Genomic DNA, 115,343 nt, shown 5'->3' on the forward strand with positions numbered 1-115,343 from the left:
GATATTGCAAATGCACATAAATACGCCATCGAGAATTTTTCTACTGAATTACTAACCGTAATGGATAGTTTGGAGGCTGCATTGGCAGTTGAAAATGCCAGTGTAGAGAGTTTTAAGAATGGAGTTGAGTTGACCCAGAAGCAGTTGATGAGTGTGTTTGATAAATTCAACATAAAGGTGATTGATCCAGCCGGAGAGAAATTTGATCCTCATCAGCATCAGGCAATGTGTATAGTCGAATCGGAGTTGACTCCCAATACGATTGTTCAGGTCATGCAGAAAGGCTATAAGCTGCATGAACGCATTATTCGTCCTGCACTTGTGTCGGTTTCGAAAGCTCAAGGTTCTTGAATTTTTATCAAGTATCTCCATTTCAAAACTAATAGATAAACAGAATAATCTCTTAAAAGGATCTAAATATGGCAAAAATTATCGGTATCGATTTAGGTACTACCAACTCCTGTGTTGCTGTGATGGAGAATGGCAAGCCAAAAGTTATTGAGAACTCGGAGGGCACACGGACAACGCCTTCTATCGTTGCTTACACTGAAGATAATGAAGTGCTTGTGGGTGCTTCAGCCAAACGTCAGGCGATTACCAATCCCAAAAATACTTTGTTTGCTGTGAAACGGCTTATTGGGCGTCGTTTTGATGAAGAAATGGTTCAACGGGATATCAAGATGGTGCCGTATAGCATTGTCAAAGCGGATAACAATGATGCATGGGTGGAAGTGCGTGGTAAGAAAATTGCACCTCCCGAGGTATCTGCGCAAGTGCTAATGAAAATGAAAAAAACCGCCGAGGATTATCTGGGTGAGGCGGTGACCGAAGCGGTGATCACAGTGCCCGCTTATTTTAATGATTCGCAACGTCAAGCCACAAAAGACGCGGGGAGAATTGCCGGCTTGGAGGTGAAGAGAATTATTAATGAGCCAACTGCTGCTGCGTTGGCATTCGGGTTGGATAAGAAAGAAGGCGACCGGAAGATTGCAGTGTACGACTTAGGCGGGGGTACTTTTGATATTTCTATCATTGAGATTGCTGAAGTCGAGGGCGAGCATCAGTTTGAAGTGTTGGCAACCAATGGTGATACATTTCTTGGGGGCGAAGATTTTGATTCACGTGTGATTGAATACCTGGTGGATGAGTTCAAGAAAGAAAGTGGTATTGATTTGAAAAAAGATATGCTGGCATTGCAACGTTTAAAAGATGCCGCAGAAAAAACCAAAATCGAATTGTCATCCAGTCAGCAAACTGAAGTCAATTTGCCTTACATCACTGCGGATGCATCCGGACCGAAACATCTGGCTGTCAAGATAACGCGTGCCAAGCTGGAAAGTCTGGTGGAAGACTTGATAGAGCGCACTGTCGGGCCTTGCCGCACGGCAATTAAAGACGCCGGCCTGACTGCTTCGGATATTGATGATGTGATTTTGGTCGGTGGGCAGACTCGCATGCCGAAAGTTCAAGATAAAGTTAAGGAGATATTCGGTAAAGAACCACGTAAGGATGTAAATCCTGATGAAGCAGTAGCTGTTGGTGCGGCTATTCAAGGTGGAGTGTTGAAAGGCGACGTGAAGGATGTGCTGTTGCTCGATGTGACGCCTTTGTCGCTGGGTATCGAAACGCTGGGTGGTGTAATGACCAAGCTGATTCAGAAAAACACTACGATTCCAACCAAAGCGCAACAGGTATTCTCTACTGCGGAAGACAATCAAACCGCGGTAACGATTCATGTGCTACAGGGTGAGCGTGAGATGGCTTCCGGCAATAAAAGCCTGGGGCAATTTAATTTGAGTGATATTCCACCTTCACCACGGGGTATGCCGCAGATCGAAGTGACGTTTGACATTGATGCTAATGGTATTTTACATGTATCGGCTAAAGATAAGGCAACCGGTAAAGAGAATAAAATCAAGATTCAGGCTAGCTCAGGTTTGTCGGATGATGAGATTGAACGGATGGTGAAAGATGCGGAGGCGCACGCTGAAGAAGATCACAAAGCTTTAGAGTTGATTTCAAGCCGTAATCAGTGTGATGCGATGATCCACTCCGTTAAGAAATCCTTGAAGGAACATGGTGACCAGTTAAGTAGTGAGGAGAAAGCTAAAATTGAGGCTGCATTGAAAGATGCTGAAGATGTGCTCAAAGCTGATAATAAAGACGAGATTGATGCAAAAACGCAGGCTTTGACCGAGGCGGCGCATAAGTTGGCTGAGAAGATGTATCAACAAAAAGAGTCGCAGGAACCGCAAGCGCAATCTGGATCCGACTCGACGTCTGGCCACAGTGAGAAACCAGTCGAAGGCGAAGTGGTTGATGCAGAATTTGAGGAAGTGAAGAACAAAAAATAGTTTTCTTCGAAGCATAAGGAGCGCAGAAGCGCATGAAGAGGATATTGAATCTCTTCTGCGCATTCTGCGCTTTAATATTTGATGCGGGATAAGAAACATCGTATAAACCTAAACTCCATAAATTAATCACGGTAGCGGAAAATCAATATGAGTAAGCGCGATTACTATCATGTTCTCGGTGTCAGTCGTGAGGCTGACGAGAATACAATAAAGAAAGCTTATCGTAAGCTGGCAATGAAATACCATCCAGATCGGAATGCTGGCGATGTTAAGTCGGAAGAGATGTTTAAAGAAGCTAAAGAAGCTTATGAAGTATTGACTGATTCTAATAAACGCGCAGCTTATGATCAATTCGGCCATGCGGGCGTCGATGCAAATGCAGCAGGTGGAGGTGGTGCGCAAGGTTTCAGTGATGCATTCAGCGATATTTTCGGGGATATTTTTGGTGGCCGTAGCTCTCGATCAAATATGCATCGTGGCTCCGATTTGCGCTATAACCTGGAGATCACTCTGGAGCAAGCTGCTCATGGAACCGAAACAAAAATTCGTATCCCTACCATGGAAAATTGTGAGACTTGTCATGGCAGCGGCTCCAAGCCGGGTAGTTCGCCCAAAACTTGTCCTACTTGTAACGGCCATGGACAGGTAAGAATGCAACAGGGTTTCTTCTCGATTCAACAAACTTGCCCCAAATGCCATGGAAGTGGGAAGGTAATAGTGAATCCTTGCACATCGTGCCATGGAAATGGACGCATAAAACAACAGAAAACACTCAATGTAAAAATTCCGGAAGGTGTTGACGATGGTGATCGCATTCGCATTTCTGGAGAGGGTGAGGTTGGCATTAACGGTGGTCCGCCGGGTGATCTCTATGTCGTGGTTCATTTGTCGGCGCATTCGGTTTTCCGGCGTGATGGCGATAATCTGCATTGTGAAATTCCTATTAGTTTTACCGTAGCTGCACTGGGAGGAGAAATAGAAGTGCCTACACTTGATGGGCACGCCAAGATTAAGGTGCCAGAAGAAACTCAAACGGGTAAGATTTTTCGTTTGCGTGGTAAAGGGATTAAAGGAGTGCGTAGTCATGATAAAGGTGATTTACTTTGTCATGTCGTTGTGGAAACCCCGGTTAAGTTGACCGCACGGCAAAAAGAATTGTTGGAAGAATTGGAGTCTATCAGTCTCAAAGACGGTCCTCGTCACAGTCCTCGCGCTAAATCATGGATGGATAAAGCGCGAGAATTTTTCTCTGAATAGGACGGAGCTATCTAGTTATTAAGGTGCTGCGGCAGGTATTTGGCTAAACTGATCATAGCGTCGTAATAGTTGCAGATGATTTTGTATGAATTGTTATGTAGATTAGAATCAACCTAGAACTCTTCACTGGATTTTTGTTACCTGTAAACGGGATTCCTTGCGGGGTATTCGGAGAAGTCAAATTTTTCCCGATGTCCGTATGAATCAGCGTAATAGCGATATTGCGTCTTTTCTGGGATTGATTGGATAATCGACGGGAATAATTGTGCCCTGATTATGATGTGTTGTTTTGCCACTTATCCTGCGTTTTCCTTTTACTGACCTATTTAGGATTTTCGGATAGTTGCATCGGTAACCAGTTCCGCGTTGACCAACGCATTGTAGATACGATTCATTGATCCCGTTTATTAAACAATATCAGTTATTGGTGGTGCAGTAGTTCTACAATCTTTTTCCTCTGAATTCACCTCAAATATTTAAAATCTGTAAAGCAATTTGTGGGTAAATTTCCGCTAATAAATTCATATTTCTTCCAAATAAAGTGACATCAGCCAAATTAATGGAAAAGGATATGCTTATTTTGTCGATAGTCAGATAACTTATGAATCTGTAAGCATGAAGATTTATATGGCGTTTATGTGATTCTTTAACGCTTATTGTTATTTTGTTTTATAGATTATCCACCGCCAGAATTAATTTTCGAATACTAGAGGGTCTTGTATTACAGTAAAAGGAGATACTGCTACCATATCATGATAACCCATTTTTAATTTAATCTCTGCGGGTTTAATTCCCCGCCCCCTTGGGGCGAAAGCTGGTTGAAAACCAGCAGATTGTAGAGCGCAGTTAATACCCCGCTGCTTGCGGCGGGGTGCTTTATTTGACATGATTTAATGAGATAAATATTAAAAATATCCGATTAGGATCTATCTACAAAATTGTGCATTAAAGTAAATGAATAGTGCGATTGCAGATATAAATAAATTTGAAGAATACGTGTGTAAGATTAAATATCCTGGTGTTTGTTTTGGGTGTTGGCTGGCTACAGCATCAACCGGCATTGCTGGAAATAGAATGGATTGGGCTGTTGTTGTCAGTCGCAGTTACAGCTGGAATATTGGGTTTTTCTCAATTAGCAAATCATCTTGTAATAAGCAGAATCTTGTTGGGTATTTTCTTTCTTATATTTGGATTTTGCTGGGCGGCAATTTTAGCGCATTGGCGTTTGGACGATTCCCTACCTCATGTCTGGGAGCGTAAGGCTATCCAAATAGTTGGTGTGATAGCCACTGTACCGCAAAAAAGTGATAGAAGAGTGCGTTTTCAGTTTGATGTTGAGCATGTGAATACTGAGGGTGCGATTGTGCCCAAGCGGATTGCATTATCTTGGTATAAAGTGCGACAATCGGGAGCTACTCAAGTAGTATTGCCTGTAGTCAGGGTAGGTGAACGTTGGCGGTTGACGGTGCATTTGAAACGACCGCATGGCAATCAGAATCCGCATGGTTCCGATTTTGAAAGATGGGCGTTGGAACGTAATATCCGGGCCATTGGATATGTTCGTGTATCATCGGATAATCAACGTCTGCACCCTATGGTGCAACATCCTGCATATTGGATAGCGCATATTCGTGAGGGGATTCAACATCGTTTTGCTGCGAGCCTAGCCAATCAAGCTTATGTGGGAATATTGCAGACATTGGCAACGGGTGATCAGAATGCAATTCCTCGTGATCAATGGCGAGTATTTACACGTACTGGAACCAATCACCTGATGGCGATTTCCGGTTTGCATATCACGATGATTTCTAGTTTGGCATTCGTAGTAGTATATTGGTTATGGCGTTGGAATACTTATCTCACATTACGTCTGCCGGCGCGGCGTATTGCTGCGATGGCTGGATTGATTGTAGCCTTAGGCTATGCTGTACTTTCTGGTTTTGCAATTCCGGCGCAGCGGGCATTTTATATGCTGGTGGTAGTGGCGATTGTGTTATGGATAGGACGTCAGACAAGTGTAACCACGGTGTTGGCATGGGCGCTTTTTGGGGTGATATTGTTAGATCCTTGGGCAATTTTAGCTCCTGGATTCTGGTTATCCTTTGGTGCAATTGCCGTCATAATGCTATTAACTGCCGGTCGGATCGGAAAAATACATTGGCTTAGTAGTTGGTTGCGGATTCAATGGGCTATTACGTTGGGCTTAATTCCTTTATTGTTGGCATTATTTCAGCAGGTATCCTTAATATCACCGGTCGCTAATGCAATTGCCATTCCTCTGATAAGCCTTATAGTGGTTCCGTTAACATTGTTAGCTACCATACCTGTATTCGATTTTATGTTACCGTTCATCCATGACGTATTAAGCGTCATTATGGTAATTCTGCAGTCATTGAGCAATTTATCGCATACGGTGTGGCAGCAGCATTCTCCACCAATGTGGGCAATAAGTGTAGCGGTTATAGGGGTTGTGTGGATGTTGTTGCCGGGAAGCCTAGGAGTAGGGTTTTTTTCTGGTTTTCCCGCGCGTTGGTTGGGTGTAATTGCAGTATTACCTGTGTTTCTGGTTAAACCGCCTCAACCAAAAACCGGGGAACTGTGGCTGACTGTGCTTGATGTGGGTCAAGGACTTGCGGTTGTGGCTCGTACCGAGCATCATGCATTACTATTTGATACGGGCCCTGAGTTCGGTGAGATCGACAGTGGTAATCGTATTATCGTGCCTTTTTTACGCGGAGAAGGAATTGTAAAGCTTGATGGCATGATCGTATCGCATGCAGATTCGGATCATAGTGGTGGTGCACGATCAGTATTAAATGAGATCCCGGTTAGGCAGCTGTGGTCATCGCTGGACGATAAGCATCCCATAACGCAGATGGTAATCTCAAAGAATCAGTGCCATAAGGGACAATTCTGGCAATGGGACGATGTGCATTTTGAATTGCTACATCCCTTGAAGCAAGATTACTTGAATTCAAAACGTAGTACTACAAATGCAAAAAGTTGTGTATTAAAGATCACATCAGCTCATGGCAGCGTATTATTACCGGCTGATATTGAGAGGAGAGATGAGCAGGCATTGCTAGCTCGAGACGGCGACAAGCTGCGTGCGACAGTATTGATTGCGCCGCATCATGGCAGCCACACTTCATCAACCGATACTTTTGTGCAGAAAGTAAGCCCTTCTTTGACAATTTTTCCAGTTGGCTATCTCAATCGCTATAATCATCCGCGCGAAATTGTAACTTCACGTTATCATAATTCAGGTAGTCAGTTGATGCGTAGCGACAAAGATGGTGCTATCTTAATTAAGTTTGAAAATAATGATTGGGTGGTTAACAGTTGGAGAAAACTAAATCAGCGCTATTGGCACAATAACTCTGAATTGAATTAAAATGCAATGATGAGTTCGAAGCATTGCTATTTTATCTCGAGGTAATTTAATCAAGATGAATGGGTATTAATGGAGTTTATTGGCGTAAAACTTCCAGTTGCTAGAGGTAACTCGATGGTGCTAAAAATCACAGTAAATGTAGTTCCTGCACTTGGCTCACTGACAACCTTTATTCTCAGTTGATTATTTTCTGCCGCGATCTTGACGATGGACAAACCAATGCCGCTCGTTGCTTTGTTATGGAGTGCTGCTCTAGGAGAATAAAAATATTCGTTAAAAATGTTGGGCAAATCTTTATCTTCGATACCAATGCCATGGTCAGTGATGGTAATGCAAGCATGCAAATTATTTCGATCGACTCGAGATGAAATTTCAACGCTAGTATTTTCATGCGAATAGGTAATCGCGTTAGTAATAATATTTTCTATAAGTATTTCTAATTGATCAGGAATTACTTTGCAAATAAAATTTTCAATGGATAAATTGAGCGTGACATTTTTAGAACTGGCAACCGGGGTTAATTTCTCGATACATTTTTGCAGGGTAGATTGAATTTCAATAGGTTCGAAAACTGCAGTGTCAAGGCAAGTGTCTTTCAATCGCTCCAATCTGAGAAGATCAAGTATTAGGCTGGACATATTTTTTGCCCGAAGATCCATTTGCTCTAATGCCGTACTTACCTCAGGTGTTGTTTCGCCCAAATAACCTTCTTTGATTAAATTTATTTTGCTGCGTATAGCATCGAGCGGGGATTTAAGTTGATGCGTGATCAATAATGCATATTGGTCTTTTTCTACTTGCGCCTGGTTGATTTGTCGGTATGCGTCAACAAGGTGGCGTTCATGAGCGCGAACAATTAGAGAAAGCCTTGAAACTACATACCATACAACAAGAAAAAGAATGTCAAGGAAAAACATCCATGTCAAAGCGCCATCTTTGCGTGCACTTTCAGACAAGAATTGACTGTTTATTAATGCCGAGAGTGGTGCTTGGGTGATTAGAAAGTTATCAATAATGATTACGATCGAGTCCATGAAGCAGACCAATATGGTTACATATAAGCTTTCACGGGTAGAAAAAAAGATGCAGGCAAGAGCAATATGCAGTACGTAGAAAAAAGAAACGGGGGTGGAGGTACTGCCAATATAATGCACGACGACTGACAAGCAGATCAGGTCAACAATGATCTGAATCCATAGATTAATCGAAGGCGAGTTATATTTGCTTGATTTGCAATGATCTAATGCGAAGATGTAAGCAATATTGGCTACAATCAGTATGATAATGATAGCTATTGGCCATTTTTGCTGCTCACTAATGCCTAATTGTGCCAGAGTATTCGATGCCGATAGCATCAGGATTTCGAAAAAAACCAGGGCAGCAATCAATATCCAGCGGAAGGTTATGAACCAGCGGATATTACTAATCAAAACATCGTCACTAAGCTTTAGTTTATCTCCCTTTATTTCAAGTAGTACGTTTTGGCTATTGGGTTTGTTCCAAGAGAATTCAGTGCTTGCCATACGAGTGTATATTGCAAAAATTATGCAGCTTCTCCCGTTTTCTTCAAGCGCTCATTAATCGTTGCCATGAGACTGACTGGCTCAACCGGTTTTTCCATGATGCAAACCCACTCATGCGAGCCATCTTCAAAATATGGCCGAATCATGTCACCTAGAGACGTCAGAAAAATAGTTTGAATTTGCGGAAATTGCTTGTGGATTTTTGCATAAGTGATCAAACCAGCATCCATGGATTCAACCATGACATCCAAGATGGCCAAATCCGGTCTTTTAGTTTCATCTTGTAGTGAATCGATAAATTCCTGCATTGATAAATAACTATCAACTTCATATCCATTTTTAAATAGTATTCGTTGAATTGATTCGCGGATATCCGAATCATCATCAACGTGAGCAATTCTGAGTGCCATAATAATTAATTCTCCTTGCTTATATTCTCTTGTAAAAACTGCAGCTTAGAAGCAGTTAAAATAAACCGTTCAATTATTGAGGTTATTGTTTAATAGATCATATCGTAGCATATGTGAATAATGTGTGAAATGTGAATATCGGTCATATATTGGAAAAATATAATCTTTGGGAGAAATAAATCTACGGAAGAGATGAGTAAATTTTCTTGAGCTGAGCAATTCCAGTAATTTGATCTGAAGAAATTTCTGGGAATATTCTATGCTTAAGAAATATGAGTATAAATTACATTTATTTAAGTTTTAGGTCTGTGAATATCAAACAATGAACAACCCCGCCGCAAGCGGCGGGGTATCAGAAGAGAGCGAGTTGTCTGTCTTCGTATAACTGCTGATAGACATCTCCGTGCTTTTTAACGTAATCTCTTATTGTGTCCTCATCGCCATGACGGCCAACTGTACTGACGAAATAACCATCAGTCCAGAATTCCCCGCCCCACAACTGTTTCTTCACATGAGGACATAAGCGAAATACCTCCCGCGCCGTGATACTCTTGATCAGTGTCACCAGTTTTGTGACACTGTATGCGGGAACCGACTGCACCAGAAAATGCACATGATCCTTATCTGTACCAATCTCCATGAATTTCAACTGGTAACGCCGTTCGAGATCTAAACAGACATCCCGCAACACCCCGTCCACAGCTTCATCAAATACGGCGCGGCGATATTTCGCCCCAAGGGGCGGGGAATAAATCCCGGAGAGATTTAATATCTGACAGATGTGATTCCTTCCTTTGAGAGCGGGATCATTCATTGCCGGTAACCGTGTTATGGTATTTACAATCTAGAACGCAATGTGTTGAGTCTTAATGAATGGTCGGTTCGACTTCTCGAAAAATTGCATCAATAGCCAGTGCATCTAAGCGATATTTACGATTACAGATATCGTCGCTAACAATGACTTCGCCAAATTCTTTCAGAATTGAATTAACTTCTTTGCGCCCAAGTGATCGAAGCATGGAATAAATCTTAGCAGGATCTTCCTGGCAACCGTATTGAACGGATTGAGCATCGAAAATGCGAATGGTTTCTTCATAAAATAAACGTGTCAAGATTTCTTCTGCAGTTAGATCGAATAAATTATGATCCTGGATTGTGGCCGCTAGAGCCTCGGTACGAACCCAGCCATCGGGATCCTGTAAGTCGGCATTTGGCAGTTTTTGTAGCAATAAACCAAAAATGGCATTGTGAGTTGTAACCAGAAATAAACGCGATGGCAGTTGATCGGATTGCCTGAAGTAATGTTCAAAAATTTCAGCAATTGTTTTGCCATCAAGCGGTACGATGCTTTGATATGATTCTCGCATTGATGGCATATCGAGTGTAAGGACTAAGTGGCCATACCCAAGTAAATCGGGAACTGATTGCACTTCGATGCTTTGTTCGCATTTCGCCATGCCACGGAGATGCAGGCTATCAGTACAATCCATTACCAGCATGGAGATAGGGCCGTTACCTGTTAGTTGTATGATCAAGCGCCCGGTTTGTTTGAGGTTCTCGCCCAGCAGCAAGGTAACTGCGCTCATTTCACCCAGCAATTGTGTGACAGACTGAGGATAGTTGCGCCCGGATACCATTTCCTGCCAGACAGAATCGAGATGTACGACAGCGCCGCGTATATCCAAATTTTCCAGTAGGAAACGTTGTACATAATTGCTCATTATAACCCTCTGATTGTGATAATTGGTTGATATTACGAGCGAGTATTGTGCAATGTCATCCAGGTTTAATCGAATGCAATAGCGCTAGCACCAAATTGTGATTGCTCCGAATAAATAGTAGATGGATTTGATGAGATCAATCACTTCACTAAATCACTCTGTAATATCGTATTGTAAAAATGCCGGATCGAAATTTGATATTTCTTTGCGACTCTTTCAATCTGGGTTGTCAGTCATTCAATTGATGTTGCATGAAATAAGGCTGCATAAGAGAAGTTTTATTTCAAATTGCGATGGTAGATCATCGTTAATGATAATAGAGAAATGGAGAGAAATTCAAATTATTTCTTTTGTAATTCGATAACTGTTAAGGAAACGCTGAACAACTAGCGGTTCCCAGATTTTTCAGTACTGCTGCCCGTCTTTTTCAACAGGAATGCTCGTCAATTCATTTTTCAGTGGTATTTTGTCGTCAAATTCCCCTTGTTTCTGCTCATTGCCCGCCGTTTCTTGTAACTGTGTAGTCAAGATCTGTGAAGCTCGATTGGCGTGACATGGTGTAATATTATTACCATGATTCACATGACCAGTGGAAGACTAACTTGAATATTGTTTAAGAATTTAAATTTGTAAGTTTATGACTGAAATAGGATCTCAATCGAAATGGATTAAATTGACCTGCTTATATGAAATTTCTCGTGATATGTTAGCAATTCATTGTGTTGACGAATTGTGTCAGAAATTGATAAAGCATATAAAATCGATATGGCATGTATCAGATCAAGTTTTTCCTTTTATCGACATTGATGACAAAAGCTATACGGAAGGTAGAATTCCACAAGGGTTAGAGCATAGGTTTTCTATTTCGATAATCACGAATGGCAAAATTCGAGGACAGATAGGAGTCCACTGTATGGATCAATCCATTATATCTTTGATGGAAAATGAGGATCCAATTTTTCTACCGAACATAGCAGTTGATCTTGGTTCATGGTTGGAACGGAATCAGCAATTGGATAAAAAAGTACTTCTGGATGCAGCTAGAGTGATTGAAAGAGTATTTGATAGGCATGTGATCATAGCAATTACGGATAATTTGGGAATAATAAATTATGTCAATGAAAGATTTTGTACTGTCTCAAAATATTCATTCGAAGAATTAATCGGTCAAGATCATCGAATTATTAATTCTGGTCATCACTCCAAAGAGTTTTTCTTTAGCTTATGGAGCACAATTACGAAAGGCGAAACATGGAAAGGAGAAATTAAGAATCGCGCTAAGGATGGAACTTATTATTGGGTTGCTACAACAATTGTGCCTTTTCTTGATGATGTTGGATTGCCGTATCAATATGCTTCAATATTGAATGAAGTAACCGAATATAAGCAACTGGAACAAAAAATGGAGAAACAAGTTATAGAATTGGCGCGATCAAACGATGAGTTGGAACAATTCGCATATGTTGTTACTCATGATCTGCAAGAGCCACTTAGGGCTATTAATAGCTTTGTTCAATTGCTCAAAAAATACTGCTACACACAATTGGATCAGCGTGCGAATAATTTGATTTCGCATGCAGTTGCCGGTACTGAGCGTATGCAGCAGCTTATCGACGATTTGTTGACCTATGCTCAGGCGAATGCAAGTCAAGACTTCATAGAAATAGATTGTGAACAATTGTTAAATAATGTGGAAGCGGATTTATTTATTACCATCAGCGAATGTAGTGCAATCATTACGCATGATCATCTTCCCGTTGTTAAAGGAATTCATTTCCAGTTTATTCAGCTGTTTACCAATCTAATCAATAATGCGCTTAAATTTCAAAGGGCTCAACCACCCCAAATACATATTGGAGTGGAAGAAAAGCAAGATGAATGGATTTTTTTGATATCGGATAATGGAATCGGTATCGAGAAACAATACCTAAAGCGGATTTTTCGAGTATTTCAGCGGTTGCATAGTCGCAATGACTATGCAGGTACTGGGATTGGTTTGGCAATATGTAAAAAAGTGGTAGAACATCATGGGGGAAAGATATGGGCTAGTTCAGAACTCAATGTAGGTTCATCGTTTTATTTCACCATACCTAAAATAGAATAAATGCAATGCGCCATAAAAATAGTATTGAATCCAATACCATTCTGATGATTGACGACAATCCTACTGATGTTTTGTTGATTAAAGAAGCTTTTGCTTTATGTGGTGAAAATTGTGAGGTGTATGTAGCAGAAGATGGTGTGTATGCATTAGAGTTTTTAAAACAGCAAGGGCAATATAGTCATGTTCCTCGCCCAAATATTATTTTGCTGGATTTGAATATGCCGAGAAAAAGCGGATTAGAAGTACTAAAAGAACTCAAAGATGATCTTGATTTGAGAAGCATACCTGTCATCATTTATACTTCCTCTACAACTAAAGAGGATGTCAGATCCGCATACCGGAGTTATGCGAATGGTTATATCAAAAAATCAGCTGATTTTGATGGTTGTATAAAAATAGCCAAAACGATCCAATATTATTGGTTTTTTACCTCAATACTCAATGAGCCTTAATGTGCAATGATCATACCTAAGATTCATATCTTACTAATTGAAGATAATGAAACTGATGCAATACTGGTAGAGAGTGATTTGCAACAAGCAATGGGTGATCAGATAGCGGTGACTCATGTAGAGCGATTAAGTTCTGCGATAGAGTTAATTCACAAAAAATCTTTTGATCTGATTTTGTCAGATCTGACTTTGCCCGATAGCGACGGGATTACAACGATAAAGCAATTGAGGGAACATGCGATAAGCACACCCATTGCTGTCTTATCTTTTAGGGATGATGAAAAGCTTGCGATCAAAGCAATAAAAGCCGGTGCCCAAGACTATCTCGTGAAGGGCAGTCTTACTGAAGGTGTGCTTGCACGAGTGATTCGCTATTCAATTGAGAGACAGCGTATCGAGGAAAGTAACAGGAAGGCGCAGAAAAGATTTCAAACCATTTTTGAGAAAGCCCCTTTGGGCATTGCATTGGTTAATTTGCATACCGGAAGATACTATGATGTGAATCCAAAGTATGCATCTATTGTAGGTAGGCATATGGATGAGCTTATCAATATCAGTCATGCGGATATTATTCATCCAGATGATTTGCAGTCTTATCATGATGATATTGAAAGCTTCTTAAATAGCGGGCTGGTTGATTGCAAAATAGAAAAAAGAATTCTGCATCAGGATATTTCAGTTATCTGGATTAAAATTTCTATTGTGCCGTTTGAGGCAATTGCGAGTAATGAAATATGTTATTTATGTATGATCGAAGACATTACTGAACGTAAACAGATGATTGAGAATTTACATCAATTGGCTGCGCATTTACAAGACATACGAGAAGAAGAAAGAACCAGGATTGGTCGTGAAATACATGATGTTCTCGGGGGGACTTTAACTGTTCTAAAGATGGATCTAGATTGGCTTTCAAAAAAAATAACCGCGGAGCCAATGCACGAACGAATCAAATTATTATATCAATTAACGGGTGAAGCTATAGAAACCGCACGTCGAGTTTCAGTAAATTTACGTCCCAATGTACTGGATAACTTAGGGCTATTGGGTGCAATTGAGTGGCTCGTGCGTGAATTGGAGCAGCGAACAAAAATTGATTGCATATTGGAATCAACAATATCGAATTTATCTTGTCATAACAAAAGTTACGAAACAGCTATTTTTAGAATTATTCAGGAAGTATTTATCAACATTACCCGGCACTCGAATGCAACCAAAGTTGATGTAGAGCTTGTTGAGGACGAAGATAATATTATTATTACGATTAAGGATAATGGTGTTGGCATTACAAAATTGCAAATACTAAATCCTCAATCATTTGGAATTATCAGCATGTATGAAAGAACGCAACAATTTGGCGGTGAGTTTGAAATATCGGGTATAGCGTCACAAGGTAGTGTCGCAATACTTAGAATACCACTCGCTTTAGTAACATGTGTTGAGGAATCAATCAATGGTTAAGGTGCTGATTGCAGATGATCACGCATTATTTCGTGATGGGCTTAAACGGATTTTCAGTGAAACGGATGATATTAAAGTTGTTGCAGAAGCGATTAATGGCAAAGATACTATAAAAAAGGCGAAGGAATACAATTGGGACATTGCTCTATTGGATATTAACCTTCCTGATATGAATGGATTGGAGGTTTTAAAACGAATTTCATCTGCAAATTTACCTTCATATGTATTGGTTCTTAGCATGTATCCCGAGGAAGAATATGCGATCTGAGCGATTCGTTCAGGAGCATCGGGATATATGACAAAAGATAGTCCGACCGATCAACTTATTAATGTAGTTCGTCGTCTTGCTAATGGTGGTAAATATGTTAATCCAGAGCTGGCAGAAAAACTTTTGTTTACTCCGCTCATAAATTCAGAGAAATTGATACATACCACATTCTCAGACCGGGAATTTCATGTTTTTAAACTTATCGTCTCTGGAGAATCTTTAACCTCTATAGCCAATAAACTGTCTCTCAGTGTCAAAACCGTTAGTACTTATCGTTCACGTCTTCTGGAAAAGATGCGTATGAAAAATAATGCACAACTGGTTCGATACGCAATTCAGCACAGGCTAATTGAGTAGGAAATAGTATTATATATATGTATTTAATCTCTTTCGGACTGATTTCCTGCTCCTTTCGATGTAGCGGAAGTGTTTCTTGCTTAATATATTAGATTGTTTTCGAGAATGTGATTTGCTCAGGATCAGTTTTGTATTTTGCAATCATGATGACTATCATATTGAGACCTTTACAAAAATACGCGATTTTTTATTTTGATGAAATTCTGGGTTTATCTTTATATGGCAGTGTGATTTTTAGCCATTTTTCTACAAATGAGCAGGGAATAATCACTCTAAACCGGGCATTCCCGATCAAGAAGACGCAATATCCCAATCCCTATGTTTGCGTGATTAATCGGCGATCGGCGAAGTGTTTGGGTAATCCCCCCATTATTAACCGAAGTTAAAAGTAGAGGTTAATGCGCTAACTGAGCGAGCTTTTGTTTTGGTGTTATTCCTCCAATGGCCGTATTAGGCTGTTCATGATTATAGGTCCACAACCATTTTGTTGCATAGTCCTGAACTTCGGCGATTGACTCAAAGCAGTGCTGGCTTAACCAGTCATAACGTACGGTTCTGTTGTAACGTTCAATGTAGGCGTTTTGCTGAGGTTTGCCGGGCTGTATGAATTCCAGTTGTATGCCGTTCTTTGCCGCCCAGGCAGAGAGTAAGCCGCTGATGTACTCAGGGCCGTTGTCACAGCGAATCCGCTTTGGCTTGCCGCGCCATTCGATCAGGCGATCCAGCGTGCGTATGACGCGCCCTGCAGGTAAGGAGAAATCCACCTCTATTCCCAATCCTTCACGATTGCAGTCGTCCAGTATATTGAGTAACCGAAAGCTGCGGCCATCTTCCAATTGGTCATACATGAAATCCATTGACCAGGTTTCATTGATGGTTAACGGTACCGCCAGCACTTCCGGCTTGTCACGTTTGAGCCGCTTTCTCGGCTTGATCCGCATGTTCAGTTCCAACTCCCGGTAAATACGATAAACACGCTTGTGGTTCCAGAAAAAACCTTTTACATTGTGTAAGTACAGAAAGCATAAACCAAACCCCCAGTTTCGCTGATTGTGCGTCAACCGCAGCAGCCAATCGGCAATGATACGGTTATCAGCATTGAGCCTGGCTTGATAACGGTAACATGTTTCGCTGATATCATAGATCTCACACGCCAGGCGGATACTGATCCTTTTTTGCTTAACAACCTGTTTAGCCATGTCGCGCCGCTGCCAGGGCGCTACCACTTTTTTTCGAGGGCTTCCTTACGTAGCTCGGATTTTAACCGTTCCTCAGCATACATCTTTTTCAACCAGCGATTCTCTTCTTCAAGTTCCTTGAGTCGGGCTATCATTGATGCATCCATACCGCCGTATTTGCTGCGCCATTTGTAAAATGTCGCATTACTCATACCGTGTTCACGGCACAATTCAGGCACCGGCACTCCTCCCTCGGCCTGTTTGAGTATCGCCATGATCTGGCTGTCACTGAATTTCGATTTCTTCATTGCAGAATCTCCTGTCTATATAAATTACAAGAAAATTCTACTTCTGACTCCTGTTATTTTCTGGGGAGATTACCTTTGGGCAGCCTTTTCAAGTTATACGCCATCGCCAGGAGCAGATGCCAGGCATGCGCTTTGGCCAGACCACGGTAACGCAGGATTTTGGCATTGAACCAGCTTGCCTGGCTGCCGAAGGTGCGCTCTACCCCATACCGCGCTTTCGCGATCAGGTGATTGCGCCATAACTGCCGGCGCGTCAACGGGTTGTGCTTCGCGGCTTTATCCTGAATGCCGTTTTTAATGCCGCGTGATTTCAGCGCAACGCGATGTTTCTGGCTGCTATACGCCCTGTCGGCGTGAACACGGACTCCCGGCTGGATATTGGCTTTGTCGAGCAAATCCAGCAGTGGCTTGCTATCATGGCAATTGGCCACGGTAGTTTCAACCACCAGCACCAAACCATTGTCATCGACTACCGTAGCTGGGTCGCTTCAACGACTTGCACGCTGTCCGGGCATCCGCTTCATCATCCCGTTCTTCCCGATCACTCACCACTTCATAAGCAGGCCTGGCTTTAAGTTTACGCGGACTCTGCGTAATGCTCGCATCAATATGATTGCCTTTCATGACCATAATGTCGTACATTTGTATTTGCTCATTTATCCGTGTTAACAATCCATCCCAAGCGCCCGCTCCCGTCAGCCGGGTTCGAAAGCGCGACAGCACGGAATGATCCGGCACATCGTCTTCCAGTGACAGTCCCAGAAAGCGCATCACGTGCAGATTCGAGTTCGCCATGTCTTCCACCGACTCATCGCTTAAACCGCCGTTCCAGATTCCTACCAGCAGCATCTTGAACAGCAGCAAACCCGGATACGCCGGACGGCCCGCTGCATCCAATACCGGTGCGTAATGGACTGTGATCGCTTTCTCTATCGAATTCCAGTCTATCAATTGATCAATCTGCTTCAGGAAATTCCCTTTCCGCGTGCGGCGGGTTACATCATATTCCGAAAAACTCATGACCATCGCTTCAATTCATTGTTTCAAAATATAAATTATATCATCCGATCCATTGCTCCAGGATTGTAACCGCGCAAAGGTCTCATATTAAAGCATTTGTTTCTATATGGGGAAAGACTGATAGTTGCACCGATACACACATTAAAGGATAATTACGATTTTTTGGTTTCCCTTGGGAGCTGAATAATTTAAGGATATTAGTAATGAAAGCAGAGATTCATCCAGATTATCATGAAATAACTGTAACTTGCAGTTGTGGTAATGTTTTTAACACGCGCTCGACTATGAATAAACCTTTAGCTATTGAAGTATGTTCACTTTGTCATCCATTTTATACGGGTAAACAAAAAATTGTTGATACTGCTGGTAGAGTTGAGAAATTTCGCCAAAAATACAATAAATAGTGATCTAAATAACTGTTGATACTTAACGTTAATAAGCCAGTATCTTCAGCTATATTGGCTGAAGATACTAAACGCTTGGTTTCGGTATATATTTTCATCAATAATGAACGGCGAGCCAGATAGTTTCGTTTTCTGGATTTGTCCATGAGACCCTGTGCTTTTTATGGGCGGGGATATTGATAAAATCTCCTTCTTTAAGTTGCACAGAAGTTTGATCCTCAAAAGTAATTATGGCTTCTCCTTTGAGAACTATCACCCATTCATTCTTTTTCTGATCACACCAAGACGATGATTGTTGACCTTTTGAAATAATTCTTTCAATTATTATCGTATCATCGTTGATTAAAGGCTCAAAAATTTCACACTTCAAATTTTTAGGAATTTTTGAGAAAATATTTTGTGATTTCATTCTCGTTTGATCAATAAAACAAGGTGGTTCAAAAAATTGTAATGGCTCGTAGTGCAGTAACCTCACAGTAATAGGTGCTTAAATTGCGAGCCGATCTAAACATTCTCTAGTATTTGTTTTATTTGAATCTCTGCGGGTTTAATTCCCCGCCCCCTTGGGGCGAAAGCTGGTTGAAAACCAGCAGATTGTAGAGCGCAGTTAATACCCCGCTGCTTGCGGCGGGGTGCTTTATTCTAAGTATTAGAAAAAATATTGCTCGTGTTTTCTTTAGCTGGTAATCCCCCCATTATTAACCGAAGTTAAAAGTAGAGGTTAATGCGCTAACTGAGCGAGCTTTTGTTTTGGTGTTATTCCTCCAATGGCCGTATTAGGCTGTTCATGATTATAGGTCCACAACCATTTTGTTGCATAGTCCTGAACTTCGGCGATTGACTCAAAGCAGTGCTGGCTTAACCAGTCATAACGTACGGTTCTGTTGTAACGTTCAATGTAGGCGTTTTGCTGAGGTTTGCCGGGCTGTATGAATTCCAGTTGTATGCCGTTCTTTGCCGCCCAGGCAGAGAGTAAGCCGCTGATGTACTCAGGGCCGTTGTCACAGCGAATCCGCTTTGGCTTGCCGCGCCATTCGATCAGGCGATCCAGCGTGCGTATGACGCGCCCTGCAGGTAAGGAGAAATCCACCTCTATTCCCAATCCTTCACGATTGCAGTCGTCCAGTATATTGAGTAACCGAAAGCTGCGGCCATCTTCCAGTTGGTCATACATGAAATCCATTGACCAGGTTTCATTGATGGTTAACGGTACCGCCAGCACTTCCGGCTTGTCACGTTTGAGCCGCTTTCTCGGCTTGATCCGCATGTTCAGTTCCAACTCCCGGTAAATACGATAAACACGCTTGTGGTTCCAGAAAAAACCTTTTACATTGCGTAAGTACAGAAAGCATAAACCAAACCCCCAGTTTCGCTGATTGTGCGTCAACCGCAGCAGCCAATCGGCAATGATACGGTTATCAGCATTGAGCCTGGCTTGATAACGGTAACATGTTTCGCTGATATCATAGATCTCACACGCCAGGCGGATACTGATCCTTTTTTGCTTAACAACCTGTTTAGCCATGTCGCGCCGCTGCCAGGGCGCTACCACTTTTTTTCGAGGGCTTCCTTACGTAGCTCGGATTTTAACCGTTCCTCAGCATACATCTTTTTCAACCAGCGATTCTCTTCTTCAAGTTCCTTGAGTCGGGCTATCATTGATGCATCCATACCGCCGTATTTGCTGCGCCATTTGTAAAATGTCGCATTACTCATACCGTGTTCACGGCACAATTCAGGCACCGGCACTCCTCCCTCGGCCTGTTTGAGTATCGCCATGATCTGGCTGTCACTGAATTTCGATTTCTTCATTGCAGAATCTCCTGTCTATATAAATTACAAGAAAATTCTACTTCTGACTCCTGTTATTTTCTGGGGGGATTACCAGTTCATCTGCTTATCTGTCACATATTCTAAATATAAAGAACAAAATAAGGTGTAATAGTTAGATTGTTTATTAATTTAACATTTCTTAAGAGTATCAGAATAGAGGTATGTACTAACTCATAATGAAATTTGATGTAAGATGCTGTTAGTTAGTTGAGATTAATCTTTGTATTCAAATTTACCTTTCTTGATGTGAAGGATTAAAAGATAAGAAGTACAAATTAATATCGTGTATGTACTTAAGAGGAGATGATTATTTAAATTTTTTCTTTAAGTTTATTAATATGTATATGATTTATAATAAATATTTGTATTTTTGGTAAGGTCGCGACTTGAATGTTAAAGTTTTAAATTGAATTGTCGTAGCTAGGCTTAGCTTGAAATAGTTTTTGATCTTTCTAATATTATAGTTAATTGTTTTAACTTCAATTTAATTTAATCTTGTTACGGTATAGCTTGTATTATTTAGGGATATATATAGAGAGCAGTTTGATTGAAATTGTCATCATAATGAAGAGGAAAGCACTATGGTATTAGCACACATAAGAATGATTTCGATAATAGGACTAGTGTTTATTACCGTTCTCACTCTTACTGCTTGCGATAAAGAATCTAACACAAAAAAATCTGGGCAATCAATAGTAAGTGTTAATGGTTCTGAGATTACTATGCTTCAACTTAACGATGAAATAAGGCGGAGTAATATCCGGGCTGATCAATATGAGAGTGCGCGCGAACAATTATTGGAATCGCTCATTGCTCGTCAATTGATAGTTGACGAAGCTATAAGGAATAAGCTTGATCGTACACCTGAAGTGATGCAGGCACGGGAGCGTGCGAATGCCCAAGTGATTGCACAAGCATATTTACAGGGAATTATCAGTAAGATCGCAAAACCATCTAAAGCTGAGATTGAAGATTATTTCCAGAAAAATCCAGAGTTGTTTGCACAGCGCAAGCAATTTGATTTGACTACCGTACGAATTGCAACTAGTGATGTCAGTGAGGAGTTAAAGAGAGTAATAGATGCAGCAAAATCTATCGAAGAGGTTGTAACTTGGCTTGATAAAAATAAAATCCAATATTTTCGTACCCTGGCAACCCGAAGTAGTGCTGATCTACCGTTACAATTAGTTTTAATGTTGCGTGAAAAAAGTAAAGACACTATTTATATCATCAATGAGCAAGAAAAAAGTATCTTGATTTCAGTTAATGCAATTAAAGATAATTCAGTTTCAGAGACTGCTGCGGCACCACAAATTGAAAGATTTTTGATCAATCAAAAATATAAAGAAGCAACAGATGCTGAAATTACACGTTTACGTACTTCAGCAAAAATTGAATATCTAAATGCGAAAACACCAGAACCCACTAATATAGAGAAATCGGAGAATCAGTCATTAAAAATTTTTCCAGAAACTTTGGGTAATATTGACAATCCATCTGGAACAATTTCTGAAGGAGTAATTGAGCGGGGTATTTCAGGGCTAAAATAAACATTTAGCTGTTGGATATAGGACAAATTAAGGATAAGTACATGGAAAATATTATGAAGAAAGGGTGGCTATTGATTGTGTTTATGGTACTACTCTGGATAACTGGCATCGCTACTGCAGCTAATGGAGAAAAAAAAGAAAGCGTATTGGGACCCGGAGATACATTAAAAATATTTGTATTTGGTCAGCCAGATATGACTACTGAAGTGAAAGTAAGTGAGGCTGGAAATATAACTTTTCCTCTATTAGGTGAAATATTTGTTGATGGACTAACACCTTCTGAAACTGAAAGAAAAATAGTTAAGCTGCTTGAGAGTAAAGATATTTTACGTAAGCCACAAGTAAACATCATTACTGCTTCGTTACAAAGTCAAATGGTATCTGTACTTGGCTATGTGCGTAACCAAGGGCGATATCCAATTGAGGGTAAACGCAGGTTGACCGAAATTCTGGCTATGGCAGGAGGGATTATTCCTGATGGGGCAGAACAGATTACTTTAATTCGTTCGAATGGTAGTAAATATGTTAAAGATGTAATCGATGTTTTGGAGATGATTCGGTCTGGCGATTTAAATCGTGATTTGAACATACGAAGTGATGATCTTGTCTATGTTGAAAGAGCCCCTCGTTTTTATATTTATGGTGAAGTACAACGTGCTGGAGTATACAAGCTTGAGCGTAATATGACAGTTATGCAAGCGTTGTCTGTGGGGGGTGGATTAACTCAACGAGGAACTGAACGTGGTTTGCGGATTCAGCGTCGCGGGGTAGGGGGGAATCTGCAAATTCTAACTGTTAAATCGAGCGATTTGGTAGAGCCTGACGATGTAATTTATATAAAAGAAAGTCTGTTTTGATATTTGCTTCAGGATTTTTCGATTTGTGCTGTGAAGTACACAGTGTAAGTTTAATCTCTGCGGGTTTAATTCCCCGCCCCCTTGGGGCGAAAGCTGGTTGAAAACCAGCAGATTGTAGAGCGCAGTTAATACCCCGCTGCTTGCGGCGGGGTGCTTTATTGAGGTTAGAAATAGGATTGTACGCATGGATTTTTCTCGATTTTTTCTTATTATTTTAGCCCGCCGTACACTGATACTCTTAACACTTGTTGTGACAATGTCAACCACTTTATTGGTTAGCTTGTTAATGTCAAAGAGCTATAAGTCAACAGCGGTGATGGTACTTACCCATAAGGGGGCGGATCCTGTAACGGGATTGATAATGTCACCACAGCAAATTACAGGTTACATGGCGACACAATTAGACATTATTAAAAGCTCAAGAACTGCATTGATGGTAGTTGATCAACTACGACTTGATCAGAATGAAGCTGTTGTGAGTCAACACAAACAAAGCAATTCTTCGTTGGGAATGCGCGAATGGTTGGCTGCTTTGCTCCTTAAGAATCTGGAAATTGAGACATCACGTGATAGTAGTGTGATTCGTATAAGTTTTAAAGGTACTGATCCTGCCTTTACTTCTGTTATTGCTAATGCTTTTGCAAATGCATATCAAGAAATTAGCATACGCCTTACAGTTGAGCCTTCACAAAAGGCAGCAACTTATTTTACTGATCAGCTTAATGTATTACGTGATAGATTGGAGATTGCACAAAAAAAACTAACTCAATATCAACACTCACATGGAATTATTGATGCAGATTTTCGGCTTGATGTTGAAACAAAACGATTGAATGATCTGGCTAGTCAATTGGTGGCGGCACAAGCAGATCTGATTGGTGCAGAATCAAAACAAGAAGACGGTAATCGGAGTGGCGAGGCACATAGTGTTGCTAGAAATGCGGTAATTAACAATCTTAAAATCAATTTGTCGCAAGCTGAATCAAGGTTCTCTGATATTGCTCAAAAACTAGGTAAAAATCATCCTAGCTATATAGGAGCAAAAGCAGAAGTTGACAAACTTAGATCTGAGCTAAGTAGGCACATAAGCTTTACTGATAGAAGCGCAATCCATCAGGAAGCTGAGATTCGTAAGGCTCTTGAAGAGCAGAAAACAAAAGTGCTGACATTAAACCGTTCAAGAGATGAACTTCAAATTCTTGAAAGAGAAGTGGATGGTGCGCAGCAGGCGTATAACAGTGCGATGCAACGTTTAAATCAAACTAATCTTGAAGGACAATCCAATTTATCGAGTGTTTCTATACTTGACACAGCAAAAACTCCAGATAAGCCAGATAGTCCTAAAATATTACTCAATTTGACTTTATCAGCATTTTTGGGAACTTTACTGGGAGTAGGGGCAGGATTGCTTGCAGAAATGATTGATCGACGAGTTCGCTCGGCAGAAGATCTAGTCGAAGTTCTCCATGCTCCTGTATTGGGTATTATAAAGCGCGGCATTCCGAAAGAAAGACGCTTACAATTAGAATTGCCTCGTTTGCTACGATGAATGATTCAGAAAGCTTTAAAGGAAACAAGATGAGCATTCCAGATTCTTTAGAAACAAAGAAGCTGAACGATTCCAGTTTTATTACTACAAATGCAACTTCTGTACGTAAGTTTAGCATTGGGCACATTTTGCTAGATATGGGGAAAATTACGCCTGTTGAAGCTGAGCGTGTATTACGCTTGCAGAAAGAAAGCGGCTTACGCTTTGGTGATGCAGCCATAAAGTTAGGTTTAATAACCGAGGCGGATATCCAGTTAGTATTAGCACAACAATTTGATTATCCCTATTTGTTACCTGGACAAGGGAGTCACCCGCCGGAGTTAGTGGTTGCATATCAGCCGTTTGGTGCTCAAGTTGAAGTTTTTCGTGCAGTGAGAAGTCAATTAATGTTACGTTGGTTCACTTTTGAACGTAAAGCGCTAGCGATAATTAGTTGTAACCCGAACGAAGGGGCGAGTCTTTTTGCCGCAAATCTTGCGGTGGTATTTTCTCAGCTTGGTGAGCGGACATTATTAATTGATGCTAATTTACGTTGTCCGCAACAGCATGAGATTTTTAATCTGAAAAATAAGCAAGGTTTGTCTGATATACTCGTTGCTCGTGCTAATGTTTCAGAGGTTATTGCTAAAATAGATTCATTTGTTGATCTTTCGGTGTTGCCTGCAGGCACGCTACCACCAAATCCTTTGGAGCTTCTTAATCGTTCGTCATTCGACGAAATGAACAATCAACTTGCGAGTCAATACGATGTTATTCTCTATGATACTTTAGCATTTTCTAACGGAGTTGATGCACTTGCTATTGCCGCTCGTACAGATGGCGCACTAATAGTTGCACACAAGAACAATACTCGCTTGACTGATATCAACGCTATGAGTGAACAACTCAAATACAGTGGCACTGAGGTTGTAGGTTCAGTACTAATTGATTTTTAGTAGATAATTTATTTATCCATGCCTGTATATCAATTTAAAAGCCTCAAATCGGAGATTCTAGACTGGTGGCCTATCATTCTAGGAGGATTGGCTTTATATATTCCCACTTTTTATAGTCTGATGAATGGGATATGGACAAATGAGGAACAAGCTCATGGACCGATTATTTTGATACTTTCATTGTGGCTTATACTTCGAAAGTGGAAAACAATGATGAAAAAGAGTGATGGTCAATCAGCCTCAGCTTTCGGATGGATAATTCTTCTGGTCGCTCTTATTTTTTACATCGTTGGCGGCTCTCAACAGATATTAATACTAGAGATTGGTTCTTTTATTCTAATTTTAGCAGCAATCCTGCTTATTAAGCTGGGTTATGTTGCACTCAAAATCATGTGGTTTCCGTTATTTTTTTTATTATTTATGATTCCGTTGCCCGGTGCAATAGTTAGTTTCTTTACTATGCCAATGAAGATGGCTGTTTCGTATGTGGCAGAGAATATTTTGTTCTGGGCAAATTATCCCATCGCGAGAAATGGTGTAGTTTTGCAAATTGGACAGTATCAACTTCTTGTGGCTGATGCTTGTGCGGGACTACAAACATTGCTAACTTTGGAAGCATTAGGCTTATTTTATTTGAATCTAGTGCATCATACTTCGGTTTTTCGGAATGTAGCACTGGCTATTCTTATCATACCCATTTCTTTTACAGCTAATGTTATTCGCGTTATTGTTCTTACTTTAATTACTTATCATTATGGTGACGCGGCAGGACAAGGCTTTCTTCATGGATTTGCTGGTATGGTCTTATTTATTAGTGCATTAATATTGATTCTTGGGGTAGATGGATTGTTGCAGTATTTTTCGCGAACACAGCATGTCAACGTGATTTCACCAGTAAGAAATATTTAGTTCTAATATTGTCTTATTTTTTTGTACCTATGAATCAATTTCAGCTTAATTTGCCTTAAGCTGCAAGCTCAACAGGATAAGAGAGTAAGTGAGAAAAGTAAGGAACTGAATGTGTTGGAGTAGCAAAAGCATTACGGAACGGAGAAGATCAGTGTCCAAGCATTATTTCAGCAATCTGGATAAGAGGATTTCTCTGCCTGAGCTGTGGGCATGATCATGGTTATGCCATAACAGCCTGTTACATTCGGGAATGGAGTTGTTGCCATAAGCAAACGTCGCTGACTGCAGAAACATTGTTTCATTCGACCAATCTATCGTTGGTTAAGTGGTTTTGGGTAATTTATCTGTTAGCTTCAGATAAAGGCGGTATTTCTGCGTTATGTTTATTAAAGTAGTTTAATGTATCGTGGATTACGGTCAGTCGGATGTTGCGCAAAATTTGAATCGTCATGGAATGCCAGGATAGCATCTCTCAGTTAGAAGAATTGACTGAAATTGACGATGCACTGATAGGAGGGCGACAGACTGGGGAAAATGTGCTGGGTTTATTGTCATTTAGTAATTTTCAGGCCTTAACTAGGAAACGGTATCGCAATTTGTAAAACGACATCTCTCGCCTGATCAACGAGTGCTTAGTGATGCATTGCACTCACTGGCTGAGATCGGAAGAACTCAGGATATGATGCTGAGTGACGCTATCCCATAAAGCTGGAGAATGGTTACGCTGGGTACATACTGCGATTGGTAATCTTAAGCACTGTTGCTTGGAAACACCATGGGGGTATCGTAAAAATACTTACAAGAAGTATCTGAATGAATTTTGTTATCGTTTTGACAGAAGAGCATGAGAAGCCGAATTACTCTCTAGACTCCTCAATGCATGTTTGACACATACTCATGCCAAACTGAGAATGGTATAGAGCATACTGTTTTGTAGTCTTTATGGAATTTAAGACGCTAATAAGTAAGGAGAATATTAATGCATAAATCTCTGGTAGTTAACATATTAATTGGAGTATTGATGATCTCGTCTGGTGCTTTGACAATGGCTTTAACTCCTACCCAGAAGATTGCTGATCAGCAGGAAAAAATTAATCTCGAAATGATGATTCCTGACAGATTTGGAGATTGGAAAATCGATAGAACAATTGTTCCACTCCAGGTAGATGCCGAAACTCAGGCTAAACTTGACAAAATCTATAACCAAACATTAGCTAGAACTTATGTTAATTCTCAAGGTGAACGGATTATGCTTTCAGTGGCTTATGGAGGGGATCAGAGTGATAGTTTGTCGATACATAAACCCGAAGTATGCTACTACGCTCAGGGTTTCGAGATAAAAAATATTTTTCCTGGGGAACTACTCACTCAATATGGAAAATTACCAATTAAGCGTTTGCTGGCCACTAAAGGTAATCGAAATGAGCCTATTACATATTGGGTTACAGTTGGTAATAGAGCTGTTCTACCCGGGTTTGATCAAAAGCTGCAGCAATTACGTTACGGTTTGACAGGGAGTATTCCAGACGGTATTTTGGTGAGAATTTCTTCTATAGATAATAATAATGACGTGGCTTATCAGCTTCAAGCTATTTTTATTCAAGATTTATTGTTAGCTGTTAATGTTAATCAGAGAGTAAGATTAATAGGTACTTTCCAGACATAATGGCAATTTGTCAATGATGTGTGGGTACTCTAGAAACATACTAAAGTCAAGCAGGTCCGATTCTATAAATTCGTGTTCATTATTGGGGAATATAAGTGCAGAATATAAGAGTTTTTTTGCACAACAGGCTTGACAACAATGTGCGATTTCTTAATTGAAGCAAATAAGACTAAAGCAGTGTGCTTGCGAAACTGGCCAAGCCCTCATGTATATAACACTAATTAGGTGAGATCAGGCAGAGCTTTTTATTATGAAAGCAGAAATATCATCATCCAGATTGTTTAATAATCTAGACTCTAAGACATTAATTTTTACCTTGCTGGTATTTAGCGTACTGGTTTTATCAATTCTTAGTGGCATACTTGCCGCATCTGGTAACATAATTTTTCTGGTTCCTTTGCTGGTTTTGTATGGCGTTTTTTTTATTCTTGCTGCACCAGTTGCTTGGACGGTCTGGATATTATTTTGGGGAGCATTTCTGATTACCGGACCCAGTGCTTATTTTATCCGTTTTTCACAGCTTCAGTGGTTTACGGTATTGGTGAGTGCAGCACTATTGTTGCCTTTATTGCTTCATTTGTTACGTGCTAAAACGGGTATAAAGTCAGTTTCATTCTCTGGTGATCTTATGGGTCCCATTGTCTTGGTTTTGCTGGTATTTTTTTCTACTGCCATTGACCAACCTCATTTTTCTGAATTTATAAATGCATCACGGTATTATCTTCTAATGTGGCCATTAATGCTGGTTATTATGTTTGGCTTAATAACCGATAAAATGATAATGCAACTATGGAAAGCGCTTATGATTGTAGCAGTTTTACAATTCCCGATGGCGATTTATCAATATTTTTTTGTAGTTCCAAGTAGTACGCGAACGTCCCGATGGGATGCTGTAATAGGCACATTTCATGGGGTTATAGAAGGTGGGGGAGATAGTGCCGCAATGGCTATTATGTTGTTGATTGCAATGTTAACTGCAATTGCATTGTGGCGCGAAGGAAAACTTAATGGTTTAAGAATGGCTTTAGTTGTATTGTTTGGGCTTTTTACACTAGGCTTAGCAGAAGTTAAAGCAGCAGTTATGTTGCTGCCGATTGTTATAGGCTTGTATTATCGTAGAGAACTATTGAAACGGCCTGTAGAGTCAATTATCGTCATAATAGGAGCTGTTTTATTAGTCGGAGTTTTATTTACATTTTATGAGAAACTGCACTATGGAGATGTCTCTACTCATACCTTCAAGCAGAATCAGGTTACTTCAACGTATGATCGAGTGATGCGAGCAATAGATCCTGAGGCTCAGACATATGATGGTCGTGAATTGGGTCGTGTAAATCTTTTACTAAGTTGGTGGAATATTAATATCGGTAGTGGTGATCTACAACACAGTTTATTCGGTTATGGTATGGGTGCAACTTATGAAAGCAGAATCGGGGTAGGCGAGTTAGTGGATCGTTTTCCATATAAGATAAATACATCTTCATCGCTTATATTATTATGGGAGATAGGTATTTTGGGACATTTGGTTTTTCTCTTTATATTATTATTAGGAGCAAAAGCTTCGGAACGCGCTGCTGATAATGATGTTATTCCAGAAATTCATCGTATTTTTCTAAGGATAGGCACAGTAGGACTGTTATTGTTGGTTTTAACGATGCCTTACAAGAATTTTCATTTGTATTCCAACCCGATCCAGTTTCTTATGATGTTGATGTTAGGTCAGGCTGCTTATTGGTCAAGATTCTTAAGTAAGTAAGTAATTCGTTGAATTATATGAGAAGTTTAAAAATATTCGATGGGAAATGCAATTGCCTGATTCTTTCAGCTTAATCTTAAATTACAAGAAGGGTTTTAAATATTGAAAGAACACTCGATAAGAGTGTGGGTGTTCATTAAGTTATGTTTAAAAATAAAATATATTTTTATAATAATTTTTAAGGAAATTTTGATGCAAGGATGGCTCAAAGAGGCTTACGAAAAAATTATTCCTTTCGGGGTACGCCAAGATATTAAAGGATATACTCGGCGAAGACAATACAAAACACTAAGATTGCAGGTCAGTAGCGATGGTTATTCCCTAAAACCTTACGATGACTTGCATTGTATTTTTATACACATCCCTAAGACTGCCGGGATATCAGTTTGCCAAGCGCTCTTCGGTTGTTTAGGTGGAGGACATCTCACAGCACGAACTTATCAAGTGATATTTGGGGTTGAGTGTTATAAAAAATATTTTAAGTTTGCTTTTGTACGTAACCCTTGGGATCGATTAGTATCTGCGTATGTTTTTTTAAAGAAAGGAGGCTTAACTGAACAGGATAAAGCATGGGCGCATGGATATCTGGATAAATTTGATAGTTTCCAGGATTTTATTATCCATGGATTAACATCTTCTGACATTTACCGCATTTTACATTTTATTCCACAGTGGGAATATGTGGTCGATAAGAACGGCAAGGTCGATGTAGATTTTATTGGTAGGTTCGAAACCTTGGAGAGCGATTTTGAGATATTAGGTGACAGATTGGGAATATCGACTAATTTATTAAAAATTAATCACACTCAGAAAGGGGATTATCGTAGCTATTACAATGATGCTAGTGCTGAGGTGGTGGCTAAATTGTACTCACGCGATATTGAGTTGTTTGGTTATTCATTTGACCATTAATTAACATGTAGATATCGTATATTTTCTAGAATAATTAAATATGAAAATCAATTTTATAGGTGTTGGTGCACAGAAATGCGCATCAACATGGGTCCATCGTGTTCTATCAGATCACCCGGAAGTAGCGATATATCAAGGCAAGGAAAGTGATTTTTTTTCAACTTATTACGGTCGTGGTTATCAGTGGTATGAGAAACAAGTAGGAGATACGAGTACAGTAAGTGTCAAAGGAGAAATTTCACCTTCGTATTTTGCTGATAGCGATACACCTAGTCGCGTTTTTCTATACAATTCGGCAATGCGGATCGTGCTATTGCTGCGAGATCCTATCGAACGTGCCTACTCGAATCATTTGCACGTAGTTAGGCAAGGTTATCTTACAGGTCAAAAATTAAGTTTTGAAGATGGATTAGCCAATAATCCAATGTATATAGAACAGTCACGCTACGCCCGGCACCTCGCTCGCTGGTTTGAAGTTTTTCCAAAAAATCAAGTGCTAGCAATTTTTCAAGAAGATATTCGCGATAACCCTCAGATGCAAGCACGTAATTTATACCGTTTCTTAGGAATTAATGAGAATCATCAATCTTGGTTTTTAGAAAAAAGAGTGAATGAAAGCGTGGTTGTTAAAAATGCAAAATTAGATTTATTTCTCAAGCGGTTGGGTAAGATTGGTCGATATGCAGGTGGAAAAAGAATCGTCGAGGCGGTTAAGAATAATGATTTAATCCGAAATTTACGTCAGAATCATAATCAAATCCAATTACGTGAAGTTATTCCGCCGATGCGTGAAGATACACGAAAGCATTTGCAAGATGTATTAGCCGATGATATGAACGAATTGTTGTGTCAACTTAACTTAGAGAAGTTACCTTGGGAGAGTTGGTTGGCGCTGCAAAACAAATCGAGTATGAATCAATTACAATGACTTGAATGAAAGTTTTGTTTAACTGATAAGCGGCTTCTTTTTATGTTAAAAGTAATTTGCTAAGTTCAATAGAATTCAGTTAAATTAAATCTTGCTATGGTCGTGATACTGGATGAAGTCGTTTAAGAAGTGTGTAATTATAACTTGTGGCATATATTTTCTTATAAGATGTTACCGATTTTCCAGAGTAGAGCATAGCATGGCTATCAGTTTATTTTGTGTAGCTCTCGATTCGAGCGCTACCAAGATAAAACTATATATAACACTTTAAATTACCTATGAACGTCACGAGTGCCATAATCAAATTAATTGAATTTAATCTCCCAAGCTCGATTAAACAAAAGCAGCATTCTGTTTGGATTGTATTGTTTTTTACTATAAATATTTTCTTGTTTAGTCACGATCTGATGGCTAATCCAGTAAAATGGCATCCAGGACATTACTGTACGATTTTAGGTCTTGGCAAAAATGACCCTAAATATATGGCACAAGTATATAAGGAGCTTAACGCAACACCAGCATTGCGGGGTATCCAAATTCGTTATTTTTGGGCAGAATTAGAAACAACAAAAGGAGTGTATGACTTTACATCAATTGATCAAAGGCTTGCTGATCTTGCAGCAATAGGAAAGCGACTTGTCATTCAAGTACAAACAAAATCATTTGTTCCAACAGGAGAACTTGTACCAGATTACTTAAAAGCAAGTGAATACGATGGTGGTGCATTTGCTTATAGAAGTTACGGCAGCATGGCGCCAAGAGGATATAACCTTGCTCTGTGGAATTCACAAGTACATGATCGTTTAGTAGAGCTATTTAGGGTAATGGGAGAGCGTTACAACTCTCATCCATATTTTGAGGGTATCGGTATGATAGAAACTGCGTATGGAGAACCGATTGTTTCTCAGCCTGCTCATCAGATGTCCAAGTTTTATGATAATTTACTTAGCGTTCATCAGAAAATGCGGTCATATTTTCCAAACACAATGACGATCCAGGAGGTGAATTATCCGCACTCAATTTTGAAGTCATTCGTGGGAAAACTAAAAGAAATGGGAACAGCATTAAGTGGTCCGGATGTTTTTAAAGATGAACCAGGATTGAATCGCAATATGCGGAATGCACCAAGAGGTATATATCATTTTTATCCAGAACTTTCAGGAATTATACCTTTGGCTCCTCAAGTGATGCATAAAAATTATATGAATACTCGAAATGATGGTGCCGGTAATGTACCAACTATTTCAGAGATTTTTGCTTTTGCACGAGATAATCTGAAATCCAATTATATTTTCTGGACGCGTAATCCGAAATATTATTCCAAAGTACTTGAGCTACTAAATGAACCTGATATAGTGAAAGACCCTTTTGGTGGCTTGAGCTCGGTTTGCCCTAAGGCCTATACTTCTTGTGTTGATTAAAAATAGAAAAGTTTTTTGCTTTAGTCGAATGCCAATTCAAAGAAATTTGTTGATATAAATTATTAACTAACTACATGAGAGCTACTAATGTTACCTGACTTCGTAGTAATTGGCGCATTTAAAGCGGGATCGACTTCGTTGCATCATTATTTTAGCCAGCATCCTAGTGTTTTTATGACCAAAGTAAAAGAGCCGAATTTCTTTGCTTTTGATTCAAAAAATAAAGTACATGCTGAAATGAATCGTCAGCAGTTTATGGTAACCAGTCTTTCCGAATATGAATCGCTATTTGATGCTGCTAGGGTTGATCAAATTAAGGGAGAAGTTTCCCCTTATTATTTATATAGCTCTGTTGCTTTGCAGAAAATGAAAGAAATAGTGCCGACGATTAAAATGATTGCATGTTTACGGAATCCGGTGGGAAGAGCTTATTCGCATTATCTAATGCGACTTCGCTCAGGGAAGGAAACAAAATCACCCGAGGAAGCGTTTTCTGAAGACGCTTTTTGGGTTAGAGCTAGCTTGTATGCCAATGCAATACAAAGTTATCAGCAAGTTTTTGATAACAAACAACTTAAATTTGTATTGTTTGATGATCTTATCAATGATCCACAAACACTGATGTCCGAACTATTTAGCTTTATAGGTGCCGATTCAAATTTTCAGGTGAATACTGATTATAGATTCAACCCCGGCGGTACCCCCAAGTTGCCATGGTTACATCATGGGTTGAGTGCATTGAAGCGTATACCTGGGTTACGTCAATATACCCCACCTTTTATCAGAAACCGTCTTGCGCGAATTAGAGATAAGAATCTTGCGCCTGCAAAAGTATTATCAATGGATGTGCAGCAACAATGGCTGAAATTTTATCGGGATGATATTTCACGTGTACAAGATATTTTGCATCTTGATCTATCAGACTGGTTAAAAGTTAAAAAGCCCAAAAATCAAGCAATATAGCTGTTTGACGACAAAGGATGTAATAGATATTCCATATTTCCCTGAAGGGTTTTCTGTGCCTGTATATAGATTAATAGTGATTCTCTTAAATTGAGCCAAGGAATCGCTGAACAAATCCAGAAGTTTGGGATAATCGTGTTTTCTGATAATTTTTTAATACACCATGTCATGCCAATCTTCGCATCTATTGTCTGCAGAATGGGTTCCATCTGCCTGACCGGCAGATGGAAGATGCCTTGTACAAGATCGATAGCTCACAGCGCTTTGCGGGATTCAGCGGAGTTACCGATGCTCTGCCGGACGAGACCACGATACTGAATTTCCCGCATCTTTTGGAGGGGCACCTATTGACGGTGGTATTGGTATTGTTTGAGGCGATCAAGGCTCAGAGACCGTTGGTTTCCAAAGGTACCATAGTGGACGCCACACTCATTCATACTCCAAGTTCGACCAAGAAACGGGAACGGGCGCGTGATCCTGAAATGCATCAGACGAAGAAGGGGAAGCACGGGCACTTTGGCATGAAAGTGCATGCTGGGGCAGACGTGGATTCCAGAGCGGCGCATACGGTTGAAATTGCCGCTGCCAATGAAGCCGATATCAACATCCTGTCCAAGCAGCTGTGGGTGGAAGACGAGGTTACTTTTGGCGATACGGGCTACACCAGTGATGAATACAAACGCGGGGCACGACAGTTTGGATTCACCCGGACCCGCACCGCGGACAGATGAAGAATGCTGTCCAGGTGAATATACTGTTTGGCCAACCTGCAGGCGACTGCTGACCAGTTGAGGAATAAGGCCGCTCAAAATACCCCGGCGGCAGACGATGAGCGGAAACGGGGGAAATTCGGCGGCAAATTGCCGCTGAAGAATAAAGTGCCGCGGTAATCCCCCCAGAAAATAACAGGAGTCAGAAGTAGAATTTTCTTGTAATTTATATAGACAGGAGATTCTGCAATGAAGAAATCGAAATTCAGTGACAGCCAGATCATGGCGATACTCAAACAGGCCGAGGGAGGAGTGCCGGTGCCTGAATTGTGCCGTGAACACGGTATGAGTAATGCGACATTTTACAAATGGCGCAGCAAATACGGCGGTATGGATGCATCAATGATAGCCCGACTCAAGGAACTTGAAGAAGAGAATCGCTGGTTGAAAAAGATGTATGCTGAGGAACGGTTAAAATCCGAGCTACGTAAGGAAGCCCTCGAAAAAAAGTGGTAGCGCCCTGGCAGCGGCGCGACATGGCTAAACAGGTTGTTAAGCAAAAAAGGATCAGTATCCGCCTGGCGTGTGAGATCTATGATATCAGCGAAACATGTTACCGTTATCAAGCCAGGCTCAATGCTGATAACCGTATCATTGCCGATTGGCTGCTGCGGTTGACGCACAATCAGCGAAACTGGGGGTTTGGTTTATGCTTTCTGTACTTACGCAATGTAAAAGGTTTTTTCTGGAACCACAAGCGTGTTTATCGTATTTACCGGGAGTTGGAACTGAACATGCGGATCAAGCCGAGAAAGCGGCTCAAACGTGACAAGCCGGAAGTGCTGGCGGTACCGTTAACCATCAATGAAACCTGGTCAATGGATTTCATGTATGACCAATTGGAAGATGGCCGCAGCTTTCGGTTACTCAATATACTGGACGACTGCAATCGTGAAGGATTGGGAATAGAGGTGGATTTCTCCTTACCTGCAGGGCGCGTCATACGCACGCTGGATCGCCTGATCGAATGGCGCGGCAAGCCAAAGCGGATTCGCTGTGACAACGGCCCTGAGTACATCAGCGGCTTACTCTCTGCCTGGGCGGCAAAGAACGGCATACAGCTGGAATTCATACAGCCCGGCAAACCTCAGCAAAACGCCTACATTGAACGTTACAACAGAACCGTACGTTATGACTGGTTAAGCCAGCACTGCTTTGAGTCAATCGCCGAAGTTCAGGACTATGCAACAAAATGGTTGTGGACCTATAATCATGAACAGCCTAATACGGCCATTGGAGGAATAACACCAAAACAAAAGCTCGCTCAGTTAGCGCATTAACCTCTACTTTTAACTTCGGTTAATAATGGGGGGATTACCCCGCGAATCCGTGTTCAAAAAACTGGTAGTAGTACCGAAAAATCTGGAAACCGCTAATTGCTCAGCGGCTCTCTAGGAAACTGATTTACTATTAAAAATAGTGTAGCTTGACCGCATGTGTAAAATTAAATCGAAGTAAATTAACAAATACCTAACTTTTTTACCTCAAACTTTCATTTAGAAAAATAATAAATCAGGGTAATATAATGGCCTGAGGTTAATATATTAATTATTTGATATAATTGATAATTCTATGTTGTTAGAATTGTGAATATTAACTCATCGAAGATGTGGAGTTTGGTTGGATTGCAAATTGTGCGATCAAGATACGGATTAATAGTGAAATTATTGTAACCCTCTGCTTACAAAATAGAAATTAAAAATAGAGAACTGAAAGTAAGTATGCTGAATTCTTGTAATCTGTTAATCGATAAAATGCTATGAAAATGCTTTATATCGTAGAGGATCGTTTTCCACCATTCCGTGCAGATGTTGTGGAGTTGTTTGCAAAACAGATGCCGGATCGAGGCCATCAGATTGATTGGTTAATGCAAAGGGGGCCAGATGCGCTCAATTTGCTATCGCCTACAGATTGGTTGGGGAATGTTGTGTATCTCACTCCACGGAGCAAGTGGCAGGGATTATTTGGCCGGATACTGAACAACTTGCTAGGCATGCGAGGGGATTTAATGATTTTGTTTCTTGCTTTTAAGAACCGCTATGACGTAATTCAAGTACGCGATAAGTTTTTTGCTAGCTTAATCGCTTGGTTGGCAGCCCGTTTGACCGGTGCTCGCTTTACTTACTGGATGTCTTATCCGTTTGCCGAGTCTAAACTGTACCAAGCCCATAATAAGCTTGTGCCGCATCACCGACTTGTTTGGCTAAAAGGGCAGCTTATTCGAAATTTGCTTTATAAGATAATTTTGCCATCAGCAGATCATATTTTTGTGCAAAGCGATCGAATGAAAGAAGATGTTGCTCAAGAGGGTATTTCTCCCGACAAGATGACCGCTGTGCCAATGGGTATTCGTGCTGATCAGGTAGGTAAAGCTGAAGATGCCAAAGCTCTAAACATACATGCACCTCTTTTACTACATCTCGGGATCATTATGCAATTGCGTCAATCAGAGATGCTAGTACGTGTACTTCAGCAAGTGCGGTTGCGTTATCCTGACGCGCGTTTGCTATATGTGGGCGATGGCCAACTGCCAAGCGATCGTCAAGCAGTAGAGGAGGAAGCATCTCGACTGGAGCTATCGAAGGCCGTAACAGTAACAGGTTTCATGCCTATGGAAACTGCCTGGGAGCTGGTCGAACAAGCAGATATTTGCTTTTCGCCTTTCTATCCTGTTCCGGTGTTACTTTCCACTTCACCCACGAAACTCGTCGAATATATGGCTATGGCTAAATGCATAGTTGCTAATGAACATCCTGAACAATGTCAAGTAATGGAATCGAGTGGAATTGGACGTTGTGTACCATGGGGTGAACAATCCTTTGTTGATGAGGTTTGCAAGTTGTTGGATGATCCTGAACGTGCGCGAATGCTGGCATCGAGAGGACCAGACTGGGTACGAAAGTACCGTACTTATGATGTTATTGCCGACCGAGTAGAGTCACAATACAAAAAAATACTTGGATTGACAAAATGAACAGCTCCGGTCTTTATTTCGGTAACCGTTTTCGCCAAGCGATAGTGCATTATTTATTGGGGCGGACTGCACAAGCAATTTCTTCTTTTATTTTTATAATCTGGCTGGTTCGCTTATTATCCCCGGTGGATTATGGTGCTTACATGGTTTTGTGGGGCATGGTGGAAATGATGGCGCCATTGAGTTCCTTAGGTATGCTCGAGGCGGTGCGGCGTTTTCTACCCGAATTAGCATTGCGAGGAGCACCCAGCGCTCTTGCATGGTTTGTGCGCTGGATGACTCTAATTCGTTTTGCCATCATGATAATTTGGACAGCACTAATATCTGCTTTTTGGCTGGATATTTCTGCATGGCTGGGTTTCAGTGCTCCGCAGCAAGACGCTACGTTAGTAGCAGTTGGATTGATTATTACCGTCATTGGTTTTCGGTATGCATCAGAAATGTTGGAATCCCTTTTAGAGCAAAGATGGGCGCAGTTGATTCATTCATTAATGTCAATTGGACGTTTGGCTGGGGTTGCAATATTAGTATTAATTGAGAGTTTGTCGATCGAACAATTACTGTGGATGGATTTAATTGTTTCATTAGTCTGTTTAATATGGGCCGAATTTCTCTTAATGCGAAAATTACGCAGCATACAAAGTACGGGGGATTTTCATGTAAGTGCATATGAAATATTTAATTTTGCATGGCACATGGCAGGTGTGAATCTTCTTCGGGCCGTTGCTAACCCTGGTGCGCTGCGTATGCTGGTGGCCAGAACCTTAGGGCTTGAGACTGCGGGAATGTTTGCTTTTTTGCAGCAATTATTGTTAATTGCTGGACGCTACCTTCCGGCAAAGTTGTTGGCGAATATTATTCGGCCTATGCTGATATCTCGCTATGTAGCGGGAGAGGTTGATGCGGTTAAAGAGGGAATGGCTTTGTTGTGGAAGAGTAATTTTTTAATAATTGCTATTTGTATGGCAGCATTGAGTGTTGCAGGCAATGAATTAATTTCTTTGGCAAGTAGTGGGCGTTTCGTCGATGCTGGCACGGTTATGGTAATTATGCTGCTTGGCTTGGGTGCAACAAGTCAAGGCCAGTTAGTTGTTATGATTATGCAGATTTTTCCGTATACACGCCAATTAAGGTACCTCAGCATATTATCGGCAATAACACCGATAGCGGTAATAGTTGGCTCAAACTGGGGATTGATGGGCGTAGTATGTGGAATCGTGCTAGGTGCATGGTTAATGAATAGTTTGACTTTGCTTTGGTTGAATTATCAGGCTGGTCGTATCCAATTAGATTGGTTGGGAACTATACGTGGCCTTAGCATTGCTATATTTCTGGCGGCTATCGGCTGGGCAATTGAAGACAAATTAGGAGTATGGTGGACGCTGACATTTGTTTTAGTAGCTTACGTACCTGGCTTAATGCTGGCGAAGCCATTAAACCAATCAGATATGGCGCTACTTAACCGAGGATTGCGTCACCGTGCCCGGATATTTCTGCATTTTACTTCGAAAAGTTTATAACAATTAATTGGTATCATTATTTATGTTCGCATCATGGCAGGTCAATTGAGCGATTTGTATGAGCCATAAAGGCACTTTTGATTCTTTTTCCTAATCTTCCTAAATCTTGTATCGGATATGTCTAAAAACCACGAAAATATAAAGATCATGCATGTTATCAACGGAGAATTTTTCTCTGGTGCTGAGCGAGTGCAGGATGTATTGGCAGTACGACTACCGGATTATGGTTATGAGATAGGTTTTTGTTGCATAAAGCCCGGAAAATTTTCTGCTTGCCGGAATTCTACTGTACCGATCTTTGAGACATTTATGAAATCTAAATTTGATCTGGCGCCGGCTTTGGAGATTGCAAGAATTGTAAAGCAAAATAACTACTCCTTGTTGCATGCACATACTCCTCGCGCGGTATTAGTGGGACGCATAGCGGCGTGGTTATCCGGCGTACCATTAGTGCATCATGTACATAGCCCGACGATACGAGATACAGAAAGCGTGTGGCGTAATCGAATGAATTCACTTATAGAGCGATTAAGTTTAGTGGGCGTAGCGCAATTAATTCCAGTATCGAGAAGTCTGGAGTTTTATTTGAAGAAGCAAGGCTGGTCAGAGAAACGAATTACAATGGTTGCCAATGGAGTAGTCACGCCGGCCACACTGCCAGTAAGAGATGCGCCTGGGCCAGAGTGGGTGATTGGGAGTGTGGCATTGTTTCGGCCGCGTAAAGGTACGGAAATTTTGATACAGGCATTGGCAAATCTACGTCAGGCGGGCCGTTCGGTAAGATTGCGTGCAGTAGGCCCATTTGAGACTATGGAATATGAGAAAACGATTAAAGAGATGGCGGATAGACTCGGGGTAGGGAACATGATCGACTGGATTGGATTCGCTCAAGATGTCAATGCCGAATTCACTCAAATGGATATTCTTGTTTTGCCGAGTCTCTTTGGAGAAGGTATGCCGATGGTAATTCTAGAAGCAATGGCAACAGGAGTTCCGGTAGTAGCATCTGATGTAGAAGGTATTCCTGAGGTATTAGAGCATGGTAAAACCGGGTTGATAGTGCCAGCTGGTGATGTAAAGAAACTGGCTGCTGCCATAGCTGATTTAATCGATAATAAATATGACTGGCGTGCCATGCGAGAAGCTGCTTACCAATTGCAAGTAGCAAGCTTTTCTGATTACAGTATGGCCAAAGGTGTGGCACGTGTTTATGATGCGATTCTGAATTCTATGCATCGTTAGAATATCAGCTACTAAAGACTCAACCAATCATTAGGAATGAAACAGAGCATGCATCAAATTCCCTTATTCGGCCTGAAAATAGAAGATACGACGTTAACTGATGCCAGCGCAAATATTGTCAATGATGCTAAATCAGGGGTGCAGCGTAAAATATATTTCGTCAATGCACATTGCATAAATGTTGCTGCGGTAAATATTGATTACCTTTCAGTATTACAAGATAAAGCAATGCTATTTGCCGATGGCAGTGGTATGCGCTTAGCTGCGGGATTAGCTGGTTTTTCTCTAAAAGATAATGTCAATGGTACCGATTTATTTCCGCTGATCTGTCATGATGCCGCTGTAGCTGGTGTCAAATTAGCTTTATTGGGTGCTCGTCCAGGAATTGCAGAACGCTGTGCTGAAAATATGAAAATTCAATTTCCTGAGTTAGATATCGCATGGGTTCATGATGGCTACTTTAAGCGGGATACTGAAGAAGATATTATCGCTGCTATTAATCGTAGCGGAGCGGAAATCCTGTTTGTAGCGATGGGGGTTCCCATGCAGGAACTATGGATCGCGCGTCATGTAAATAAACTTCGTGCGCCTGTTTTGCTGGGTGTGGGCGCCTTATTTGATTTTTATTCAGGGGTTATGCCACGAGCGCCCCATTGGATGCGTCGCTTTGGTTTGGAATGGTTATTTCGGTATGGGATGGAGCCAAAACGAATGTTTGTGCGATATATCATAGGTAATCCCGTATTTATTATTCGAATGCTATGGCGGCGTTTAAAAGGTCAGAAGAATCTACAAGAAGCGGCCTTGCTTGATGGTGTGAAGTAAAAGCGAAAAAATTCGCCCTGACTCAGAATATACTTGAAAAATAATGTTGATTTTAAATTTATGAAAGAAATATCTGGTGTGAATCTGGCTAACTTCATTATCGCGGGTACGGAGAAAGCCGGCACAACCTCGATATTTACGTATCTAAGTACCCATCCGTCGGTTTGTGGCTCATCTGTTAAAGAAACGGATTTTTTTCGTAATTCATTTACTGGTAATCGCGAGAAAGATATTGTTAATTACTCAAATTATTTTGTGCGCTGTTCTCCTGAGATCCGGATTGTTATGGAAGCCTCACCGGGATATCTGGGTAGTGGTGCAGAAGTGGCAGCTCGCATTCATACATTGGTGCCGAGAACCAAACTACTGTTCATATTAAGAAATCCCATCGACCGAATATACTCTTCATTTAATTTTCATGTTGGAAAGCTGAATCTGGCGTCTGATTTAAGCTTTGAGAAATATATTGATAAGTGTATTGCGTATGATTCTGGTCAAAGAACGCCAGCAGAACTGGGTATTAAAGAATGGTACTTAAAGATTATCAGTTTTGGTCGGTATGCTGACTATTTGAAATACTATTATCAATTATTTCCAGAAAATCAAATAAAGATTATGTTTTTTGAGAATATGAGTCAGGATATTGACGGATTCATGTACGAGCTGTGTCAGTTTTTAGAAATTTCTCCAGACTATTTCAATGAATATGATTTTAGAAGAATTAATGTTACCTACGAAAGCAAGTTGAAATGGTTGCATAAAATCGCGGTCTACTTTAACGCCAAGTCCGAACGGTTTCTACGGCAACGACCCGAATTGAAGCAATTAATGGTGAAATTATACAAGAAAATTAATCAAGCAAGAGAAGGGTATGATGAAATTCCCGATGAAAGCCGTGATCGTTTAAAACAATATTATTTACCCAGCATTGTGGCACTGCAAACGTTTACTGGAACAAAAAATATACCCTGGAATATTTAACCCCCTGCCTAAACAAACCAGTGCAAATGAAACTACCGACTGGCTTGTTTGTTTTTTCTAGCTTGCAATCAATGTTGATTCGATTTCCGCAAAACTTCTGGCTACATTGTTCTGTGGAATAATTGTACCGAGTTGTTTTTCAATCTGAGTCCAAGAAAAAATGCCGCATATTCTGGGCACACCGATGGTTAGATCGTCGATTACAAGCGCATGCAAGCGACCACTCTCGCGCAAACTTGTGACGATATTGCCTACTCTGGCGTGCATCACTTCCTCCAATGGAATGGCTTCCAGCATATTTAATGGTGTCATCATGTCCTTTACCAGGATTTCGCTGTGTTTTATACCTCTTTCTTGGATAAAACGCATAGGCTTCTCACCCAGAATATCGGTCGCAGTGATAATCCCTGCTAAAGAATTGTCATCATTCATAACTAGCAATGTGCGCACACCGCGCTGCATCATATATGTATTGGCTATTTCCATTGTAATGTCAGGTGATATGACGGCTGCTTGCACTGTACGCAAATCGGTCATTACTTCGGAAGCTGGGGAATCATACGTTACTGGATTGGGTAATAGAGGGTTGGAGATGTGTACCGTGCCTGTCAGATACTGCACAGCGAGAGACTTATATTCTTTAATCATTTCGTGCACTCCTCAATCTTGGGTTGAAGGGAATCACCTGATTTCAAGATAGATCATCAATCTTGAGTATGCACTTTACGCTCAAAATAATTTTCAATCAATAGTGCTGATTTGATCAAGGGAAATATCTATTTCCGGTGATAAACCCATCGTATCAATCTATCCATGATGGCATGGGATTGTTCGGCTTGATCATGATTAATAAAAAAAACAATGATAACGCGCCGTCCCATCCCGTCAATCAAATAACCTGCCAATGCGCGCACGTTATTCAGTGCCCCGGTTTTCATATGTGCCAATCCCTTCGCCGGAGTATCCGCGAAACGATTTTTCAGCGTTCCATCCACTGCGGCAATCGGCAATGATGCAATGAACTCCGGCATCACCGGACTATTGAAAGCAGCAAGTAGTAATTTTCCCATATGCCTGGCACTAATTCGTTCTTTGCGCGATAATCCAGAGCCATTCTCAATTACTAATTCTGTAAAGTTCATTTGCTTGCTGGCTAACCATCGTCTGATAGCTGCATTCGATTTAGCCAAAGTAGCTGGTGAGTTATCAATTGAAGAATTTCCAGTCCCCAATGCAAGATACAATTGACGTGCTGCTATATTATTGCTGAATTTATTAATACCGCGGACAATTTCCGCCAACGGTGGTGATTGATGAATTTTGAGCGGGGGCAAGTATTGGGGGGCTTGTCCTAAGATGGTATGACCATTAAAGATGCCGCCTTGCTGGATCCACAATTGCCTGAACAAATCATCGGTATATCTCGCGCTGTCTTGCAGACTCAGCATATACGATTGCTTTCCGCAATGCTGGGAAAAGCGGCCATTCAGAATAACTGTAAAGTTATTCTTACTTTCTTTATCCGCAATTGCTTCAATTGTGAGGGAATTCTGCCATGCAACGCATTTGTCTTGTGTAAGTTTTAGATTATTTTTTATGCGTAAGGATTCTGGAACTGGGTCAATCACGACACGCACAGAATTTTTCTCAGGTTGTGGAAATAAATGGAACGTAGATGCACGATAATTGATTAACAATGCTTCTGGAGGCACGTTATAGGTACGATAGGGTTGTTCGTCAAACTTACCGGGATTTTCACGAGAAATCTCATAATGTGAATGATCCAAAATAAGATTGCCTTTAATTTCACGCAATCCAGTGAGGCGCAGACGATGGACCAACAGCCAGAAATTCTCAAGATCCAGCTTGGGGTCACCATAGCCTTTGATAACTAGATCTCCATATAAAACATCATCAGTAATTTTTCCATTGGCATAAAGAATGGTCTGCCAAGTATACGCGGGGCCCAATAATTCCAGCCCGGCATATGTGGTCAGTAATTTCATCACTGAAGCCGGATTCATGCTGGAGTCGGCGTTGATCGTAAGCACTGGCTGGCTTGAGCCAATTTCATGTACATATACGCCAATTGCCGTTTCTGGAATGGCAAGCTGATGGAGCTTTTGTTTAACTACGAAGGGTAATTCATTAGCGAATAGTGGAGTTGCTAATGCAGTCAGTTCGATCAGAAAGCCAAGACATAAACAAACCCGGGTCATTTTAATGGCAGAGGTTCGGAATAGTTACTGTTTATCTTTGCATAGGGAAAATCCGTCATCCCATCCCATTCGATATTGCTCATCCTTGTCATAGCGATTCAGATCTTTAAAGGCCCAACTTGTTCTTTTGACGGTTTCACAACCATCGATATAACCTTGCTGAGTACTTACCGGATAACCGGTCAAGTTGTATTTGGGTTTTACACTCTCGGGTAGAGGACCTGCCGGTCTCTCGGGTTTTCTGGCAGGAAGCGGTTGCTTGGTGGAGATTCCACTACAGGCAGAAACAATGAGCATGGTCAGAATAATAAAGAATAATAAATAATAACGCATAGTAGGTACCTTCAATAATTACCCCGAAAAAACCGACTACAAAACCGATTTTAATAACTTACCCATCTCAGCCGGATTGCGCGTGATTCTGATGCCACACGATTCCATCACTTCAAGTTTTTCTTGAGCTGTTCCTTTACCTCCGGAAATAATAGCACCAGCGTGTCCCATGCGCTTTCCGGGTGGTGCTGTCACACCAGCAATAAATCCGACCACGGGTTTACGCATATGATCTTTTACCCAGCGCGCGCAATCCTCTTCATCCGTACCGCCGATCTCGCCGACCATCAGCACGGCATCGGTTTCGTCATCTTCATTGAACAACTGTATTACATCCAAGTGTTTTAAGCCATTTACCGGATCACCACCAATACCGATACATGTGGACTGTCCCAAGCCCACCTCCATGAGTTGCGCCACTGCTTCATACGTCAATGTGCCCGAGCGCGAAACGACCCCAATCCGGCCTTTTTTATGAATATAACCCGGCATAATTCCGATTTTGATCTCATCCGGCGTAATAATTCCTGGACAATTTGGACCAATCAATCGAGTTTTCTTGCCTTGCATTTTATAGCGGGTACGGATCATATCGCGTACCGGAATACCTTCAGTGATGCAGATCACCAAATCCAGTTCGGCCTCAACAGCTTCGTCGATTGCTGCAGCGGCAAAAGGAGGGGGGACATAAATTACCGAAACATTGGCACCGGTTTGTTGTTGGGCTTCTTTGACCGATGCATAAACTGGGATGCCTTCGACATTCTCACCGGGCTTGCGCGGGTTCACGCCCGCAACAAAGCACGCGTTGCCGTTCGCGTAGTCGCGGCACATACGCGTATGAAACTGACCGGTTTTTCCGGTAATGCCTTGCGTTATCACACGACTGTTGCGGTTGATCAAGATAGACATGGCAAGCGCTCCTTATATTACTGGCTTTAAAATTAACATGCTGGCTTATCCGGCTGCGCTAACCGCTTTTTGCGCCGCATCAGCCATATTATCCGCAGAAATGATCTTTAACCCGGAATCTGCCAGAATTTTCTTTCCGAGATTGACATTGGTACCTTCCAGCCGCACCACCAATGGCACCGTAAGCTGAACATCGCGAGCAGCTGCTACAACACCTTGTGCAATGACATCACATTTCATTATGCCGCCGAAGATATTAACCAGGATTCCTTGCAGTTTCGGGTTGCGAAGCATTAATTTAAATGCTTCCGTGACTTTCTCTGTTGTCGCTCCACCTCCAACATCGAGAAAGTTAGCAGGATTACCGCCGTAAAGTTTGATGATATCCATCGTTGCCATTGCTAGGCCTGCGCCATTTACCAGACAGCCTATATTTCCGTCCAGAGGAATATATGACAATTCATGTTTTGATGCTTCGATCTCGATGGGATCTTCCTCATCCAAATCACGTAACGCGACGATTTCGGGATGGCGAAACAATGCATTATCATCAAAATTCATTTTGGCGTCGAGTGCCATCACCCGATGTCCTGCAGTCAATACCAATGGATTGATTTCCAGTAATGATGCATCGGTTTCATCAAATGCTTGATATAAGCCTTGCAGCAAGGTGACAGCATCTGACAGGCTATGTTTGGGGATGCCAATTTTTTGTGCGACTTCTTCAGCCTGTTGTTGGCCTAAGCCCGTGATGGGATCAATAAGCACTTTATGAATTTTTTCGGGCGTTTCAGCTGCGACTTTCTCAATTTCCATGCCACCTTCCGAACTGGCCATCAAACATACGCGTTGATGACCGCGGTCTACCACCATGCCTATATAGAATTCTTTTTCTATTTGTACGCCTTGCTCGATAAAAAGTCTATGGACTATCTGTCCTTCCGGGCCGGTCTGATGAGTTATCAAGCGCATGTTCAAAATTTCGCCAGCATATTGTCGTACTTCTTCCAATGACTTAGCCACTTTTACTCCACCGCCTTTACCACGTCCGCCAGCATAAATCTGAGCTTTCACTGCCCACACTTCGCCCCCTAGTTGCTGCGCAGCTTGCACTGCTTCGTTAACACTAAAGCAGGCAATACCTCTTGGCGTGGTTACATTATATTTGCGTAAAATTTCTTTAGCTTGGTACTCATGGATCTTCATCGGGATGTCCTTATCAGAATGATTTAGAATATCAAGATTCGAAGTATAACTTAATCCGGAATAGTGAATTATCCTAGTAGAAAAACTAATTATTTATTCAGTATCTATTCAGACTCTCACCCTTAATATATCAATAACTGTGAAATCAATGGACGGGGGTTATATGAAAAAATTTAAAAGGACATGTATGGCGATTGCGCTATGCAGCATCTTTTCATTCAATCCCGCAGGCGCCGAAGACGGCGGAGGCTCTGACGGGGGAGGGTTTGATGGCGGTGGATTTGATGGTGGTGGTTATGACGGGGGCGGATTTGACGGCGGCTATGATGGAGGGGGTTTTGATGGCGGCTACTACGAGGGAGGGGGTTATGACGGAGGTGGTTACGACAGCTACGATAGTGGTGGTTATGACAATAATTATGATGACGGAGGGTTTGATTCTGGGGGTTATTATGACCAGAATAGCGGGTTCGAAGAGGGTTATGGCCAGGGTGATTTTGGAGAAGGCGATGCATTTTATCCGGATAATGCCTCAGATCAACAGGAAAGCATCGATTTTGCCGATGATATAAACTCAGAGAGTAATTTTGATCAAACAGGCGAATTTAATCAACCGGATGATTTTGGAGTTAATAATGACTCTGATTCAAATGTCGGCACCACACAAAGTAAAGAAATTTCACCTGACTCCTTCCAAGAGAATCTGGCAGCGCCTGCTAATGAATCGAGTGAAACCGGAACATCTGTTCAAAACGACGGTGTTACTCCCACCGATTCAGCTGTTCAGAACGTAAATAGTGAAATTAATCCTGAGGCTAAACAAGTTTCAACAGGTCAGGAAGATTTAGCCACACCAGGTACTTCATCCAATGGAGCAAATTCATCGGTTCAAGACAGTGTTTCACCAAATACTGAGGCTCAAGATAATCAAATCACTGAAAATAATGATTCAACCGGAACAGATCAGTCGACTCAAACCGATGGAACCAATCAAGATGGATCCGATACTCAAAACGTGAATGTTCAAAACAATGTGCAGACGGATCAAAATAATGCAAACAATGATAATTCTGCTCACCACCATGACCATCATCATGGACATCACCATCATCTGGATGGATTTGGTTTGGGATTTGGCCTGGGGCTGGGACTGGGCTGGGGATTTGGCCCAAGTTGGGGTTGGGGGTGGGGACCTGGCTGGGGTTGGGGGCCTGGTTGGGGATTTGGTTATGCTGGTTTTGCACCTTTTAATAGCTTTGGTTTTTACAGCAATTGGAGAGGCGGTGGTTTCTATAATAACTATGCGTTCGGGCCATATCGGCGATTTGAAAGCTATTATCCATTAGGAGGTTATCCTGTAGGCGTTGTTACCGCACCTATAATGCAAAGGCCAACGTATATTCAACAAAATCCTGCAACTCGGCCAGCTGCTGTGCAAAGAAATAATTATTGGTATTATTGTCGTAATCCGGAGGGATATTATCCGTATGTCAAGCAATGCTCTGGAGAGTGGATAAAAGTACCTCCTCAACCATCATCCTGAAAATAAATATGAAATTGAATGAAATCATGCTATTGGAGAAAGCTAATTGAATCAATTGTTCTAACAATGAAAACCATAGATGAAGATGGGCCATGAGAGAGAATTGCTCGATGGTAAATATGGCGGTAGAAGATTTAACTTGGGCCTTAACCAGAAGTTTAAATTAATGCTGGGGTTAAAAGAATAAAGACGAGATAACGATATGAATGAAGAACAAAAAGACGCAGGAGTTACAACGGATGAATCACATAGTATACGATTACGGGCTGTTATAAGCTGGATTGTCGTAATTATCCTGATTTGCTTTGGAGCATTCATGCTGTATAAATTGACCAATTTTCATAATACGCCAGGTGACTATTGGAAAATCATGGTTAAAGAGCAGTTCCCGGTTTTAGTTGGGCTGCCTATGGCCGGTCTCGGATCACTTTTCGTTACTCTTATTTTGCGCATATCCACGGGGCCCATAGAATTCGAAATCGGTGGGCTTAAATTCAAGGGTGGCGCCGCTCCCATTGTATTTTGGATTATTTGTTTTATGGTCATTGTTTTGTCCATTAATTTGCTTTGGCAAAATTAATTGGTTTCAGAAGATTGACGCAGCTAAAGAGGAAGATGATAAGCTTTATAGGCAGTGATCTACGATGGATGATTAAACTGTGCTAATGAATTTAGTTAACTATATCTCGAAAGTGGCTTGCGCTGATCTGCATTTATTCATGAGGCACTCCATTTCAATCTTCAAGAATTGACGTATCAATTAATTAAGCGGGAAAACTTATGACCATTCCTTATATGTACAAAACATCCATACCTATTTTCAAACAGCTATTAAACAGTTTGAATGCTATTCTCACCAAAGCTGAAACTTACGCAACCGAGAAAAAGTTTGAACCGGTAGTGTTACTGAATGCTCGGCTATATCCCGATATGTTTTCCTTGCTGCGTCAGGTGCAAGTTGCTACCGACTTTGCCAAGAGCGTATCAGCGCGGCTGGCAGGGGTTGAAGTACCGGTATATGAAGATAACGAACAGACTTTTTCTGATTTACAGGCTCGAATTAATAAGACTCTGACGTTTATTGAAAGTCTTGTGCCTACTCAGTTTGAAGGCAGTGAAACGCGTGAAATCGTACTGCGCCCGGGCACACCAAAAGAGAAAAAACTATCCGGACACAACTACTTAAATAATTATGGTTTGCCGCAATTTTTCTTCCATGTGACTACCGCCTATGCGATTTTGCGACACAATGGCCTGGCAGTGGGGAAAGGTGATTTTATGGGTAATTTTTAGCTGTTGCTGTAATGAATTGTCTTTATCGATCAATAAAATGCCAATAATTTCTTGATGAAAACCATCACCGCGGAACATGCTGCAGAATTGATTCTGGCGCTTCTCAGAGCACATTCATGGCTTAATACGCTTGGAGTCATGACGAAAGATGATTTCCATGCGAAAGATGAAGCTATTTTGTTTTTGCAGCAAATGGCAATTCATGGTGCAAGCAACTTTGGTTCTACCAGTCAACTCACAGCGGATAATCAGCGGATTTTTATTGGACTTAATAAGCAAACTGATGCTTCCTGAGCATCCTCTAAATCGGAAGAGCTGGCAAGTTGATGACTCAAAGCTGATTCTTGAACAGGCATTGCAGGTTATTGCAGCGGAAATCGTCGGAGACAATTCTCGCTCACAAAGCGTGCACTAATACTCTCTAGCTTGTAAGTCTTCATGATGCGTGATTTATAAATCTACAGTTACACCCAATAATCTGCCGACTGTTGCAGTCAGGCCCATTGCTAGGATCCCCCAGAATGTAACTCTGATCGCACCGACAGACATTGCTGCACCGCCTGCGCGTGCGGCAAGACTGCCCAAGATTGCTAGAAATGCAAGTGATGATACTGCGACGATGGGTATGAGTTGAGTTCCTGGCATACTCCATGCCACTAATAACGGTAAGGCAGCACCCAGAGTGAATGCGCCCGCCGAGAACAGTGCAGCTTGAATGGGGCGAGCCCTAGTATTTTCTGCTAAGCCTAATTCATCTCTTGCATGTGCACCTAATGCATCATGTGCCATTAGCTGCTTTGCTACTTGTAAGGCTAGAGCTGATTCCAATCCTCTTTTTTCATAAATATTGGCCAGTTCATTCAATTCAAATTCAAAGTCATTTTTTAAGGAATCCTTTTCAAGCTCGAGATCCGCTTGTTCTGTATCTGATTGAGAACTGACCGATACGTATTCACCGGCAGCCATGGACATGGCGCCTGCAACCAAGCCGGCAACACCAGCAATAAGAATATCAGTATGCATTGCCTGAGCCGATGCTACACCGATAATCAGGCTTGCTGTTGAAACGATGCCGTCATTGGCGCCGAGAACAGCGGCACGTAACCATCCCGTGCGATGTGATCGATGTTTCTTATAGCGGCTCATATATTCCCCGAGGTGTTTTTTTAGGTGCTTTTGAACAAACTGTTTTAATTTTTATTGTGAATTTCCCAGGTTATTCAGTTTTTATTTATCTTTATTGGTATAAATTAGTATCGATAGGAATAGACTTGTATCAACTAATTGTATCGAAAAGCTTGTTTAAGGGTATATTGAATTTGTGCAATGAAAACTCGACTCCAATTGCGAGAATGCGTAACAATCATGACTAAATTATTGAAGTATTTCAGTATCAATGTAATGTTTTTATTACTTATGTTGATTTTTGCCCCGAAATGGATTGCTGCCGGGCCGCTACTGCATACCACGGAAGGTTACGCCTCCGGTCAATTAAGTAGAATAAGCCGTGATAATAATGTAACCAGAGCCTATGTTGGGGAAATTTCACTTGGGCATGAAAGTATGACTTTTATCAGTGTTGGAAATCAACCTCCTAATCTGGTTTCCAATCCCTGGCAGTTTTGTTTTGAAAAGGATCGATACGAGGAGCTTGAGAATCTCATCGGCAATGACGTTGTGCTGGAATTTAAAACACCTAAAAATAATTCACTGTTATCTTGCGCATCTGTAAACGAGTTAGTGGAAGTTTATCCGGTTATTCAGAATCAACCGCTGGAACAAAAGCATTTTGTTGGTAACATTTATACTATGGACCGGGAGATTTCCCACGGTGTTGAGTTCGGAAGAATAACAAATTTGATTAAAAACAAGGGTACCAATAGAAGTTACTTCATGACGATACAAGTAGGTACTGGCGGGAGTAAATTTCGTCATTTCGTCATAGATGATCATGATTTATATGATTTCGCAATTACCGCTTTAAAGAATGCTGTCATTGTTAAAGTGCACTATAGCGATCGGCTTGCTTTTTTCACTAATTTTTATGGATTTGGATCCAGATCGGTTGTTTCAGAAATTGAGGCTGTTGATTAGATTTCAAATAATAAAGTAATTTTAAGATCGTGCGCTTGGAGTGGATAATTCTTAACATGCTCTGAATATTAAGATAATTGCGGATTCCATCTGTTGGTAAAGTAAACTGGATCAATTTGGATGCTATTTTAGATATAACAAAAATAAGGGTGTCGTTGGCGATTTTATCAAATGCGACACATTTCTCGGCAAGATTTCAGGTAAGCACACAACCCTTTGTTCTTTATCAAAAGATATATCTGAATTGTTACAAGCATAACCGCATGGATGGTATTTGCAACCAAGCATGATTAAGGTCTCGGCTCTCAAATGTAGTGATTTTGTCTTTTAATAACAACGATTACTTTATACTTTTATTTATTGAATTTGTAATCTTGTATATGATGATGAGAAAGTTTGGAGCTAATTTAATTTAGTAATTGATTTTTATATGTTAGATTTGAAGTTTAAATTTTCTTGCTTAAGGTAAATTAAGTAAATGGGGGCGTGAATCTAGGTGACTTTGTTTTGACAATAACAGACACGATTGGGAAATTCGATCCGCAGTAATTGATAGCTGAAATTTCATATCATTAGGTAGAGAAAACTATGAACACAACAGAACACAGAGAATTCCGGGAAAGAATGCGCTTGTTATTAGCATTATTTGCACACGAGCTTCCGGATAGAATGGATGAAATTGAAGTCCTCTGGGATAAATTACAAATCGAATGGGATATCAAAGTGCTTCAAGAGCTGCATCGTTCTGTGCATAATTTAGTCAGCAATGGCAAAACTTTTGGCTATCCCGAGTTGAGTATAGAAGCGAGGGCATTGGAGCAAGTTCTCAAGAGCTTGATGCAGAAAGATATACCAGCCGATGCTTTGCAAGCCTCACGAATTTTGCAGCAGATTCTTGAATTGAAAAAAATTGCGACTGAAAAAGAATCCATATTAACCATCGAAGTTATTTCAAAGGTTGCGGATGAACATGTGCTTGTTCCGGAAATTCCTGCATCTAATCTGATTTTTGTGGTGGAAGATGATGTCGAGGCAGCGCAAGAACTTGCTTTGCAGTTACGTTATTATGGTTATGAAGTAGAAGTTTATAATCATCTCGATAAGTTCCGTGCCGCTGTTGAACAAAGCCCTCATGCGATTATCCTGATGGATATTGAGTTTCCCGAGAATGAAATGGGCGGGATTCAAATCATGGAGCAAATTCAGAAAGGGCGCACTCAACCCGTTCGAGTGATATTTATTTCAGCTCATGATGATATGGCGTACCGGCTAGGCGCAGTACGCGCCGGCAGTGTCGCATATTTCACAAAACCCATTAACTCCAATGAATTAATTGATCAACTGGATTTGATCACCGCATCGCAAATTCAGGAACCGTTTCGCGTATTAATTGTGGATGATAGCCCAACGCTGCTTGCTTACCATGCGGCTATATTGGAGCAAGCTGAAATGCATGTAAAAACGGTATCCGAGCCAATGCAGTTATTGGAAAAGCTGAATGATTTTAATCCAGATATTATTTTGATGGATTTGTATATGCCAGGATGCAATGGGTTGGAATTGGCAAGAATTATCCGGCAGATCGATGGTTTTCTGAGCACGCCTATCGTCTATCTTTCTTCTGAGAACGATTTCAATACGCAACCGGAAGCTATGAGTTTAAGTGGGGATGACTTTTTGGTTAAGCCCATCGATCCTGCCTATTTAATTTCAGCCGTAACAACTCGCGTAACTCGATCGCGGTTTTTAAGGTCTCTAATGATCCATGACGGATTGACCGGCTTATTGAACCATACCGCTATTAAGGAAGAATTGGCACGTGAAGTAATACGTTCCAGTCGACTGAAAACTTCATTATCGTTTGCGATGGTGGATATTGATTTCTTTAAGAAAATCAATGACACTTATGGCCATGCAGCGGGAGATCGGGTAATCAAAAGCTTGGCGCGATTGTTGAAGCAACGCTTGCGAGAAACGGATATTGTCGGGCGTTACGGCGGCGAAGAGTTTGCAATTATTATGAATGATACTGATGCAACTTCGGCGGCAAAAGTGATTGACGAGATACGGAATGTTTTTTCACGGCTATTGCATTTAAGTCATGATGAAGAATTTTCGGTAAATTTTAGTTGCGGGATAGCGGATCTTGCGCATTTTCCCGACGCTGCAAGCTTGAGCGAAGCAGCCGATGCTGCGCTTTATCAAGCAAAACAAAGAGGGCGGAACAAAGTCATTGTCAATAAAAATGATTAAAATGTGTATTGGTGCTAAGTCTAATTTTGCATGAGCTCCTGAAGTCAAAGGTCATCGCTGCGTGTGCGTAGGTGACGAGGAGGGTGAACATCTGCATCAACGGCGAAGTGAGTTTTGCTGAAAGCAGCGCGTAATTGTGGATTGGGATCAATGGTTCTAAGCGCCTCGATTATGGCTACACGTGGTGCTAAACCAGCGAAATTGGCCACCTGGATCGCCAAACCGGGACGCGCATTGAGTTCGATAATCATGGGGCCTTGATCCCTGTCCAATACCAGATCAGCACCCAAATATCCCAAGCCGGTCATTTCATAACAAGCAGCGGCAAGCTGCAATAGTTTATCCCAATGAGGAACAGTTAATTCTGAAAATGTCTTGCGGGTATCGGGGTGATACGAAATGGTATCACCATATTGCACGGCATGCAGCGCTTTGCCTGAACCTATATCGATCCCGACACCCACGGCACCCTGATGCAAATTGGCTTTGCCATCCGAGACATGTGTTGTCAGCCGTAGCATTGCCATGATGGGGTAACCCCGAAATACAATAATACGAATATCCGGAATACCCTCGTAACTATAGTCGGAGAAAACCGGATCCAACTGTATCAATGATTCAATCATGACGGTATCGGGCTTGCCACCCAGGCTATGTAAGCCGCTCAGAATATTTGATACATGTCTTTCAATATCCACTAACTGAATCGAATCACCACTGGGTTTAAAATAGAGATTATGATCGTGTTCGGTAATGACCAAAATACCTTTGCCGCCACTTCCTTTAACGGGTTTTATAACAAACTGATCATGTGGGCGTAGTAATTCTTTCAGTAGTTTGACATCATGCTGATATTGAACGGTACCGAGTAGTTTTGGCACTGTAATGCCGGATTTTTGCGCTAACAGCTTGGTCTTAAGCTTATCGTCAACGAGTGGATATAAATGGCGGGGATTATAGCGGGAGATCAAACCGAAGTTTCTTTGATTCATCCCGATAATGCCCAAGCTTCTGAGTTTTCTAGCGCTTGCCAGAAACATTGCGTCTTTCCAATGAATGAAAACGATACAATTCGGATAAACGATAACCGGTATATTGTCCCAGAACCAGGATGAGAGCCAAATTAACCAGCATCAATTCGGGAAAGTTAAAAGACAGATATTCAACGGTCCGGTTGGTCATAAATAAATAGGCAATCACCGCTGTCAACAAGCTTCCGCTTCCCTGGATAAATACTTCCCGGGGACCATCTTCCTCCCATAACACCGACATACGTTCAATGGTCCATGACAAAATGATCATCGGGAAGAAAGTGACTGTCATAGCCTGATCAAGTCCGAGTTTGTTGCTGATAATGCTGATACTGGCGATGATTGCGATCACTACAATGATTACAGCTGAAATGCGCGCAACAAACAGAAGATTTAGGCGCGATAAATAAGATCTTATCAGTAATCCAATTCCAACAACTGTCAGAAAAATGATGATTCCAGTCAGCAAGGTTGTCTGTATCAATGCTAATGCGATCAGGATGGGCATAAAGGTGCCGGAAGTTCTTATACCTATCAGTAAGCGCATGATAACGACGATTAAAGCGCCAATGGGTAATAATAAAATCATTTTGAACGCATTTTGCTGTTCAATGGGCAGACTGTAGATGGAGAAATCCACCAAGCCGGCTTGCTTGTTCATGCCGTCCCTAACCACCAGATTGCGGGTTGAGTGAACATTCTTAATAATTGCGAAAGATATTTGTGAATTCTTGCCACCCACTACATCAAGCAAAGATTGATCACCACGTTGCCAGATCAGAAAATTTTCCGGCTTTCCATGAACTCCGGAATTCTGATTAAATAAGAGCCATTGCCCCCCAATATAAACTTCCACAAAGTTGATCAGCGATTGCCTGCGTCGGCCATCTTCCAGATATAACCCTCGAACGATGCGTGCGCTGATACCTTCCATTGCCAAGAGATTGATAATCAAATGCGTCTTATAGTCTTCAGTGGATTTCTCATTTAATAGCAGGCTTTGATTCTGGCTGGGCGTTTTGGAGTTTAATGTAGTAATCAATTCACGAGTGAAAATTTCAGTATTGGCAGATTTGCCATGCACTTGTTCCAACAGGGTGATTGCCGCTGTTTTGATCACTTCATCAAATTCAGGTTTTTCAGGTTCTAGTGGAAGATCGTCTGTTATTTGGGCAGCTACAATTTGCTCGGTTTCATACAGGCTGAGTCGGTAATAAGCTGTTTGCGCGCCGTTTGCGGTTCTTTTGCTCCATTCGGCACGGCGTCCAGTAGGTGAAATGACTTCACTAAAACCGTAATCAGGGGAAGCGAAATCTTCTTTCATAAAAACAATATCCGGGGTCTGCGGAGGCAATGCAAAAGATACAACCACAGGGTCGCCTCGCGCGACAAAATTTATCCGGGCTTCAATAGTCCAGACTGATTTCTTGTCATCCGGTAACAAGGGAAATCCTAAAGCAAAGTGTTTGTATAAAATCAGACCAATTCCAAATCCCATGATCAGGATAACCAGAATATAGAGTCTTAGTCTTGCATGCATTATTTGATCTCGCTCGCTGTATCCGAATTTTCTATTTTGGGAGTCGCAACGTTTTTCTTGCTGACATCGACGATAGCCAGATCCTGCAGTAAATTGCGCCCGATCAGTACTTGATGTTTGAAGCGGCTACGATCTTCCAGCGTGAAATTGATCTGCTCATCGATATCGGCAAGCATTACACGAATTCTGACCACCGGACGGCGATGGGACTCCCTACCACCGCGCCCTTTAATACGTACGTACCGCCGTAGCCGCCGGGTCAGTTCCAGTTTATCTCCAGTTAATGGATGAATTAAACTGAATTTAACAAAAGGTTTCCCATCTCTTTCAAACTCGATAATATCAAGCGCGTTCAACGATGAAGTTTGGGCGCCGGTGTCGATTCTCGCACTAAATTCCATACCGGGGGGATCAAGAAAAGCATTCTCTATACCGCCCAATAATGTTTTAGTTTTAGTCTCGACGATCTCCGGTGGCTCTTTTACGGGTGCTACATCAAGGTTTGAATCGCAAGCACACGTTTTTTCCGTTGAGTTCTTCATTGTATCGGGAAGATCTTTGGAATCATTTTTTTCTAACAATTTTTTTTGTTCGGTCATCTCGGCAAACAGAGTAACTAGCTCTGATTCTCTAGCACTAATCATAGCTTCACGTTCTGTCAGCTGATTCTCACGTGTGTTGCAGGCTAATAAAACGAATACTGCAAGCATTAACAGTAAATAACGACAACAAGTTTTTGCGTAAGACCGATGAGCAATTCTCATAACTTTCTTATTCTTAATTATTCATTTATAGCTTTGCACTATCAAATAGTGTCAGGGATTGCTTAACTGAATGGATAGTGTTTGATTTTTATAAGTACAAGCGTATCGATGGATTTCCAGACAATGTGATGTGACGGTGAATTGATAAGTACCTGGGGGTTCGTTTTTAGTATTAAATTTGAATTTAAAATGACCTTTATGATTGCTGGGATAGGATTGATCCACTACTGGCGACCCATCAGAACGGATCAATTTAAAATTAAGTAAGACATCGGGCGCAGGCTGTGCATTGTATTCTACCCATCCGTGTAGAGCCACGGGGTTGCCAACAGTATAGTGGGTTTTAGGGTCGATCAAGATAGGTTTTGAAATATGCGTCGCAAACGAATTTTTTGTACCGCTGCATATAATAAGCAGGGTGATAAATGAAAGGAGATAATTTTTTTTAGCGGTCATTATAGAAATTAAAATAGTGATGAAGAATGCCCTGTTGACAAAATAACCCGTTGGTTTATTGATAGAGTCATTTCTTAGGTACAAAAAGATCAGTGATGGTTCCTTCTGCCATTTCAGCAGCAAATAAAACTGTTTCTGAGAGCGTGGGATGCGGGTGGATTGTCAAACTGATATCTTGCATGTCAGCACTCATTTCCAATGCCAGTACGGTTTCAGCAATCAGCTCACCGGCATTGATGCCTGTAATGCCGGCGCCGAGGATGCGGCGTGTATTTTTATCCAAGAGCAATTGTGTCAATCCTTCTTCACGTGCCGTCGAGATTGCTCTGCCACTTGCGGCCCAAGGGAAACTGGTTTTCTCGTAATCAATGCCCAGTTGAATGGCTTCCTTCTCGGTCAGCCCCATCCACGCAATCTCAGGATCAGTATACGCCACTGAAGGAATGGTGCGAGCATCAAAGATAGCCTTATCTCCAGCAATTATCTCGGCTGCCAGTTTGCCTTCATAGGTCGCTTTATGAGCTAGCATCGGTTCACTGGCAATATCCCCGATTGCCAGGATATGCGGAAGATTGGTGCGCATGTGTTGATCCACGGTAATGAAACCGCGTGCATTGATTTTGATGCCAATTTTCTCAGCATCGATCTCCCGCCCGTTGGGGCGGCGTCCGACCGCCATTAGAATGCGATCATAAGTTTGAGGTTCCGGAGCATGCTTACCCTCAAAAGTTACAGTCAATCCGGTTCCCCCGGTTTCAATCCGGGTCACTTTGGTTTCAAGGTAAATCGCTTCGTAGCGTTTCTTGATGCGGCGGTACAATGGCTTCACCAGATCGGTATCAGCGCCAGGAATCAATTGATTCATCCATTCCACTACACTGATTCTGCTTCCCAACGCGTCATAGACTGTCGCCATTTCCAGGCCGATAATGCCGCCACCGATAATCAGCATGCGTTGAGGTATATCGCTCAGTTGAAGAGCATCGGTGGAATCCATCAGACGTGGGTCATCATAAGGAAAACCGGGAATACGGGTCACGCTGGAACCTGCCGCAATAATGCAGTTGTCAAATGATACCGTTTTTACACCTTCACTGGTTTCAACTTGTATTAGATGCGGTGTGGCAAATTTTCCGATGCCGTGAATGATTGTCACCTTGCGTTGCTTAGCCAGTGCTTTCAGGCCTTTGGTCAGCTTGTTAATCACCGACTCCTTCCAGGTACGCAGCTTGTTAATATCGACTTGAGGCTTACCAAATACGATCCCCTGTGCTTGCGCTTCTTCCGCTTCAGTAATGATTTTAGCGGTATGTAGCAGAGCTTTGGATGGAATACAGCCAACATTTAAACATACCCCGCCGAGGGTGGTATGACGTTCGATCAAAACCACTTTTTTTCCTAAATCAGCGGCACGGAAAGCGGCTGTATACCCTCCAGGACCAGCACCAAGCACCACTACTTCAGCGTGGATATCGCTTGGTGATCTGGATTGGGTTGATGATGTTGCAGAAGCCGGGGTCGTAATCGGCATTTCCCGGTTGATTCCGGTTTCTTTTTTTTGATTCTCTGCGTCTTCGGATTGCTCGGTTGCCGTCAAGGTGAGGATAACTGAACCTTCGGATACTTTGTCGCCAACTTGGACTTTGATTTCCTTAATCACCCCGGCGTGGGGTGAAGGTACTTCCATTGAAGCCTTATCCGTTTCCAGCGTAATGAGAGAAGTCTCCTTCTCAACGGATGCACCAGGTGCAACGAGCACTTCAATAACCGGAACATCCTTAAAGTCACCGATATCAGGAATTTTTATTTCAACAATTCGCGTCATAACAACCTTTTATTGATGAATTTACTGCCTTATCTGGCCGTCACCCAACACTATAAATTTCTGACAGGTCAATCCTTCCAGGCCGACCGGGCCGCGTGCATGAATTTTGTCGGTGGAAATGCCAATCTCCGCACCCAGGCCGTATTCAAATCCGTCCGCGAAACGCGGGGTAGTGTTGACCATCACCGAGCTGGAATCGACTTCACGCAGAAAGCGGCGTGCCCGCGTATAGTTTTCGGTAACAATCGCATCGGTATGCTGCGAGCCATACTGTGTAATGTGATCAATCGCTTGATCCAATCCCGCCACAATGCGTATGCTCAGTATCGGTGCCAGATATTCCTCATACCAATCCTGCTCAGTCGCTGTTTTCATTTGTGGAATAATGTCGCATGCTGTTTCATCGCCGCGTAGTTCAACACCTTTATCGATATAAATTTTGGTCAGCACGGGCAATATTCTCGGTGCAATCTCTGCGTGGATCAGTAGCGTTTCCATCGTGTTGCAAGTGCCGTAACGTTGGGTTTTTGCGTTATCCGCTATGCGCACCGCTTTGTCAAAGTCCGCTTCATCGTCTATATACACGTGACAAACACCATCCAGATGTTTAATCACCGGGACGCGCGCTTCTTTTGTAATGCGTTCGATCAGGCCTTTGCCGCCACGAGGCACAATCACATCAACAAAATTTTCCATGGTGATCAGTTCGCCAACAACTGCGCGATCGATGGTTTCAATCACTTGTACTGCTGTTTCCGGCAATCCGGCAAGGCGCAATCCTTCTTTTACACACGCAGCAATTGCCTGATTACTATTAATGGCTTCCGAGCCGCCACGCAGAATTGCCGCATTACCCGCTTTTAAGCACAAGCCTGCAGCGTCAGCCGTCACGTTCGGGCGTGCTTCATAAATAATGCCGATTACTCCCAGAGGCACGCGCATTTTCCCCACCTGAATACCCGATGGACGGTAATTCAATCCACTGATCTCTCCTACCGGATCAGCCAACGCAGCTATCTGCATTAAACCCTCCGCCATTGTGGCCACGCCCTTGGCCGACAAAGCCAGGCGGTCGATCATTGAGGCTTCAAGGCCTTTCGCGCGCGCATTTTCCAGATCTTTGGCATTGGCCGTTAATAGTAATGATTCATCACGTCGGAGGGCATTGGCCATGGCGATTAATGCTTGATTTTTAGTTGCAGTATCGGCCTTCGCAATCAAGCGAGAAGCTGTTCGTGCCTCATGGCCGATGAAATACATATAACTTTTGATGTCTGTGGTGTCCATGGATTAAATTTTAATCAAAATATGAATCTGCAAATAACTTGAAATTATAGTACAAGATAAGGCTTCTATTATAAGCCGCCACAGATGTAATCGGTTGCAAAACTATTTATTATTCAATCCTCACAGGCAAAATGTACGAGAAATGGCTTCGATTAGTTGCTTTTTTTGTTAATTTATTTTTTAACATCGTAGCGTAGTCTGAGAGCTGGACAAAACAACTCATATGTCGCCTGGTACAGTGGATAGAGGTATTTATGGAAAAAAGTGCAATATTAGGTGTATTGGCAGCCGAAGTAGAACAAGGGCGATTGATTTTTCCGACATCTGCTACGGCGGCGATCAAGGTCAAGGAAAAATTGGAAGATCCCGATTGTAGTATGGATTCTATGGCACGATTGATCCAAGCTGAGCCGCTGCTATCGACAAAAGTGGTTGCAATAGCCAATTCCCCTGTATTTAATCGCTCAGGCAGGAAAATTACCGACGTACGCTCAGCAGTTACATTAATCGGTATGCGAACGGTGCGAAATTTGGCAACAGCTGTGGTGGTACAGCAGCTGGTAGGGCCGCTGGCTAAAAGCGAGCAGGTTGCCCAGCTGTGGAAACATTCCGCTTATGTGGCTGCTCTGGCCCAAGTTATCGCACGCCGAATCACCCAGCAAGATCCTGAAACAGCCCTGTTCGCCGGAATGATTCATGAAATTAGCTGGTTTTACCTATTGGCTCGGGAGAAGTATTATCCAGGATTAATTGATGAAAGCATGGCGAGTTCATGGAGCAATGACGAAGAATTGGAGGACGATGGTGAACTCAATTGTGAAATTATCATCGGTACTGCCGTCTTAAAAGCACTTTCAGTTCCGGATCTGGTATTGGAAAATATTATTTATCTATGGCAAGGGTACTTAACATTTCCACCCAGCTCGCTCGGCGATACACTGTTAATTGCCAATCAACTGGCTCCGGTCAAATCTCCTTTTACTTTGCCCTCTGATCAGAGATATAGCGATGTCCCCGTTAACATTAATTTGTTGATCGATGATACAACACTGGGCGAAATATTAAAGGATTCGGAAGATGAAGTGCGATTATTGACGGAGGCTTTATGTGCATGATCTGGTCCCGATGAATATAAAATCTATTGCTTAAACTGCTTTGATCAGGGATGCTCAGGAAATTATCATCACGCATGAAGAATGGATGTCTTCGTATCAATTGATACGGATGAAATCTGATAACGTACGGTGATTGCAGCAGCTATTGCCAATATCGGTACCTCTAGGTCGATCAGAATAAATAAAATCTACGGTTAATTTCCACTGGCGACGATTGGTCATTTGCCACCTCATTAAAACAACGGAACATCCTGACCATCAATAGTAATCTTTACTATTACGGTATAACCTGCCATCAAAATATACTCTATACAAAGTGAAGGTTGTCGAACAGTGGATTTCGTATTCAAAAAGATTATCCGCTGTTTTTAGATATCAACCATCAGTTAGGAAGGAATTGTATATCTTACTGATTACATTTATATAGTCTTGTGGGAGCGGTACGAATGTACTATGCGGGGTTGTGCAGGCATAGTAAGAAATGAGTAGGAATTTCCTATAGATACAATCAAATAATGAACCTAGAATGCCACCTGTATTGAATTAAAACCTAAGTAAGTCCAAGGCGGTTGGTTTTTTAATATTTTTCTTTATTTACTCTATCGGAGATTCAAATGAGAAACAGTTTTAGACTGAAATTATTAACAGCTGCAATTCTGATGGTCAGTGGTGTTACTCACGCAGCGCCGACTGTTATGGGCAATTGGGGTGTTCACGATGATCCTGTCGAGCATGCGAGTGTATTGCTAGGAGCTGGTGCCGGATCGTTTGATCATGTGTTTACATTTAACTTAGCTAATTGGAATGGCCTAGTGTCTATCGCGGTTACCAATGATTTCGGAAAATTTAATGTTAATGGCTCCTCTTTGCAGTTATGGAAAGAAACCAGTGTTGATGGCGACTACACTAATGACATCTCTTTAGGTTCATTTGCATTTGATTCTTCATCGGTGGGAATGGATTTTGGCAATCTGGGACCCGGTAATTATTATTATGAAATTACAGGTACTGTACTGGGCCTAAAGGGAGGGTCTTACACAGTGGATTCTTACATCTCTCCAGTTCCGGAACCGGAAACCTATGCAATGTTATTGGTTGGGTTAGGGATGATTGGTTTTTCTATGCGTCGCCGACCAATTTAGAACAGATAATAATAATAAAATTCTGAGTAGTGATCTTAAGCCACAGGGGAGATTCTTCTGTGGTTTTTTATTGATTTGGAGAGTAATAAAGCAACATTGGTCTCATGCGATCAGCTGATATCAATGCAATTGCCAAAGCACTAGAACATAATCGTGGAGGCGCTCGTAATAGGTAGCAAACTCTTGTTGACTTCGCCCTCATTTATGAAGTGGAGTTTTTCTTTTTATGAATGAAGCTACTGCATAGAATGCAAGCCGATCATATTGCCTTCAGTGTCACGAAGCAGAGCAATAAAGCCGTATTGTCCAATGGACATCTTTTCGCGTACAAGGTACCCATCCATAGCGGTTGCGCGATTGGCTTCAACAGCACAATCCGTGCATGTAAAATAGACGAGCACGCCGTTACCCCCTCCCGGGCCATTTTCCATTTTGACCAACGCTCCGGATGCGCCTGCCTGGTCACTTTTCATTGGAAAACTCCATAACTCAATTTCCATTTCTGCAGGAGCGTTTAAACGTTCCAGCTTTATTTGGAATACTGATTCATAAAAATATCTGGCCCGATCCATATCCTGCACATAAATTTCAAACCAGCCAACAGGATTATTCATCTTCATTTCTCCTCAAGTAAATTAAAGCTCCGGCGTTTAACCCATTTTACAACCATACCATCAGACCCATTTCCAAAGGATGGGAGAGTAATGAATGATAAGGATAAATACGGATGAAATATTCCTGCTTGCCGCATAATTCCGGAATCAGTTTAAGTTCGAACGAATGCTCGTGCGAATCCTGAGTGCCGGTGAATTCAAATTTGAAGTGCTTGAAATTACATAGCTTGGTGGTTTTAAACTGTCGGCATATCAACAGCTCAATGACGACGTCTTCCGGGGATAGGCCGTTCAGATTTGCGGCCACCTTGAAATCCAATGCTTCATTAAAATGAATTCGTTCACAGGGCGTGTCCAATCGGCGTAATGTAACCCCTTGCCATGCATGCTTTATTTTTGTTTTCCATGCGGCTACATCCTTTGCCGCGGCAAAGTCGTTCGCTGCATATAACATACCTTTCCTACTGGCAGAGCGATAGAATTTTGTCACATATTCATCGACCATGCGGGTGGCATTGTAACGCGGTAGTAGGGATATCATTGAATGCTTGGCCATTTTTACCCAATTGGGCGAATAGCCAAGTTTGCCATAATCGTAATACAATGGAATGACCTGATCCTGCAAAATTTCATACAGTGCACGGCCTTCTTCTTGATCGCGCAACGTTCCTTCCATATCCTCCGGACCGGGTTTGATCGCCCAGCCATTTTTACCGTCGTAGCCTTCTCCCCACCAGCCATCCAGTACGCTTAGATTGATTGCGCCATTGATACCGGCTTTCATGCCAGAAGTGCCACTTGCTTCCAGAGGGTAGATCGGATTATTAAGCCAGACATCGACGCCTGCAACTAAGCGTCGGGCAAGCCGTAAATCATACCCTTCGATTAATAAAAGTCGCCCTTCAAATTCAGGAAGGCTTGCAATTTGACTGATGCGCCGGATCAAATCCTGTCCTGGAACATCAGCAGGATGGGCTTTTCCGGCAAAAAGAAGCAATACGGGGCGGTCCTGATCGAAAATGATATTTCGTAACCAATCGAGATTATCAAATAACAATGCAGCGCGTTTATAAGTAGCGAAACGACGTGCGAAGCCCAATGTAAGAATGTTCGGATTGATGGGATCAACAAATTTTAGCAGCCGGTCGAGATGTGCTTCAGAGCCGCGGTTCCTGCTATTCTGTTCACTGATGCGAGAACGAATGCCATAAAACATTTGTGATTTTAATGATTGCCGTACACTCCAGAACAAATGATCCGGTATCGCATCAATGCTTGACCAATAATCGATATCGCACATTTTGTTACGCCATTCATGACCCAAGTATCGATCAAACAAATCGGACCATTCCTGCGCCAGGAAAGTGGGAACATGAACGCCATTGGTGATATAGGAGATCGGGTTTTCTTCCGGTTCGATTTGTGGCCATAAACCCCGGCAAATATTCGCGGAAACATTGCCGTGTATTTTGCTGACACCATTATGGGTACGTGAGCCATGGATTGCCAGCGCGGTCATGTTAAAATCTGGGCTCCCTGGCGCATGTCCGAGTGCCAAGAATTCTTCGCGTGTAATATTCAGGTTACGATAAAAGCTGTCAAAATAGGTTTGCATGAGATTCGTATCGAAATGATCATGTCCTGCAGGAACTGCAGTATGTGTTGTGAAAACCGTATTGACCGCTACACTTTCCAAGGCACTTGCAAAATTGAGTCCTTGCTGTACTAAAGCGTGAATGCGCTCCAGAATCATAAAGGCAGCGTGACCTTCATTGATATGCCATATGGTGGGCTTAATGCCGAGGGCCTGCAAGGCCCGTACTCCGCCCATACCCAGAATAATTTCTTGTTCTATGCGCATGACTTTGTCGCCGCCATAGAGGTTGTGGGTGATGTAACGGTCTTGTGGAGAATTTTCCAGTAAATCGGCATCCAGCAAAAACAATGTGACATGGCCGATTTTTGCCTGCCATACTTTTATAGTGATATCACGCTGCGGGAGGGGAACTATAATTTGCAAACTTGAGCCATCCTCGCGTAGCACCGGCGTAACAGGCAAATCATCAAAGTCCGAAATGGTATAAGCAACTTGTTGATTACCTAGGCTATCGATGGTTTGAGAAAAATATCCCTGGCGATAAAGTAAACCAATTGCCACAAAGGGAAGGTGCAAATCACTGGCCGCCTTACAATGGTCACCTGCCAGGATGCCCAGACCGCCTGAATAAATGGGCAAGCTTTCGTGAAAGCCAAATTCAAAACAGAAATAGGCGATCTGATCTTGTGCATTCAGCTCTTCGTTAATCGGGACGGCAGAAGCGTCGTGGTAGGAATCGTATGTGGATAGGATGCTGTTATAAGTGGCAAGAAAAACACGATCTTTCGTGGCTTTTATCAGTACCGATTCATCCACGCGTTTTAAAAATGCTTTGGGATTATGCCCGACCGCTTCCCATAAATGGGGGTCAAGGCGGGAAAACATGGCGCGTGTAGCACGATCCCAGCTGTACCAAAGATTGTTGGCCAATTCCTCCAATCGTTTAAGACGATTCGGTATTTTAGGATTGACGGTAATAGTGAAAGCGGTACGCGTAAACATTCGTATTCTCCTTAATAAGAATTATCTTGGTATTGATTCGAAGAGTAAGGTAATCAGGATTAAACCTGAAATAGTCAAATTTTCAACTTTGACTATTAAGTAAATGATGTGCCTCCTGTTTTGCACCGAGCAAGCTGACTTCAGGATTAGTAATTATATACACAGGGAATTCGCGCATTAATTCAGAAAATCTTCCTTTGGCATGGAACGCCCGCATAAAGCCGCCAAGCTTTAGAATATTGAGAATCCTGGGCGCGATGCCGCCAGCAATATATACGCCGCCTCGCGTGAGTCCTGTCAAAGCCAGATTGCCCGCATAGGCGCCATAGATATCGGCAAATATATTGATGGATTTTATCGCGATTGGATGTTGGTGGGTAAGTGCAAGTGTCGTAATTGTGGCGCCGCTATCCTCTTCCAGGTGGATAGGTGCAAGGTTTGAGGCTGTTGTAGAGTTCATTTGCAGGAATTTGAAAATATTGGTTAATCCGGATCCTGAAAGCAATCGCTCTACGGACACATGGCCGAATTTGTTGTGGAGTGTTTCCAGTAACTGAATTTGTAGCGTGCTGGTTGGAGCAAAATCCATATGACCCGCCTCGGTAGGCACTGCAAAATAACGGTCTTCAAACCAAGTGAGCCAGGCGACACCCATGCCGGTACCTGCACCGAGTACCACGCGCATTGAGTGTGTCAGCGATTTTCCAGCCTGCAGTATTGCCACATCGTCAGGCGACAAGCTTTCAATACCTAAAGCAGCTGCTTCAAAATCGTTAATCAGTTTGACAGCAGGAATTGAAAATTCGGTAGAGAGGGTGCTACTGTTGATTTGCCAAGGTAAGTTGGTTAGTTTTGCCTGTTGCGTAACAACGGGGCCTGCGACCGCAAAGCATGCCGCAAGGGGGCGATCGGTACCTCGGGTTCGGTTCAGAAAATCTTGGAAAATTTCGGAGAAAGTTGCAAAATTGTGATTGTCATAACGGTGTGTGAATAATGCTCGCACCTTACCATTACTTATTTCTGCTGATTGCAGAATGGTTTTGGTGCCGCCGATATCTCCACAGACGAATTGCTTATTCAAGTGTTGTTTATTTGGAAATTAATCAGAAATATTATTGTGAGACTGATAAACGACTTTAACAAAACCAACGAGCAGTATACCTTGAACGGGTAGTATACATTGATCTACATGTTTTCATTGCCTCTCGCGTTAATTGACATACAATGGGCTATTCAATGATTAATTCTGGTATTGCATAATTCAAAATGACTGAACCGTTGATTATTGCCAAAATCGGCAGTGCCGAGTTAGAACTTTTGCCTGAAATGTCCACTCGGCACGGTTGTATCACGGGTGCGACGGGGACGGGCAAGACGGTGACCTTGCAGAAACTGGCAGAAAGTTTTTCGGGTATCGGTGTGCCGGTATTTATGGCCGATGTCAAAGGCGATTTAACAGGCATTAGCAAACCCGGTTCGCTGACAGATAAAATAAAAAACCGTCTGAGTATGATGCAGATGCATATTCCTGAATGGAAAGGGTTTCCAGTTACCTTGTGGGATGTGTTACAAGAAAACGGGCATCCGCTGCGTGCAACCATTTCCGACATGGGGCCGTTGTTGCTGGCTCGTCTGCTGAATCTCAATGAAACACAGGAAGGTGTGATAACGCTGGTTTTCAAGGTGGCGGATGATTATGGATTATTACTGCTCGATCTCAAAGACTTGCGGGCATTGCTGCAATTTGTCGGTGATAATGCTGATAGATTTAAAACTCAATATGGCAGCGTTTCCTCGGCATCGATTGGTGCCATCCAGCGTGGTTTGTTACAGATAGAAGAACAAGGCGGGGACCAATTTTTCGGTGAACCCATGTTGAATATTGAGGATTTGCTGCAAACTATCGATGGCAAAGGTGTCATTAATATTCTGGCTGCTGATAAGCTATTAAACTTCCCGCGATTGTATAGTACCTTTTTGCTATGGATGCTATCCGAGTTATACGAGAATTTGCCGGAAATCGGGGATCGTGATAAACCTAAACTGGTATTCTTTTTCGATGAAGCGCATTTGCTGTTTAGCACAGCATCCCCTGCCTTGCTGGAAAAAATCGAACAGGTTGTCAGGTTGATACGTTCCAAAGGTGTCGGGGTTTACTTTGTAACGCAAAATCCATTTGATATTCCGCAGAAGGTATTAGCCCAGTTGGGTAACCGGATTCAGCATGCGTTACGCGCATTTACGCCGCGTGATCAAAAAGCTGTGAATTCTGTTGCTGAAACTATGCGCCCCAATCCGGAGCTGAATATCAAGCAGGCTATCATTGAGCTTTCCGTGGGTGAAGCACTGATTTCTTTTCTTGAGCGCGACGGCTCTCCAGGTATTACCGAACGTGCGTATATCCTTCCTCCGGTTAGCCAGATTGGGCCTATTACACTCGAAGAGCGGCAGCAGTTGCTGCAATCTTCTATTGTAACGGGTGTGTATGAGCAGGAAATTGACCGTGAGAGTGCCTTTGAATTATTACAGGCGCGGACGGGTAAAAACATGTTGGCTAGTGCTTCGCAGGCTCCTGACGATGAGAGCCTGAAGAAACCTTCGGAAGAAGGGATTCTGAAAGATCTAGGTGATTTATTCTCAAAACCTTCGGGAAGACGAGGGGGGCAGCGCGAGGGGGTTATTGATGCGATGGCAAAAAGCGCAGCGCGTTCGATAGGATCGTCAATTGCTCGTGAAATTACTCGTGGTCTGCTCGGATCGTTATTGGGTAGGCGGCGTTAGCAGGCCAGCACTTAAAAACATACCGGATTATTACGCGCCATCTCCATCGGATTGTTCAACTTCTTGCAATTTTGATTAAATCAATATCTGCAACGTACATATCATTCTTTGCCGGATTCAAATCCAAAGACCGCATACATGCAGGCTCACCTTACCCATTGATTCAACTGATTCATTGCTGAATCGGCGCTATCGGAAGGTTCTCTGATTGTGCCTATTCATCCATAAAATTTACTCAGCATTGTGTAAACCGAACCATTGGGTTGGCGTTAATGGGCATGGTTTTGCTTAATTTAAATTTCTTGTTGCATCGATTGATTAAATTTCCAGAGTCTCTATAAAACAAACCGGCCATGCAAAAACTCAATATCGCTTATACCTGCAATATCCGCCATCCAGGCATGGAAGATGAGCGCTACGGTGAATTTGAAAGCCCGGCAACCATTGCAGCAGTAGCAACAGCGCTTGAGCGTGTGGGTGCGGATGTTGAAGTGATTGATGTGGGCAAGGATATTTACCATCAGCTCGAAAAGCGCAGGCACCAAATCGATCTGGTATTCAATAACGCAGAGGGCCTGGAGGAGAAAGAGTTGCGCGAAGCCATTGTTCCCTTCTTTTGTGAGCATTTGGGCATTCCGTATACCGGCAGCAGCCCCAAGACTTTTATCAACAAAATGGATAAGGCAACGGCAAAAAGAATTGTTGCCTATGAAGGAGTGCCAACAGCGAAATTTCAACTCATGGTGCCGGGCGATCAACTCAAGAATCTGGCTTTTCCCTTAATGGTTAAACCCTACAGCGAGGGAACCAGTATCGGTATCAGCCAGAAAAGCAAAGTGCATGATGAAGCAGAGCTTAATGCCGCCATTGCAGCGGTTTATTCTCAGTGTGAGCAAGCTGCGTTGGTGGAAGAATTTCTGCCTGGAACCGAATACACGATCGGTTTGATTGGAAATTATGTATTACCGATACTGGAAATTAATTTTGCCCATATTCCCGGGCATCCCCAGCTGCGCGATCCGCATGTAAAAAGTATTGAAAATCCATATATTTCTCATATGGCGTGGACAGATCAAGCCAGAAATTTTGCCAAGATGGCGATAGCGGCGCATGAAGCGCTTGAGGCACGTGATTATAATCGCATGGATTTTCGCGTGCGTGAGGGCCAGTTGTACTTCCTGGAGGCTAATGTCATACCCGGCATCCATCCAACAGACGCGGATCTCACTAACATGTGCCGGCACGTTGGCATCGTGCACCAGGATATGGTCGCACTTATCGTCGATAAAGCGGTGAAGCGGCTGGCATTGCGCTATCCCGAAAGATTCCATGACAAAACCCAATGGCTCGAGGACATCGCGGATTCAACTATTAACAAGGTGGCGAAAGCTGGTTTTCTTACTCATCAAGGGCGGATGTATACCCTGCTCGGAAAATAACTCATCTATAAATGAAATCATGATTGTTCCCATTTCTAAAGACCTGTTTCCTGATCTTGTGAAAATTGCATTGCAAGATTTCAGCTCCTTATATCAAACCGAAGTTCATGCCGAGCTGGAAGACATTGTGCATGGCCGCTGTTTCGGACTGTGTGCCGTGAATGACGGTCGCCCGATTGGGTATGTGATCGCAAAAAGAACAGTTGATACCTATCATTTGCTGACGATCGCAGTGGATGAGAACCATCGGGGCAAAGGCTATGGTTCGCGCTTACTGGATGGCATTTTTGCCGAAGTCGCGCAGCAAGGGGGAAGAATACTCAATGTCATTACCGATGCCGATGCCAGCGAAAGCCTGCGTTTTTATCTTAAAAACGGATTTTTCCTCACCGGCATCGTGCAGGATGAATTTATCTCAGGTGTGGCTCAAGTGCATCTAACCCGAAGGATGGGATCCAGTCTGAAACAAATCAATTTTACAACCGCTTAACGTTGAAAAGGACAAAGCAATGAGGATTATGGCAACAAAAATGGATGGTTGTGGCAACTCATTTCTGTTGGTTGATGAGATGAAGAACCCTGTACCCGGATTCGATCGCGCTCGGATCTCCCATGCCTTGGCAACACAACATGATACCGATGGGATTCTTTATGTGGATCAACAGCAGGGAATGCCCACGATGAAAATTTTTGATCGCGATGGCACCGAAGAAACCATGTGCGGCAACGGGCTGCGTTGTGCAACGCGTTATTTCCGCGATACTTATGTGCGCAGTAATGTATTCAACATCATTACCGGTGATGGTCTGAAGGAAGTGTTCGTCGATAACGACTGCGTGGAGGTCAATTTGGGCGCCGCACGGGATTACCGGCAAATCGATCAGAATTGCCATTATGTGTATACCGGCGTGCCGCATGTCGTGGTCATCGGTTCCGAGATCAGCTTGGAAGCCGCAAGAGCGCAGGGGCAATCGTTGCGCAACGATAAATCACTGTGCGAGTTGGTCGGCCACCCGGAAGGTGTAAATGTCAATTTCATTTGGCGCACTACGGATAGCATTACTCTGCGTACCTTTGAGGTTGGCGTGGAGGATGTTACGCAAAGCTGCGGAACCGGCAGTGCGGCAAGTGCGTATGTTGCCGCTAAGGTGTTTGGAATCGATTTGCCCATTCTGACGCATTCTCTGGGTGGTAGCCTAAGCATCAGAAACGATGGTGGGGGGTTGTCGATCAGCGGTCCGACGCGCTATCAAGGAAAAGTGATCGGGTTTGCCCACGCAAACTTTGCCAGATCCGTCGAACCGGTCGATTTCTGGCAGCGCAATTATGCCTGGCAGGGGATGTAGATCGTTTGCTCATCCTTTTGGAGTTGAAAGATCGGTACGGTTTTTATTATTGCGGCATTGTTAAAGCCGGAAAGTTTTTTCATAAGGCAGGAATATGGAATTCTCATTCGTTACTTTCTTTCTCATCATGGCTGCAATGGCCGTGGCGGATGTTTGCTGGACGCTGTATTTTATCGATGTGGATGAAAGAAGGGCCCATGCTGCCGCGTTCTGGTCGGCGATGATCATTCTGGTTACCGCATTCACCGTCACCAATTATGTCGAGAACAAGATTTATATCGCAGCCGCTTTCCTCGGGGCGTATTTGGGCACCTATGGCACGATTGAATGGAAGAAAAAAATGGAAGCGAAATCAAAGCCAAAAATGATCGATTGAGTTTTTTTGCAACACTTGCTCCGCACCAGCTGCGGTATTACATGCCATTTCATCCCTTGATTGACGAGTTTTAATCGCGCCTAATCATTGTTGAAAATTCCTGGAGTTTGCCCTACGGGATGCCGCAAACGCTGCCCTGAATTCTTTTCTTTCTCCTCCCAGTTAGTGTACGCTGCTGTTTTTTTAAACATATAAGCAGGCTTTTGGGTTGTCATGATTACCGGTGCCATCAAAAATCAAGTCGATCAAATCTGGAACACGTTCTGGTCGGGCGGCGTATCCAATCCTTTGTCGGTGATCGAGCAAATTACCTATCTGTTATTTGCCAAGCGTCTGGATGAATTGCATGCCGCCAAGGAAAAGCAGGCCAGCCTTCTCGGCGAGCCGATACACAACCCCATTTTTGAACCGCAGCAAACCGATCTGCGCTGGTCGTACTTCAAGGATTTCGACCCCGAGCGCAAATTCGCCGTGTTCAAAGATCAAGTGTTTCCGTTCATCAAATCGCTCAATGGCCGCGCCGGGAGTGCGTACACACGTTTCATGAAGGATGCAGTGTTCATCATCCCGACACCCGCGCTACTGGATAAAGTCACCAACATGCTCGACGCCATCCCGATGCACGACCGCGATACCAAGGGCGATCTGTACGAATACATGTTGTCCAAGATCGCCACCGCCGGGCAGAATGGCCAGTTCCGCACGCCGCGGCATATCATCAAACTGATGGTCGAACTCACCGCGCCCACGCCGAAGGACATCATCGGCGATCCGGCGTGCGGCACTTGCGGTTATCTGGTTGCAGCAGCGGAATATCTGGAGCAGCACCACAAAACCATGCTGCTGGATGAAACACTGAAGAAACATTTCCATCACCATATGTTCCACGGCGCCGATTTCGATTCATCGATGTTGCGCATCGGCGCGATGAATATGACGCTGCACGGCATCGACAATCCGTCGATCGACAACCGCGACAGTCTCAGCGAAGACCACGCGCTGCATCGCAACGCCTATACGATAATCCTCGCCAATCCGCCATTCAAAGGTTCGCTCGATTTCGACGGCACCGCCAAGGATCTGCTGCAAGTGTGCAAAACCAAAAAGACCGAACTGCTGTTCATCAGTTTGTTCCTGAAACAGCTTAAGCCTGGCGGGCGCTGCGCCTGCATCGTGCCGGACGGCGTGCTGTTCGGCTCCAGCAACGCGCACCAGCAACTGCGCCGGACACTAGTGGAAGAACACAAACTCAACGCCGTTATCTCCATGCCCTCCGGCGTATTCAAACCCTATGCAGGCGTGTCGACTGCGATCCTGATTTTTACACGCACCGACTCCGGCGGCACCGATAAGGTTTTCTTTTACGATATGCAGGCCGATGGGTTCAGCCTGGACGATAAGCGTGAACCGCTATTGACGCCGGAACAACAAGAACTCATCCGTCATTCCCGCGCAGGCGGGAATCCAGCACTTCATGCCCGAAACAACATCCCGGACATTATCGCCGGATACGGACAATGGCAAGCGACCCGGCAGGGTTTTGCGGATAAAAAGCAACAAGCCTTTGTGGTGGATAAAGCCGACATCGCCGCCAACAAATACGACCTGTCGATCAACCGTTACCGGGAAATTGAATACCAGCAAATCGAATATGAATCGCCGCAGGTCATTTTGGACAAGCTGGAAGCGTTAGAAGCGGAGATTTTGGAGGATTTGAAAGCGTTGAGGAGGATGTTGTGATTTCTCAGACCCCTTTGGTTAAAGTTTGCGAAATCATTATGGGGCAGGCTCCCGTAGGTAGTTCATACAATGAAAGTGGCGAAGGTTATGCTTTGATTGCTGGAGCTGGCGATTTTGGCGAATATTTCCCAGAACCAAAGAAACATACAGTTAAGCCAATTCGTGTATCTAAACTTAATGATCTTATCTTGTGTATTCGTGCAACTATTGGTGATTTAAATTGGAGTGATAAAGAATATTGCCTTGGAAGAGGTGTTGCTGGATTACGGCCTGATCCTGAAAAGCTAGATAAGAGCTATCTTTGGCACTTTATTCAGTCTAATAAAGAGCAACTTGAATCAAAGGGAACGGGATCAACATTTAAACAAATTAGCCGGACTCATATTGAAGAATGGGAAATTCCAGTTCTGCCATTGGAGGAACAAAAGCGCATCGTAGCAATACTGGACAAGGCCGATGCCATACGCCGCAAACGCCAGCAAGCCATCGCCCTCACCGACCAATTCCTCCGCTCCATTTTTTTGGAGCTATTTGGTGATCCGGTGACGAATCCTAAGGGATGGGGTTTGGTAAATTTTGGTTCGGTTGGTCAACTTGATAGAGGTAAATCAAAGCATAGACCAAGAAATGATCCAGTCTTATTGGACGGAGATCATCCACTCATACAAACTGGTGATGTCGCAAATTCTGGCGGATATATTACAGAATATAAATCAACTTATTCTGATGTTGGATTGAGACAAAGTAAGAAATGGCCTGCCGGTACTCTGTGTATTACGATTGCTGCAAATATTGCAAATACGGGAATATTGGAGTTTGATGCTTGCTTTCCTGACAGCATTGTCGGTTTCACTCCTAATGAATTGGTGACAGTCGAATATGTACAAGCTTGGCTTGGGTTTTTACAGAAGATTATCGAAGATGCTGCGCCTGAATCAGCACAAAAGAATATTAATTTGGAAATTCTTAGAGGTTTAGTGATTCCTTTGCCAGCTATTGAGCAGCAGAAGAAATTTAGTCACATAGTTCATCATGCTAAGAGCACAAAAGAAAAACTGGCTAGCAATATAAACGAAATACAAACTCTTTTTGCTAGTTTAACTCAGCGTGCTTTTTGTGGCGAATTAAGCCAAATTGCATAGATGGCGACCATTAAAAATAAATTTGTATAAACTGGATAGTGTGGATACCGGCCTTTGCCGGTATGACGGGCTATTGGGTGAAGGCTGTGATAGTTATGGCGATCATGCCGGTTTGAAGTGGAATGACTGTTAAAACATGACTGAGAAACAACCGGCGGTTTATATGTTGGCCAGCAAACGGAATGGTACGCTATACATTGGTGTGACGTCGAATCTGATCCGGCGGGTTTGGGAGCACAAGCATGATTTGGTGGAGGGTTTTACCAAGAAATATCAGGTGCATCAGCTGGTCTGGTATGAGTTGCATGCAATGATGGATTCCGCGATTAGCCGGGAGAAAGCGATGAAGAATTGGAAACGTGCCTGGAAAGTCAGCAGAATTGAAGCGGTGAATCCTGACTGGCAGGATTTATATCCTGGTATTTTGTAAAAGGCAGTGTTTGTTGATGACAATTTTAATGATCACAGTGTTGTGAAACCGTCTAACTTTAACTTTCTAGCGAAGCATTGGGCTTTTCTGCATGGCGATGCGCAACAGGTGGAACGTTACACGTTGCGTGATCCGCGCGCGGCGGCGATTTATGCGCGGCGCACGTTGGAGTTGTCGCTGCGCTGGTTGTTCGCCAATGATACGGCACTGAAACACCCTTATGAAAAAAGCCTAGCGGCAATGATTCATGAGCCGATGTTTGCCGGCAATATCCGCCAGGGATTGTTTCACGACATCAAATTCATCCACCGGCTGGGCAATGTCGCCGCGCACGGTGATCAACATATTTCCACGCAGGAGAGTGTGAAAGCGGCGATAGCATTACATGCCTTTCTCGGTTGGTTGTCGCGCGTATACACACGCGACAATGTTGCACCACAACCGTTCCAAGTGGATTGGCTGCCGCAGGCTGAAGTACAAACCCTGCCGCTAACGGTATCGCAGCTGGAACAAATCCAGCAGGAATTGGTCGTTAAAGATGCCGCCGCAGCCGCTGCTCATGAGAAACTGACGCAAACGGAAACCGAGCTGGCAGAGCTGCGTGCGCAACTAGCCGCATTACAACAGCTAAAGCAAGTCAACCAGAAAACCATCGGTAGCGGCGAATACACCGAAGCACAGACGCGCGAGCTGATGATCGACGTAATGCTGCGCGAAGCGGGTTGGGACCCGAAGGCGGCGCATGTCACGGAATTTGAAGTGCGCCAGTGCATGCCGACTGTGAACGGAGAGCGCAATGGCACCGGTTATGTCGATTACGTACTGTGGAGCGATGACGGCAAGCCGGTGGCGTTGATCGAAGCCAAGAAAACCCGCCAGGATCCGCTTGCGGGCAAACGCCAGGTGGCATTGTATGCCGATTGCCTGGAGCGACAGTTCGGCCAGCGCCCGGTCATTTATTATTCCAACGGCTACACCACTTGGTTGTGGGATGATAGCTTTTATCCGCCGCGTGAAGTGCAGGGCTTCGCCACCCGTGACGAACTGCAATGGTGCATTCATCAACGCAGTGCGCGGCAGGTGTTGCACAGCATGCAGCCGAAAGTCGGGATTGCCAGCCGCTATTACCAGCAGGAAGCCGCCAAGCGCGTGATGGAACATTTCGGTGACGCATGCAAGCGCAAAAGTTTGATCGTGATGGCAACCGGCACCGGTAAAACCCGCTTGGCAATTGCATTGGTCGACATGCTGATGCGCGCCAACTGGGTGCGGCGCGTGTTATTTCTGGCTGACCGCATTGCACTGGTGAATCAGGCGAAACGCGAATTTAACCGGCATTTGCCGCATGTGTCGGTGGCGAGCTTGCTGGAACCGATACAAGGCGATGCGCGCGTGGTGTTTTCGACGTATCCGACGATGTTGAACTGCATCGACGGTACGCGGCGCGACATCAAAGAAACCTTCAGTGTGGCGCACTTCGATCTGCTGATTATCGACGAAGCGCACCGCTCGGTGTATCAGAAATACGGCGCGATTTTCGATTATTTCGATGCATTGCTGCTGGGGCTGACTGCCACGCCGCGTGGCGAAGTGGAGCGCAATACGTATCGCTTGTTTGAACTTGACGATCACCAGCCGACGTATGCGTACGAATTGGAACAAGCGGTGGCGGATCAATATCTGGTGCCGCCGCGTGCGATTTCGGTGCCGCTCAAATTCCAGCGCGACGGGATTAAATATCGCGACTTATCGCCGGAAGAACAGGAAGAATACGAACGGCAGGAGCGTTTCTATGACGAAGAAAGCGGTGAACTGAAAGAGACCATCGATCCGCCGGCGCTGAATCAGTGGTTGTTCAATGTCGACACGGTGAACAAGGTGTTGATGCACCTGATGGAACACGGCATCAAGGTGGCGGGCGGTGATCAGTTGGGCAAGACCATTATTTTTGCCAAGAACAGTAAGCACGCGGATTTTATCGTCGAGCAGTTTGATAGGAACTATCCGCACTATGCCGGTAAGTTTTGCCAGAAAATCGATTTCTCGGTGAAATATGCGCAAAGCCTGATCGACGATTTCAAGGACAAGCATCGTTTCCCGCAGATCGCGGTGTCGGTCGACATGCTCGACACCGGCATTGATGTGCCGGAAATCGTCAATCTGGTGTTCTTTAAGCTGGTGCGCTCGCGCATTAAGTTCTGGCAAATGATCGGGCGCGGCACGCGGTTGTGCGAAAATCTGTTCGCACCCGGAGAGCACAAACAAGAATTCGTTATTTTCGATTACTGCCAGAACCTGGAATTCTTCGATGCCAATCCTGCCGGATACGATGCGGGGGTACAGGAATCGATAAAACAAAAGATTTTCAAGCGCCGCCTTGCATTGGTTGTCGCGCTGCAGAATGGATCAGCCGGAGATGTGGCGGTGAATGGTTTTGCCGCGCAGTTGAAGACGCAACTGCATAGTGGGGTGGCTGCATTGAATTTGGATAATTTCATCGTACGCCAGCAACGCAAGGAAGTGGAGCAATACACCCGGCAGGAAGCGTGGCAAATCCTGGATGAGCACGATGTGAGCGTACTTGCGGAAAAAATCAGCGGATTGCCGCTTGCGGATGCGGATGACGAATACATGCGCCGTTTTGATTTGTTGATCCTGAATCTGCAACTGGCCATTTTGCAGAACAATCCTGTGCAGGTTAATTATCAGCGCAGTGTGCAGCAGATTGTCAAAGAACTGGAGGATAAATCGGCGATACCCAATGTGGCTGTGCAAATGCCATTGATACTGGAGTTACAGACTGATGCCTGGTGGCAGGATGTTACTCTGCCGGTGCTTGAAGACGTGCGCGTGCGGTTGCGTAAGTTGACGCGATTCATCAGCCCGGAAGAAAGGGCGGATGTGTACACTCATTTCACCGATATGCTGATTCAGGAAGAAACCGCCGAGTATCAGGTGATCAAGCGCGACCCGAATCTGTACAACTACCGCGAGCGGGTGCAGCGTTTTATCCGCGAACATCAGGATCATGTCACGATCCGGCGGTTAAAAAATAATGAACCGATTACGCCGATCGATATTGTTGCGCTGGAAACTATTTTGTTTGCTGACACTGGTCCGATTTCTAAGGATGCATATCAGGAAATTTATGGTCAAGAGCCGTTGGGAAAACTGGTGCGCTCGGTTGTCGGTCTGGAGCGCAGCGCCGCCAAGGCGGTGTTTTCCGGATTTTTAGCGCAGCACCCTAACTTGAGCGCGGATCAGATGGTTTTCTTGAATGAGATTGTCGAATACTTGGTAAGAAATGGTGTTATGGAACCGCGTGCGATTTTTGAAACTCCGTTTAATCATTATCATGAGCTGGGTGTAGTTGGTGTTTTTGGCGATACATTGAGTCGGCAAATTATCGGACATATTCAGTGCGTCAATCAGAATGCCGGGATGGTGAGTACGAGTAGCGCTTAAAGGTTCGGAATAATTTTTATTTTCTATTTCGAACGGAGTGAGAAATCTTTGGTAATTAATAGAATAAATTATTCATTACTCCAAATGGCGGTGGTTCTGCGACTTTGAATAATCGATCAATACTGTCATCATCGCACTTGCTCGAACCGTTCACGCAAGTTTTTCACGACGCTGGATTCGCCGAGAATCCGGAAGAAAGCGCCTTCACCATCTGCACGTTCTTCCAGCACTTTACAGTTGGCGTAGATTTGGCTGCGCAGTTGCTGCGCTGTCCAGGGCAGGAAAAGCTCGTCTTCCACCAGATCTTGCTGGAAAAATGCGACGATTTGCTGGTGTAAATTAGCGACATCGTCAGGGCGGCGTGCGCTCATCACGATGCAAGCGGGGTACAAGGTTTTGAGCACGGCTTCGCATTCAGCTTGTGCTGCGGCATCGCCGACATGATCGATTTTGTTAAAAATGCGGATGCGTGGAATATTCTGTGCAGCAATTTCTTCAAGCACTGTGTTGGTGACTTCAAGTTGGCGTTCATAGCCGGGATCGCTTGCATCGATGACGTGAAGCAACAGTGATGCATCCAGCGCTTCGTCGAGCGTTGATTTGAACGATGCGACGAGGCCGTGCGGCAAGTTCTTGATAAATCCGACCGTGTCGCTGACAAGTATGCGCGGCACGCTCGCGGGGTGAAGGGTACGCACGGTGGTGTCGAGCGTGGCGAAAAGTTTATTGGCTACCAGCACTTCGCTGCCGGTGAGTGCGCGCATCAAGGTGGATTTTCCAGCATTGGTGTAGCCGACGAGCGCTACGCTGGCGTTTCCTCGTCGTTCCAGCCGGCGTGCACGCTGAATCTGGCGTTCGGCATCCATCGCGATGATTTCTAATTGCAATTCTGCAATGCGATCGCGGATCTTGCGTCGATCCAATTCAGTGTGCGATTCGCCAGCACCCCGTCCGCCGGTGCCGCTGCGTTGCCGACCTTGGGGTCCCACGAGCTTGGCCATTTCGCGCAGGCGTGGCGCCAAGTAGCTAAGGCGGGCGATTTCCACCTGAGCACGCGCAGCGGGGGAACGGGCATTGCGATGAAAAATCTCAACGATAACCATCGTACGATCCATCACCTCGCAACCGGTTTCTTTTTCCAGATTGCGTGCTTGTGACGGCGAAATCTCGTGGTCGACCAGAATCACGTCAATAACTTTCGCATCAGGTTTGGCATTTTGCGGTGATTTCTGCCCATTGCCATCAAATTCGTTGTTTACAAACTCGCGAATTTCCTGACGTTTCCCGGCTCCTAAATATGCTGTTGCGTCAAAACCGGAGCGTTTCTGCGTGAATCTATGCACGACTCTAAATCCCAGTGTTTTTGCCAGTTCGCATAATTCGGTCAGCGATGCTTCGAACTCCGCGTCGGTCACGCTGGAGAGCTGTACAGCCGCTACAACCGCGCACCTGGATTTTTCTTGGGATTCGTTTTGCATGTGCCGATAGCCTTTGATGGGAAAATTAAGTCGGAGTGACCATTATCGTTGATAAGGATCACTTGCAGAAAAAATATGTGTTTTGAAAATATTCTGCATTTACAATTAGAGCGCATAAATTGAAAATTATCGTTTGCGGTCTGGAACTCATTTATTCATTCGGGTTTGACTAATTTTGTGCGGTTGAAATTGAGAAGATTAATGCGTTTATTCAGTCCGGAAAAAAGGGCGAATGTGTAAACCGGCTGCACTTATGTGCTGATTCAGAAGGATGCGAGTGGGTATCAAGTAGTGAACGCGATTCTAATCTTCTATGCGGCTAATGGTGGAAATTTCGCGAAGGTGTCTGAGGCCGCGAATAACTTGTGAGAGATGAAGTCTGTTGTTAACTTGCAGAACGAAGCGCATGTGCATGTAATCATTTTCACTTTCCATGACAATATCATCAATATTTGAATCGGCTTTGGCTATTTCAGCGGCAACCCGCGCTAATACGCCTTGTTTATTGATCGCGATGATTTTAATCGCGGCTTCAAAAGTGCGAGTGATATCTTTTCCCCAAGTAACGTTCAGACAATTTTCCTGACTTTTGGCGCTGTGCGAAATGTTACTACAATTCAGCATGTGAATAATCAAGCCGGAATCTTTTTTGATGATGCCAACGATAGCGTCTCCTGGTATCGGGCGGCAACATTTGGCAAATTGGACCGCCAGACCCTCAGTTCCCATGATGGTAATAGGAGTAGCCGCTTGTTCGTGGGAAACGGATTCTGCCGGCGTTGTGAGCCGCTTAGCTACAATAGCCGGAAGCTGTTTGCCTAGGGCCATTTCCGTAAATAATTCTTCCCTGGATTTGACGCCGCTATCGCGCACTAACTTATCCCACTGTATCGCGTTAATGGAATCCGGATCGATATTGAATGAAGTGAGCGCCTGATTTAACATACGCTCACCTAATTTAATCGATTCTTCGTATTGTATCGTCTTGAGGAAATGGCGAATATGGGAGCGTGCTCTACCGGTTGCGACGTAGCCGAGCCAAGATGGGTTGGGCTTGGCATACGGTGCGGTGACGATTTCAATGCGATCTCCACTTTTCAGTTTTGTACGTAACGGTGCATTTTCACCATTAATTTTGGCGGCAACGCAGCAATTTCCGACATCGGAGTGAACAGCATAGGCAAAGTCGACGGCGGTTGATCCCCGTGGTAGCGTCAATATCTTACCTTGTGGAGTGAAAACAAAAACATCGCTAGGGAATAAATCGATTTTAAGATGTTCCAGAAACTCGGATGAATCCGTTGAGCTGCTCAATGTTTCCATTAAATTCTGCAGCCACTGGCTGGTTTTTAAATGTAGCTCATCAAAATTTCCATCCAGATTTTTATAGAGCCAATGGGAAGCCACCCCATTTTCAGCAATTCGATGCATTTCAGCCGTGCGGATTTGTATTTCGATGGGGATGCCGAACGGGCCTAGTAATGTGCTATGCAAGGATTGGTAATCGTTATTTTTGGGAATCGCTATATAGTCTTTGAATTTTCCTGGAATTGGCTTGTACAGGCTGTGCAGCATTCCTAACGCAATATAGCATGAGGGAATGTCTTTGACGATTACACGGAAACCGTAGATATCAAGCACTTCAGAGAATGATAAATGCTTCTCTACCATTTTGTTATAAATGCTGTATAGATGTTTTTCGCGCCCGGTCACTTCCGCTTCCAAATGCACTTCTTTTAGTTTTTGCGAAATGGTTTCCAGAATTTTTCCAACAACTTCACGGCGATTGCCACGCGCCGCTTTGGTTGCTTTTACCAGTACTTTATAGCGCATGGGGTAGGAATATTTAAAACCCAGTTCCTGTAGTTCCTGGTAGATATTGTTAAGCCCTAACCGGTGGGCAATGGGCGCATAAATTTCCAGTGTTTCGCGAGCGATGCTGCGTTGCTTTGCCGGGAGCATGACTTCCAGGGTCTGCATATTGTGCAAGCGGTCTGCCAGCTTTATCAGAATGACACGAACATCCCGGGCCATAGCCAGCAGCATTTTGCGAAAATTTTCAGCTTGAGCTTCTTCTTGTGTTTGGAATTGAATTTTTGCAAGTTTAGAAACACCATCAACTAATTCCGCAACTGGTTCACCGAATCTTTCGCTGATTTCCGCTTTGGAGATATCGGTATCTTCTACGACATCATGCAATAGGGCCGCTGTCAGCGTAGGGGCGTCGAGATGTAACTTGCTTAAAATTCTCGCGACGGCTACGGGATGAGAAATGTAAGGTTCCCCGGACTTGCGGAATTGTCCTGAGTGAGCGCCTAAACCAAATGAATAAGCATTTTTGAGTTGGATAATATCTTCTGGTTTAAGATACTTCGATGTTTCTGAGAAAAGAAAATCTGCTTCTGGCATTGAATTTAGTTTATTGAGTATGCATCATCAAATTACATAATATTTAGATACGGGATTCTAAGTTTAAATCAAAAATTGATACTTTGTGATTTTGGGCCTGATATCGGACAGATGGATGAGGAGTAGTCAGTCCCAGAAATTACCAGGATTTATGGACCTTATATTATTGAAAGTTGACTCACATATTTCTTGGGTTGAGAATCTCCAAGCCCACTTTGCCATGCGCAACTTCACGCAGCGCCACGACTGTAGGTTTATCACGTGCGGCTTCAACCAGAGGAGCAGAGCCAATTGCCAATTGTCTTGCACGCGCTGTTGCAACAAGAGTCATATCAAATCGGTTGGGTATTTTTTTTAAACAATCATCAACAGTAATTCGCGCCATCTTATTTACCTCCAATTATGATAATAATGTGCAAATTTTACAGTAAAAAGGAGGAAATGACGGCGTTTATTCATTCACTAATAACACTTGTTATGATAGTTGGGTGACCAAAGTTCGGTGTCTCATAATCTGCCGTTCCGTTTTTAAGCGTTCAGCTTTGACAATGCAAATTAAATCGCTGAGTGCCTCATTCAGGTTGTTGTTAACAATGATGTAATTAAACTCTGCGATATGATTGATTTCTTCCCGAGCCGCCATAAGTCGTTTTTTGATGACCTCGGAATCATCCTGCGCACGAGTTTTTAGCCGCGTTGCCAACGCTTCGACTGAAGGTGGGAGAATAAAAATGCCGATAGAATGAGGAAAAATTTGCTGTATTTGTTTTGCTCCCTGGCAATCGATTTCAAGCAAAATATCCTGCCCGGAAGTCATGGCGTCATTGAGCCAGTGTTGCGAGGTACCGTAAAGATTGCCATAAACTTCCGCACTTTCCACAAATTCGCCATTAAATAGCATTTGTTTGAATTTTTCTTCATTCACGAAGTGATAGTCGCGGCCATTGATTTCTCCACTGCGGGGTGGTCGGGTGGTGTGTGATATGGATAAATTAAGATTCAAACCTGACTGCAGTAATTCTCGAACCAGACTGGTTTTTCCGGCTCCTGATGGTGCACTGATAATAAATAAACAACCTGGAGTTTTAATCATGGTACCTGTACCCAATCAACTTTATACGTCAATAATTTCTTATTTTGAGTTAAGAGCGATCAGTATTTGCCCTTTCAGAATTCTAACAAGCTTCGCTTCATCATGGGTTATTCCTTCAGGCGATTCTGTTTCACGATCTGCATAAATTAAACCAATAGGTTTTTTATTAACTACTAAGGGAAGTATAAGAATACTGCAGGCATCAGGTAATAAGATGGTATGCCAGAGTGGCATAAGTTTTCGTATTCTAGGTATAAAAGCATTTGCAATGACGATATCTATATTTCTTTGTATTGCAAGATGAAATAAATCAGATGTGGGTACAGTAGAGAAATTGAAGCCTTTTTGATATTCCAAATTCTTTTTACCTAGTGAACTTCGTGCACGAAATGAATTCATTTTAGAATCTTTTAAGCATAGGGTAATAAAACGAAATCCAAGTGCGGAATAAAGAGAATCCAAACCCAGGTTGATAAGGTTTTCCAGCCTATAATCACCCGATGCCATCATCTCCGTTGTTTTTTGAATACCATTTAATAGTAATGGGGATGCATTATAGGGTTTGTTGCATGCATAGCGCTCAGTAATTTGCAAATTATGAGGTTCATCGTTATTGATCGTCAGTTCATTGATTAAATTTTCTTCCGCAGCAATATCGAATTCGCAATGCGTTGAATCCTGGCTGATTTTATTATTCCTATCCAAAGACTCCAAATCTGCACTGACTAGAAGTTCGCGTGTTTCCAAAGTAGCTTTACTGATTAATTCATTCAGTACGGACATAGTCAGATTAAATACTTTGCCAAAACGATTAAGCAATTTTTCTTTTAGCTCGATTTCCTCAGCAATTAAATTAGTACCTAAAACAAGTGGTGCGGCTTTTTCACAAAATTCTGCAGCTATCTGCATCCATTCTTGTTTATTCTTGGGTGTGATCAAGGCGCCGGATGGTTTTGCGCTGAGGGCATGAATCACGTTGACAGGCACATTCCATTCTTCTAACAAAGCTTCTGTCAAAGTATCAAGGCTGAAGCCAAGTACCTGCATGGATGCCTGTACTGGCGTGTGCTGGCCTTGAGTGACAAGTGCCGTCATTGAATGATAAAGATCGGGCTCATAAGTAGCTAGTAAAATACGCCCAAGATTTTTGAATAAAGCCGAAATAGAAACTTCTTCAATATCTTTGGTAAATGAAGTTAGCGCAGCCAATTTACGACTAATTACGCTTGCCGCCAGTGCATGAATTAATTCGGCACGTACATGTGCGGCATGTTTTGCGGGCATTCCATCAACTAACAATATAGCCAAGGCACTGGTTTTGACAGAATCAAATCCTAGCAGGAATATTGCTTTATTGATGCTGGAAATTTCCTTATTCGTAATTGCTTTATACGCTGCCGAATTGGATAAGCGGAGGATTTTTTGCGTTAATGAAACATCGGATAAAACATAATAAGATAGTTGTTGTATCGATTGATCATCCGATGACGACAGCTTTACAATGCGCGCGATGGAACTGCCAAGCGCCGGAAGATTGGGATCATTAGTGACGGCATCGATCAGACGATCTTTTAAGGTTTTGGCGTCACTTTTTATTGTTGTCGTAAAAACTAAGGAATTTGATGAGCCTTGAGAAAAATAAGGTTTTTGTGTAGAGCCCATTGTAATGTTCTTTTCTAGAAGATACTGATGTATATAAGATAGTGAGTTTTTGGGCTATTCATATCAGACTCTTTATTTGAATGCTAAAGAAATGAAGTTTTTCCGTTTTTAAGTTATCGACACAAATAGGAATGGGTTGATAATAAAAGTTAATCGCTATCAGGTTTAATTGGCCGCTCCCAGAGGCTGAGTTGTTCACTTGAACATCACGCCACGCTTGGCGAAATAATTCTGATGATATTCTTCTGCATCATAAAATTGGCTGGCAGGTAAAATTTGCGTTACGATCGGATCTTGCCAGCGTCTGCTTATCTCGAGCCTATCCTTGGATTCCCTTGCGGATCTTTCTTGCTCCGGTGTGAAATAAAAGATAATAGAACGGTATTGCTCTCCAATATCAGGACCTTGTCGATCTTGCGTGGTAGGGTCATGGCAGTTCCAGAATTCGTTTAGCAAGGCTTCCAAAGAGATTTCATCGTCATCGTATTCCACTAATACTACTTCAATATGGCCTGTAGTACCGGCACAGACCGCAGTATAAGTCGGATTGGCGATGTGTCCGCCGGAATAACCGCAGGTGACGTTTGTAACTCCTTTATTGCTCCGGAAAGTTGCTTCGACTCCCCAGAAACACCCCGCTCCAAAAATGATTTTATGAGTACTCATTAATATTTCTCATTATTCCTTGCGTGCTTTTTCTATGAGCCTTTCTAGGGTTTTAATGGTATCCTGCGGCGTTGCACCCATCCTCCCACTGGTAACGTACTTTCCATTAATAACCAGAGCGGGAACACCATTAAGCTGATATTGACGGGTCATTTGCGTCGATTTCGCTATCTGATTTTGTACGGTAAATGAATTGTAAACACTCTCAAATTTTTTTCTGTCGATACCCTGTTTCTCGATCCAGTCAAATAAAACAGATTCATTATGTAAATCAATTTTGTCGCGATGAATGGCATCATAAATCTTATCGTTCAGCGTATCGGCTTGTGACATGGCTTCTATAGCATAATAAATTTTGGCGGCGGATGCCCAGTTTGCGCGAAGAATAGCGGGTACGTAACGGAAGCTAACATCATCCGGGATATTCATCAGCCAGGTTTTAAGATGTGGATGCAGACTATAACAATGCGGGCATCCGTACCAGAAGAACTCCAGAACTTCGATTTTGGCGCTATCCTCAGTAGGTTGAGGTTTGGCCAGAACAATATAATCCTTACCTTCAACAATATCAGTTTGCGCACTGGTTATATTAATAAAACCAAAAGTCGACACTAAGAACAGAACTGCAAGAAACTGATAGTGATTCATTTTAATCCCCGAATAAAAGTGCTTCATTGATACTGGATTCTGTGTGTGGAAAAGATCTATTGAATTAAGCCTAAACCTTTTTTATTGTATTTTGATAAGTTGACTGTCTATACCGTTCTCTTTCAGAGAATTACTGGTTTCATCGCTATCCGATTTGTTTGTAAAAGGACCGATCCGTACCCTATACCAGATTCCTTTCTCGGCTAAATCGATTGATTGTACGGATGCAAACACACCGAGCAGCGCGAGCCGTGCTTTAAGATTTTCCGCTTCATCATTTTTTCTGAATGCACCAGCCTGTAGAAAGATTTTTTCTTTCACAACTGGGGAGGCGTTAACTTGAGGCGATTTTAGCTGTTGTGCTTGTGGAATGGATTGTTTGAGTTCATCGGGAAGCATGCGCGATGGAATGGTGGCGATCTGTTGAGGGGATGTTTCGGATGTGCTGACAGAATCCGGTAAAGCGGGTTGTGATGAGATTTCCGTTGGCCTGCTACGGACATCCGGCGTTCTGGCAGGAACTTGCGGTTGCGCGGACAGTTCAACATTTTTCCGATATTCATGATCGATCTCGGGTTCATCAATACCGGGCAGTATCTTATAAAAATCAAACCGGGGCTTTTCTTCCACGAATTTTTCCGGTTCTTCCTGTAACGAGGCAGGTGTTTTTAGTGTCGCGGTAGTTGGCTGAGTTGGATTCTTTTCAGATGTGCTGGCTGTTTTTTCAGTAGGTAAGAACGGGCTGGGCGCATAGGTAAGATATAGCCATATGCCAATTGCGCTTGCAAGACCTAAAGCATAACCGACAAATCCACCTAAGAATGCTGAGCCTCCTTTTTCATTTGCGGATTTGGTTGAAGATTTGCGAGTTTTATAATCTCGGCTCATGAGTGTCCTTAATTAATTATTAGGCTACATTTTATCAGGTGCACTCACACCCAGTAATGTTAAACCGTTATGCAATACCTGACGAATTGATGCGATCAGCGCCAACCTGGCATGTTGCAATGGAATTTCAGGAACCAGAAAACGCGTTGAATTATAGTAACTATGGAATTCGCTGGCTAGCTCTCGGAGATAAAATGCGATGAGATGAGGCGAAGATTCTTTGGCAGCTATTTCGATTGTGTCGGGAAAGTCGATCAGTTTTTGCAGCAGAGCCAACTCAGCCGGGCTGGACAATGCGTCAACGTTAGCTTCTTGCAAATCGTCGATATTACCCTCCCATTGCATCAATACGCTGCATACACGAGCGTGAGCATATTGGACGTAATAGACCGGATTTTCGTTGCTTTGCGATTTGGCCAGATCCATGTCAAAGTCTAAATGTTGATCGCTTTTCCGCATCACGTAAAAAAATCGCGCGGCATCCTTGCCGACTTCCTGACGTAATTCACGTAATGTGACGAATTCACCGGAGCGGGTTGACATTGGCGCTTTTTTGCCATCGCGATACAGTACGGCAAATTGTACCAACGCGATTTGCAATCTTTCGGCATCAAGTTCCAATGCCTGCAGCGCGCCTTTTACTCGCGGGATATAACCGTGATGATCTGCGCCCCAGATATTGATCACCTGATCAAAGCCGCGCTCAAATTTATTCAGATGATAGGCGATATCGGAGGCGAAATAGGTAAATTGACCGTTCTCCCGCTGCACAACGCGATCTTTCTCGTCGCCAAAATCCGTAGAACGAAACCAGATCGCGCCGTCTTGTTGATACAAATGATGTTTCTTTGCCAATAGATCAATTGTGTGTGCTACCAGACCATTGTCATATAGCGATTGTTCTGAAAACCAAGTATCAAATTCAACACCGAACTCCATCAAATCATTGCGGCAATCGCCTAATTGCTCAGTGAGCACAAGATTATGTATATACGTATAATCCTGACCCAGTATTTTCTTTGTATTAGCAATCAGTTTATCTAGTTGCTCATCGGTGTTTACTGCGGTTGCTCGCACAGCCTCCGGCAAACTATCCAGCAAGAGCTCAGGTTGATGGACATAACGTTGTGCATGCGCCTGAAAAATCAGTTGCGCCATGGTTCTAACGTATTCTCCTTGATAGGCATTGTGCGGAAAAGGGACATGGATGTGATTGAGTTCGAGATAACGCAGCCACGTTGATAGCGTCAAGATATCCATTTGCCGCCCCGCATCGTTAACGTAGAATTCCCGGGATACATCAAATCCTACTGCAGCCAGGATATTGGATAAGCTCGCTCCAATGGCTGCACCACGGCCATGACCCACATGCAGGGGTCCTGTCGGGTTGGCTGAAACAAATTCCACCTGGATTTTTCTTCCTTGACCAGAGGTACTATTTCCAAATGTATTTTTGCTACGTAATATGAGATGTAGAAATTGTTGTTTGGCGGAATTTTTAAGATACAGATTGATAAATCCTGCCCCCGCGACTTCCACTTTCTCCAGATAGGGTGACGATGGCAGTGCATTAATCAATAATTGTGCAATTTCCCGCGGGTTTTTATGTAACGGTTTGGCTAACTGCATGGCCAAATTACACGAATAATCCCCATGACTGGCTTGTTTAGTGCGTGTCAGTTCAACACTTATAGCGGCGGTTTCAAAAGCTGTAATGGCGCTGGATGCTTTCTTGATAAGCTTGATAAAGTGTGTTTTGAAGTTGGGGAAATCGGATGATGTCATAGTTGAGGGCAAGCAGTAGTATTAGTTTATTGCGCTGAATTAAAGCGCATTGATACAGATTTATATTTGGATCATTTTAATGTCAGACACATTTTATCAGGTGGGTGACCTTAACCCAAAAATTGCTGACGATGTGTTTCAAAGAGGCAGATTCCTGCGCTAACGGCAACATTCAAGCTTTCAATATTACCCTGCATCGGGATTCTAACCAACTGATCGCAATTTTCCCGCGTCAAGCGCCGCAACCCTTTTTCTTCAGAACCGAATACCCAGGCAACAGAACCGCTGATCGGGAAATGAGTTAAATCGTGCGCAGCGTCTTCTGCGGTACCAAAAATCCAAATTCCTTGTTCTTTTAATTGTTTTAATGTGCGTGCCAGATTGGTGACAGAAATATAGGGCACGGTATCTGCCGCCCCGCTGGAAACCTTGTACACTGTGGGCGTTAATCCAACCGCCCGGTCTTTCGGAGCAATTACTGCATGTACGCCAAAAGCATCGGCGACGCGTAGACACGCACCCAGATTGTGTGGATCTTGGATTCCATCCAACACCAGCAATCGTGCAGGTTCGGTTAATCCATTAAGGATGTCATCAATACTGACATAATTACTTGAACTATCGATATTGGCCACAACGCCCTGGTGGCGATCATTGCCTGATATGCTGGTGAGTTTTGATCCGGTGCAGGAGATTACATGGATCTTCTTGTTTTCTGCCAGTTTGATTAATTCCTGCGCGCGTTGATCTGTGCGCGTAGCATCGATAAAAATCTCTCTGATACTATTAGGGTTTTGTCGTAATCGACTGGTAACGGCATGAAAACCAAATATAAAACGAGTGCTGGGCACGTTCTAATTAAACCTGAAAAAATAATGAGACATCATTTACCGCAAAGTGTGTATAGAAATAGGACAGGTTGCACAATAACGCTTTGTGTATAGGAGTATTGTAAAGCAATTTCAAATACTAAAGAGATTTCTTGTTTTTGACTGAACCCTTTGTTTTGGATTGTCTTGTTTTCTTTTCCGGTTCAGCTATAGCAAAATCTATTTTACTGGTTTCTAAATCAACTCGAACCAGCTTGACGCGTATCCGGTCACCAAGACGATATTGTTTACCGCTGCGTTCTCCCAGTAAAACATGCTTGGTCGCATCAAAATGAAAATAGTCACTGGGCAACTCAGAAATATGCACCAGTCCCTCGACATAAATATTGTCTAGTGCGACGAATAAGCCGAATCCGGTTACGCTGCTGATCACTCCATCGAAACATTCCCCGATTTTATCCTGCATATAAAAGCATTTTAGCCAGGATTCAACATCGCGCGTGGCATCGTCAGCACGACGCTCGGTCATTGAGCAGTGTTGCCCAAACTCCTGCCAATCACCAGGCTGATAAATTTCTCCTTTTAATACCGCTTTAATCGCGCGGTGCACCAAAAGATCAGGGTAGCGTCTGATTGGCGAGGTAAAATGCGTATAAGCATCGTATGCAAGCCCGAAATGACCGGTTAGATCAGGACTGTAGATAGCTTGTTGCAGCGATCTCAGCATTACGGTTTGAAGCAATTGTGCATCCGATCTATCTTTTATTTTGAGTAAGGTCTGCGCGTAATCCTGTGCGCTGGGTTTGTTTTTTCCTCCCAGTTGAATACCGAATTCTTTCAGGAAGTTGCGCAACGTATCAATCTTTTCCGGGGTAGGGCTTTCATGAATGCGATAAAGTGTGGTCTGGCCGTGTTTCTGCAGAAAATCCGCCGCACAGACATTGGCAGCCAGCATGCATTCCTCAATCAAGCGGTGTGCTTCGGTGCGTTGTACTGGCAAAATCTTTTCGATTTTTCCTTGATTGTTGAAGAACATCTGCGTCTCGGTAGTTTCAAAGTCGATTGCGCCGCGCTTCTTGCGGGCTTTTAGTAAGGATTTAAAAAGCTTATAAATTAATTGCAAATGAGGTAATAATTCTGCATATTCCTGTGCTTCGCAGCTTTTTGCGTCATCCAGCATTGCAGTAACTTGGGTATAGGTTAAGCGCGCGCGTGAAAGCATTACAGCCGGATAAAAAGAATAATTCAATATGTCGCCATTGGCTTGGAATTGTATTTCGCATACCATGCACAGACGTTTCTTGTCAGGATTGAGTGAACATAATCCATTAGATAAAATCTCTGGCAACATTGGAATGACACGACGTGGGAAATAAACCGAATTTCCTCGATTGAATGCTTCTCGGTCAATCAGATCGTGTGGTTTGACATAGTGACTGACATCTGCGATAGCAACATATAATCGATATCCTTTACCATCATTTGTGCAGAAAACAGCATCGTCAAAATCCTTTGCAGTCTCACCGTCAATGGTTATCAGCGGTAAATGACATAGATCTTCGCGTCCGGATAGGTCTTTTTTTAATACATTTTTTGGAAATTTGATTGAGAGTTCCTGAATATCAGGTGAAAATTCGTAGGGTAAGTCATGTTTGCGCAATGCAATTTCAATTTCCATTCCGGGCGCGGTATAGTTGCCGAGAATTTCAATAATTTTACCGATAGGTTGTGTGTGCTTGCTGGGTTGCTGAATGATTTCCACCATGACAACTTGACCAGCTTGGGCCTTCAGCGAGTGCTCCTGAGCGATTAGTATATCCTGACTGATGCGCTTGTTCTCCGCTGCCACCGATAGAATTCCGTGATCAATGTGTAACCGGCCTACTAATTGCTTATTGCAAGATTCTAATACCTCCACAATTGCAGCTTCTCTGCGTCCTCGTCGATCCAAGCCAATTTCGCGTACAACAACATGGTCACCGTGTAATGCTTTTTGCATTTCCTTTGCGCTTAAATACAAGTCTGCACTACCGTCATCCGGGATCAGAAAACCGAATTTATCGGCATGACCCTGAATTCTACCTTTGATCAAATCTAGTTTCTCCATCACGCAAATATCGCTTTTGCGGTTACGGAAAATCTGGCCTTCGCGCATCATTGCTGACAAGCGGCGATTAAACAGATCTTCTTCTTTTTTTGTAATGGATAGCAATTTTTGTAATAAGCGCTCAGCCACCGGAATACCTTGCTGTTTTAGAACCTGCAAAATATATTCCCGGCTAGGTAACGGGTGTCCGTAGCGTTTCTTTTCGCGTTCATAATGCGGATCAAAGCTCCGCAAGTTTTGTTTCTTCTTATTTGACAAAGCAGTGATTTCCTATAGAATTACGCGTTCTTTGGCAGCCTGTTTGGCTGTTCTTTGCCCAGATGGCGGAATTGGTAGACGCGCATGGTTCAGGTCCATGTGCCTTCGGGTGTGGAGGTTCGAGTCCTCTTCTGGGCACCATCAATCCCAATACAATAGCTTGTTGAATAAAAAATTATTATTGCTTGGTATAAGCTTGGTATAAATTGGTATGTCTAAATATTTTTTCTAGTTGTTTTTTAGTTAGCAAATTATATCAATTATGCTTATCTTTATTTTATATCACATCTCTGATGTAGTATTCCAAAATAAGGTAAATTCAATACTCCTCCTTCAAAATTCCTGTGCAAAAAATTTAATGAGCTGAACGATCTATAATCTATAGACTGTAACCTGTAACCTGTAACCTGTAACCTGTAACCTGTAACCTGTAACCTGTAACCTGTAACCTGTAACCTGTAACCTGTAACCCTTCGGGAGGTAAATTTTTTGTTTTATTTCTTCTTTACTGATTTCTATCTTCTCCGGCTTTTCCAGATAAGCTAGCTCTTGGCTGCTGTTTAATCTTTGCATCATCATTCATATATCCGCAATCAATTAACCAATAAATGTGAAATCGTTTGATAATCAATATCCTTGTGTACATATATGATAATGTTGATTCCTATCATATGTATCCTGGATTTCTTACAGATGAAATGTGATTTGTAAAGAACAGAGATAAATGACTTGTTATATAATGTGTTTTCTGATATTAGTACAAAATTTTTATACACTACCAACTACTGGAAGCGATAGGAGCCTTAAAAGATGTCAAAAGAGCTACAAGGTAAACAAGTGACTCCCTATGAACCAAAATCGGGTGAGGAATATATGAGTCCTAATCAGCTATTGCATTTTCGCAAAATACTGGAAGGTATGAAAATTGAGCTTAGTCAAGAAATTGATCGTGCTGTTCATACGATGCAGGATGAGGCAACGGTTTTTGCTGATCCTAATGATCGTGCGAGTCAAGAATCTGATATGACGCTTGAGTTACGAAATCGTGATCGTGAGCGTAAGCTCATTAAAAAGATTGATGAAATTATTGGTAAGATTGATTCTGAGGAGTATGGCTATTGCGAGAGCTGCGGGGTGGAGATTGGATTAAAAAGGCTTGAAGCAAGACCAACGGCAACGCTCTGTATTGATTGCAAGACATTAGATGAAATGCGCGAGAAACAGATAGCGAAATAACGGTGATAATATCAAGATTAAGTCATTATAATATAATTATTAAACCCTGTAAAAATACAGGGTTGCATGTATGCCCCAATGCAGTTTTAAGTGAGGGATTTCATCTCATGATTCTTCCTTCGTCATAGGATCAGAATCAGACGGATTTTCATCAGAAGATACAGCTTTCATACTTAGCCTTAACCTCCCTTTGTCGTCAGCTTCAAGAACTTTAACCCGTACCTGTTGACCTTCATTAAGGTGATCAGAAACATTATTGACTCGTTCATTGGCAATTTGAGAAATATGAAGCAATCCATCTTTGCCAGGAAGGACACTTACTATCGCTCCGAAATCAAGCAGTTTCAGAACTACACCATCATAGATTTTTCCAACTTCAACTTCTGCAGTAATATCTTCAATACGTTTTTTAGCAAGCTCGCCACCTTCGGCACTGACGCATGCAATTGTTACCTGACCATCATCGGTAATATCAATGGTAGTACCTGTTTCTTCCGTAAGCGCACGAATGACAGCACCACCTTTACCAATTACGTCACGAATTTTTTCTGGATTAATTTTGAGTTTTATAATACGTGGTGCGTGGACCGAAATATCTTCGCGAGTTGATGGTAGGGCCTGTTTCATAATTTGCAGAATATGCATCCTTCCTTCATGAGCTTGTATCAGTGCCGCATGCATAATTTCTTTGGTGATGCCTTGTATCTTAATATCCATTTGCAGTGCGGTAATACCTTTTTCCGTACCGGCGACTTTAAAATCCATATCACCAAGATGATCTTCGTCGCCGAGTATATCCGTAAGAACTGCGAAGCGGTTTCCATCCTTGATTAATCCCATGGCAATACCCGCAACATGAGCTTTTAGGGGTACTCCGGCATCCATTAGTGCAAGACAGCCGCTGCAAACCGATGCCATTGAGCTAGAGCCGTTGGATTCAGTGATTTCAGAGACAACTCGCAAAGAATAGCCGAACTCTTCAGGGGGGGGGAGAACAGCAACAAGAGCGCGCTTTGCCAGGCGTCCATGCCCGATTTCACGGCGTTTGGGAGTGCCAACACGACCTATTTCTCCTGTGGCATAAGGGGGCATATTATAGTGGAGTATAAATCGCTCATTATAATCACCTTGTAATGAATCAATTTTTTGCTCGTCACGAGCAGTGCCTAAAGTGGCAATTGCAAGTGCTTGTGTTTCGCCGCGAGTAAAGAGTGCTGAGCCATGAGTGCGGGGTAATACCCCATTACGAATCGTTATAGCTCTGACTGTGCGAGTACCTCGACCGTCAATGCGAGGTTCTCCATCCAGTATTTGGTTGCGGACGATTTTTGATTCCAGTGAAAAGAATGCTTCCATAAAAGCTTGTAATTCGGGTCCGTTCTCTGTGCCGACTCCAAGTTCATTCGATATACGCTCTCTAGTTGTTTTTATTGCTTCAGAACGCGTTTGTTTTTGTTTTATTTTGTATGCTTGCCGTAAATCAGCTTCTGCCATCATGGCAATTTTTTCTTCAAATGCGCTGTCTTTTGCAGGTGGTGTCCAATCCCATGCAGTTACACCAGCCTCATCAGCAAACTCATTAATTGCATCAATAACTATCTGCATTTGCTCATGGCCATATGTTACGGCACCAAGCATTACTTCTTCCGATAACTCTATTGCTTCGGATTCAACCATCAAAACGGCGTGTTGCGTTCCTGCAACAACCAAATTTAATTGTGTATCCTTAAGTTCTGAGGTAGTTGGATTTAAGACATACTCATTGTTGATGTAGCCAACGCGAGCTGCACCGAGGGGGCCATCAAAAGGAATTCCAGAGAGAGTCAATGCGGCAGATGTGCCAATAATCGAAGGAATATCAGGGTCAATTTCATTGTCAGCCGACATAACAGTAGCTACTATTTGAACCTCGTTATAGAAACCTTCGGGGAAAAGTGGACGGATCGGGCGATCGATTAATCGCGAAGTTAGTGTTTCTTTCTCGGATGGGCGTCCTTCACGCTTAAAGAAGCTTCCTGGTATTCTACCCGCCGCATAAGATCTTTCCTGATAGTCGACAGTAAGTGGAAAAAAATCCTGACCAGGTTTTATGTTTTTTGCACCCACTACGGTCACAAGTACTACCGTATCATCCATTGTAACTACTACGGCACCATGTGCCTGCCTTGCAATTTCACCTGTTTCCAGTGTAAGTTGATGTCGTCCGTAGGTAATGCTTTTCTTTATAGATTTCAATTAATAACCCTTTTTCTTCTGAATAAATTTTTCTAAATCTTGGATTACCTGCAAGCCAACGCATTGATTGCATGACAACTTTAATGGGAAATAATTTATGTGATAGCTGCCAATTAAGTAAAAGAGGCACGTTTATTTACGTAAGCCAAGGCGTTCAATCAATGTCTGATAAGTATCTAAGTTACGTTGTTTTAAATAATCAAGTAACTTGCGGCGGCGACCAACCATACGCAGTAAACCGCGCCGGGAATGATGATCTTTGACGTGAATCTTGAAGTGTCCTATCAAATCATTGATTCTGGCTGTTAAAAGTGCAACTTGAACTTCTGGAGAACCAGTATCCCCTTCTGCTCTTTGATAGTCGCGTACTACCTGTGCTTTTTGGTCGATTGTGACTGACATAAATTTCTCCGATTAAATTACCCTATTATTATAAAAGCCCGAAATTTTACTCTTTAATATTGCGCTTGTCCAAACTGGATCCAGGTATGTTGCCCAAGTTACGATGTGATAATGACAGTGATGATTGCAAAAGTGAATACAGACATGATAAGCGACAAATTGTGATAATTCTTAACCAACTCTAATTAGCATGCGGCGTGCCTTAAATAAATTCTAATTTTGAAAATTAATGGTATTTAACATTTGTACAAGTGAATAACACTTTTTGATTGTTAGCCGGAAAAATCATGCCAGAATTTTTGCACATTGATAAGTTGCCGTTGGGTTTTTCGCGAGCCTGAATCAAATCTTCACACCTGTGAGTTTTTGCCCCCATTACCTGAGGGATTGGTGAATTGATCATTCAACGCTTGGATGTAATCATTGGCTTCATTAATAATTTCATCAATCGTCTGTTGCGTAGTTTCATTCCAGCCTGCAGGGTTTTTTAACAACATCGGACGATATGCCGCCGTACTCCTATTAAAAGCATGCAGGTATTGTTTAAATGTTTCATGATCATTACCCAGTTCTTTACCTAGTTTTCTCAGCAATCCGTTGGCAACAGTGCGACGGATAGAGAAATGTACATAAATGATACCAATCAAAGCAAATGCGGCAATAACAACCGATGAGGTTTCGCCTTGCATGAGCTGAGTGGCAAATGTTTTTAGAAGATCCCAAGATTCGGTCATAGTAAAAGCGGTGCTTGCCAATATTGCCAGAGTGAAAAATACCAATCCATCAATAAGGATGACTTTATTTTTCCATTTCTTTAACATTTCACAAAGCTTATTAACCTTTTTGTTTTTAATATCTTTTGCAGTTTGCTCAAGTTTTCCGACGATTCGATACGAGCGCTCCACTTCGATTTGGTGCATCCGTGCATCGATATCCGCCATATCTTCTTCACGTTTTTTCTCAAAGCGTTCTCGAACATGGGGGTTAGCAATTGGAACAGCCGCACTTGGATTATAAATACGATAAAATCGCCCGCTGATTAATCCTACTTCTGCAAGAGAGCGTTGCCAGGCTGATACAACTTCTTCAGGGTTGTCTTCTTGTGCGGTAACATCAATTTGATTGAGAATATATAAAAATTTATTTGCATCGGCCCGGTTCACACTAGCCGATACCAGATAAGCCAATGTATCCTGCATGGCTTTGGGTTCCGGATGACGTGCATCAAAGAATACCAATACAAGATCTGATAAATTAATGATGTGCTGAGTTAGGCGCAATGTAGATGCACGCTGATTGTCAGCGTCAAAACCTGGGGAATCAATCATAATTTTCCCGCGAATATTTTCAGATGGACAAGTTTTTAATTGTAAATAAGCATCGATACGTTCTTGCCCAGCTTCGGAAATTTCATCAATGCTGCGGCTGATTTGAAAAAAAGGAAATCGCGGATCCGCATCAAGCGCGATACCAGGAAGAGTTTTGGCTTCATTGTGACGGCTAAAGCAGATTACTGTAAATTTATCATCAACAGCCTGATTGCCAGTGCGTTGCAGTGGCATATTCAAATAAGAATTAATATAGGTTGATTTGCCAGCAGAAAATGTACCCAATACTGCAATCATGGGCCACCACGTTACACATGTCGCATAAGACTCATCTTTATTGATTAGCCCCATGCTATGACCCACGTAGTCCATTTTTCTGAAACTTTTGACGGCATTAGCCAAAGTTGGATTGTCCGGATGCTCATCTACAAGATGTTTCTGTAGGCTTTTTAAATACTTATTAATTTGAGTCGAGTTGTGTGGCATAACAATCCCTTTTCAATCTTATAAAAAGTGTGTTCCATGCATGAAACGAACGATGCATTTTAGTAAATTCATTCTACTTGTTTACAGTCAGTATTTTTCTAATGAATTATTTGATCCTCGACAAGCGAAATGTAAGCTCATCAGATTTTCTGTACGCATACAGCAAAAAGATATCGCATTGCAATGAGTTATAACGCATTAAATACAGGCTTAATATTAATCGGGAACGGCTGACTTGGGATTCTATCAAGAACAATGATAGCTTGTCAGCAAATCATATCCCATAATATTTATGCTTAATTTCTGAGAATTGACATTATCTCCTGACTCAGTATGCGGTTCTGATTGAATTTTGACCATCTATTGTACATTCCATAATGAAAGACTAAGGTGGCTTTGTCCCTCATCGATGGATGACTTCATAGAGGTTTGCGCGACGAGCTTATTTACGCCATAGAGATAGAAATAAGAAATTGACGGTTGCTTCTTGCATCTAATCCTATATCCGACTAGGTTAAAGTTTTGTCGGTTGAGGGTGCCATGAAGACAGCTCGACAACGGGAGAAGGCATCACTTTTGATGTTGCAGGGTGGTGTGAAAGAATTTTTAATGATATTAAATAATCAATGAGATAATTATCAAAGATCATATTGAATCGCATAAATATTAAAGTGCTGTGTCTTTATACTGGCAATGTATAAGGTAGTGATTTTATTTTTAAGATCGGACCTTGCAACGATTGCCAATGAATATTGCAGGTATTTACGCTACTTTGCTGGATCACTGCCAGTGCATCATATCCTCCGCAGGGCGATGGTGCGATATTAACAATATTGCCACAGGATTGGTCAACCATATCTGCACTATAAAGCGCATCGCCAGCCTTAATTGTTTCCGTAGTGGTGAAGTGCACTAGAAACATGCGACGTTTAAGCTTACCGAGATACTGTGTTCGTGCCACAATTTCTTGCCCGGGATAACAGCCCTTTTTAAAACTTACTCCACCGATTGCATCCAGATTAATCATTTGCGGCAAGAAAGTTTCTTGGGTTTCTGGCAGAATAATCGGAATACCTGACTGAATATCTAGCCAATCCCAACAAGCTGTACCAACTGGGTTAGCATTTTGCTTAAGACGTTCCCAAACAGCAGGCGCATTTTCAAGCGACGTGATCACTTCCATACGGTTATTCGCAACATGCAGCATGCTAATTTCTTTATCAATTACGGGATCTGAATTATTTGCGGATTTGCAAAATTCAGCTGTTAATACAGAAACATTAGGTCCTGCAACACCAATTCGAATCCAGGCATTGCTGATATCGGTCAGTTGGACTTTAGAACGCAGTATATACAATGATAAACGTTTTATCGTGGAAGCGACCAAGCTGGCAGGTAATTGCATAATCACACTTTGATTCTTTTGCCACAGTAAGAAACTTGCCAAAATTCGGCCTTTGGAAGTGCAATATCCCCCATATTGCGCTATTTCCGAACTGATTTCCCGGATATCGCAACTAAGCTGGCTTTGTAAAAAATTTTTTGCGTCATCTCCAGAGAATTGAATTAATCCGCGATGTGAGAGATCTGTCATAATGGTTTTGTTTCGCGTGTCGCTAAGTTCTGCAGAAATATCACCAAAATGCAATACGCAATTATTCAAAATGACAGCATGTTGATTACATAAATAGGTTTGCCAATCAGAATTCATACTAATATAGTTCGAGAGTCAATATGGGCGTGATTATACGATATCGTGTCTGGGTAAAATCAAGAAGCGGTGAAGGAAAATTGCCATTATTCGTCAATTATTGAGGGCTATGTAATTTATTTATGGCGGCTTTATCTATCCACCGTAAACCTTCATTCCGGCTCGCTGTGATATTGAGTTCAGCGCATATTGCAACAGCAATTCTATTGTGGCCGCTGTCACTTTCCTTGGAAGTCAAAATGTTAATCGCTATCCTGATAGTGATTAGCCTGATTCATTACTTGGGTCGTGATGCGTTGCTTTATGCAAATAAAGCGGTGATTTCTTTTACGCTCTCGGAAAAGATGCAATGTACAGCGATCGCTCGATCCGGTAAAACGACTATTTGTAAGGTATTGGGGAGTACGTTCGTTGCACCTTATTTAGTGGTAATAAACCTTAAGCCTGAAGGTGAGTTTTTTCCTTGCAGTATTGTAATATTACCCGATGGTATTGATCTGGATATGCATAGACAATTAAGAGTTTGGCTTCGCTGGAAATGGCAAGGCGATAAATAAGCTAATGATATACCCAAAATCTGTGCGCTATACCGCAATAGGTAATTCATCAAAAACGGTATTCAAAGTAATTGTGCTGTGAATTTCGTTATACTCAATAAAAGGGGTTATTGATAGTTTCGCCAAGTCGGTTTGCACTAATAAATCCCTTGAATGCTCTACACAAAAAACGATAGAAAACCTTCTATATTGAGTTGATAATTAGGAAAATTGCTAACCATGTTACGCAATTAGTTATTTAATTTGAAATTTTTGCATTAATGAGACAATTCTTTTTAATATTTCTAACGATTAGCTTACTTGGGTGTAGCGCTATCACAGCAGTAAATCAACGTTCATTTATCGATGTCAAATTGATTGGGGTATGGGAAGGTGAATATGTGGAAGAAAGTGGAACTGTAAAAAGATGGACACAAACACGAAATGCTGATGGTACATATACGATTGATTTCAGTTTTACAGGACTGGATGGTACCGTCAGGAATTTTACCGAATCAGGCAAATGGTGGATAAAGGGAAGTCTTTTTTATGAAGTTGCTTTGCCACAAGAGGGAACCCCGGATAAATATCAGTATTCTTTCAAAAAGAAAGAATGTGTAAGTTTCGTTCTAGTTGAGAGCTATGAATTAGCTGAAGGATCAAGTAACTATGAGTTCAGTGAATGTCTTGCTACAGATTCACCCCCTGCAGCTATTGGCGGATCGATTTGAATTTTTGTTCGCTTATCGTTTGTTATTGTTACTGAAACAAAAAATGTAATTTGATAATACTAGCGTCGATTTACCTTTTCGAAATTATTGATAATTCAACGCTGCATGGCCCTGCAATTTTATTACAGCTTACCTGCAAGATTCAGTAATCATAATTGTTAACCAAATTTGAATTTAATTGTAATAAAACTGCTTCGGCTATTGAGTGACAAGTATTCCACCCTGACATGCGTTGCGTTAATTTGGCCATTAATAGGTAACAAAAAGCTTGATTAACGCATTTGTGCTTCAACGAAAGTCGTTTTCCGGCTAAAGTCATCCCAAATATATGCGGGCTTAACAAAAGGTGTGGTAGGGATCAGGAATGTTGCAATATCAAAAGCGCCACTTAGAGAGCGTCCAACTGCATTGGCAATACCCGTGATAAACCCGACCGTCATGCCGTGGATGACACCATCTTGATTGCCGACAATACTAATCGTTTTAGGTATTTCGGCTACGCCTGTCACAGCATTGGCAAGACCTGTTCCTAATTTCTCAACTACTTTGTCCGGGTATTGCTCGGCAAATGCAGGATTAACAGCAACCAGGAATATTGCAAATGTGATTATCAGTATCTGAATTATTGTTTTCATAATCGTTATTTCCTAAGTAATTGATTTTAAAATGTTATATATGTTATTCAAAAATAAATGTTTTTTTATTTGAGATTTTCTATTTTGGTTGACTGTCTTAAAACGTTTGTGATTTTCTCAACTTCGCGTTCGATTTGTTGTTCTGGATAGTCGCGGTTCTGTAGTTCGGTTCTGATTCTATAAGCTATTTCCAGAATCAGAAGATCCATCGTGCTCTTATCATTTCGCTGCGATGCCTCTTGATATTCTGTCTGAAACCGGGTGATGGCTTTCAATATGGCGTCTTCATTAAGATTCAAGCTGAATAAAATGGATTCTAATTCAAATTTCAAATTACCGGATAAAGCTGGCTGCATTGATTTCTGGTCTTGCGTCGGTTCGTAGGGTATGTACTTAGGCAGCATTACCGATAACATAATCAAAGCCACACCGGAACCCACTGTAACAAAGACAAAATGCCAGCGTTGATATTCTTTTCCGCGAAGCTTTATACGATTGATGCGTCGAAATCCAAGCCAGGTTTGAGCCACTATTCCTACAAAAAACAGAATGACACCAAGTGCCATGGTAATAGGTACGATCGGGTGCACAGTTAAACTCCTAGGTTCTTATCTTAATGTTTTTGTTTATGTATATCTTTTGTAAAAAATAATTTTAGTCATCTTGCGCCACATTGTTAATGAAAGATGATTCAATGATTCTGTTTGATCGTATATTCTAGCTCAAAATGACGCTGAGTTATTATTCGTTTGGCAATCCTGTTAATTGCTCGAGTGATTTCTTTATGTCAGAAATAATATAAAAGCTATCATTATATATTCCTGTTTTATATTATTTTAATTAAATTACGTGGTGATAAAAATAAGTGTGGGAGGGTGGCGGTGGGTTTCCAGTCGACGCAAAATTATTGACGCTTCATTCATGGAATAAAATTATAATCAATGACCGTTTTATACTTTGCATATTTTTCTGACATAAACTATCCGCAGATAACGATTAAAATGTACTCTTGATATACAATACGCTTACTATTAAGGCGGTTAATTTAACATGATAAAAGCTCCAGTAGTTTGAGGGAGTTATTTTGAATTAAGGGCGCCATGAAATGATTCCTTGCTGTTAGGTCAGATGAGAAAGAAGTATCATATCGAGTAAATAGGATTACTATGTACCTTATCCTGGGTACGATAAATATATTTTTTAGGAGAATCGAATGTCGCAAAAACACCCGGTTATCGCCGTTACCGGATCTTCAGGTGCAGGTACCTCAACGGTAAAGACTAGTTTTGAACATATATTTCGTCGTGAAAAACTAAAGGCGGTTATTGTAGAAGGTGATAGTTTTCATCGCTATGATCGCGAAGCGATGAAGCAAGCTGTGGCAGAATCGGAAAAAAACAATGGACGCCCGATCAGTCATTTTGGTCCGGAAGCCAATGAATTTGAAAAATTGGAAGCGTTATTTAAGGAATATAGCAATAACGGCAGCGGACAGACGCGTCTATATCTGCATAATGATGAGGAAGCCAGTCCGTGGCAGCAGAAAGCGGGCACATTTACTCCATGGTCACCAATCCCAGCTGGTTCTGATTTATTGTTTTATGAGGGCTTGCACGGCGGTGCAAAGAGTGATACGGCCGATGTTGCCAGATATGTGGATTTGCTGGTTGGCGTGGTTCCGATCGTTAATCTTGAATGGATTCAGAAAATATTTCGTGATACCAATGCTCGGGGTTATTCAACAGAAGCGGTAACGCACACGATCCTGCGTCGCATGCATGATTATGTGCATTACATTACGCCGCAGTTTTCTCGTACACATATCAACTTCCAGCGCGTGCCCACTGTCGATACGTCCAATCCGTTTATTGCGCGTGAAATTCCAACGCTGGATGAAAGCCTTGTGGTAATCCGCTTTAGAAACCCGGAAATGGCGGATTTTCCTTTTTTGCTGAGAATGATTCATGATTCATTCATGTCGCGCCCCAATACCATTGTTGTTCCAGGCGGAAAAATGGGTATGGCGATTGAACTCATATTGACGCCAGTGATTCTGGATATTGTCGCTAAAAGTAGAGTCTAGAAATTTTTTGATCGGCCTCGATTAATTCATGGATTGCGATAATATGTGAATGCTTATTTATCGGATTCTGGATTAATCAAAGTGCCGGAAATCCAATTCATGCAGCTGTTCTTAAATATGTCCAGACTGCATTAGCTCTATCCGCTCATGACTTCTTTATTATCCGATCTGAATCCGCAGCAACTGGAAGCGATTACATTGCCACACCAGTCTGTGTTGGTTTTAGCTGGTGCCGGTAGCGGTAAGACACGCGTATTGACGACGCGCATTGCATATCTGATCCAATCGGAGCAAGTAAGTCCGAGCGGTATTCTGGCTGTTACATTTACCAACAAAGCAGCTAAGGAGATGCTGGCGCGGATTACCGCTATGCTGCCGATTAATCCGCGCGGAATGTGGATTGGGACATTTCATGGATTGTGTCACCGCATGTTGCGCTCGCATTATCAAGATGCCGGTTTGCCTCAAGCGTTTCAGATCCTGGATTCTGCGGATCAATTGGCTTTAATTAAACGTATCTTGAAAGATTTATCCGCTGACGACAAGAAATTCCCGCCCCGTCAAGTTCAGTGGTTTATCAACAATGCCAAGGAATCTGGTTTACGTGCCGCTTATGTTACGCCCGATGATGTTTTCTCACGCCACATGCTCGAATTTTATCAAGCATATGAGCAGCGATGTCATAAAGAGGGTGCCGTGGATTTCGCCGAATTGTTGTTACGCAGTTATGAACTGCTGAGCCGCAATGAAATCTTATGTCAGCATTACCGGGAACGTTTTAATCATATTCTGGTGGATGAATTTCAGGATACTAATCCACTGCAATACAAATGGCTCAAATTGCTGGCGGGTACGGGAACGAAGGAAACGGCGGCGGTTTTTGCGGTCGGTGATGATGACCAAAGCATTTATGCGTTTCGTGGTGCATACAGCGGCAACATGAAAGACTTTGAGCGCGACTTTGGCATCACAAAAATAATCAAGCTGGAGCAGAATTATCGATCCCATGGGAATATTCTGGATGCAGCTAATGCATTAATTGAAAATAATAGCGAGCGTTTGGGTAAAAATCTTTGGACTGCTGAGGGAAGGGGCGAGCCATTACGTGTTTACAACGCGCCAAATGATTTCGATGAAGCCGCATTTATTGTTGAAGAAGTTAAAACTTTGCATGCGGAGGAGGGTATCGCCTTATCAGAAATTGCGTTGCTATATCGCTCCAATGCACAATCACGAGTACTTGAACACAGCTTGTTTAATGCTGCAATACCTTATCGTGTCTATGGGGGTATGCGATTCTTTGATCGTCAGGAAATCAAACACGCATTAGCTTATTTACGCTTAATTGCCAATCCTGATGATGATGGCGCTTTATTGCGTGTCATCAACTTTCCGGCACGTGGTATAGGTGCTCGTAGCTTGGAACAATTGCAAGATGATGCCAAAGCTCAAGGTCACAGCCTGTGGGCGGCAGCATTGCAAAAATGTGGCGGTGAAGTGTCATTGTTGCAAGAATCGCACAAATCCTTAAAAGGTGTAGCCAAGTTTGTATTTCTGATCATGACGATGCGTCAAAGCTGTGGCGAGTTACTGTTGCCTCAAATTGTAGAGTACATGCTGATTCATAGTGAGCTATTGGTGCATTATGCCAAAGAGCGCGAAAGTTCGGAAAGGCTCGAAAATTTGAATGAGCTAATTAATGCTGCGACCAGTTTTGTGCATGAAACCGGAAATGACAGTCTGACCGAGTTTCTTGCTCACGCTTCACTGGAAGCTGGTGAGCATCAGGCCGGCAGCGGTCGGGATGCATTGCAATTGATGACAGTTCATGCAGCTAAAGGATTGGAGTTTCATACTGTGTTTCTAAGCGGATTGGAGGAGGGGCTTTTCCCGCATGAGAACAGTTTGAATGAAAGCAATGGCATCGCTGAGGAAAGGCGCTTGATGTACGTGGCCATGACACGCGCTCGCCGCCGGTTATATCTGAGTTTTACGCAAAGCCGAATGCTACATGGCCAAACTCGATATAACATTGCGTCACGCTTTCTCGATGAAATTCCACAAGCCTGCTTAAAATGGCTGCAGGCTGGACCGAGAAATCCGGATACCTTCCTCCGCTACTCGAATGCGACTAGTCAAACCTCTGTGGATGCATCAAGAAATTCGTCAGGTATCCACTCTAGATCTTTCAACAGTGGTATTGGTGGATGGAAAATCGGACAGAGCGTGATGCATGCCAAATTCGGTGTCGGTGTTATTATCAATTGTGAAGGTTGCGGCAGTGATGCGAGAGTTCAGGTAAATTTTGATCAAGCTGGAATGAAATGGCTGTCGCTTGAATATGCAAAGTTGTCGACAGTTTAAACAGGGGGAGCTTATCGGACAGAATGATTTCAGCAGAAATTAAGCTATCGATAATGCCACCTAGTTTCAGCTAGATGGCATTGTACAATTCTCGATTCTGTTATTTATCGGGAAATCCTGCAACTGCCCAAGTTAAACCACCATTTGTTGATTTGTAGATATTATTTCTCGCAGCGCCTAAAACCGTAGAATCTACCGCATAGGTGGGTGATATTTGGAATTCAGTGAATTGAATATTTTCGTTTTCAAGCAACGATAAGGTTATATTTTGAGAAGCAGTGACTGCACCGGCTCCGTTCAGATTTGCACGGAACAATCCTTTGCCGCGAACATTGACAAAGATATTCCGGTCAGTGCCAAAATCCGGTGAAAATTCCACTTGCTGGACAACAGCATTTGAGCCCACCGAAGCATGGGTTTCTTTGCTCCAGGTAGTACCCCCATCGGTCGAGCGGTAAATGCCATTGTTTGTGCCAGCGATTACCAGATTATCGGTGGTGAATTGCGGAGATACCGCAACCCACGTATATCTTTGTCCCCCCCAACCGATCGATACGATCGAGCTAGCTCCCACGCGTAAGAAGGTGTCTCCGCCATCCTGAGTGCGCCATACCTGTCCTGCGCGTGTAGCGGCAAATGCGGTGCGATCGTTGGCATAATTAGGCGAGACGGCGACGCTTGTAATCGGATGATTCAGTGGAACGCCGCGTTGCAGCCGCCAGGTTTTTCCAAAGTCTTTTGTATGCAGCACACCATGAAATCTCGATCCGAAATAAATTTCCTGATCGTTAGTAAAGTTTGGCGATGCTGCCAGGGTAGTGAAAGTGACGAGATCAGGGTTTATGGCAGTAAATCGAGGTACAAACTTGACGTTCCAACTATCTCCGAAATCGGTTGATTTCCCTATGAATCCATTTCTTGCCGATATTACCGTTTGAGTGCCATTAGGATTTTGTACAATATCCGAATCAAAGAAATTTAACTTGTGTTCCTTGGGATTAGGCCAACCACTGGTAGACCATGTGCTGCCGCCATCAGCAGAAATGGCTATGCCACGGCCGACATAAGTTGTGGCAATCATCTTTTGATCGCTGCTGAAACTCGAAGATGCAGCAAGTCCTGTCATTAGGCCTCTTCGGGTCTGTCGTTGCTTCCATGTTGTGCCGCCGTTACTCGATAAAAACAGCCCATCGAATACTGGTAAAAAAATGGTTTTATCCGTGGCATAGGTTCGGGATACTTGCAGGTCTGTCATTTCATTGAGTAATGTGGTTTGCTTTGTGACTTGAGCTCCTGAATTGAACAGCGTCCAATTATTACCTTTATCCGTGGATTTAAATATCGATTGCCTTAAGCTGGTGCAGAATACAGTGCGATCGATCGCGTAATTCGGTGAGACCGCTATATTGTTGATTGCTTCGTTAGGTAAGTTGTTTCCTTTGTTGATAAAGGTACTTCCTCCGTCACTGCTATAAAAAATCCCAAAGCTTGGAGTCGCCAGAAATATTTCTGTGGCGTCTCCTGGTGCGATGGCCATATCATAGACAATGGTTCCTGTTGGATTTCCCAAATCGATCCAATCATTACCACTGTTAGTGGATTTTTGTAAGTAACCCGAGTCGCTTGCGATCACTAAAGTGTTATCGGTAGCGTAGTTGGGTGAAATTGCAATGACCGTTACTTTGTTGGTTTTATCGAGTACCTGAACCCAGTTTGCATTGGTGCTGGAGCGGCGGAACAGGGCTCCGTTGGCATCGGTGAAGAAAAGCACATAATCCGTACCGGATTCAGCAACCTCCATTTTTCTTACAATCAAATTTGATGCAGCAAGGCCGGTATTATAGGTTTCCCAGGAGTCGCCGCGGTTGGTTGATCGATAAATCCCGCCTTTGCCTTTGAGGCCCGCAAATACAGTTTGATCGCTAGCAAACTTTGGGGAGACACGAAGAACACTATATTCGTAGGGATGGTTCATTCCATTCGGAATATCGGTCCAGTTAAGCCCTCCATCGGTTGAACGCAGAATTTCATTGTAACGCCAACCAGTATATGCACCGTCGGTTACTAGAAACATCGTTTTATCACTGGCATAATTCGGCGATGCGGCAAAAGCATATACCATGTCATGAGGCGTATGCGCGCGCGTACTTGTAGCGATGATGCCAATTGACAAGAAGAACGTAGTAATTATGGCGATCCGCCGAATACTACCAATCTGAATTTTATTTAATTTAACAAACATATTTAACTCCTTCAAGTTTGGACTGCTCCTTGATCATTGACTTGACCACATCAATTGAGATTAAGGTTAGTAGAAATATATTTTTATACCAATGATTATTGGATTATTTTGTAATAATTACCCCTATGTTCTGAACTTGCTTATTGTTTCAGATGGCCTGGCGCAATTTATAATTGCGTATATCCCGGTTAATTATCGGGAAATCCTGCCACTGCCCAGGTTAGACCGCCGTTTGTTGATTTATAAATATTTTTTCTTGCAGCACCTACAATCGTAGAATCTACCGCATATGTAGGCGATATCTGAAATTCCGTAAATTGAATATTCTCGTTCTCAAGCAGTGATAAGGTTATATTCTGCGAGGTGGTGACTGCGCCAGCTCCATTTAGATTTGCGCGGAACAGCCCTTTGCCGCGGACATTGACAAAGATATTCCGGTCGGTAGTGCCGAAATTTGGTGAAAATTCCACTTGCTGAACAACAGCATTAGCTCCCACTGAAGCATGGGTTTCTTTTGTCCAAGTGTTGCCCCTGTTGGTCGAGCGATAAATACCATTGTTTGTGCCAACAATCACAAGATTATCAGTAGCAAATCGCGGAGATACTGCGATCCACGTATATCTTTGTCCAGCCCACCCGATTGCTACGATCGAGCTAGCACCTACACGTAGAAAAGTATCACCGCCATCCTGAGTGCGCCATACCTGTCCTGCCCGGGTGGCGGCAAATGCGGTGCGGTCGTTGGCATAGTTAGGTGAAACCGCCACACTTGTAATAGGATGTGTCAATGGAACTCCATGCTGCAACCGTAAGGTTTTGCCAGCATCTTTTGTTTGAATGACACCATGAAATCTCGTGCCGAGATAGATCTCTTTATCGTTAGTAAAATTCGGCGATGCTGCAAGTACAGTGAAGGTAACAGGATCTGGATCTATCGCAACAAATCTTGGAACATGATTGACAACCCAACTTTCTCCAAAATCGATAGAATTCCCAATACCTCCGCTGGTTGCGGAAATAATAGTTTGAGTACCGTTAGGATTTTTTACGACCTGCGAATCGAAGAAATTCATCCTCCTTCCCGTTGGATTGGGCCAACCGCTGGTAGACCATGTTGTGCCGCTATTGGTAGAAACGGCTATACCCCTTCCGAAATAGGTTGTGGCAATCATGTCTTGACTACTGTTGAAACTAGTAGATAGCGCAAGTCCTGTCAGTATTTCCATTCGTGTTTGTCTTTGCAGCCATGTGGTGCCACCGTTCCTCGAAATAAAAAGACCGTCGAATACCGGTAAAAAAATTGTCTTGTCGGTTGCATAAGTTCGAGATATTTGCAAGTCCGTCATTTCATTGATTAATGGAGTTTGTTTGGTGACCTTGGCTCCTGAATTGAACAGCGCCCAATTATTACCTTTATCCGTGGATTTAAATACCGATTGAGTCAGGCTGGTACAGAAAACTGTGCGATCGATCGCGTAGTTCGGTGAAACTGCTATGTTATTGATTGCTTCGTCGGGAAGATTAGTTCCTTTATTAATAAATGAGCTACCTCCATTATTGCTATAAAAGATTCCAAAGTTTGGCGTAGCAAGGAATATTTCTGCACCTCCAGGGGCGATGGCCATATCGTGGATGATGGTTCCTGTTGGTGTTCCCAAATTGATCCAATCAGTTCCTCCGTTAGTGGATTTTTTTAAACTTCCGGTACTGCTCGCAATCAGCAAAGTACGATCGGTGGCGTAGTTTGGTGATATCGCAATAACCGTTACTTTGTTAGTTTTATCGAGCACTTGAACCCAGCTTGCATTGGTACTGGAACGACGGAATAAGGCTCCACTGGCATCGGCAAAAAAGAGCACATAGCCCGTGTTGGATTCAGCAACCTCCATTTTCCTTACAATCAAATTTGAGGCTGCGAGCCCTGTGTTATAAGGCTCCCAAGAGTCGCCACGGTTAGTTGATCGATAAACACCGGCTCTTCCTTGGAAACCGGCGAAAACAGTTTGGTCGGTACTAAATTTTGGTGAAACACGAAGAACGCTCAATTCGTACGGGTGATCCATTCCGTTTGGAATATCTGTCCACGTAAGTCCCCCATCAGTTGATCGCAGAATTTCATCGTAGCGCCAACCGGTATATGCGCCTATGTTTGCCATAAACATTGTTTTATCAGTGGCATAATTGGGTGATGCGGCAAATGCAAGTATCATGTCATGAGGCGTATGCGCGCGTGTACTTGTAGCGATGATGCCAATTGACAAGAAAAACGCAGTAATTATGGCAATTCGCCGAATACTGTCAATCTGAATTTTGTTTGATTTAATTAACATGTTTAATCCTTAAAGTTTTAGTTGATCGCTGATTCTATGAAATGGACATCTTGCTATGAACTAATTAATAAGTCCTGAATATTTTCTTAGTTGATTGATTTTAAGGGAATAGTTCTAAGGTCAACGAGAATATCTTTTTATATTGATAGACTCCCGTGATTTTTTCTAGACTATTCTCGTATAGCTTTTGCGAAACCTTAAAAGTCTTACGTGGATAACTGGAGAGATCTGTAGATTACACTGCGGATGCGTTTTAGCAGAGGGCATTGCACGGAGCAGCGAAAACACTTATGAGGACAATGGCTAATCAAGGTTTTAATAAATTTTCCATGCTGCCTGCTTGATGAATAATCATTACCATCTCATTTTTGAATCGCTTGTATGATGGAAGGCTAATCAGTTATTTTTTTAGAAGTTGTCACTCATTAACCTTGTAGAATAATTATCGTTGCATGCTTCAGCTTACCCCATCGTGTAACTTGGAAATTCTCTCTGAGCTCTAGACCAGTTTGTTGTCCCAACTAGTCTAGAGCAATTTACAATGGCGTATCCCGGCTAATTATCGGGAAATCCTGCCACTGCCCAGGTTAAACCGCCGTTTGTTGATTTATAAATATTTTTTCTTGCAGCACCTACAATCGTAGAATCTACCGCATATGTAGGTGATATCTGAAATTCAGTAAATTGAATATTCTCGTTTTGAAGCAGCGGTAAGGTGATATTCTGTGAAGCAGTGACTGCGCCAGCTCCGTTAAGAGTTGCACGGAACAACCCTTTGCCGCGAACATTGACAAAGATATTCCGGTCAGTACCAAAATCCGGTGAAAATTCCACTTGCTGAACAACAGCATTAGCTCCCACTGAAGCATGGGTTTCTTTGGCCCAAGTAGTCCCCCCATCGGTCGAGCGGTAAATACCATTGTTTGTGCCAACGATCACTAGGTTATCGGTAGCGAATTGCGGAGATACCGCAACCCACGAATAACTTTGTCCAACCCAACCGATCGATACGATCGAACTGGTCCCTACGCGTAAGAAAGTATCGCCACCATCCTGAGTGCGCCATACCTGTCCTGCCCGGGTAGCGACAAATGCGGTGCGATCGTTGACATAATTAGGCGAGACGGCGATGCTTGTAATCGGATGATCCAGTGGAACGCCGCGTTGCAGTCGCCAGGTTTTTCCAAAGTCTTTTGTATGCAGTACGCCATGAAATCTCGATCCGAGATAAATTTCCTTGTCGTTAGTAAAATTCGGCGATGCTGCCAGAGTGGTGAAAGTGACGAGATCTGGGTCTATGGCTAGGAATCGGGGAACAAACTTGACTGTCCAGGTTCCTCCGAAATCGGAGGAGCTTCCGATGTAACTATTGGTTGCAGAAACCACAGTTTGACTGCCGTTAGGGTTTTTCACGACCTGTGAATCGAAGAAATTCATCTTCCGCCCCGTAGGATTGGGCCAGCCACTGGTAGACCAGGTTGTGCCGCCGTTAGCAGAAATAGCTATGCCTCTTCCAACATAGGTTGTGGCAATCATATCCTGATCACTGTTGAAGCTCGTGGATAACGCAAGCCCTGTCATCAGTCCCATGCGTGTTTGTCTTTGTAGCCATGTGGTACCGCCATTCCTTGAAATAAATAGGCCGTCGAATACTGGTAAAAAGATTGTTTTATCCGTGGCATAGGTTCGGGATATTTGTAAATCGGACATTTCATTGAGCAATGTGGTTTGCTTTGTGACTTGGGCTCCTGAATTGAACAGTGCCCAGTTATCGCCTTTATCCGTGGACTTAAATACCGATTGTCTTAAGCTGGTGCAGAATACAGTACGATCGATCGCGTAATTCGGTGAAACCGCTATATTATTGATCGCTTCATTGGGTAAGTTATTTCCTTTACTGATAAAAGTGCTTCCTCCATCGCTGCTGTAAAAAACCCCAGGAGGAGTCGCTAGGAATATTTCTGCAGCCCCTCCTGGTGCGATGGCCATATCGTGAATGATGGCTCCTCCTGTTGGATTTCCCAGATCGACCCAGTCATTGCCGCCATTGGTGGATTTTTGTAAGTCTCCAGTGCTGCTGGCAATCACTAAGGTGTTATCAGTAGCATAATCGGGTGAAATTGCAATGACGGTGACTTTGTTGGTTTTATCAAGTACCTGAACCCAGTTTGCATTGGTGCTGGAACGGCGGAATAAGGCGCCGTTGGCATCGGTGAAAAAAAGTACATAATCCGTGCTGGATTCAGCAACCTCCATTTTCCTTACAATCAAATTCGAGGCGGCGAGTCCGGTATTATAAGATTCCCAAGAGTCGCCGCGGTTGGTTGATCGATAAATACCGCCTTTACCTTTGAGGCCCGCAAAAACAGTTTGATCGGTGCTAAATTTTGGGGAAACACGAAGAACACTATATTCGTAGGGATGGTTCATTCCGTTCGGGATATTGACCCAGTTCAGTCCCCCATCAGTTGAACGCAGAATTTCATCGTAACGCCAACCAGTATAAGCACCGTCGGTTACTAGAAACATCGTTTTATCACTGGCGTAATTGGGTGATGCGGCAAATGCAAGTACCATGTCGTGGGGGGTGTGTGCGTGCACACTCGTACCGGCGATTCCAATCGACAAGAAAAACGCAGTAGCTAAGGCGATTCGCCTAATACTGCCAATCTGAATTTTATTTAATTTGACTAACATGCTTAATCCCTCAAGTTTTGTCGTTCGTTGTTAATAATTAGCTTTATAGAATCAAATTATTTATATAAGCTGTTGATAAATATTAAGTTCTATATGGTTGTTTTTTTTATAAACTGATAGTTAAGATTAGTGGAAATATCCTGTGACACAATAGGTCATTGTTACTTTTTTTTCTAGTACATGTGTACTAGGAAGTTTTCGTTCAATTTGAAAGCTTCACTATGACAATAAAGGAGAAATTCTTTTTACACGCTAACGACCTATTTTTACAAAGAATTTTTAATGGAAGAAATCTCGGGAGCTTGCTCCCGAGTCAAAGTCGATAATAAAAATTCCGTTTGACCGGAGGTCAATCAAGCTGGCGTAAACTCGGTTGCTTGCGGCCGAGTAGTCAGTCTGAAGGAATTTTTTTAATTCGTTCTGTGTTTTATAGACTAAATGATATTTTTTAGGCTCTAGGCTAGCAGATCGTATCTGTGAGTCTAGAGTATTATAATTATCAATTTTCTCATATGGTTATGTCTTAATTTGGAGATTATCCATTATTGATGTTAGATATTCGACAGGGATACGCTAATAACTTGGGCAACTGATTTCAATTAATTAACAGCTGTAAGAAGAAAATATCAGTGTTATCAGGCTACTTAATTTTTGAGCCTCCCAAGCACGGGGGTGATTCGTTGGATTTTTCATTCTTTTCAGACCATTCCTTCATGGTCATGGTATGCATGACAAGCGCATGAATTGAATGAAGCTCATCTACCAGAATGTTATTGACCATTCGGTGTCGAGCTAACAGCATTTTTTCGTTAAATTTGTCAGAAACAATGGTCACTTTGAAATGGGACTCGGATCCTTCCGGTACATTATGTTTATGACTTTCATTGATTACTTCTAGAAATTGTGGCTGCAATGTTAGCAGTTTAAGCTCGATTGAATTTTTTATATTCATCATATGACTGATACGAGTATTTAAAAATGGAGTATATAGTTACGATTCGATTTTGCATCGTATCACCGCGTAAATTATGTTGGCGAAAGATAACACTTGTATTACTGTCGATTATAGAAGGTTTTCATGTATGCAATAATCTTCTGAGTTGTTTATTGCTATGTTTTGAATTCTTTGTGATAAGCCTAGTTCATTTTTGAGTATTCTCCAAAATCTTTCCGTCGGACTATTCATGGCAGCTGCTTTTATGCATGATAATCTCCCTCTCTGCCAATGGTGTAATCGGAAGATTTTTGTTTCGGGATTGATGTACGAGGTAATTCTATGTTTACTCTGCATTCAGCGTATTTTTAACCTGAAGCTGAACTCTGTTGAAACTAAGTCTATTTTAAAGATTGATCCCAATAGGGTATATCGCCGACATATTCTGCGAGAAAATTAATAAATGCACGTATCTTTATAGGCAAATGCCTACTTGGGAGATAACAAGCATAAATATGGCGCTCTACCGATAGATATTCCGGCAGTGCCATCTGGAGCCGTCCTTTTTGTAGTTCCATGCCAATAGTATAAGTTGGTAGCAAAGCGATTCCTAACCCATGAAGAGCTGCCTGTGCAAGTGCATCATTATCATTGATACGTAAGGTTCCTGATATTGGAACCTTGATCCTGCCCGTCGGTCTGCTGAAACGCCAGTAGCCTTGCTCAACTGAGAGTGCACAATCAAGACAGTTATGTTTCTCCAGATCTTCTGGTGTTTTTGGCATGCCCCATTGCTGGAAGTACTGAGGTGTTGCACACAAT

At 42.7% G+C, this 115,343-nt stretch carries 97 protein-coding genes, 1 tRNA gene and 2 pseudogenes (2 of these 100 cut by a window edge); 54 read left to right on the forward strand and 46 right to left on the reverse strand.

What is annotated here, in order from left to right:
• The 4 genes from grpE to CPG39_RS00290 form a co-directional block, all read left to right on the forward strand.
• Window positions 1–351 carry the 3' portion of a nucleotide exchange factor GrpE gene (gene grpE, locus CPG39_RS00270; protein ID WP_013647237.1) on the forward strand. It extends 243 nt beyond the left edge of the window, so 351 of the gene's 594 nt are visible here — the last part of the coding sequence; its start codon lies beyond the left edge, outside the window; it ends in the stop codon at window positions 349–351.
• Window positions 352–419: 68 nt separating this feature from the next.
• Window positions 420–2,354: a molecular chaperone DnaK gene (gene dnaK / locus CPG39_RS00275; RefSeq protein ID WP_096291514.1), complete on the forward strand. Its 1,935-nt coding sequence runs from the start codon at window positions 420–422 to the stop codon at window positions 2,352–2,354.
• Between the two features lie 147 nt (window positions 2,355–2,501).
• Entirely contained in the window at window positions 2,502–3,611 is a 1,110-nt protein-coding gene (gene dnaJ / locus CPG39_RS00280; protein ID WP_096291515.1) for a molecular chaperone DnaJ, read from the forward strand.
• A 985-nt stretch (window positions 3,612–4,596) separates the two neighbouring features.
• Window positions 4,597–7,005 (forward strand): DNA internalization-related competence protein ComEC/Rec2, encoded by a 2,409-nt coding sequence (locus tag CPG39_RS00290; RefSeq protein ID WP_231990331.1) that lies wholly within the window; start codon window positions 4,597–4,599, stop codon window positions 7,003–7,005.
• A gap of 50 nt (window positions 7,006–7,055) precedes the next feature.
• Here CPG39_RS00290 and CPG39_RS14955 read toward each other — a convergent pair whose 3' ends face one another.
• A complete protein-coding gene (locus CPG39_RS14955; protein ID WP_419866153.1) occupies window positions 7,056–7,481 on the reverse strand; it encodes a sensor histidine kinase in 426 nt (141 codons plus the stop codon).
• Between CPG39_RS14955 and CPG39_RS14960 the strand changes: the two genes are divergently transcribed.
• The gene (locus tag CPG39_RS14960) at window positions 7,480–7,557 is read left to right on the forward strand and encodes a hypothetical protein (protein ID WP_374953025.1); all 78 of its coding nucleotides are present in this window, start codon (window positions 7,480–7,482) and stop codon (window positions 7,555–7,557) included. The genes CPG39_RS14955 and CPG39_RS14960 overlap by 2 nt on opposite strands.
• Before the next feature lie 991 nt (window positions 7,558–8,548).
• Here CPG39_RS14960 and CPG39_RS00300 read toward each other — a convergent pair.
• The 4 genes from CPG39_RS00300 to CPG39_RS14835 form a co-directional block, all read right to left on the reverse strand.
• Window positions 8,549–8,938, reverse strand: coding sequence for a response regulator transcription factor (locus CPG39_RS00300; protein ID WP_013647242.1), 390 nt, complete (start codon window positions 8,936–8,938; stop codon window positions 8,549–8,551).
• A 352-nt stretch (window positions 8,939–9,290) separates the two neighbouring features.
• The gene (gene tnpA, locus CPG39_RS00305) at window positions 9,291–9,752 is read right to left on the reverse strand and encodes an IS200/IS605 family transposase (protein ID WP_096291519.1); all 462 of its coding nucleotides are present in this window, start codon (window positions 9,750–9,752) and stop codon (window positions 9,291–9,293) included.
• Between the two features lie 52 nt (window positions 9,753–9,804).
• Window positions 9,805–10,659: an Hsp33 family molecular chaperone HslO gene (locus CPG39_RS00310; protein ID WP_096291520.1), complete on the reverse strand. Its 855-nt coding sequence runs from the start codon at window positions 10,657–10,659 to the stop codon at window positions 9,805–9,807.
• Between the two features lie 405 nt (window positions 10,660–11,064).
• Window positions 11,065–11,187: a hypothetical protein gene (locus CPG39_RS14835; RefSeq protein ID WP_269457635.1), complete on the reverse strand. Its 123-nt coding sequence runs from the start codon at window positions 11,185–11,187 to the stop codon at window positions 11,065–11,067.
• A gap of 385 nt (window positions 11,188–11,572) precedes the next feature.
• Between CPG39_RS14835 and CPG39_RS00315 the strand changes: the two genes are divergently transcribed.
• The 5 genes from CPG39_RS00315 to CPG39_RS14615 are packed head-to-tail and all read left to right on the forward strand — an operon-like array spanning window position 11,573 to window position 15,301.
• On the forward strand, window positions 11,573–12,763 hold the full coding sequence (locus CPG39_RS00315; RefSeq protein WP_231990332.1) for a sensor histidine kinase: 1,191 nt from the start codon (window positions 11,573–11,575) through the stop codon (window positions 12,761–12,763).
• A 5-nt stretch (window positions 12,764–12,768) separates the two neighbouring features.
• Entirely contained in the window at window positions 12,769–13,215 is a 447-nt protein-coding gene (locus CPG39_RS00320; RefSeq protein WP_096291522.1) for a response regulator, read from the forward strand.
• 6 nt (window positions 13,216–13,221) lie between these two features.
• Window positions 13,222–14,676, forward strand: a complete 1,455-nt coding sequence (locus tag CPG39_RS00325; protein WP_096291523.1) for a response regulator — start codon at window positions 13,222–13,224, stop codon at window positions 14,674–14,676.
• Window positions 14,669–14,944: a response regulator gene (locus tag CPG39_RS14610; RefSeq protein WP_231990333.1), complete on the forward strand. Its 276-nt coding sequence runs from the start codon at window positions 14,669–14,671 to the stop codon at window positions 14,942–14,944. The genes CPG39_RS00325 and CPG39_RS14610 overlap by 8 nt, the downstream gene beginning before the upstream one ends.
• 27 nt (window positions 14,945–14,971) lie before the next feature.
• Window positions 14,972–15,301 (forward strand): response regulator transcription factor, encoded by a 330-nt coding sequence (locus tag CPG39_RS14615; RefSeq protein WP_231990334.1) that lies wholly within the window; start codon window positions 14,972–14,974, stop codon window positions 15,299–15,301.
• Between the two features lie 395 nt (window positions 15,302–15,696).
• Here CPG39_RS14615 and CPG39_RS00335 read toward each other — a convergent pair.
• From CPG39_RS00335 to CPG39_RS00345, 3 genes are all read right to left on the reverse strand, one after another.
• Window positions 15,697–16,787, reverse strand: a protein-coding gene (locus tag CPG39_RS00335; RefSeq protein ID WP_096291524.1) for an IS3 family transposase whose coding sequence is annotated in 2 segments (ribosomal slippage) — window positions 15,697–16,526 and window positions 16,526–16,787 — 1,092 coding nt in all. Because the reading frame shifts where the segments join, the coding sequence is not laid out codon by codon here.
• A 53-nt stretch (window positions 16,788–16,840) separates the two neighbouring features.
• Window positions 16,841–17,239 carry a transposase gene (locus tag CPG39_RS00340; protein ID WP_231990454.1) on the reverse strand — a complete coding sequence of 133 codons (399 nt, stop codon included), beginning with the start codon at window positions 17,237–17,239 and terminating at the stop codon, window positions 16,841–16,843.
• Window positions 17,240–17,249: 10 nt separating this feature from the next.
• On the reverse strand, window positions 17,250–17,807 hold the full coding sequence (locus tag CPG39_RS00345) for a transposase (RefSeq protein WP_172424059.1): 558 nt from the start codon (window positions 17,805–17,807) through the stop codon (window positions 17,250–17,252).
• A gap of 203 nt (window positions 17,808–18,010) precedes the next feature.
• On the opposite strand from CPG39_RS00345, the gene rpmE reads away from it, so the two are divergent.
• Complete coding sequence (rpmE, locus tag CPG39_RS00350; RefSeq protein ID WP_013647249.1) at window positions 18,011–18,211, forward strand: 50S ribosomal protein L31; 201 nt, start codon at window positions 18,011–18,013, stop codon at window positions 18,209–18,211.
• 97 nt (window positions 18,212–18,308) lie between these two features.
• On the opposite strand, the gene CPG39_RS00355 is transcribed toward rpmE, so the two are convergent.
• Both CPG39_RS00355 and CPG39_RS00360 read right to left on the reverse strand, forming a co-directional pair.
• Window positions 18,309–18,620 (reverse strand): cupin domain-containing protein, encoded by a 312-nt coding sequence (locus tag CPG39_RS00355; RefSeq protein ID WP_013647250.1) that lies wholly within the window; start codon window positions 18,618–18,620, stop codon window positions 18,309–18,311.
• Window positions 18,621–18,932: 312 nt separating this feature from the next.
• Window positions 18,933–20,023 (reverse strand): IS3 family transposase gene (locus tag CPG39_RS00360; RefSeq protein WP_096291527.1). Its coding sequence is split into 2 segments (ribosomal slippage): window positions 18,933–19,762 and window positions 19,762–20,023, totalling 1,092 coding nucleotides; the frame shifts between segments, so codons are not numbered across the junction.
• A 602-nt stretch (window positions 20,024–20,625) separates the two neighbouring features.
• On the opposite strand from CPG39_RS00360, the gene CPG39_RS00365 reads away from it, so the two are divergent.
• The 20 genes and pseudogenes from CPG39_RS00365 to CPG39_RS00455 all read left to right on the forward strand — a co-directional run bounded on the left by CPG39_RS00365 (window position 20,626) and on the right by CPG39_RS00455 (window position 41,802).
• Window positions 20,626–21,594 (forward strand): EpsD family peptidyl-prolyl cis-trans isomerase, encoded by a 969-nt coding sequence (locus tag CPG39_RS00365; protein ID WP_096291528.1) that lies wholly within the window; start codon window positions 20,626–20,628, stop codon window positions 21,592–21,594.
• A 41-nt stretch (window positions 21,595–21,635) separates the two neighbouring features.
• A complete protein-coding gene (gene epsE / locus CPG39_RS00370) occupies window positions 21,636–22,451 on the forward strand; it encodes a polysaccharide export protein EpsE (RefSeq protein ID WP_096291529.1) in 816 nt (271 codons plus the stop codon).
• Between the two features lie 184 nt (window positions 22,452–22,635).
• Complete coding sequence (gene epsF / locus CPG39_RS00375; RefSeq protein WP_096291530.1) at window positions 22,636–24,000, forward strand: chain length determinant protein EpsF; 1,365 nt, start codon at window positions 22,636–22,638, stop codon at window positions 23,998–24,000.
• Window positions 24,001–24,029: 29 nt separating this feature from the next.
• Window positions 24,030–24,935 carry a chain length determinant protein tyrosine kinase EpsG gene (gene epsG / locus CPG39_RS00380; RefSeq protein WP_096291531.1) on the forward strand — a complete coding sequence of 302 codons (906 nt, stop codon included), beginning with the start codon at window positions 24,030–24,032 and terminating at the stop codon, window positions 24,933–24,935.
• An 18-nt stretch (window positions 24,936–24,953) separates the two neighbouring features.
• Window positions 24,954–25,844 (forward strand): exosortase B, encoded by an 891-nt coding sequence (gene xrtB / locus CPG39_RS00385; protein ID WP_096291532.1) that lies wholly within the window; start codon window positions 24,954–24,956, stop codon window positions 25,842–25,844.
• A gap of 147 nt (window positions 25,845–25,991) precedes the next feature.
• Window positions 25,992–26,374: pseudogene (locus CPG39_RS14965) on the forward strand (IS1595 family transposase); the annotation flags it as partial.
• Window positions 26,375–26,422: 48 nt separating this feature from the next.
• Window positions 26,423–26,764, forward strand: a pseudogene (locus CPG39_RS14970) (IS1595 family transposase); the annotation flags it as partial.
• 59 nt (window positions 26,765–26,823) lie between these two features.
• The gene (gene epsI / locus CPG39_RS00395) at window positions 26,824–27,510 is read left to right on the forward strand and encodes an exosortase-associated protein EpsI, B-type (protein WP_096291533.1); all 687 of its coding nucleotides are present in this window, start codon (window positions 26,824–26,826) and stop codon (window positions 27,508–27,510) included.
• A gap of 250 nt (window positions 27,511–27,760) precedes the next feature.
• The gene (locus tag CPG39_RS00400; RefSeq protein ID WP_096291534.1) at window positions 27,761–29,266 is read left to right on the forward strand and encodes a hypothetical protein; all 1,506 of its coding nucleotides are present in this window, start codon (window positions 27,761–27,763) and stop codon (window positions 29,264–29,266) included.
• Window positions 29,267–29,458: 192 nt separating this feature from the next.
• Window positions 29,459–30,178 (forward strand): sulfotransferase family protein, encoded by a 720-nt coding sequence (locus CPG39_RS00405; RefSeq protein ID WP_096291535.1) that lies wholly within the window; start codon window positions 29,459–29,461, stop codon window positions 30,176–30,178.
• A 40-nt stretch (window positions 30,179–30,218) separates the two neighbouring features.
• On the forward strand, window positions 30,219–31,106 hold the full coding sequence (locus CPG39_RS00410) for a sulfotransferase family protein (RefSeq protein WP_096291536.1): 888 nt from the start codon (window positions 30,219–30,221) through the stop codon (window positions 31,104–31,106).
• Window positions 31,107–31,384: 278 nt separating this feature from the next.
• Entirely contained in the window at window positions 31,385–32,527 is a 1,143-nt protein-coding gene (locus CPG39_RS00415) for a glycoside hydrolase (RefSeq protein ID WP_096291537.1), read from the forward strand.
• 138 nt (window positions 32,528–32,665) lie between these two features.
• A complete protein-coding gene (locus CPG39_RS00420; protein ID WP_231990335.1) occupies window positions 32,666–33,490 on the forward strand; it encodes a sulfotransferase domain-containing protein in 825 nt (274 codons plus the stop codon).
• A gap of 209 nt (window positions 33,491–33,699) precedes the next feature.
• Window positions 33,700–34,221, forward strand: coding sequence for a transposase (locus CPG39_RS00425; RefSeq protein WP_231990455.1), 522 nt, complete (start codon window positions 33,700–33,702; stop codon window positions 34,219–34,221).
• A 228-nt stretch (window positions 34,222–34,449) separates the two neighbouring features.
• Window positions 34,450–35,540, forward strand: a protein-coding gene (locus CPG39_RS00430; RefSeq protein ID WP_096291527.1) for an IS3 family transposase whose coding sequence is annotated in 2 segments (ribosomal slippage) — window positions 34,450–34,711 and window positions 34,711–35,540 — 1,092 coding nt in all. Because the reading frame shifts where the segments join, the coding sequence is not laid out codon by codon here.
• Window positions 35,541–36,019: 479 nt separating this feature from the next.
• The gene (locus CPG39_RS00435) at window positions 36,020–37,234 is read left to right on the forward strand and encodes a glycosyltransferase (RefSeq protein ID WP_096291540.1); all 1,215 of its coding nucleotides are present in this window, start codon (window positions 36,020–36,022) and stop codon (window positions 37,232–37,234) included.
• Window positions 37,231–38,754: a lipopolysaccharide biosynthesis protein gene (locus tag CPG39_RS00440; protein ID WP_096291541.1), complete on the forward strand. Its 1,524-nt coding sequence runs from the start codon at window positions 37,231–37,233 to the stop codon at window positions 38,752–38,754. The genes CPG39_RS00435 and CPG39_RS00440 overlap by 4 nt, the downstream gene beginning before the upstream one ends.
• 117 nt (window positions 38,755–38,871) lie before the next feature.
• The gene (locus tag CPG39_RS00445; RefSeq protein ID WP_231990336.1) at window positions 38,872–39,996 is read left to right on the forward strand and encodes a glycosyltransferase; all 1,125 of its coding nucleotides are present in this window, start codon (window positions 38,872–38,874) and stop codon (window positions 39,994–39,996) included.
• 48 nt (window positions 39,997–40,044) lie between these two features.
• Window positions 40,045–40,821: a WecB/TagA/CpsF family glycosyltransferase gene (locus tag CPG39_RS00450; RefSeq protein WP_231990337.1), complete on the forward strand. Its 777-nt coding sequence runs from the start codon at window positions 40,045–40,047 to the stop codon at window positions 40,819–40,821.
• 60 nt (window positions 40,822–40,881) lie between these two features.
• Window positions 40,882–41,802 carry a sulfotransferase domain-containing protein gene (locus tag CPG39_RS00455; protein WP_145956189.1) on the forward strand — a complete coding sequence of 307 codons (921 nt, stop codon included), beginning with the start codon at window positions 40,882–40,884 and terminating at the stop codon, window positions 41,800–41,802.
• A 57-nt stretch (window positions 41,803–41,859) separates the two neighbouring features.
• Here the strand turns inward: CPG39_RS00455 and CPG39_RS00460 are convergent, their stop codons facing one another.
• The 5 genes from CPG39_RS00460 to sucC all read right to left on the reverse strand — a co-directional run bounded on the left by CPG39_RS00460 (window position 41,860) and on the right by sucC (window position 46,472).
• Entirely contained in the window at window positions 41,860–42,450 is a 591-nt protein-coding gene (locus CPG39_RS00460; protein ID WP_096291545.1) for a CBS domain-containing protein, read from the reverse strand.
• A 128-nt stretch (window positions 42,451–42,578) separates the two neighbouring features.
• Complete coding sequence (dacB, locus tag CPG39_RS00465; protein WP_096291546.1) at window positions 42,579–44,021, reverse strand: D-alanyl-D-alanine carboxypeptidase/D-alanyl-D-alanine-endopeptidase; 1,443 nt, start codon at window positions 44,019–44,021, stop codon at window positions 42,579–42,581.
• Window positions 44,022–44,045: 24 nt separating this feature from the next.
• The gene (locus tag CPG39_RS00470; protein ID WP_096291547.1) at window positions 44,046–44,354 is read right to left on the reverse strand and encodes a hypothetical protein; all 309 of its coding nucleotides are present in this window, start codon (window positions 44,352–44,354) and stop codon (window positions 44,046–44,048) included.
• A 36-nt stretch (window positions 44,355–44,390) separates the two neighbouring features.
• Window positions 44,391–45,266, reverse strand: coding sequence for a succinate--CoA ligase subunit alpha (gene sucD / locus CPG39_RS00475; RefSeq protein WP_096291548.1), 876 nt, complete (start codon window positions 45,264–45,266; stop codon window positions 44,391–44,393).
• A 45-nt stretch (window positions 45,267–45,311) separates the two neighbouring features.
• Window positions 45,312–46,472 carry an ADP-forming succinate--CoA ligase subunit beta gene (gene sucC / locus CPG39_RS00480; protein WP_096291549.1) on the reverse strand — a complete coding sequence of 387 codons (1,161 nt, stop codon included), beginning with the start codon at window positions 46,470–46,472 and terminating at the stop codon, window positions 45,312–45,314.
• Between the two features lie 163 nt (window positions 46,473–46,635).
• On the opposite strand from sucC, the gene CPG39_RS14840 reads away from it, so the two are divergent.
• From CPG39_RS14840 to CPG39_RS00500, 4 genes are all read left to right on the forward strand, one after another.
• Window positions 46,636–48,015 (forward strand): hypothetical protein, encoded by a 1,380-nt coding sequence (locus tag CPG39_RS14840; RefSeq protein ID WP_145956190.1) that lies wholly within the window; start codon window positions 46,636–46,638, stop codon window positions 48,013–48,015.
• A 202-nt stretch (window positions 48,016–48,217) separates the two neighbouring features.
• Window positions 48,218–48,595: a hypothetical protein gene (locus CPG39_RS00490; RefSeq protein WP_096291550.1), complete on the forward strand. Its 378-nt coding sequence runs from the start codon at window positions 48,218–48,220 to the stop codon at window positions 48,593–48,595.
• A 200-nt stretch (window positions 48,596–48,795) separates the two neighbouring features.
• Window positions 48,796–49,308, forward strand: a complete 513-nt coding sequence (locus tag CPG39_RS00495; protein WP_096291551.1) for a DUF1993 domain-containing protein — start codon at window positions 48,796–48,798, stop codon at window positions 49,306–49,308.
• 54 nt (window positions 49,309–49,362) lie between these two features.
• Entirely contained in the window at window positions 49,363–49,602 is a 240-nt protein-coding gene (locus CPG39_RS00500) for a hypothetical protein (protein WP_096291552.1), read from the forward strand.
• A gap of 156 nt (window positions 49,603–49,758) precedes the next feature.
• On the opposite strand, the gene CPG39_RS00505 is transcribed toward CPG39_RS00500, so the two are convergent.
• On the reverse strand, window positions 49,759–50,454 hold the full coding sequence (locus tag CPG39_RS00505; RefSeq protein WP_096291553.1) for a VIT1/CCC1 transporter family protein: 696 nt from the start codon (window positions 50,452–50,454) through the stop codon (window positions 49,759–49,761).
• A 219-nt stretch (window positions 50,455–50,673) separates the two neighbouring features.
• Between CPG39_RS00505 and CPG39_RS00510 the strand changes: the two genes are divergently transcribed.
• Both CPG39_RS00510 and CPG39_RS00515 read left to right on the forward strand, forming a co-directional pair.
• Complete coding sequence (locus CPG39_RS00510) at window positions 50,674–51,402, forward strand: hypothetical protein (protein WP_231990340.1); 729 nt, start codon at window positions 50,674–50,676, stop codon at window positions 51,400–51,402.
• A 588-nt stretch (window positions 51,403–51,990) separates the two neighbouring features.
• On the forward strand, window positions 51,991–53,655 hold the full coding sequence (locus CPG39_RS00515; RefSeq protein ID WP_096291555.1) for a diguanylate cyclase: 1,665 nt from the start codon (window positions 51,991–51,993) through the stop codon (window positions 53,653–53,655).
• A gap of 44 nt (window positions 53,656–53,699) precedes the next feature.
• Here the strand turns inward: CPG39_RS00515 and CPG39_RS00520 are convergent, their stop codons facing one another.
• The 5 genes from CPG39_RS00520 to CPG39_RS00545 all read right to left on the reverse strand — a co-directional run bounded on the left by CPG39_RS00520 (window position 53,700) and on the right by CPG39_RS00545 (window position 60,531).
• A complete protein-coding gene (locus CPG39_RS00520) occupies window positions 53,700–54,695 on the reverse strand; it encodes an alpha-L-glutamate ligase-like protein (protein WP_096291556.1) in 996 nt (331 codons plus the stop codon).
• A complete protein-coding gene (locus CPG39_RS00525; RefSeq protein ID WP_013647279.1) occupies window positions 54,676–56,226 on the reverse strand; it encodes an inactive transglutaminase family protein in 1,551 nt (516 codons plus the stop codon). The genes CPG39_RS00520 and CPG39_RS00525 overlap by 20 nt, the downstream gene beginning before the upstream one ends.
• On the reverse strand, window positions 56,226–56,936 hold the full coding sequence (locus CPG39_RS00530; protein ID WP_231990341.1) for an ATP-dependent zinc protease: 711 nt from the start codon (window positions 56,934–56,936) through the stop codon (window positions 56,226–56,228). The genes CPG39_RS00525 and CPG39_RS00530 overlap by 1 nt, the downstream gene beginning before the upstream one ends.
• Before the next feature lie 577 nt (window positions 56,937–57,513).
• Entirely contained in the window at window positions 57,514–59,271 is a 1,758-nt protein-coding gene (lpdA, locus tag CPG39_RS00540) for a dihydrolipoyl dehydrogenase (RefSeq protein ID WP_096291559.1), read from the reverse strand.
• Window positions 59,272–59,292: 21 nt separating this feature from the next.
• Window positions 59,293–60,531, reverse strand: a complete 1,239-nt coding sequence (locus CPG39_RS00545; protein ID WP_419866154.1) for a glutamate-5-semialdehyde dehydrogenase — start codon at window positions 60,529–60,531, stop codon at window positions 59,293–59,295.
• A 281-nt stretch (window positions 60,532–60,812) separates the two neighbouring features.
• Here CPG39_RS00545 and CPG39_RS00550 point away from each other — a divergent pair, with 281 nt between their 5' ends.
• Both CPG39_RS00550 and CPG39_RS00555 read left to right on the forward strand, forming a co-directional pair.
• Window positions 60,813–61,673, forward strand: a complete 861-nt coding sequence (locus CPG39_RS00550; protein ID WP_096291561.1) for an HDOD domain-containing protein — start codon at window positions 60,813–60,815, stop codon at window positions 61,671–61,673.
• Between the two features lie 614 nt (window positions 61,674–62,287).
• Entirely contained in the window at window positions 62,288–62,815 is a 528-nt protein-coding gene (locus CPG39_RS00555; RefSeq protein WP_096291562.1) for an FxDxF family PEP-CTERM protein, read from the forward strand.
• 236 nt (window positions 62,816–63,051) lie between these two features.
• On the opposite strand, the gene CPG39_RS00560 is transcribed toward CPG39_RS00555, so the two are convergent.
• The 3 genes from CPG39_RS00560 to glk form a co-directional block, all read right to left on the reverse strand.
• Window positions 63,052–63,429: a VOC family protein gene (locus CPG39_RS00560; RefSeq protein ID WP_096291563.1), complete on the reverse strand. Its 378-nt coding sequence runs from the start codon at window positions 63,427–63,429 to the stop codon at window positions 63,052–63,054.
• A gap of 46 nt (window positions 63,430–63,475) precedes the next feature.
• On the reverse strand, window positions 63,476–66,028 hold the full coding sequence (glgP, locus tag CPG39_RS00565) for an alpha-glucan family phosphorylase (RefSeq protein WP_096291564.1): 2,553 nt from the start codon (window positions 66,026–66,028) through the stop codon (window positions 63,476–63,478).
• Window positions 66,029–66,110: 82 nt separating this feature from the next.
• Entirely contained in the window at window positions 66,111–67,109 is a 999-nt protein-coding gene (gene glk, locus CPG39_RS00570) for a glucokinase (RefSeq protein WP_096291565.1), read from the reverse strand.
• 185 nt (window positions 67,110–67,294) lie between these two features.
• On the opposite strand from glk, the gene CPG39_RS00575 reads away from it, so the two are divergent.
• The 9 genes from CPG39_RS00575 (at window position 67,295) to CPG39_RS00615 (ending at window position 78,747) form a co-directional block, all read left to right on the forward strand.
• Entirely contained in the window at window positions 67,295–68,809 is a 1,515-nt protein-coding gene (locus tag CPG39_RS00575) for a helicase HerA-like domain-containing protein (protein ID WP_096291566.1), read from the forward strand.
• A 353-nt stretch (window positions 68,810–69,162) separates the two neighbouring features.
• Window positions 69,163–70,248 (forward strand): D-alanine--D-alanine ligase family protein, encoded by a 1,086-nt coding sequence (locus CPG39_RS00580; RefSeq protein ID WP_096291567.1) that lies wholly within the window; start codon window positions 69,163–69,165, stop codon window positions 70,246–70,248.
• 19 nt (window positions 70,249–70,267) lie between these two features.
• Entirely contained in the window at window positions 70,268–70,738 is a 471-nt protein-coding gene (locus CPG39_RS00585; RefSeq protein WP_013647291.1) for a GNAT family N-acetyltransferase, read from the forward strand.
• 28 nt (window positions 70,739–70,766) lie between these two features.
• Window positions 70,767–71,594 (forward strand): diaminopimelate epimerase, encoded by an 828-nt coding sequence (gene dapF, locus CPG39_RS00590; RefSeq protein ID WP_172424060.1) that lies wholly within the window; start codon window positions 70,767–70,769, stop codon window positions 71,592–71,594.
• A gap of 94 nt (window positions 71,595–71,688) precedes the next feature.
• Complete coding sequence (locus tag CPG39_RS00595; RefSeq protein WP_096291570.1) at window positions 71,689–71,970, forward strand: hypothetical protein; 282 nt, start codon at window positions 71,689–71,691, stop codon at window positions 71,968–71,970.
• Window positions 71,971–72,183: 213 nt separating this feature from the next.
• The gene (locus tag CPG39_RS00600) at window positions 72,184–73,710 is read left to right on the forward strand and encodes a type I restriction-modification system subunit M (protein ID WP_096291571.1); all 1,527 of its coding nucleotides are present in this window, start codon (window positions 72,184–72,186) and stop codon (window positions 73,708–73,710) included.
• Entirely contained in the window at window positions 73,707–74,852 is a 1,146-nt protein-coding gene (locus tag CPG39_RS00605) for a restriction endonuclease subunit S (RefSeq protein WP_096291572.1), read from the forward strand. Before CPG39_RS00600 ends, CPG39_RS00605 begins: the two co-directional genes overlap by 4 nt.
• A gap of 136 nt (window positions 74,853–74,988) precedes the next feature.
• On the forward strand, window positions 74,989–75,282 hold the full coding sequence (locus CPG39_RS00610; protein WP_096291573.1) for a GIY-YIG nuclease family protein: 294 nt from the start codon (window positions 74,989–74,991) through the stop codon (window positions 75,280–75,282).
• Window positions 75,283–75,324: 42 nt separating this feature from the next.
• Complete coding sequence (locus CPG39_RS00615) at window positions 75,325–78,747, forward strand: DEAD/DEAH box helicase family protein (protein WP_096294209.1); 3,423 nt, start codon at window positions 75,325–75,327, stop codon at window positions 78,745–78,747.
• A 128-nt stretch (window positions 78,748–78,875) separates the two neighbouring features.
• Here CPG39_RS00615 and hflX read toward each other — a convergent pair whose 3' ends face one another.
• The 11 genes from hflX to rnr form a co-directional block, all read right to left on the reverse strand.
• Window positions 78,876–80,225 (reverse strand): GTPase HflX, encoded by a 1,350-nt coding sequence (gene hflX / locus CPG39_RS00620; protein WP_096291574.1) that lies wholly within the window; start codon window positions 80,223–80,225, stop codon window positions 78,876–78,878.
• Between the two features lie 303 nt (window positions 80,226–80,528).
• Window positions 80,529–82,634 carry a RelA/SpoT family protein gene (locus CPG39_RS00625; protein WP_096291575.1) on the reverse strand — a complete coding sequence of 702 codons (2,106 nt, stop codon included), beginning with the start codon at window positions 82,632–82,634 and terminating at the stop codon, window positions 80,529–80,531.
• Window positions 82,635–82,812: 178 nt separating this feature from the next.
• Complete coding sequence (rpoZ, locus tag CPG39_RS00630; RefSeq protein WP_013647296.1) at window positions 82,813–83,019, reverse strand: DNA-directed RNA polymerase subunit omega; 207 nt, start codon at window positions 83,017–83,019, stop codon at window positions 82,813–82,815.
• A gap of 90 nt (window positions 83,020–83,109) precedes the next feature.
• Window positions 83,110–83,727, reverse strand: coding sequence for a guanylate kinase (gmk, locus tag CPG39_RS00635; protein ID WP_096291576.1), 618 nt, complete (start codon window positions 83,725–83,727; stop codon window positions 83,110–83,112).
• Window positions 83,728–83,766: 39 nt separating this feature from the next.
• Window positions 83,767–85,389 (reverse strand): HDOD domain-containing protein, encoded by a 1,623-nt coding sequence (locus CPG39_RS00640; RefSeq protein WP_096291577.1) that lies wholly within the window; start codon window positions 85,387–85,389, stop codon window positions 83,767–83,769.
• Window positions 85,390–85,584: 195 nt separating this feature from the next.
• A complete protein-coding gene (gene msrA, locus CPG39_RS00645) occupies window positions 85,585–86,055 on the reverse strand; it encodes a peptide-methionine (S)-S-oxide reductase MsrA (protein ID WP_096291578.1) in 471 nt (156 codons plus the stop codon).
• Window positions 86,056–86,067: 12 nt separating this feature from the next.
• On the reverse strand, window positions 86,068–86,703 hold the full coding sequence (locus CPG39_RS00650; RefSeq protein WP_096291579.1) for a thiol:disulfide interchange protein DsbA/DsbL: 636 nt from the start codon (window positions 86,701–86,703) through the stop codon (window positions 86,068–86,070).
• Window positions 86,704–86,784: 81 nt separating this feature from the next.
• On the reverse strand, window positions 86,785–87,591 hold the full coding sequence (locus CPG39_RS00655) for an SPOR domain-containing protein (protein ID WP_096291580.1): 807 nt from the start codon (window positions 87,589–87,591) through the stop codon (window positions 86,785–86,787).
• 24 nt (window positions 87,592–87,615) lie between these two features.
• On the reverse strand, window positions 87,616–89,376 hold the full coding sequence (gene argS / locus CPG39_RS00660) for an arginine--tRNA ligase (protein WP_096291581.1): 1,761 nt from the start codon (window positions 89,374–89,376) through the stop codon (window positions 87,616–87,618).
• Window positions 89,377–89,486: 110 nt separating this feature from the next.
• Window positions 89,487–90,227: a 23S rRNA (guanosine(2251)-2'-O)-methyltransferase RlmB gene (rlmB, locus tag CPG39_RS00665; RefSeq protein WP_096291582.1), complete on the reverse strand. Its 741-nt coding sequence runs from the start codon at window positions 90,225–90,227 to the stop codon at window positions 89,487–89,489.
• 118 nt (window positions 90,228–90,345) lie between these two features.
• Complete coding sequence (rnr, locus tag CPG39_RS00670) at window positions 90,346–92,571, reverse strand: ribonuclease R (protein WP_096291583.1); 2,226 nt, start codon at window positions 92,569–92,571, stop codon at window positions 90,346–90,348.
• A 56-nt stretch (window positions 92,572–92,627) separates the two neighbouring features.
• On the opposite strand from rnr, the gene CPG39_RS00675 reads away from it, so the two are divergent.
• Window positions 92,628–92,712, forward strand: a tRNA-Leu gene (locus tag CPG39_RS00675).
• A gap of 669 nt (window positions 92,713–93,381) precedes the next feature.
• Window positions 93,382–93,807: an RNA polymerase-binding protein DksA gene (gene dksA / locus CPG39_RS00685; RefSeq protein ID WP_096291585.1), complete on the forward strand. Its 426-nt coding sequence runs from the start codon at window positions 93,382–93,384 to the stop codon at window positions 93,805–93,807.
• A 105-nt stretch (window positions 93,808–93,912) separates the two neighbouring features.
• Here the strand turns inward: dksA and pnp are convergent, their stop codons facing one another.
• From pnp to CPG39_RS00705, 4 genes are all read right to left on the reverse strand, one after another.
• Window positions 93,913–96,042 (reverse strand): polyribonucleotide nucleotidyltransferase, encoded by a 2,130-nt coding sequence (pnp, locus tag CPG39_RS00690; protein ID WP_096291586.1) that lies wholly within the window; start codon window positions 96,040–96,042, stop codon window positions 93,913–93,915.
• A 132-nt stretch (window positions 96,043–96,174) separates the two neighbouring features.
• On the reverse strand, window positions 96,175–96,444 hold the full coding sequence (rpsO, locus tag CPG39_RS00695; protein ID WP_096291587.1) for a 30S ribosomal protein S15: 270 nt from the start codon (window positions 96,442–96,444) through the stop codon (window positions 96,175–96,177).
• A gap of 350 nt (window positions 96,445–96,794) precedes the next feature.
• A complete protein-coding gene (locus CPG39_RS00700; RefSeq protein ID WP_096291588.1) occupies window positions 96,795–98,258 on the reverse strand; it encodes a dynamin family protein in 1,464 nt (487 codons plus the stop codon).
• A gap of 682 nt (window positions 98,259–98,940) precedes the next feature.
• The gene (locus CPG39_RS00705) at window positions 98,941–99,969 is read right to left on the reverse strand and encodes a YgfZ/GcvT domain-containing protein (RefSeq protein ID WP_096291589.1); all 1,029 of its coding nucleotides are present in this window, start codon (window positions 99,967–99,969) and stop codon (window positions 98,941–98,943) included.
• 122 nt (window positions 99,970–100,091) lie between these two features.
• On the opposite strand from CPG39_RS00705, the gene CPG39_RS00710 reads away from it, so the two are divergent.
• Together CPG39_RS00710 and CPG39_RS00715 are read left to right on the forward strand one after the other, a co-directional pair.
• On the forward strand, window positions 100,092–100,526 hold the full coding sequence (locus CPG39_RS00710; protein WP_096291590.1) for a protein YgfX: 435 nt from the start codon (window positions 100,092–100,094) through the stop codon (window positions 100,524–100,526).
• 260 nt (window positions 100,527–100,786) lie between these two features.
• A complete protein-coding gene (locus CPG39_RS00715) occupies window positions 100,787–101,236 on the forward strand; it encodes a hypothetical protein (protein ID WP_096291591.1) in 450 nt (149 codons plus the stop codon).
• Between the two features lie 272 nt (window positions 101,237–101,508).
• Here CPG39_RS00715 and CPG39_RS00720 read toward each other — a convergent pair whose 3' ends face one another.
• Complete coding sequence (locus CPG39_RS00720) at window positions 101,509–101,871, reverse strand: exosortase system-associated protein, TIGR04073 family (RefSeq protein WP_096291592.1); 363 nt, start codon at window positions 101,869–101,871, stop codon at window positions 101,509–101,511.
• A 65-nt stretch (window positions 101,872–101,936) separates the two neighbouring features.
• Window positions 101,937–102,461, reverse strand: a complete 525-nt coding sequence (locus CPG39_RS00725) for a hypothetical protein (protein WP_096291593.1) — start codon at window positions 102,459–102,461, stop codon at window positions 101,937–101,939.
• 623 nt (window positions 102,462–103,084) lie between these two features.
• On the opposite strand from CPG39_RS00725, the gene CPG39_RS00730 reads away from it, so the two are divergent.
• Window positions 103,085–103,954: a phosphoribulokinase gene (locus CPG39_RS00730; RefSeq protein WP_096291594.1), complete on the forward strand. Its 870-nt coding sequence runs from the start codon at window positions 103,085–103,087 to the stop codon at window positions 103,952–103,954.
• Between the two features lie 147 nt (window positions 103,955–104,101).
• On the forward strand, window positions 104,102–106,318 hold the full coding sequence (locus CPG39_RS00735; protein WP_096291595.1) for a UvrD-helicase domain-containing protein: 2,217 nt from the start codon (window positions 104,102–104,104) through the stop codon (window positions 106,316–106,318).
• A 100-nt stretch (window positions 106,319–106,418) separates the two neighbouring features.
• Here CPG39_RS00735 and CPG39_RS00740 read toward each other — a convergent pair whose 3' ends face one another.
• From CPG39_RS00740 to CPG39_RS00760, 5 genes are all read right to left on the reverse strand, one after another.
• Window positions 106,419–108,560, reverse strand: a complete 2,142-nt coding sequence (locus tag CPG39_RS00740; protein ID WP_096291596.1) for a WD40/YVTN/BNR-like repeat-containing protein — start codon at window positions 108,558–108,560, stop codon at window positions 106,419–106,421.
• A gap of 188 nt (window positions 108,561–108,748) precedes the next feature.
• Complete coding sequence (locus tag CPG39_RS00745; RefSeq protein WP_096291597.1) at window positions 108,749–110,890, reverse strand: WD40/YVTN/BNR-like repeat-containing protein; 2,142 nt, start codon at window positions 110,888–110,890, stop codon at window positions 108,749–108,751.
• A gap of 555 nt (window positions 110,891–111,445) precedes the next feature.
• Window positions 111,446–113,587 carry a hypothetical protein gene (locus CPG39_RS00750; RefSeq protein ID WP_096291598.1) on the reverse strand — a complete coding sequence of 714 codons (2,142 nt, stop codon included), beginning with the start codon at window positions 113,585–113,587 and terminating at the stop codon, window positions 111,446–111,448.
• 640 nt (window positions 113,588–114,227) lie between these two features.
• Entirely contained in the window at window positions 114,228–114,542 is a 315-nt protein-coding gene (locus CPG39_RS00755) for a BolA/IbaG family iron-sulfur metabolism protein (RefSeq protein WP_172424061.1), read from the reverse strand.
• 380 nt (window positions 114,543–114,922) lie between these two features.
• A protein-coding gene (locus tag CPG39_RS00760; protein WP_231990342.1) for a substrate binding domain-containing protein crosses the window boundary here: on the reverse strand, window positions 114,923–115,343 show its 3' portion. 104 nt of this gene lie beyond the right edge of the window; only the last 421 of its 525 coding nucleotides appear in the window; its start codon lies beyond the right edge, outside the window; the stop codon is at window positions 114,923–114,925.

Origin of the sequence: Nitrosomonas ureae (assembly GCF_900206265.1) — a bacterium.
GTDB lineage: Bacteria > Pseudomonadota > Gammaproteobacteria > Burkholderiales > Nitrosomonadaceae > Nitrosomonas > Nitrosomonas ureae_C.

Coding starts and splice junctions, on each gene's coding strand:
- CPG39_RS00320 (WP_096291522.1), top strand. CDS start 12,769: ATGCGCCATAAAAATAGTATTGAATCCAATACCATTCTGATGATTGAC.
- CPG39_RS00415 (WP_096291537.1), top strand. CDS start 31,385: ATGAACGTCACGAGTGCCATAATCAAATTAATTGAATTTAATCTCCCA.
- gmk (WP_096291576.1), bottom strand. CDS start 83,727: ATGATTAAAACTCCAGGTTGTTTATTTATTATCAGTGCACCATCAGGA.
- CPG39_RS00745 (WP_096291597.1), bottom strand. CDS start 110,890: ATGTTAATTAAATCAAACAAAATTCAGATTGACAGTATTCGGCGAATT.
- epsF (WP_096291530.1), top strand. CDS start 22,636: ATGGATTTTTCTCGATTTTTTCTTATTATTTTAGCCCGCCGTACACTG.
- CPG39_RS00595 (WP_096291570.1), top strand. CDS start 71,689: ATGGAATTCTCATTCGTTACTTTCTTTCTCATCATGGCTGCAATGGCC.
- CPG39_RS00650 (WP_096291579.1), bottom strand. CDS start 86,703: ATGAATCACTATCAGTTTCTTGCAGTTCTGTTCTTAGTGTCGACTTTT.
- CPG39_RS00315 (WP_231990332.1), top strand. CDS start 11,573: ATGGATCAATCCATTATATCTTTGATGGAAAATGAGGATCCAATTTTT.
- CPG39_RS00520 (WP_096291556.1), bottom strand. CDS start 54,695: ATGTTTCTGGCAAGCGCTAGAAAACTCAGAAGCTTGGGCATTATCGGG.
- CPG39_RS00730 (WP_096291594.1), top strand. CDS start 103,085: ATGTCGCAAAAACACCCGGTTATCGCCGTTACCGGATCTTCAGGTGCA.
- CPG39_RS00410 (WP_096291536.1), top strand. CDS start 30,219: ATGAAAATCAATTTTATAGGTGTTGGTGCACAGAAATGCGCATCAACA.
- CPG39_RS00355 (WP_013647250.1), bottom strand. CDS start 18,620: ATGAAATCACAAAATATTTTCTCAAAAATTCCTAAAAATTTGAAGTGT.
- CPG39_RS00655 (WP_096291580.1), bottom strand. CDS start 87,591: ATGAGCCGAGATTATAAAACTCGCAAATCTTCAACCAAATCCGCAAAT.
- CPG39_RS00505 (WP_096291553.1), bottom strand. CDS start 50,454: ATGAGCCGCTATAAGAAACATCGATCACATCGCACGGGATGGTTACGT.
- CPG39_RS00310 (WP_096291520.1), bottom strand. CDS start 10,659: ATGAGCAATTATGTACAACGTTTCCTACTGGAAAATTTGGATATACGC.
- CPG39_RS14610 (WP_231990333.1), top strand. CDS start 14,669: ATGGTTAAGGTGCTGATTGCAGATGATCACGCATTATTTCGTGATGGG.
- CPG39_RS14840 (WP_145956190.1), top strand. CDS start 46,636: ATGAAAAAATTTAAAAGGACATGTATGGCGATTGCGCTATGCAGCATC.
- CPG39_RS00740 (WP_096291596.1), bottom strand. CDS start 108,560: ATGTTTGTTAAATTAAATAAAATTCAGATTGGTAGTATTCGGCGGATC.
- rpmE (WP_013647249.1), top strand. CDS start 18,011: ATGAAAGCAGAGATTCATCCAGATTATCATGAAATAACTGTAACTTGC.
- CPG39_RS00300 (WP_013647242.1), bottom strand. CDS start 8,938: ATGGCACTCAGAATTGCTCACGTTGATGATGATTCGGATATCCGCGAA.
- CPG39_RS00715 (WP_096291591.1), top strand. CDS start 100,787: ATGAGACAATTCTTTTTAATATTTCTAACGATTAGCTTACTTGGGTGT.
- dksA (WP_096291585.1), top strand. CDS start 93,382: ATGTCAAAAGAGCTACAAGGTAAACAAGTGACTCCCTATGAACCAAAA.
- CPG39_RS00525 (WP_013647279.1), bottom strand. CDS start 56,226: ATGCATGCAAGACTAAGACTCTATATTCTGGTTATCCTGATCATGGGA.
- rpoZ (WP_013647296.1), bottom strand. CDS start 83,019: ATGGCGCGAATTACTGTTGATGATTGTTTAAAAAAAATACCCAACCGA.
- CPG39_RS00515 (WP_096291555.1), top strand. CDS start 51,991: ATGAACACAACAGAACACAGAGAATTCCGGGAAAGAATGCGCTTGTTA.
- CPG39_RS00405 (WP_096291535.1), top strand. CDS start 29,459: ATGCAAGGATGGCTCAAAGAGGCTTACGAAAAAATTATTCCTTTCGGG.
- CPG39_RS00510 (WP_231990340.1), top strand. CDS start 50,674: ATGACTAAATTATTGAAGTATTTCAGTATCAATGTAATGTTTTTATTA.
- dnaJ (WP_096291515.1), top strand. CDS start 2,502: ATGAGTAAGCGCGATTACTATCATGTTCTCGGTGTCAGTCGTGAGGCT.
- CPG39_RS00530 (WP_231990341.1), bottom strand. CDS start 56,936: ATGCTTGCAGTATTCGTTTTATTAGCCTGCAACACACGTGAGAATCAG.
- epsI (WP_096291533.1), top strand. CDS start 26,824: ATGCATAAATCTCTGGTAGTTAACATATTAATTGGAGTATTGATGATC.
- CPG39_RS00575 (WP_096291566.1), top strand. CDS start 67,295: ATGACTGAACCGTTGATTATTGCCAAAATCGGCAGTGCCGAGTTAGAA.
- CPG39_RS00640 (WP_096291577.1), bottom strand. CDS start 85,389: ATGGGCTCTACACAAAAACCTTATTTTTCTCAAGGCTCATCAAATTCC.
- CPG39_RS00560 (WP_096291563.1), bottom strand. CDS start 63,429: ATGAATAATCCTGTTGGCTGGTTTGAAATTTATGTGCAGGATATGGAT.
- CPG39_RS00440 (WP_096291541.1), top strand. CDS start 37,231: ATGAACAGCTCCGGTCTTTATTTCGGTAACCGTTTTCGCCAAGCGATA.
- CPG39_RS00700 (WP_096291588.1), bottom strand. CDS start 98,258: ATGCCACACAACTCGACTCAAATTAATAAGTATTTAAAAAGCCTACAG.
- epsG (WP_096291531.1), top strand. CDS start 24,030: ATGAGCATTCCAGATTCTTTAGAAACAAAGAAGCTGAACGATTCCAGT.
- dacB (WP_096291546.1), bottom strand. CDS start 44,021: ATGACCCGGGTTTGTTTATGTCTTGGCTTTCTGATCGAACTGACTGCA.
- epsE (WP_096291529.1), top strand. CDS start 21,636: ATGGAAAATATTATGAAGAAAGGGTGGCTATTGATTGTGTTTATGGTA.
- CPG39_RS00365 (WP_096291528.1), top strand. CDS start 20,626: ATGGTATTAGCACACATAAGAATGATTTCGATAATAGGACTAGTGTTT.
- dnaK (WP_096291514.1), top strand. CDS start 420: ATGGCAAAAATTATCGGTATCGATTTAGGTACTACCAACTCCTGTGTT.
- msrA (WP_096291578.1), bottom strand. CDS start 86,055: ATGAGTACTCATAAAATCATTTTTGGAGCGGGGTGTTTCTGGGGAGTC.
- CPG39_RS00400 (WP_096291534.1), top strand. CDS start 27,761: ATGAAAGCAGAAATATCATCATCCAGATTGTTTAATAATCTAGACTCT.
- CPG39_RS00710 (WP_096291590.1), top strand. CDS start 100,092: ATGGCGGCTTTATCTATCCACCGTAAACCTTCATTCCGGCTCGCTGTG.
- dapF (WP_172424060.1), top strand. CDS start 70,767: ATGGCAACAAAAATGGATGGTTGTGGCAACTCATTTCTGTTGGTTGAT.
- tnpA (WP_096291519.1), bottom strand. CDS start 9,752: ATGAATGATCCCGCTCTCAAAGGAAGGAATCACATCTGTCAGATATTA.
- xrtB (WP_096291532.1), top strand. CDS start 24,954: ATGCCTGTATATCAATTTAAAAGCCTCAAATCGGAGATTCTAGACTGG.
- CPG39_RS00580 (WP_096291567.1), top strand. CDS start 69,163: ATGCAAAAACTCAATATCGCTTATACCTGCAATATCCGCCATCCAGGC.
- lpdA (WP_096291559.1), bottom strand. CDS start 59,271: ATGACGCGAATTGTTGAAATAAAAATTCCTGATATCGGTGACTTTAAG.
- CPG39_RS00455 (WP_145956189.1), top strand. CDS start 40,882: ATGAAAGAAATATCTGGTGTGAATCTGGCTAACTTCATTATCGCGGGT.
- CPG39_RS00550 (WP_096291561.1), top strand. CDS start 60,813: ATGGAAAAAAGTGCAATATTAGGTGTATTGGCAGCCGAAGTAGAACAA.
- sucD (WP_096291548.1), bottom strand. CDS start 45,266: ATGTCTATCTTGATCAACCGCAACAGTCGTGTGATAACGCAAGGCATT.
- CPG39_RS00600 (WP_096291571.1), top strand. CDS start 72,184: ATGATTACCGGTGCCATCAAAAATCAAGTCGATCAAATCTGGAACACG.
- CPG39_RS00555 (WP_096291562.1), top strand. CDS start 62,288: ATGAGAAACAGTTTTAGACTGAAATTATTAACAGCTGCAATTCTGATG.
- CPG39_RS00500 (WP_096291552.1), top strand. CDS start 49,363: ATGAAAACCATCACCGCGGAACATGCTGCAGAATTGATTCTGGCGCTT.
- CPG39_RS00325 (WP_096291523.1), top strand. CDS start 13,222: ATGATCATACCTAAGATTCATATCTTACTAATTGAAGATAATGAAACT.
- CPG39_RS00460 (WP_096291545.1), bottom strand. CDS start 42,450: ATGATTAAAGAATATAAGTCTCTCGCTGTGCAGTATCTGACAGGCACG.
- CPG39_RS00435 (WP_096291540.1), top strand. CDS start 36,020: ATGAAAATGCTTTATATCGTAGAGGATCGTTTTCCACCATTCCGTGCA.
- CPG39_RS00610 (WP_096291573.1), top strand. CDS start 74,989: ATGACTGAGAAACAACCGGCGGTTTATATGTTGGCCAGCAAACGGAAT.
- CPG39_RS00705 (WP_096291589.1), bottom strand. CDS start 99,969: ATGAATTCTGATTGGCAAACCTATTTATGTAATCAACATGCTGTCATT.
- CPG39_RS00490 (WP_096291550.1), top strand. CDS start 48,218: ATGAATGAAGAACAAAAAGACGCAGGAGTTACAACGGATGAATCACAT.
- hflX (WP_096291574.1), bottom strand. CDS start 80,225: ATGCAAAACGAATCCCAAGAAAAATCCAGGTGCGCGGTTGTAGCGGCT.
- CPG39_RS00445 (WP_231990336.1), top strand. CDS start 38,872: ATGTCTAAAAACCACGAAAATATAAAGATCATGCATGTTATCAACGGA.
- CPG39_RS00720 (WP_096291592.1), bottom strand. CDS start 101,871: ATGAAAACAATAATTCAGATACTGATAATCACATTTGCAATATTCCTG.
- CPG39_RS14960 (WP_374953025.1), top strand. CDS start 7,480: ATGGATAAATTGAGCGTGACATTTTTAGAACTGGCAACCGGGGTTAAT.
- sucC (WP_096291549.1), bottom strand. CDS start 46,472: ATGAAGATCCATGAGTACCAAGCTAAAGAAATTTTACGCAAATATAAT.
- CPG39_RS00345 (WP_172424059.1), bottom strand. CDS start 17,807: ATGAGTTTTTCGGAATATGATGTAACCCGCCGCACGCGGAAAGGGAAT.
- CPG39_RS00625 (WP_096291575.1), bottom strand. CDS start 82,634: ATGCCAGAAGCAGATTTTCTTTTCTCAGAAACATCGAAGTATCTTAAA.
- CPG39_RS14615 (WP_231990334.1), top strand. CDS start 14,972: ATGACAAAAGATAGTCCGACCGATCAACTTATTAATGTAGTTCGTCGT.
- rpsO (WP_096291587.1), bottom strand. CDS start 96,444: ATGTCAGTCACAATCGACCAAAAAGCACAGGTAGTACGCGACTATCAA.
- CPG39_RS00735 (WP_096291595.1), top strand. CDS start 104,102: ATGACTTCTTTATTATCCGATCTGAATCCGCAGCAACTGGAAGCGATT.
- CPG39_RS00545 (WP_419866154.1), bottom strand. CDS start 60,531: ATGTATTTCATCGGCCATGAGGCACGAACAGCTTCTCGCTTGATTGCG.
- CPG39_RS00755 (WP_172424061.1), bottom strand. CDS start 114,542: ATGATGAATATAAAAAATTCAATCGAGCTTAAACTGCTAACATTGCAG.
- CPG39_RS00450 (WP_231990337.1), top strand. CDS start 40,045: ATGCATCAAATTCCCTTATTCGGCCTGAAAATAGAAGATACGACGTTA.
- CPG39_RS00585 (WP_013647291.1), top strand. CDS start 70,268: ATGATTGTTCCCATTTCTAAAGACCTGTTTCCTGATCTTGTGAAAATT.
- CPG39_RS00750 (WP_096291598.1), bottom strand. CDS start 113,587: ATGTTAGTCAAATTAAATAAAATTCAGATTGGCAGTATTAGGCGAATC.
- CPG39_RS00470 (WP_096291547.1), bottom strand. CDS start 44,354: ATGCGTTATTATTTATTATTCTTTATTATTCTGACCATGCTCATTGTT.
- argS (WP_096291581.1), bottom strand. CDS start 89,376: ATGACATCATCCGATTTCCCCAACTTCAAAACACACTTTATCAAGCTT.
- CPG39_RS00495 (WP_096291551.1), top strand. CDS start 48,796: ATGACCATTCCTTATATGTACAAAACATCCATACCTATTTTCAAACAG.
- glgP (WP_096291564.1), bottom strand. CDS start 66,028: ATGTTTACGCGTACCGCTTTCACTATTACCGTCAATCCTAAAATACCG.